Annotated in this window: 113 protein-coding genes, 2 tRNA genes, 1 pseudogene, 1 riboswitch and 3 other annotated features (1 of these 120 running past the window's edge); of the genes and pseudogenes, 97 read left to right on the top strand and 19 right to left on the bottom strand. The window is 41.4% G+C overall.

What is annotated here, in order from left to right:
* A protein-coding gene (locus tag ACFO3D_RS00580; protein WP_390292627.1) for a MogA/MoaB family molybdenum cofactor biosynthesis protein crosses the window boundary here: on the top strand, window positions 1-86 show its 3' portion. 424 nt of this gene lie to the left of the window's left edge; only the last 86 of its 510 coding nucleotides appear in the window; the start codon falls outside the window, past its left edge; its stop codon occupies window positions 84-86.
* 36 nt (window positions 87-122) lie between these two features.
* Here ACFO3D_RS00580 and ACFO3D_RS00575 read toward each other — a convergent pair whose 3' ends face one another.
* Complete coding sequence (locus ACFO3D_RS00575) at window positions 123-557, bottom strand: universal stress protein (RefSeq protein ID WP_390292626.1); 435 nt, start codon at window positions 555-557, stop codon at window positions 123-125.
* Window positions 558-701: 144 nt separating this feature from the next.
* Here ACFO3D_RS00575 and ACFO3D_RS00570 point away from each other — a divergent pair, with 144 nt between their 5' ends.
* From ACFO3D_RS00570 to ald, 3 genes are all read left to right on the top strand, one after another.
* Window positions 702-854: a hypothetical protein gene (locus ACFO3D_RS00570; protein ID WP_390292625.1), complete on the top strand. Its 153-nt coding sequence runs from the start codon at window positions 702-704 to the stop codon at window positions 852-854.
* 187 nt (window positions 855-1,041) lie between these two features.
* Window positions 1,042-1,800: an SDR family oxidoreductase gene (locus ACFO3D_RS00565; RefSeq protein ID WP_390292624.1), complete on the top strand. Its 759-nt coding sequence runs from the start codon at window positions 1,042-1,044 to the stop codon at window positions 1,798-1,800.
* Window positions 1,801-1,912: 112 nt separating this feature from the next.
* The gene (gene ald / locus ACFO3D_RS00560) at window positions 1,913-3,031 is read left to right on the top strand and encodes an alanine dehydrogenase (protein WP_390292623.1); all 1,119 of its coding nucleotides are present in this window, start codon (window positions 1,913-1,915) and stop codon (window positions 3,029-3,031) included.
* Between the two features lie 327 nt (window positions 3,032-3,358).
* On the opposite strand, the gene ACFO3D_RS00555 is transcribed toward ald, so the two are convergent.
* Window positions 3,359-4,456 (bottom strand): M24 family metallopeptidase, encoded by a 1,098-nt coding sequence (locus tag ACFO3D_RS00555; RefSeq protein WP_390292622.1) that lies wholly within the window; start codon window positions 4,454-4,456, stop codon window positions 3,359-3,361.
* Between the two features lie 149 nt (window positions 4,457-4,605).
* Between ACFO3D_RS00555 and ACFO3D_RS00550 the strand changes: the two genes are divergently transcribed.
* The 6 genes from ACFO3D_RS00550 (at window position 4,606) to ACFO3D_RS00525 (ending at window position 9,309) form a co-directional block, all read left to right on the top strand.
* Window positions 4,606-5,118 (top strand): DUF4178 domain-containing protein, encoded by a 513-nt coding sequence (locus tag ACFO3D_RS00550; protein ID WP_390292621.1) that lies wholly within the window; start codon window positions 4,606-4,608, stop codon window positions 5,116-5,118.
* An 11-nt stretch (window positions 5,119-5,129) separates the two neighbouring features.
* On the top strand, window positions 5,130-5,798 hold the full coding sequence (locus ACFO3D_RS00545) for a PspA/IM30 family protein (protein WP_390292620.1): 669 nt from the start codon (window positions 5,130-5,132) through the stop codon (window positions 5,796-5,798).
* Between the two features lie 75 nt (window positions 5,799-5,873).
* Window positions 5,874-6,521 (top strand): DUF4247 domain-containing protein, encoded by a 648-nt coding sequence (locus ACFO3D_RS00540; protein WP_390292619.1) that lies wholly within the window; start codon window positions 5,874-5,876, stop codon window positions 6,519-6,521.
* 13 nt (window positions 6,522-6,534) lie between these two features.
* On the top strand, window positions 6,535-6,930 hold the full coding sequence (locus ACFO3D_RS00535) for a DUF350 domain-containing protein (protein WP_390292618.1): 396 nt from the start codon (window positions 6,535-6,537) through the stop codon (window positions 6,928-6,930).
* A gap of 75 nt (window positions 6,931-7,005) precedes the next feature.
* Entirely contained in the window at window positions 7,006-8,556 is a 1,551-nt protein-coding gene (locus ACFO3D_RS00530) for a polyamine aminopropyltransferase (protein ID WP_390292617.1), read from the top strand.
* Window positions 8,557-8,628: 72 nt separating this feature from the next.
* Complete coding sequence (locus ACFO3D_RS00525) at window positions 8,629-9,309, top strand: metal-dependent hydrolase (RefSeq protein WP_390292616.1); 681 nt, start codon at window positions 8,629-8,631, stop codon at window positions 9,307-9,309.
* 36 nt (window positions 9,310-9,345) lie between these two features.
* Here the strand turns inward: ACFO3D_RS00525 and ACFO3D_RS00520 are convergent, their stop codons facing one another.
* Window positions 9,346-10,125, bottom strand: a complete 780-nt coding sequence (locus tag ACFO3D_RS00520; protein WP_390292615.1) for a PilW family protein — start codon at window positions 10,123-10,125, stop codon at window positions 9,346-9,348.
* Between the two features lie 62 nt (window positions 10,126-10,187).
* Here ACFO3D_RS00520 and ACFO3D_RS00515 point away from each other — a divergent pair, with 62 nt between their 5' ends.
* The 12 genes from ACFO3D_RS00515 (at window position 10,188) to ACFO3D_RS00460 (ending at window position 19,973) form a co-directional block, all read left to right on the top strand.
* Complete coding sequence (locus ACFO3D_RS00515; protein WP_390292614.1) at window positions 10,188-10,604, top strand: type II secretion system protein; 417 nt, start codon at window positions 10,188-10,190, stop codon at window positions 10,602-10,604.
* Window positions 10,597-11,034, top strand: coding sequence for a hypothetical protein (locus ACFO3D_RS00510; RefSeq protein WP_390292613.1), 438 nt, complete (start codon window positions 10,597-10,599; stop codon window positions 11,032-11,034). Before ACFO3D_RS00515 ends, ACFO3D_RS00510 begins: the two co-directional genes overlap by 8 nt.
* Window positions 11,035-11,055: 21 nt before the next feature.
* On the top strand, window positions 11,056-12,687 hold the full coding sequence (locus tag ACFO3D_RS00505; protein ID WP_390292612.1) for a GspE/PulE family protein: 1,632 nt from the start codon (window positions 11,056-11,058) through the stop codon (window positions 12,685-12,687).
* Between the two features lie 12 nt (window positions 12,688-12,699).
* Window positions 12,700-13,740: a type IV pilus twitching motility protein PilT gene (locus tag ACFO3D_RS00500; RefSeq protein ID WP_390292611.1), complete on the top strand. Its 1,041-nt coding sequence runs from the start codon at window positions 12,700-12,702 to the stop codon at window positions 13,738-13,740.
* A gap of 3 nt (window positions 13,741-13,743) precedes the next feature.
* Window positions 13,744-14,943, top strand: a complete 1,200-nt coding sequence (locus tag ACFO3D_RS00495; protein WP_390292610.1) for a type II secretion system F family protein — start codon at window positions 13,744-13,746, stop codon at window positions 14,941-14,943.
* A gap of 43 nt (window positions 14,944-14,986) precedes the next feature.
* Window positions 14,987-15,070, top strand: a riboswitch (cyclic di-GMP riboswitch).
* Window positions 15,071-15,086: 16 nt separating this feature from the next.
* The gene (locus tag ACFO3D_RS00490) at window positions 15,087-15,455 is read left to right on the top strand and encodes a prepilin-type N-terminal cleavage/methylation domain-containing protein (protein WP_390292609.1); all 369 of its coding nucleotides are present in this window, start codon (window positions 15,087-15,089) and stop codon (window positions 15,453-15,455) included.
* A gap of 76 nt (window positions 15,456-15,531) precedes the next feature.
* Window positions 15,532-16,284, top strand: a complete 753-nt coding sequence (locus tag ACFO3D_RS00485; protein WP_390292608.1) for a prepilin peptidase — start codon at window positions 15,532-15,534, stop codon at window positions 16,282-16,284.
* Window positions 16,285-16,296: 12 nt separating this feature from the next.
* Window positions 16,297-17,205 carry a type IV pilus biogenesis protein PilM gene (pilM, locus tag ACFO3D_RS00480; RefSeq protein WP_390292607.1) on the top strand — a complete coding sequence of 303 codons (909 nt, stop codon included), beginning with the start codon at window positions 16,297-16,299 and terminating at the stop codon, window positions 17,203-17,205.
* Window positions 17,206-17,220: 15 nt separating this feature from the next.
* Complete coding sequence (locus tag ACFO3D_RS00475) at window positions 17,221-17,760, top strand: hypothetical protein (RefSeq protein WP_390292606.1); 540 nt, start codon at window positions 17,221-17,223, stop codon at window positions 17,758-17,760.
* Window positions 17,753-18,286: a hypothetical protein gene (locus tag ACFO3D_RS00470; RefSeq protein ID WP_390292605.1), complete on the top strand. Its 534-nt coding sequence runs from the start codon at window positions 17,753-17,755 to the stop codon at window positions 18,284-18,286. The genes ACFO3D_RS00475 and ACFO3D_RS00470 overlap by 8 nt, the downstream gene beginning before the upstream one ends.
* Before the next feature lie 79 nt (window positions 18,287-18,365).
* Window positions 18,366-18,587 (top strand): hypothetical protein, encoded by a 222-nt coding sequence (locus tag ACFO3D_RS00465; protein WP_390292604.1) that lies wholly within the window; start codon window positions 18,366-18,368, stop codon window positions 18,585-18,587.
* Window positions 18,588-18,665: 78 nt separating this feature from the next.
* The gene (locus tag ACFO3D_RS00460; protein ID WP_390292603.1) at window positions 18,666-19,973 is read left to right on the top strand and encodes a DRTGG domain-containing protein; all 1,308 of its coding nucleotides are present in this window, start codon (window positions 18,666-18,668) and stop codon (window positions 19,971-19,973) included.
* A gap of 109 nt (window positions 19,974-20,082) precedes the next feature.
* Here ACFO3D_RS00460 and ACFO3D_RS00455 read toward each other — a convergent pair whose 3' ends face one another.
* Entirely contained in the window at window positions 20,083-20,373 is a 291-nt protein-coding gene (locus ACFO3D_RS00455) for a YtpI family protein (protein ID WP_390292602.1), read from the bottom strand.
* A gap of 332 nt (window positions 20,374-20,705) precedes the next feature.
* Between ACFO3D_RS00455 and ACFO3D_RS00450 the strand changes: the two genes are divergently transcribed.
* Window positions 20,706-21,653: a DHH family phosphoesterase gene (locus tag ACFO3D_RS00450; RefSeq protein WP_390292601.1), complete on the top strand. Its 948-nt coding sequence runs from the start codon at window positions 20,706-20,708 to the stop codon at window positions 21,651-21,653.
* Between the two features lie 41 nt (window positions 21,654-21,694).
* On the opposite strand, the gene ACFO3D_RS00445 is transcribed toward ACFO3D_RS00450, so the two are convergent.
* The 3 genes from ACFO3D_RS00445 to ytrH form a co-directional block, all read right to left on the bottom strand.
* Window positions 21,695-21,892 carry a YtzJ family protein gene (locus ACFO3D_RS00445; RefSeq protein WP_390292600.1) on the bottom strand — a complete coding sequence of 66 codons (198 nt, stop codon included), beginning with the start codon at window positions 21,890-21,892 and terminating at the stop codon, window positions 21,695-21,697.
* A gap of 183 nt (window positions 21,893-22,075) precedes the next feature.
* Entirely contained in the window at window positions 22,076-22,573 is a 498-nt protein-coding gene (gene ytrI, locus ACFO3D_RS00440; RefSeq protein WP_390292599.1) for a sporulation membrane protein YtrI, read from the bottom strand.
* Window positions 22,573-22,905, bottom strand: coding sequence for a sporulation membrane protein YtrH (ytrH, locus tag ACFO3D_RS00435; protein ID WP_390292598.1), 333 nt, complete (start codon window positions 22,903-22,905; stop codon window positions 22,573-22,575). The genes ytrI and ytrH overlap by 1 nt, the downstream gene beginning before the upstream one ends.
* Window positions 22,906-23,054: 149 nt before the next feature.
* On the opposite strand from ytrH, the gene dnaE reads away from it, so the two are divergent.
* The 8 genes from dnaE to ACFO3D_RS00395 all read left to right on the top strand — a co-directional run bounded on the left by dnaE (window position 23,055) and on the right by ACFO3D_RS00395 (window position 33,709).
* A complete protein-coding gene (gene dnaE, locus ACFO3D_RS00430) occupies window positions 23,055-26,411 on the top strand; it encodes a DNA polymerase III subunit alpha (RefSeq protein WP_390292597.1) in 3,357 nt (1,118 codons plus the stop codon).
* Window positions 26,412-26,536: 125 nt separating this feature from the next.
* Window positions 26,537-27,775 carry an NADP-dependent malic enzyme gene (ystJ, locus tag ACFO3D_RS00425; protein ID WP_390292596.1) on the top strand — a complete coding sequence of 413 codons (1,239 nt, stop codon included), beginning with the start codon at window positions 26,537-26,539 and terminating at the stop codon, window positions 27,773-27,775.
* Between the two features lie 29 nt (window positions 27,776-27,804).
* A complete protein-coding gene (locus ACFO3D_RS00420) occupies window positions 27,805-28,425 on the top strand; it encodes a FadR/GntR family transcriptional regulator (RefSeq protein WP_390292595.1) in 621 nt (206 codons plus the stop codon).
* A gap of 119 nt (window positions 28,426-28,544) precedes the next feature.
* Window positions 28,545-29,405, top strand: a complete 861-nt coding sequence (accD, locus tag ACFO3D_RS00415) for an acetyl-CoA carboxylase, carboxyltransferase subunit beta (RefSeq protein WP_390292594.1) — start codon at window positions 28,545-28,547, stop codon at window positions 29,403-29,405.
* Window positions 29,402-30,358 (top strand): acetyl-CoA carboxylase carboxyl transferase subunit alpha, encoded by a 957-nt coding sequence (accA, locus tag ACFO3D_RS00410; RefSeq protein WP_390292593.1) that lies wholly within the window; start codon window positions 29,402-29,404, stop codon window positions 30,356-30,358. The genes accD and accA overlap by 4 nt, the downstream gene beginning before the upstream one ends.
* A 145-nt stretch (window positions 30,359-30,503) precedes the next feature.
* A complete protein-coding gene (gene pfkA / locus ACFO3D_RS00405; RefSeq protein WP_390292592.1) occupies window positions 30,504-31,463 on the top strand; it encodes a 6-phosphofructokinase in 960 nt (319 codons plus the stop codon).
* Window positions 31,464-31,486: 23 nt separating this feature from the next.
* Entirely contained in the window at window positions 31,487-33,247 is a 1,761-nt protein-coding gene (pyk, locus tag ACFO3D_RS00400; RefSeq protein ID WP_390292591.1) for a pyruvate kinase, read from the top strand.
* Window positions 33,248-33,313: 66 nt separating this feature from the next.
* Window positions 33,314-33,709, top strand: a complete 396-nt coding sequence (locus tag ACFO3D_RS00395; RefSeq protein ID WP_390292590.1) for an FxsA family protein — start codon at window positions 33,314-33,316, stop codon at window positions 33,707-33,709.
* Between the two features lies 1 nt (window position 33,710).
* Here ACFO3D_RS00395 and ytvI read toward each other — a convergent pair whose 3' ends face one another.
* The gene (gene ytvI / locus ACFO3D_RS00390) at window positions 33,711-34,820 is read right to left on the bottom strand and encodes a sporulation integral membrane protein YtvI (protein WP_390292589.1); all 1,110 of its coding nucleotides are present in this window, start codon (window positions 34,818-34,820) and stop codon (window positions 33,711-33,713) included.
* Window positions 34,821-35,122: 302 nt separating this feature from the next.
* Between ytvI and citZ the strand changes: the two genes are divergently transcribed.
* The 22 genes from citZ to ACFO3D_RS00280 all read left to right on the top strand — a co-directional run bounded on the left by citZ (window position 35,123) and on the right by ACFO3D_RS00280 (window position 58,452).
* Complete coding sequence (citZ, locus tag ACFO3D_RS00385; RefSeq protein WP_390292588.1) at window positions 35,123-36,241, top strand: citrate synthase; 1,119 nt, start codon at window positions 35,123-35,125, stop codon at window positions 36,239-36,241.
* A gap of 99 nt (window positions 36,242-36,340) precedes the next feature.
* The gene (gene icd / locus ACFO3D_RS00380; RefSeq protein ID WP_390292587.1) at window positions 36,341-37,612 is read left to right on the top strand and encodes an NADP-dependent isocitrate dehydrogenase; all 1,272 of its coding nucleotides are present in this window, start codon (window positions 36,341-36,343) and stop codon (window positions 37,610-37,612) included.
* A 132-nt stretch (window positions 37,613-37,744) separates the two neighbouring features.
* On the top strand, window positions 37,745-38,683 hold the full coding sequence (gene mdh, locus ACFO3D_RS00375; protein WP_390292586.1) for a malate dehydrogenase: 939 nt from the start codon (window positions 37,745-37,747) through the stop codon (window positions 38,681-38,683).
* Window positions 38,684-38,809: 126 nt separating this feature from the next.
* Window positions 38,810-39,286, top strand: coding sequence for a MaoC family dehydratase (locus ACFO3D_RS00370; protein ID WP_390292585.1), 477 nt, complete (start codon window positions 38,810-38,812; stop codon window positions 39,284-39,286).
* Between the two features lie 592 nt (window positions 39,287-39,878).
* Window positions 39,879-40,571 (top strand): response regulator, encoded by a 693-nt coding sequence (locus tag ACFO3D_RS00365; RefSeq protein ID WP_390292584.1) that lies wholly within the window; start codon window positions 39,879-39,881, stop codon window positions 40,569-40,571.
* Window positions 40,571-41,938, top strand: a complete 1,368-nt coding sequence (gene pnpS / locus ACFO3D_RS00360) for a two-component system histidine kinase PnpS (protein WP_390292583.1) — start codon at window positions 40,571-40,573, stop codon at window positions 41,936-41,938. The genes ACFO3D_RS00365 and pnpS overlap by 1 nt, the downstream gene beginning before the upstream one ends.
* Before the next feature lie 280 nt (window positions 41,939-42,218).
* On the top strand, window positions 42,219-44,858 hold the full coding sequence (polA, locus tag ACFO3D_RS00355; RefSeq protein WP_390292582.1) for a DNA polymerase I: 2,640 nt from the start codon (window positions 42,219-42,221) through the stop codon (window positions 44,856-44,858).
* A 14-nt stretch (window positions 44,859-44,872) separates the two neighbouring features.
* Window positions 44,873-45,700 carry a DNA-formamidopyrimidine glycosylase gene (gene mutM, locus ACFO3D_RS00350; RefSeq protein ID WP_390292581.1) on the top strand — a complete coding sequence of 276 codons (828 nt, stop codon included), beginning with the start codon at window positions 44,873-44,875 and terminating at the stop codon, window positions 45,698-45,700.
* 13 nt (window positions 45,701-45,713) lie between these two features.
* Entirely contained in the window at window positions 45,714-46,316 is a 603-nt protein-coding gene (gene coaE / locus ACFO3D_RS00345) for a dephospho-CoA kinase (protein WP_390292580.1), read from the top strand.
* A 404-nt stretch (window positions 46,317-46,720) separates the two neighbouring features.
* Window positions 46,721-47,752, top strand: coding sequence for a glyceraldehyde-3-phosphate dehydrogenase (locus ACFO3D_RS00340; RefSeq protein ID WP_390292579.1), 1,032 nt, complete (start codon window positions 46,721-46,723; stop codon window positions 47,750-47,752).
* A 172-nt stretch (window positions 47,753-47,924) separates the two neighbouring features.
* Window positions 47,925-48,305: an adenosylmethionine decarboxylase gene (gene speD, locus ACFO3D_RS00335; protein ID WP_390292578.1), complete on the top strand. Its 381-nt coding sequence runs from the start codon at window positions 47,925-47,927 to the stop codon at window positions 48,303-48,305.
* Between the two features lie 265 nt (window positions 48,306-48,570).
* A complete protein-coding gene (locus tag ACFO3D_RS00330) occupies window positions 48,571-48,969 on the top strand; it encodes a cytosolic protein (protein ID WP_390292577.1) in 399 nt (132 codons plus the stop codon).
* Window positions 48,970-48,991: 22 nt separating this feature from the next.
* Window positions 48,992-49,459 (top strand): transcriptional regulator NrdR, encoded by a 468-nt coding sequence (gene nrdR / locus ACFO3D_RS00325; protein ID WP_390292576.1) that lies wholly within the window; start codon window positions 48,992-48,994, stop codon window positions 49,457-49,459.
* 47 nt (window positions 49,460-49,506) lie between these two features.
* On the top strand, window positions 49,507-50,853 hold the full coding sequence (locus tag ACFO3D_RS00320) for a replication initiation and membrane attachment family protein (RefSeq protein ID WP_390292575.1): 1,347 nt from the start codon (window positions 49,507-49,509) through the stop codon (window positions 50,851-50,853).
* A gap of 5 nt (window positions 50,854-50,858) precedes the next feature.
* Window positions 50,859-51,788, top strand: coding sequence for a primosomal protein DnaI (gene dnaI / locus ACFO3D_RS00315; RefSeq protein WP_390292574.1), 930 nt, complete (start codon window positions 50,859-50,861; stop codon window positions 51,786-51,788).
* Between the two features lie 988 nt (window positions 51,789-52,776).
* Window positions 52,777-53,631: a putative sporulation protein YtxC gene (gene ytxC / locus ACFO3D_RS00310; RefSeq protein ID WP_390292573.1), complete on the top strand. Its 855-nt coding sequence runs from the start codon at window positions 52,777-52,779 to the stop codon at window positions 53,629-53,631.
* 64 nt (window positions 53,632-53,695) lie between these two features.
* Window positions 53,696-53,919: a binding site (T-box leader), on the top strand.
* Window positions 53,920-53,994: 75 nt separating this feature from the next.
* The gene (thrS, locus tag ACFO3D_RS00305; RefSeq protein ID WP_390292572.1) at window positions 53,995-55,935 is read left to right on the top strand and encodes a threonine--tRNA ligase; all 1,941 of its coding nucleotides are present in this window, start codon (window positions 53,995-53,997) and stop codon (window positions 55,933-55,935) included.
* A 173-nt stretch (window positions 55,936-56,108) separates the two neighbouring features.
* Window positions 56,109-56,237: a sequence feature (ribosomal protein L20 leader region), on the top strand.
* 74 nt (window positions 56,238-56,311) lie between these two features.
* Window positions 56,312-56,815 carry a translation initiation factor IF-3 gene (infC, locus tag ACFO3D_RS00300; protein ID WP_390292680.1) on the top strand — a complete coding sequence of 168 codons (504 nt, stop codon included), beginning with the start codon at window positions 56,312-56,314 and terminating at the stop codon, window positions 56,813-56,815.
* A 22-nt stretch (window positions 56,816-56,837) separates the two neighbouring features.
* On the top strand, window positions 56,838-57,035 hold the full coding sequence (gene rpmI / locus ACFO3D_RS00295; RefSeq protein ID WP_390292571.1) for a 50S ribosomal protein L35: 198 nt from the start codon (window positions 56,838-56,840) through the stop codon (window positions 57,033-57,035).
* 62 nt (window positions 57,036-57,097) lie between these two features.
* On the top strand, window positions 57,098-57,454 hold the full coding sequence (gene rplT / locus ACFO3D_RS00290) for a 50S ribosomal protein L20 (protein WP_390292570.1): 357 nt from the start codon (window positions 57,098-57,100) through the stop codon (window positions 57,452-57,454).
* A 68-nt stretch (window positions 57,455-57,522) separates the two neighbouring features.
* A complete protein-coding gene (locus ACFO3D_RS00285; protein WP_390292569.1) occupies window positions 57,523-57,795 on the top strand; it encodes a DUF1294 domain-containing protein in 273 nt (90 codons plus the stop codon).
* An 84-nt stretch (window positions 57,796-57,879) separates the two neighbouring features.
* The gene (locus ACFO3D_RS00280; protein ID WP_390292568.1) at window positions 57,880-58,452 is read left to right on the top strand and encodes a TVP38/TMEM64 family protein; all 573 of its coding nucleotides are present in this window, start codon (window positions 57,880-57,882) and stop codon (window positions 58,450-58,452) included.
* A 58-nt stretch (window positions 58,453-58,510) separates the two neighbouring features.
* Here ACFO3D_RS00280 and ACFO3D_RS00275 read toward each other — a convergent pair whose 3' ends face one another.
* Entirely contained in the window at window positions 58,511-58,903 is a 393-nt protein-coding gene (locus tag ACFO3D_RS00275; RefSeq protein WP_390292567.1) for a sigma-w pathway protein ysdB, read from the bottom strand.
* Window positions 58,904-59,020: 117 nt separating this feature from the next.
* On the opposite strand from ACFO3D_RS00275, the gene ACFO3D_RS00270 reads away from it, so the two are divergent.
* Complete coding sequence (locus tag ACFO3D_RS00270; RefSeq protein WP_390292566.1) at window positions 59,021-59,506, top strand: dUTP diphosphatase; 486 nt, start codon at window positions 59,021-59,023, stop codon at window positions 59,504-59,506.
* Between the two features lie 74 nt (window positions 59,507-59,580).
* Window positions 59,581-60,666, top strand: a complete 1,086-nt coding sequence (locus tag ACFO3D_RS00265) for a M42 family metallopeptidase (protein WP_390292565.1) — start codon at window positions 59,581-59,583, stop codon at window positions 60,664-60,666.
* Between the two features lie 37 nt (window positions 60,667-60,703).
* Here ACFO3D_RS00265 and ACFO3D_RS00260 read toward each other — a convergent pair whose 3' ends face one another.
* From ACFO3D_RS00260 to sspI, 6 genes are all read right to left on the bottom strand, one after another.
* Complete coding sequence (locus ACFO3D_RS00260; protein WP_390292564.1) at window positions 60,704-61,324, bottom strand: lytic transglycosylase domain-containing protein; 621 nt, start codon at window positions 61,322-61,324, stop codon at window positions 60,704-60,706.
* Window positions 61,325-61,393: 69 nt separating this feature from the next.
* On the bottom strand, window positions 61,394-62,065 hold the full coding sequence (locus tag ACFO3D_RS00255) for an ABC transporter ATP-binding protein (protein ID WP_390292563.1): 672 nt from the start codon (window positions 62,063-62,065) through the stop codon (window positions 61,394-61,396).
* Entirely contained in the window at window positions 62,058-63,176 is a 1,119-nt protein-coding gene (locus ACFO3D_RS00250) for an ABC transporter permease (protein ID WP_390292562.1), read from the bottom strand. The genes ACFO3D_RS00255 and ACFO3D_RS00250 overlap by 8 nt, the downstream gene beginning before the upstream one ends.
* Window positions 63,176-64,393, bottom strand: coding sequence for an ABC transporter permease (locus ACFO3D_RS00245; RefSeq protein WP_390292561.1), 1,218 nt, complete (start codon window positions 64,391-64,393; stop codon window positions 63,176-63,178). Before ACFO3D_RS00245 ends, ACFO3D_RS00250 begins: the two co-directional genes overlap by 1 nt.
* Before the next feature lie 35 nt (window positions 64,394-64,428).
* A complete protein-coding gene (locus ACFO3D_RS00240) occupies window positions 64,429-66,042 on the bottom strand; it encodes a hypothetical protein (RefSeq protein ID WP_390292560.1) in 1,614 nt (537 codons plus the stop codon).
* 643 nt (window positions 66,043-66,685) lie between these two features.
* Window positions 66,686-66,907: a small acid-soluble spore protein SspI gene (sspI, locus tag ACFO3D_RS00235; protein WP_390292559.1), complete on the bottom strand. Its 222-nt coding sequence runs from the start codon at window positions 66,905-66,907 to the stop codon at window positions 66,686-66,688.
* A 103-nt stretch (window positions 66,908-67,010) separates the two neighbouring features.
* On the opposite strand from sspI, the gene ACFO3D_RS00230 reads away from it, so the two are divergent.
* The 3 genes from ACFO3D_RS00230 to pheT all read left to right on the top strand — a co-directional run bounded on the left by ACFO3D_RS00230 (window position 67,011) and on the right by pheT (window position 71,563).
* The gene (locus ACFO3D_RS00230) at window positions 67,011-67,748 is read left to right on the top strand and encodes a TrmH family RNA methyltransferase (protein ID WP_390292558.1); all 738 of its coding nucleotides are present in this window, start codon (window positions 67,011-67,013) and stop codon (window positions 67,746-67,748) included.
* Between the two features lie 51 nt (window positions 67,749-67,799).
* Window positions 67,800-68,035, top strand: a binding site (T-box leader).
* Window positions 68,036-68,087: 52 nt separating this feature from the next.
* Window positions 68,088-69,137 carry a phenylalanine--tRNA ligase subunit alpha gene (gene pheS / locus ACFO3D_RS00225; RefSeq protein ID WP_390292557.1) on the top strand — a complete coding sequence of 350 codons (1,050 nt, stop codon included), beginning with the start codon at window positions 68,088-68,090 and terminating at the stop codon, window positions 69,135-69,137.
* Window positions 69,137-71,563 (top strand): phenylalanine--tRNA ligase subunit beta, encoded by a 2,427-nt coding sequence (gene pheT / locus ACFO3D_RS00220; protein WP_390292556.1) that lies wholly within the window; start codon window positions 69,137-69,139, stop codon window positions 71,561-71,563. Before pheS ends, pheT begins: the two co-directional genes overlap by 1 nt.
* Before the next feature lie 41 nt (window positions 71,564-71,604).
* Here pheT and rnhC read toward each other — a convergent pair whose 3' ends face one another.
* Window positions 71,605-72,534, bottom strand: a complete 930-nt coding sequence (rnhC, locus tag ACFO3D_RS00215) for a ribonuclease HIII (protein WP_390292555.1) — start codon at window positions 72,532-72,534, stop codon at window positions 71,605-71,607.
* 145 nt (window positions 72,535-72,679) lie between these two features.
* Between rnhC and zapA the strand changes: the two genes are divergently transcribed.
* The 12 genes from zapA to uvrC all read left to right on the top strand — a co-directional run bounded on the left by zapA (window position 72,680) and on the right by uvrC (window position 86,001).
* Window positions 72,680-72,943: a cell division protein ZapA gene (gene zapA / locus ACFO3D_RS00210; protein ID WP_390292554.1), complete on the top strand. Its 264-nt coding sequence runs from the start codon at window positions 72,680-72,682 to the stop codon at window positions 72,941-72,943.
* A 3-nt stretch (window positions 72,944-72,946) separates the two neighbouring features.
* On the top strand, window positions 72,947-73,501 hold the full coding sequence (locus ACFO3D_RS00205) for a CvpA family protein (protein WP_390292553.1): 555 nt from the start codon (window positions 72,947-72,949) through the stop codon (window positions 73,499-73,501).
* Window positions 73,502-73,612: 111 nt separating this feature from the next.
* Window positions 73,613-75,334 carry a DNA polymerase/3'-5' exonuclease PolX gene (polX, locus tag ACFO3D_RS00200; protein ID WP_390292679.1) on the top strand — a complete coding sequence of 574 codons (1,722 nt, stop codon included), beginning with the start codon at window positions 73,613-73,615 and terminating at the stop codon, window positions 75,332-75,334.
* A gap of 28 nt (window positions 75,335-75,362) precedes the next feature.
* Entirely contained in the window at window positions 75,363-77,711 is a 2,349-nt protein-coding gene (locus ACFO3D_RS00195; RefSeq protein WP_390292552.1) for an endonuclease MutS2, read from the top strand.
* A gap of 16 nt (window positions 77,712-77,727) precedes the next feature.
* The gene (locus tag ACFO3D_RS00190; RefSeq protein WP_390292551.1) at window positions 77,728-78,135 is read left to right on the top strand and encodes a DUF350 domain-containing protein; all 408 of its coding nucleotides are present in this window, start codon (window positions 77,728-77,730) and stop codon (window positions 78,133-78,135) included.
* Window positions 78,136-78,311: 176 nt separating this feature from the next.
* Complete coding sequence (locus ACFO3D_RS00185; RefSeq protein ID WP_390292550.1) at window positions 78,312-80,000, top strand: long-chain-fatty-acid--CoA ligase; 1,689 nt, start codon at window positions 78,312-78,314, stop codon at window positions 79,998-80,000.
* 176 nt (window positions 80,001-80,176) lie between these two features.
* Window positions 80,177-80,767, top strand: coding sequence for a TetR/AcrR family transcriptional regulator (locus ACFO3D_RS00180; protein ID WP_390292549.1), 591 nt, complete (start codon window positions 80,177-80,179; stop codon window positions 80,765-80,767).
* Window positions 80,768-80,778: 11 nt separating this feature from the next.
* Entirely contained in the window at window positions 80,779-81,552 is a 774-nt protein-coding gene (locus tag ACFO3D_RS00175; RefSeq protein ID WP_390292548.1) for an enoyl-CoA hydratase, read from the top strand.
* Between the two features lie 20 nt (window positions 81,553-81,572).
* On the top strand, window positions 81,573-82,346 hold the full coding sequence (locus tag ACFO3D_RS00170) for an electron transfer flavoprotein subunit beta/FixA family protein (protein WP_390292547.1): 774 nt from the start codon (window positions 81,573-81,575) through the stop codon (window positions 82,344-82,346).
* Between the two features lie 27 nt (window positions 82,347-82,373).
* Complete coding sequence (locus ACFO3D_RS00165) at window positions 82,374-83,345, top strand: electron transfer flavoprotein subunit alpha/FixB family protein (protein ID WP_390292546.1); 972 nt, start codon at window positions 82,374-82,376, stop codon at window positions 83,343-83,345.
* 442 nt (window positions 83,346-83,787) lie between these two features.
* Window positions 83,788-84,102, top strand: a complete 315-nt coding sequence (gene trxA, locus ACFO3D_RS00160; protein ID WP_390292545.1) for a thioredoxin — start codon at window positions 83,788-83,790, stop codon at window positions 84,100-84,102.
* 114 nt (window positions 84,103-84,216) lie between these two features.
* Window positions 84,217-86,001, top strand: a complete 1,785-nt coding sequence (uvrC, locus tag ACFO3D_RS00155; protein ID WP_390292544.1) for an excinuclease ABC subunit UvrC — start codon at window positions 84,217-84,219, stop codon at window positions 85,999-86,001.
* Between the two features lie 40 nt (window positions 86,002-86,041).
* On the opposite strand, the gene ACFO3D_RS00150 is transcribed toward uvrC, so the two are convergent.
* The gene (locus tag ACFO3D_RS00150) at window positions 86,042-86,479 is read right to left on the bottom strand and encodes a YslB family protein (protein ID WP_390292543.1); all 438 of its coding nucleotides are present in this window, start codon (window positions 86,477-86,479) and stop codon (window positions 86,042-86,044) included.
* A 342-nt stretch (window positions 86,480-86,821) separates the two neighbouring features.
* Between ACFO3D_RS00150 and ACFO3D_RS00145 the strand changes: the two genes are divergently transcribed.
* The 4 genes from ACFO3D_RS00145 (at window position 86,822) to ACFO3D_RS00130 (ending at window position 90,517) form a co-directional block, all read left to right on the top strand.
* A complete protein-coding gene (locus tag ACFO3D_RS00145; protein WP_390292542.1) occupies window positions 86,822-87,442 on the top strand; it encodes a succinate dehydrogenase cytochrome b558 subunit in 621 nt (206 codons plus the stop codon).
* 27 nt (window positions 87,443-87,469) lie between these two features.
* Window positions 87,470-89,236, top strand: a complete 1,767-nt coding sequence (sdhA, locus tag ACFO3D_RS00140) for a succinate dehydrogenase flavoprotein subunit (RefSeq protein WP_390292541.1) — start codon at window positions 87,470-87,472, stop codon at window positions 89,234-89,236.
* The gene (gene sdhB, locus ACFO3D_RS00135) at window positions 89,236-90,000 is read left to right on the top strand and encodes a succinate dehydrogenase iron-sulfur subunit (protein WP_390292540.1); all 765 of its coding nucleotides are present in this window, start codon (window positions 89,236-89,238) and stop codon (window positions 89,998-90,000) included. The genes sdhA and sdhB overlap by 1 nt, the downstream gene beginning before the upstream one ends.
* Before the next feature lie 73 nt (window positions 90,001-90,073).
* Entirely contained in the window at window positions 90,074-90,517 is a 444-nt protein-coding gene (locus tag ACFO3D_RS00130) for an acyl-CoA thioesterase (RefSeq protein ID WP_390292539.1), read from the top strand.
* 41 nt (window positions 90,518-90,558) lie between these two features.
* On the opposite strand, the gene ACFO3D_RS00125 is transcribed toward ACFO3D_RS00130, so the two are convergent.
* Window positions 90,559-90,783 (bottom strand): helix-turn-helix domain-containing protein, encoded by a 225-nt coding sequence (locus ACFO3D_RS00125; RefSeq protein ID WP_010651078.1) that lies wholly within the window; start codon window positions 90,781-90,783, stop codon window positions 90,559-90,561.
* Between the two features lie 233 nt (window positions 90,784-91,016).
* Between ACFO3D_RS00125 and ACFO3D_RS00120 the strand changes: the two are divergent.
* The 17 genes and pseudogenes from ACFO3D_RS00120 (at window position 91,017) to ACFO3D_RS00040 (ending at window position 108,316) form a co-directional block, all read left to right on the top strand.
* Window positions 91,017-92,512: pseudogene (locus ACFO3D_RS00120) on the top strand (potassium/proton antiporter).
* A 119-nt stretch (window positions 92,513-92,631) separates the two neighbouring features.
* The gene (locus ACFO3D_RS00115; protein ID WP_390292678.1) at window positions 92,632-93,036 is read left to right on the top strand and encodes a MarR family winged helix-turn-helix transcriptional regulator; all 405 of its coding nucleotides are present in this window, start codon (window positions 92,632-92,634) and stop codon (window positions 93,034-93,036) included.
* A 22-nt stretch (window positions 93,037-93,058) separates the two neighbouring features.
* Window positions 93,059-93,877 (top strand): glutamate racemase, encoded by an 819-nt coding sequence (gene racE / locus ACFO3D_RS00110; protein ID WP_390292538.1) that lies wholly within the window; start codon window positions 93,059-93,061, stop codon window positions 93,875-93,877.
* A gap of 101 nt (window positions 93,878-93,978) precedes the next feature.
* Window positions 93,979-95,052: a GerMN domain-containing protein gene (locus ACFO3D_RS00105; protein WP_390292537.1), complete on the top strand. Its 1,074-nt coding sequence runs from the start codon at window positions 93,979-93,981 to the stop codon at window positions 95,050-95,052.
* 197 nt (window positions 95,053-95,249) lie between these two features.
* Window positions 95,250-96,014 (top strand): ribonuclease PH, encoded by a 765-nt coding sequence (gene rph / locus ACFO3D_RS00100; RefSeq protein WP_390292536.1) that lies wholly within the window; start codon window positions 95,250-95,252, stop codon window positions 96,012-96,014.
* Window positions 96,015-96,614, top strand: a complete 600-nt coding sequence (locus ACFO3D_RS00095) for an XTP/dITP diphosphatase (protein WP_390292535.1) — start codon at window positions 96,015-96,017, stop codon at window positions 96,612-96,614.
* Window positions 96,615-96,627: 13 nt separating this feature from the next.
* Window positions 96,628-97,155 carry a metallophosphoesterase family protein gene (locus tag ACFO3D_RS00090; protein ID WP_390292534.1) on the top strand — a complete coding sequence of 176 codons (528 nt, stop codon included), beginning with the start codon at window positions 96,628-96,630 and terminating at the stop codon, window positions 97,153-97,155.
* A 280-nt stretch (window positions 97,156-97,435) separates the two neighbouring features.
* Window positions 97,436-97,509: transfer RNA gene (locus ACFO3D_RS00085), tRNA-Gly, on the top strand.
* A gap of 12 nt (window positions 97,510-97,521) precedes the next feature.
* Window positions 97,522-97,595, top strand: a tRNA-Arg gene (locus tag ACFO3D_RS00080).
* A 704-nt stretch (window positions 97,596-98,299) separates the two neighbouring features.
* Entirely contained in the window at window positions 98,300-99,280 is a 981-nt protein-coding gene (locus tag ACFO3D_RS00075) for a tetratricopeptide repeat protein (protein WP_390292533.1), read from the top strand.
* A gap of 196 nt (window positions 99,281-99,476) precedes the next feature.
* A complete protein-coding gene (tig, locus tag ACFO3D_RS00070; protein ID WP_390292532.1) occupies window positions 99,477-100,763 on the top strand; it encodes a trigger factor in 1,287 nt (428 codons plus the stop codon).
* A gap of 436 nt (window positions 100,764-101,199) precedes the next feature.
* Window positions 101,200-102,480 (top strand): ATP-dependent protease ATP-binding subunit ClpX, encoded by a 1,281-nt coding sequence (clpX, locus tag ACFO3D_RS00065; RefSeq protein WP_390292531.1) that lies wholly within the window; start codon window positions 101,200-101,202, stop codon window positions 102,478-102,480.
* Window positions 102,481-102,755: 275 nt separating this feature from the next.
* The gene (lon, locus tag ACFO3D_RS00060) at window positions 102,756-105,086 is read left to right on the top strand and encodes an endopeptidase La (RefSeq protein WP_390292530.1); all 2,331 of its coding nucleotides are present in this window, start codon (window positions 102,756-102,758) and stop codon (window positions 105,084-105,086) included.
* Entirely contained in the window at window positions 105,073-105,657 is a 585-nt protein-coding gene (gene yihA / locus ACFO3D_RS00055) for a ribosome biogenesis GTP-binding protein YihA/YsxC (RefSeq protein WP_390292529.1), read from the top strand. The genes lon and yihA overlap by 14 nt, the downstream gene beginning before the upstream one ends.
* Window positions 105,658-106,013: 356 nt before the next feature.
* The gene (locus ACFO3D_RS00050) at window positions 106,014-106,823 is read left to right on the top strand and encodes a transporter substrate-binding domain-containing protein (RefSeq protein WP_390292528.1); all 810 of its coding nucleotides are present in this window, start codon (window positions 106,014-106,016) and stop codon (window positions 106,821-106,823) included.
* A 74-nt stretch (window positions 106,824-106,897) separates the two neighbouring features.
* Complete coding sequence (locus ACFO3D_RS00045) at window positions 106,898-107,560, top strand: amino acid ABC transporter permease (RefSeq protein ID WP_390292527.1); 663 nt, start codon at window positions 106,898-106,900, stop codon at window positions 107,558-107,560.
* 15 nt (window positions 107,561-107,575) lie between these two features.
* The gene (locus tag ACFO3D_RS00040; RefSeq protein ID WP_390292526.1) at window positions 107,576-108,316 is read left to right on the top strand and encodes an amino acid ABC transporter ATP-binding protein; all 741 of its coding nucleotides are present in this window, start codon (window positions 107,576-107,578) and stop codon (window positions 108,314-108,316) included.
* Window positions 108,317-108,350: 34 nt separating this feature from the next.
* On the opposite strand, the gene ACFO3D_RS00035 is transcribed toward ACFO3D_RS00040, so the two are convergent.
* Window positions 108,351-108,830 carry a LiaI-LiaF-like domain-containing protein gene (locus ACFO3D_RS00035; RefSeq protein WP_390292525.1) on the bottom strand — a complete coding sequence of 160 codons (480 nt, stop codon included), beginning with the start codon at window positions 108,828-108,830 and terminating at the stop codon, window positions 108,351-108,353.
* A gap of 213 nt (window positions 108,831-109,043) precedes the next feature.
* Here ACFO3D_RS00035 and hemA point away from each other — a divergent pair, with 213 nt between their 5' ends.
* From hemA to hemL, 6 genes are read left to right on the top strand one after another with little or no spacing between them, the layout of a single operon-like run.
* Window positions 109,044-110,411: a glutamyl-tRNA reductase gene (gene hemA / locus ACFO3D_RS00030; RefSeq protein ID WP_390292524.1), complete on the top strand. Its 1,368-nt coding sequence runs from the start codon at window positions 109,044-109,046 to the stop codon at window positions 110,409-110,411.
* Between the two features lie 18 nt (window positions 110,412-110,429).
* Window positions 110,430-111,248: a cytochrome c biogenesis protein gene (locus ACFO3D_RS00025; RefSeq protein ID WP_390292523.1), complete on the top strand. Its 819-nt coding sequence runs from the start codon at window positions 110,430-110,432 to the stop codon at window positions 111,246-111,248.
* Window positions 111,249-111,259: 11 nt separating this feature from the next.
* Window positions 111,260-112,189 (top strand): hydroxymethylbilane synthase, encoded by a 930-nt coding sequence (gene hemC / locus ACFO3D_RS00020; RefSeq protein ID WP_390292522.1) that lies wholly within the window; start codon window positions 111,260-111,262, stop codon window positions 112,187-112,189.
* Window positions 112,189-112,953, top strand: a complete 765-nt coding sequence (locus ACFO3D_RS00015) for a uroporphyrinogen-III synthase (RefSeq protein ID WP_390292521.1) — start codon at window positions 112,189-112,191, stop codon at window positions 112,951-112,953. The genes hemC and ACFO3D_RS00015 overlap by 1 nt, the downstream gene beginning before the upstream one ends.
* A gap of 6 nt (window positions 112,954-112,959) precedes the next feature.
* Window positions 112,960-113,940: a porphobilinogen synthase gene (hemB, locus tag ACFO3D_RS00010; RefSeq protein ID WP_390292520.1), complete on the top strand. Its 981-nt coding sequence runs from the start codon at window positions 112,960-112,962 to the stop codon at window positions 113,938-113,940.
* 24 nt (window positions 113,941-113,964) lie between these two features.
* The gene (gene hemL / locus ACFO3D_RS00005) at window positions 113,965-115,254 is read left to right on the top strand and encodes a glutamate-1-semialdehyde 2,1-aminomutase (RefSeq protein WP_390292519.1); all 1,290 of its coding nucleotides are present in this window, start codon (window positions 113,965-113,967) and stop codon (window positions 115,252-115,254) included.
* Window positions 115,255-115,343: the final 89 nt, after the last annotated feature.

The following is a 115,343-nucleotide window of genomic DNA, read 5'->3' as shown; positions in this document are numbered from 1 at the left end:
CGTCAGGAGCGGTGAGCTTGGCTATGAAACGCCTTATTCTTCCCGAACTGTCTCACCTCGTTCATGAAGTAAATAAAGACAGCTAGATAAAAATAACGCCTAGATGAACTCAGGCGTTATTTTTATCGTACAACAAGCACATCACAACTGGCATACCGGGTTATGCTTTCAGAGACGCTGCCTATCAGAAAGCGTTCGACTGTGCTCATGCCTGTCGCACCGCAAATAATCAAATCTGCACCATATCGAACGGCAATATCTTTAGCAATTTTCACTTTTGGGGATCCATATTCCACACACCGGGTTAGATTTGTAATTCCGGCTTTACTGGCACTTTCTTCATATTGGTCCAACAGCTCTTTTGCGTAATCTTCTGCACGTTCGGCGAGTGTCCGGTCATACGCTTCAGCTGTGGCGAAGGTTCGGGAATCGACAACATGGGCAAGAATCAGACGGGCATTATTTCGCTTTACGATATCAAGGGATTTTTTAAATGCTTTTTCTGATGCTTCTGACCCGTCCACGGCAACCACGATATTTTTATATTCAAAGTCCATCTGGTTTCACCTCTCCCTTTAATTTTAAAAATTACCTCTTATTTACACTATAAGGGTTTTGCTCCAAAGTTGGAAACAGAAACTCCACCTAAAAACAATTAAAGTGTCAGCTATGTGACAAACTAATGATGGAGGTGATTTCCCTTGAAAAAACAGCAGCAGTTATTTGAGGATAAAAAAGGTATTTCAGCAGTGCAGAACCAGCTGATTGAAAGTTATCAGAGTGGTGTAATTGAGGACAAGGAAAACCTCTCCAATAACAGGGGCATTCACAAATATAATAACCAGAAAAATTAACAAATGCTCAAATCCATCCCGGATAGCCGGGGTGGATTACTTTCGTCTCTAATAGTATATTATGGTATAATTCCAATCATGATAAACAGTTCCTAGTGGATAAGAAATCCCTACTCCTCATGGACAAATAAATTTGGGGTACCTATGTATTTTAAATGTTTTAGTATCCAGAAAAGGAGGGCAAATTATGGGACATGCGTTGGTAACTGCCGGAACATCCGGGCTTGGCAGGAAAGTGATCGAGGAATTTTTGAAAGCTGGCCATTCCGTAACAACCACATATTTTATGAATGATAAAAAAGCCCTGAAAGTAAAAGAACAGTTGTCGGACTATCATGATTCTTTACATATTGTACAGGCGGATGTCACAAAACAAGCCGATATTGAGAAACTCGTTGAAGAGGCGCGGTCAATATTTGGTGGTATTGACTATCTCATCAATAATGCTGGCCCGTTTATTTTTGAGCGGAAAAAATTGCTTGATTACTCCAATGATGAATGGCATGAAATGATTCAAGGCAACTTGGATGCTGTTTTTTATCTGCTTAAACTTACGGTTCCGCATATGCGAGAACAACGGTTTGGCAGGATTGTCAACTATGGATTTCAAGGAGCAAACAGTTCATCCGGATGGGTGTACCGTGCTGCTTTTGCGGCAGCCAAGAGCGGCCTTGTGTCGCTGACAAAATCGGTCGCTTTTGAAGAAGCGGAAAACCAGATTACATCGAATATGGTCTGTCCCGGTAATATAGTTGGTGATATGAAGGAAAGTACTATTGAGAAAAGCAGAAAGGTTCATGATGACACCACGCCGGTTGGAAGACCGGGTACTGGGGAGGATATTGCACGAACGATTCTGTATCTATGCGACGAAGACTCTGACATGATTACCGGGTCTGTTTTTGAAATAACGGGCGGACTTGATGTTATCAACCGGCACAGATAAATCTGTTAAGTGAGAAACTTGTAGTGCTTTTTTATTTTGGATTTGTTACAATGAAAGTGCTTTCATACCATAATAATAAATAAAGCAGAAATCTAGTTGGGAGGGTATATCATTGAATATTGGGGTACCTAGAGAGTTGAAAAATAATGAAAATCGTGTAGCTATGACACCGGCTGGCGTACTAACGCTTAGGTCGTCCGGCCATGAAGTATACGTGGAGACCGGTGCAGGGCTAGGTTCTGGGTTTACTGATGACCAATATGCAGAAGCAGGCGCAGTGATCGTTGAAACTGCAAAGGAAGCCTGGGAGCAGGAAATGGTCATGAAGGTTAAAGAACCTTTGCCGGAAGAATATGATTATTTTTATGAGGGGCTTATATTATTTACTTACTTACATCTGGCTGCAGAGCCTGAACTTACAAAGGCAATGATTGATAAGAAAGTTGTCGGCATAGCCTATGAGACAGTTCAACTAAAGAATAACTCGCTGCCGCTCCTGACACCTATGAGTGAAGTTGCTGGTCGCATGGCTGCTCAAATTGGCGCTCAGTTCCTTGAAAAATCCAAAGGTGGAAAAGGTATCTTGCTTGCTGGGATACCAGGGGTAAAACGCGGAAAAGTTACGGTTATTGGCGGAGGAGTCGTTGGTACCAATGCAGCTAAAATTGCAGTTGGGTTAGGTGCTGATGTGACTATCATCGACCTAAATCCGGAGCGTCTTCGTCAGCTAGATGATATCTTTGGTTCCTCAATTAATACGATGATATCCAATCCAATGAATATTAGTGAATCCATTGCCGAATCAGACCTAGTGATCGGAGCTGTACTGATCCCTGGTGCCAAGGCGCCAAAACTTGTCAGTGAAGATATGGTTAAGGCAATGCATGAAGGGTCGGTAATTGTGGATGTCGCCATCGACCAGGGTGGTATTTTTGAAACAAGTGATCGGATAACCACACATGATGATCCGACCTTTACAAAGCACGGGGTAGTTCACTATTCTGTTGCCAATATGCCAGGTGCGGTGCCGCGGACTTCCACAATCGGCCTGACAAATGTTACGGTACCATATGCTGTTCAGCTGGCAAATAAAGGTTACCAAAAGGCATGCCTTGACAATGAGGCACTTTTGAAAGGAATTAACACATTAGACGGATATGTAACTTACGAAGCTGTTGCTGAATCACATGGCCTCCACTATGATGACGTACACAGTCTGTTAGGTAAGTAACGAGTGCCTATTTGAGATGCTCCTGAATAAAATAGCAGGCTGGTTTATTCATAAATCTCCAATCTCCCTGCTATTTTTTGGTTATTTTAAGGTTTCCCCGGTGAAATGCCGTGGGATCAGGGTTATGAGAGGTCGAAGGAAGTGGAGGACCTGGTCAAACGCCGTTCATCGAGATGATGAGGGCTCGAAGCTACTGGCAAACTTGGCTAAACTTCGTATAAGTGCCTGCGGATACCTAGAGAAGAAAAATAGAGGATAAAAAATAGCATGCGAAATCGCCAAAATTTCGCATGCTGTGTATCTGTCTCCGTATTAGGATAACTTTATTTAATCGATAACCCGAAGTTCTTTTGGCGATTTGGTTAGTATCTCTGGTCCATCTTCGGTCATGAATACCATATCTTCAATCCGTACCCCGCCAGTGCCTGGAACATAAATTCCCGGCTCGATTGTATAGCACATACCTGCCTTCAGTGGCAGCTTGTTGTTGGAATGCATAGAAGGATATTCATGTGTTTCTACTCCAATGCCGTGTCCAACCCGGTGGGTGAAGTATTTTCCGTAACCAGCCTGTTCGATATAGTTTCTCGCTGCTTTATCCAAGTCTCCGACAGGCGTACCAATTTGTGAAGCATGAATCGAGCTTTTCTCTGCTTCTAGAACAGTGTTATAAACTTTTTCCTGTTCAGGTGTAACGGATTTGTATGCAACTGTTCTGGTGATATCCGAGCAATACCCCTGATAGATAACGCCTAGATCAAAAAGCACCATATCTCCTTTACTGATTTTTCTGGAGGTTGGAGTGCCGTGTGGGGAGGCTGTTTTGGCCCCTGAAAGAGTCATTGTGGTAAATGACATTTCACGGATTCCCTGCTTTTTTAGCTCAAATTCAATTTTGCCGATAATCTCCATTTCTGAAACACCTTCACTTATTGCTTCAATTCCGGTTTTTACTCCAAAATCAGCAAGTTTTGCCGCTTCCTGCAGAAGTTCATACTCTTCATTACTTTTAATTACACGTAAGTTTGCCAAAATTTCCTGTCCGTCAGCAAACTCTGCACCTGGCAGAACCGCTTTGATTTGCTGGTAGCGTTCGAGTGAAAGATCATTATACTCAAGCGCAGTTGATGCAGGAGTACTGTCGTTCTTTTTAAGGTAGTTTTGAAATAGTTCCCATGGGTTTTCATGATCACTATATGTAATAAGTTTGTGTTTCCATCCAGCCTCGAGCGCATCTTCTTTTTCCATTGAGGGAATAATCAATAATGGATCATGGAACTTGCTGACGTACACAGCAATTACACGTTCATGTGGTTCGGTGTAATAATTACTTAGATAGTAAAAGTTAGCTTTTGATGTGACGAGCATACTGTCCAGGTTCTGCTTTCTTAGTTCGTTTAATAATGTATCGAGTCTGTTGGTCATTGTTACACCCCTTTTAGTTGATGATTTTATTATAACAAAAGAAACTATCTTTAATAACAGTAGGACTTGTTGATCAAAAAATGAAACCTTTGAGAATATAAACCGTAATACATAAAGAAGTATAATTGGATAGTATGTGAGGTGAAAGAATGGGTCTGTTTTCAAATCTTTTCTCTAAAAATAAGCAGCAGAAACCTGCCCCGAAAGAGCGCACGGCACTATCAATTCAGATAGGTGATATTATAACCTACGACCTGAGGGATTTTGAAGTTGTCGGTAAGATTACGTATCGGGACGGGAGTTATGAGTGGTATGGCTATCAGTTGCTGGAAGGAAGGGATACAATCTGGCTGTCTGCAGAAATGGATGATGAGCTCGAACTGGGCGTTTATAAAAAAATACAATATCCTGTATCCAAGCCCTATCCAAAAGAGTTATCATATGAAGACAGGAAATATTATCTGGAAGAATCCGGTACAGCGCGTGTGACCGGAGAAGGTCGCAGTTCCAATCTGAATGGGACAGAAACTAATTATGCAGATTACAGTACAGACGACGAGAATCATTTCCTGAGTTTTGAATCATGGGGAACAGAAACGGAAGCCAGCTACGGCTATCCAATAGAATCATATGAAATAAAAATACTGGCAGGATCAAATTAAGGAGGATTATTATGTTTAAATTTTTTAAACGAGTTAAAACGGTTGTAGGTTCAGAGATGAATGCTATGCTAGATAAGGCTGAAGATCCAGTGAAAATGCTTGATCAGTTTATGCGGGATATGTCCGAGGATATACGTGAGGTTGAAGCAGCGGTGGCAAAACAGATTGCCAACGAGAAAATGCTCAAACGTAAAGCAGACGACGCACAGGCTATGGTGGAGAAACGTCAGAAGCAGGCTGAGCAGGCTATTGAATCAGGAAATGATGACCTTGCACGTAGAGCACTTGCCGACAAAGGCGAACATGAAAGTCAGGCTACAATGATGAAGGAATCATGGGAACGTGCGAAGAGTGATGCTGATGTGCTTCGAAACAAGCTTGATGAAATGAAAAAAGAGTATCAGCAAATGAAGCTAAAGAAAGACTCGTTAAAGGCACGTGCTGAATCAGCCAAAACAAGAACTAAAATGAACCGTACCATGTCCTCTATTGGTAACGATGAATCCAAGCAAGGATTTGAACGCATGGAAGAGAAGGTCATGCAGTTTGAAGCGGAAGCTGAGACAAGTGAAGATTTATCGCAGGAAAGCCGCTCACTGGACGATGAGTTTGAAGATTTAAATAAGAATGATGTTGACGATGAACTGGCCGCTCTTAAAAAGAAAATGGGCAAAGAATAACTACAATCGGGGCAGACATTAAAGGGTCTGTCCCATCTCTTCGGTATTTTAATATGGATGGAAGGGGGGATCTGTTTGACAAGGAAATGGAGCGTATTGATATCTTTATTATTCATAAGTCTGTTTGCCGCCGGTTGTGCACCGTTTCTGGATAGGGGTATGCAGGATACAGATATAACAGCTGATGATGTACCGCAGGAACCTTCCCGGGAAGAACTCGAGTCAAAAATCAAAAGCAATACCAGTAAGGAAATTGACGATATTATTCAGGCTAATTTTACATTACTTGATGTAGTGGCTGGAGAGGGGAATCGTGAAGCGAATATATACGCTACGACAGCATTTACATTACCTCAACTGGAATCAGCATTAACTGCAGCGATGGAGCCTGAAAAAAGAAGTGAAGTTAAAGACAACCGGCAAATTCTGATTTATCCTGAACACTTCGTCACGCTTAGAGTGAGTGAAGATGATAAGGACGTACTTTTAATTGAAGTTGCAGATGATGAGTTTGTCCGGCGCAATTATTCGCCGAATTTCTTGACTACATATTTCGCAATACGTCTTCTGGATGATGTCCTCGATGTCGACGACTGGGGTAAGCGGAGAACAAGGGAGTGCAGGACAGGAAATTGTTACGGAGGCTATACAAGTAAAATGTACGGAGCGCCAGGCCGTGGAAATACCTCTTTCAGGGGCGGCGGACCCGGAGCAGGAAAATAAAAGGAGTGATAAAATGGGACCATATATAGCGACGTTTGTTTATTTTGCAGTATCGGTTTTAATCGTATTTATTGGTTTGGTAATCTTTGAGAATATGACAAAAAAATATAAAGATATGGATGAGGTTTTAAAGGGGAACCAGGCGGTTGCGATGTCAATCGCTGGAAAAATAATCGGGATATGTATTGTGCTTGCGTTTGCGATCTATCATAGCACAGCGATTTATGAGACGATTATCTGGGGTGCGTATGGGGTTATCCTGCAGATGCTGGCATACGTTTTGTTTGAAGCGTTAACACGAAAATTTTCAGTGGAAGAACAGCTTCTGAAGAATAATGTTGCAGTTGGTACAATTTCAATGGGTGTGTCAATCGGGCTTGCCTTTGTGATCGGAGCATCAATAACGTAAAAAGAAAAGAACAAGCGGCCAGCCTGAGAACCTGGCCGCTATATTATTTCTGGGCTTGAACATGGAGAGGATTTAATGGACGATAAAGCAATAAAACAGAGTAATTTTATCTACTGGGCTTCGGGAATTGTATCCATTTGTGGCATTATCTTTGAAGTGCTGTTTGGGGCACTGGGATCGTACATATTGGGCGATGGCGTGAAACAGTATACGCTGACCATCTCGCTCTTTCTGACAGGTATGGGAATTGGCGCCAGTATCAGCGAGCGGGTGATGAAGAACCTGGTCATCACGTTTATTTATATTGAGTTTGGTGTGGCACTGATCGGCGGTTTTTCAAGTTTTACCATGTTTGGGATAACTGCATTTGCACCGTCTGGAACGGATGCATTTTATCTTTATCTTGTGACCTTTCTTGTTGGCGCACTCACTGGTATTGAACTTCCTATACTAATCCGGAAAGCGAACGAGATTGGGGTAACCTTGAATAAGAGTACTGCTCGGGTTCTGTTTTCAGATTACGCCGGCGGACTGATTGGCGGGTTGCTATTTGTATTTTTACTGCGGCCACAGTTTGGGATGGTGAAATCTGCATTTTTTGTTGGGTGTATTAACCTCTCTGTCGCTTTAATTGTACTTTGGCTGTTCCGAAAAGAAATACGCAGATTTTCTTTACATGCGCTAATTGGTAGCGTTATAGGAATCTTGCTACTGGCGGGTCTGTTTTTCGGAGAGGCGATGGCATTTAAGTTTGAACAGAAGTTGTATAAAGATCCCATTATCCACATGGAAGAAAGTAAATATCAGAAAATTATTCTTACCCGGGATGGTAGCGATGTCAGGCTGTATCTGGATGGGTCCCTTCAGTTTAGTTCCACCGATGAATATCGTTATCATGAGGTACTAGTTCATCCGACCATGGAATATGCCAGTGACCCTGAAAACGTGCTGATTCTTGGCGGTGGAGACGGGATTGCAGCAAAAGAAGTTCTTAAGTATGAAAGTGTAGAAGAAATAACGCTGGTCGATTTGGATCCTGCTGTGACGAAGCTTGCAAATTCGAACCGACAGCTTCTGCAGCTTAATCAGGGGTCCCTGACCAATGAAAAAGTTGAAATCATTCATAGGGATGCATTTGAGTTTCTTGAAGATAGTGAAGACTGGTATGATGTAATTATAGTAGATTTGCCGGACCCTAATAATGAGAGTCTGAACAAGTTGTACACAAAGGAATTCTATTCGCTGATCCGTAATCATCTTTTACCCGATGGAGCAGCGATGATTCAGGCGACGAGTCCGGTATTCGCCACAAAAGTATACTGGACTATTGCTGAAACAGTGGCGGCCACAGGTATGGCAACTGAGAATCTCCATACGGATGTTCCGAGCTTTGGCAACTGGGGATTTGTAATGGCGAGCAGAAAGCCGATTGACTTAAGCAGTATAACAATCAGCGAAGAGACCAGGTACTTGACAAGTGATATGTTGGAAGGATTGACGGAATTTGGCAGGGATGAGGACAAGCGGATAAAAGATAAGAATGGTAATTTGTTTTCACTGGAGGTCAACACCTTAATAGATCCCAATCTAATTCAGCTTTACGAAAGTGCTTGGAAAAATTACTGAACGGGTAAAGGAAAAACGGTTAGTTTTATCGAATTTATTTAAAGCGGAAAAAATTGAAAGGGAGCGATTAACGTGAAAATCTCTTATCATGGACATTCTGTGGTTCAGGTTAAAACAGACAGTCACACCATTTTGATTGACCCATTTATTTCAGGAAACGAAAAGTGCGATTTGGATGCTGATAAGGTCGAGGCAGACGTTATTCTGCTGACCCATGGTCACAACGACCACGTTGGGGACACTGAAGCAATTGCTAAACGTAATGATGCGCTGGTTGTGGCACCTAATGAGCTTGCAAACTATTTGGACGGTAAAGGCTTGAATACCCACCCGATGCATATTGGCGGCGCACGTGAATTCGATTTTGGAAAAGTGAAGTTCACACAGGCCTTCCACGGATCCTCATTCACAGAAGAGGATGGTACGATTATTTATACCGGGATGCCAGCGGGTATTCTGCTTACAATTAACGGAAAAACCATTTATCATGTTGGCGATACTGGGCTATTCAGTGACCTTAAATTGATTGGAGACATGAATGATATCGATATTGCATTTGTTCCAATTGGGGATAACTTTACAATGGGGCCAGATGATGCGCTGGTGGCAACTGACTGGATAAATGCCAAAATGGTAGTACCGGTTCATTATAATACATTCCCGGTCATCGAGCAGAATCCGGATGAGTTTGCTGCTAATGTGAAGACCGGTAAAGGTTTGGCGATGAAGATAGGTGAATCACTGGAAATGTAGGATAAAAAACGTGAGCGACGGTGCTCACGTTTTTTTCTATCGCGTTATATGATAAATCGAATAACCTTCAGGCTCAAAGCATGTAGAGGTTTCTTTTACCAACTCGGAAATTTCCTCTCCCCTTTCAAATTTGCCCTTAATGCACAATTCTCCTTTAGACCCTTTAAAGTTAATCACCCCTCTTAAATAAAAGTTTTTATGAGCCACAATTGTTACTTTGTTGTGTATGGTAATTCCATTCATAAAAGCAACATGTTCATTGAAGTTATATTTGTTTTTACAGACCTCGTTTTTTTTATTTTTTATTATGATTTCTTCGTTGAATTTAACATTCTCATCAAAGGTACAATCCTCAATATTCCCTTCCTTAAAATCGTCAGGGTTAGTTGCAGTTATATTTAAGGTATAGGATTCCTGGCGGGAAAAGGTAGTTTTAACAGGCAGGCTGACTCCTGATTGGGTTGTAGCGACGAGATCGATGAAAAGCGGCTTTTGATTGGAGACACCGTTGATACAGTTATCGGTTATATAAAGATTAGATTCTCCGTTTTTTATCGTGTAATCCTTAATGGTAAGATTACTGCTTTCGTTAAAACAGAGATCTGTCTCACCTTGATTATACTGATTCCGTAGCTCGCTGATCAATACGTTGGTATTCTGACTCAACGAGATTTGATTGGAAGTTGTTTCTTCACTGTCCAACGACTGAAAGAGAATAGACGACGCCAGTACGATTACGATACCAAATAGCGATATAGATGCAAGTAATTCTACTAACGTTAATCCTTTTTGGTTATAAAAATGTCGAATTGGCATATTATTCACATCCCGAATCGTGCTATAATAGGTAAAAAGTCATATCCAAGGGGTGAAAACGCTTGTTTACCAGATTTCGACAATTAAACAGTGACGGATTTACCCTTATAGAGATTATAGCATCTATTACGATACTTGGGATAGTTGTGATAGCTTTTTTGCCAATATTTCCGCAAATCAGCAGCTGGAATGGAAAAACGAGTGATAATTTAACAGCCAGTAACTTGTTAAGCGAGGTTGCCGAAGATGTAAAGGACATCACGGTAAGTGAACTGTTCCAAGGGGACATTTCTGACTGTCCGGAGTATCAGCCGGATGATGTATTCTTCAGCAATTATCTTGGTGAATATGAAGCCAGGATAAATGTATGTAATGAAAAAGAAGTTAATCTGTATCGGACGAAAATAAATATATATACGCCAGACGGCAGCCTTGTCAGTGAATCTTATACATATATTTCAGGTGATCGCGATGAGTAATTTAAAAAGTGAACGAGGCGCTGTGCTAGTAGTGACTTTAATGGTGATAACCCTCCTGATGCTGTTTATACTGGCACAGTTTTCACAGGTTTCTAATACAACGAAACAGGTGGCCACAATGGAAGAGAATATTGATGCCCAGTTGATTGCCGATATGGGTGTCGAGTATTACTACCAGCTTGTCATGAATTATCATGACAAGCAAAGACCAGTTAGTAGTTTAAAAGATTTCGTCGCTCACTTACCAGAAAACGTGCCTGAAGTGGCTATTGATAATAATCATTCTTTTAAAATAACGCAGCTGCAAACAGAACCGGAAGTAATTACAAATGAGACTGCCACCATCACAATTATATATACGAGTGAAGGCAAGGCATTTCGTGCAGTGGAAACAAAAGAGGGTCAGATTACGATTAATCTAGAACACTAAAAAGGGAATGAGGTGTCACAAATGATTGCAAGAAAACGTCTTGGTGATTTATTGGAAGATGCAGGTTTAGTTACAGCTGAACAGATCAGTGATGCTTTGGAAAACAAAAAAGATGAGCAAAAACTTGGTGACGCATTGCTTGAACGCGGGTATATCACGGAGCGACAGTTAATTGAGGCGTTGGAGTTTCAGCTGGGTATTCCGCATGTATCACTCTATCAGTACCCTATCGAAGAACAAGCACTAGGTTACATTCCCAAAGAACTCGCTCAGAAGAACTACATTATGCCGCTTCAGGTTCGGGATAATACATTGGTCGTGGCAATGAAAGACCCGATGGATTATTACATAATTGATGACCTGGAAATGGCTACCGGTTACAGTATTTCCCCTGCTATTGCAACGAAGGACGACATTCTTTATGCAATTAATAAGTTTTATTTTAAAAAAGAAACTGAAGTAAGAGTGGAATACAGCAATGGAACTGCAGATGACGAGGCACCGGTTATACGATTGCTGGATCAACTCCTGAATACAGGAGTGCAGCTGCGTGCCAGTGATATACATATCGATCCACAGGAATCCAATATAATCGTACGATACCGGATTGACGGCCGTCTGCAGACGGAAAACACTGTTACCAAGCATATGCAGAATTCTTTGGTTGCCCGAATAAAAATTCTCGCCGATATGAATATCACACAGACACGATTACCGCAGGATGGCCGGATTAAGACAGCTATAGCAGGAACCCCGGTGGACCTGAGGATTTCCTCACTTCCAACAATTCATGGTGAAAAAGTCGTCATTCGAATCCTTGACTTAAATAATGCATTGATGCAACTAAGCGAATTGAATTTTTCTCAGGAAAACCATAAGAAGTATCGGCAGCTGATCTCACAGCCGTCTGGGCTTGTCCTACTTACAGGGCCGACCGGTTCTGGGAAAACCTCCACACTTTATGCATCACTGAACTTTTTGAATAAGGAAGCAGACAATATTATTACGGTTGAAGACCCGGTTGAATTTCAGCTAGACGGTATCAACCAGGTACAGGTGAATAGCTCAGTTGGACTTACGTTTGCGAATGGTCTTCGATCGATTTTGCGACAGGACCCCAATATCATAATGGTTGGGGAAATCCGTGATCAGGAAACTGCTGAAATTGCTATTCGTGCATCACTTACCGGCCATCTTGTTTTCAGTACCCTGCATACCAACAGTGCAATTGATACAGTGCCACGTTTGTTTGATATGGGAATAGAGCCTTATCTGGCTGTCTCGGCATTGAACGGAATAGTGGCACAGCGGCTCGTCCGGAAAATCTGCATGGACTGTAGGGAGAAACGGGAACCAACTGAAATGGAGAAAGAAATTTTTGCGCGGAATGGCGTGGAGCCTGAATTTATATATTTTGGTGAAGGATGCAGCAGCTGCCATCAGCGTGGATACCGTAGCCGACTGGCAGTTCATGAAGTACTTGTGATTGATGAAACAATCCGAAGTATGTTGCTGAATAATAGGCCATTAAAAGAAATCAGGGATTATGCCGAAGAACAAGGTATGGCATTTCTTATGGAGGATGGGCTTGAGAAGGTGAGGGCAGGTCTGACAACTATAGAGGAGATCATGCAGGTCTCAATCAGTCTGTAAGGAGAGATTTCTATGAAAGAACAATTTGATAAATGGTTGAGGGAGGCATTTCACCAAAAAGCGTCGGATGTGCATTTAACAATCGGGAAAGCTCCCATCTTCAGGGTTAATGGTCAATTGATTGAACAGCCAGGCGAAAAGCTTGCACCTGACTTCACTAGACAAATTGTAAAGGAAATCATTCCTGAACAGCTTTGGAGTAAGCTTGAAAAAAATCGGGAGCTTGATTTCTCGTATGGGATTAGTGGGTTGTCCAGATTCAGGATAAACACATTTTATCAGCGCGGAGAATTATCGCTCGCAATCCGGATTGTTCCTACCACAATTCCTTCAATGGAGGATTTAGACTTACCTGCCATTACGAGGCAGATTGTTAATTATCAACAGGGACTCGTTTTGGTTACGGGACCGACCGGGAGCGGCAAGAGCACAACGCTTGCCTCGATGATTGACTATATGAATAAGACAATGCGCCGGCATATTATTACACTTGAAGATCCCATTGAATATATCCATAGTCATCAGCACTCTATCATCGACCAGCGGGAGGTTGGATTTGATACAACCAGTTTTGCCGATGGCTTACGGGGGAGTTTGCGTCAGGACCCTGATGTTATTTTGTTGGGAGAAATGCGGGATCTAGAAACGATAGCAACTGCCATTACCGCTGCTGAAACTGGACACCTTGTGCTTGGTACGTTACATACTTCGGATGCAGTCTCGACGATTGAACGCATAATTGATGTGTTTCCACCGGCGCAGCAAACTCAAATTCGTATCCAGTTGGCGACAATACTGAAAGCCGTAGTTTCCCAGCGATTACTGATTACTAAACATAATAAAGGCCGCAATATAGCAACTGAGATTTTAATGAACACGAATGCGGTTAAAAATCTGATTCGCAATGACAAGCTTTATCAAATCCAGAATGTGCTGCAAACATCTAAAGAACAAGGAATGCACACGTTGGAAATGGATTTGAAACGTCTCTTACAACAGGATATAATCACGTATGAAACAGCGTCACCTTTCATGCAGGAAAGAGGCATGTAGGACATGAATTACCAATACAGTGGAAGAAATAATGCTGGACAAAAAATCAGAGGGAAAATTGATGCAGATACCCGGCAGATAGCTCTAAATGAGCTGGAGCAAAAAGGTTTGATTATTGTAGAGCTGACAGAAACGAAACCATGGAACAAAGACATTAATTTATCCCAAAAAGTAAAGGTGAAAGACTTTGTTATTTTCCTTAGGCAGTATGCTACATTAATCCATGCCGGTATCTCAATTTCTGATTCCACTAAAACAATGATCAAGCAAACAGAGAATAAAGTGCTTAAAAAGGCTTTGGTTGATATTGATAAACAGCTCGACCAAGGACAGGCTTTGTCAACTGCAGCAAAGCGGCACCCCAAAGTGTTTCCTGAGCTCCTTGTCAATATGATACGCGCAGGGGAGGCAAGCGGTAAGCTGGATGAAATTCTAAGCGAGATGGCGGACTACTACGAACGAGAGTACCGGAATAAGCAACGAATCGTTTCGGCTTTGATGTATCCGTCAGTGGTAGGCATTGTAACAATGTTACTGAGTATTTTTCTGTTGGTATATATTGTGCCAAGATTTGTTGGTATGTTTAATTCTTTTGGGGAAGAAATACCGCCGTACACAAAATTTGTGCTTAATCTAAGTGAATGGGTCGGTTCGTTCTGGTGGGTGTTGGTTATCGTTGGAATCCTTTGTGTAGCTATCTATAGGTATCTTATCCAAAAAGAGGCTTTCGCTTTTCGGATAGACAGAATTCGAATGAAGTTTCCGTTCCTCGGTATTCTTGTCCATAAGGGTGCACTTGTCCGAATGACACAGACGCTAAGCACGCTTGCCAACAGTTCCGTGCCAATTTTGCAATCAGTAGAAATTACTGAAAAAGTTGTGGGAAACCGTGTTATCCGGGAAGTTTTGATTAAGTCCAGACGTTCTCTGGAGCAGGGCGAATCTCTGACAACGCCAATGATGGGTCACTGGGCTTTTCCAGCACTGGTTGTCCAGATGATACAAATTGGAGAAAAGACAGGAACGCTAGATCAGATGTTAAAGAAAGCTGCTGATTTTTATGAAGAAGAAGTTGAGCAGTTGTCAGCACGGATTAAGACATTGATTGAACCGCTTATGATAATCATCCTGACTGTTCTAGTAGGTGGGATAATAACCGCGGTGGTCATACCGATGTTTTCATTATTTGAAAATATTCAATAATCTTGTAGATATCTATCTATGAATATATTATAATGAAAGTAGGAAAAAAGTAGGATACGGTGAACGTCTGCCTCTATTTGGGCACTTTGGCAGACGGGAGTGAGTAGTGCAACCGGCCGAATACATATAAGGGAGCGGTATTTATGTTAAGAAGTATAAAGAAGCTGGTGAAAAAAGAAAAAGGTTTTACCCTGGTGGAACTACTTGCTGTGATTGCTATTCTTGCTATTATTTTGGCGATTGCGGTACCGGCGGTAGGGAATGTAATCAGTGATTCAGAGACAAAAGCAGAACAGGCGAATGCTGAGTTGTTTGAGAATGCTGCTAGGTTGGCTCATGTTAGTGGCGTAGAATCTGCTAGCGATGAGTATTCTTTAAAAACACTACACGACGAAGGATATTTAGAAGAAATACCAGACGTTCCAGGTACAGATAAACCTTATGATGAATCAAAAAAAGTAAAAGTAACTATTCTGGATAATGGTAGTGCGGAATTTGAATTCATTCAATAATGATAACAACGCCTTGCTTCAATGCTGCAGGGCGTTTTCTTAAAATTTACTATATTTTTATCAAGGAGCAACAACCATGGAAACCCTTCTAACATTCTTTTTCTTCCTCATGGGCCTGATTTTCGGCTCATTCTTCAACGTAGTAGGATTACGCCTTCCAAAAAATATTCCATTTGCAAACGATAGATCAATTTGTCTGAACTGCAAACATCAGCTTACATGGTATGAAAATATCCCGCTTCTCTCCTATGCAATCCAGGGGGCTAAATGCCGACACTGTAAAGCGAGCATCTCATACATATACCCAGCAATCGAACTATTAACCGGCGTTTTATTTGCAATAAGTTATGTTAAAATCGGATTCAATCCTGAGCTGGTTACCGCAATTCTCCTGATGTCCATGCTAATAATTATTTTGGTTACAGATATAAAGTATATGCTTATCCCTAATAAGGTTTTGCTGTTCTTCTTTCCGTTACTCCTCATTATGCGAGTGATCGTTCCCTTTGATCCATGGTGGTCAGCGGCAGCAGGATGTTTAACCGGTGCTCTTGTTATTGCAGTTATTATTCTTATAAGCCGAGGCGGGATGGGCGGCGGAGATATGAAACTATTTGGAGTTATAGGTCTGGTTCTCGGAGTAAAAGAAGTTCTGTTGGCCTTCTTTCTCTCTTGTATGATTGGAGCCATTATTGGAATAGCATTGCTTTCATTAAAAATAATTAGCCGAAAACAGCCGGTCCCCTTTGGTCCCTACATAGTTGTTGGTACGATCATTACATATTTTTACGGTGATTTTTTGATAGATTGGTATTTTAATTTCAGTTAGGCAGGTGACACAATGAACTTTTTAAATCAGGGCAGAGTTAATATCGTGATAACAAACAAGGTCTTAAGATACGCGTATAGTAAGAACCCTTCAACCGAGGGGATTACATCGCATGGGGAGATTACACTACCTGCTGGTACTATTAAGGACGGTACAATTGTGGACAAATCTGCTTTCTATAAAATAATTGAGGATCTTGTCCAAACCCACAAATGGAAACGGAAAAAGCTCCACTTTGCCATTCCGGATGATACCGTCGTAATAAGAAAGGTCCAAATCCCTTCTGCGCTGACCCAGGAGGAGTCTTCGGGGTATATTAGAACACAGCTTGGCAACAGTTTTTATCTGCCATTTGCTAATCCAGCGATCGCTACCGAGTTTCTGGAGGCAAACGGGGAAAGTCGGGATGCATTGCTGTTTGCTTACCCAAAGGATAAACTGCATGCCTTTGAAGTGTCTTTTGAGGATGCGGGATTGAAACCAACAGGCGCCGATCTTACGTCATTATCTGTTTACCGGTATTATTTTAAAAATGCAGTTCAGCCGGGGGAAAATCATGTATTGCTAATTCACTGGAATGAGGATTCCCTTGTGCTAACTGCCTTTCAGCAGCATAAAGCTATTTTTACCCGATATATGAAGGTAGAAACTAGTAAAGAGGAACTGACAGAAGAGTATGCCATGCAGATTATCAGCGAGCATCTTATTGAAATTAACAGGATCATCGATTTTTATCAGTACTCCATAACAAAAGGTGAATCCAGAATTAATCAGTTGTTGCTATCCGGTGATTTCTCTTTCCTAAATGAGGCTAAAGAACAACTTATCGATACTGTTCCGTTACCCGTTTATACATTCAATCATGAAAAGTTCGCAGAAAAATATACCGATGTTCTTGGTCTGTCAATAAAACCTGATTAAAAAAGGGTGGTAGTTATGAATACAGAAATTAATTTCCTTGAAAAACAACCTAAAAAGACTGCTACTAACCTTATTACTGTTGCCCTGTTAATAATCTTCCTTGTGCTCTTAACTGCTATTTTTTTCTATCAGAAAGTTACATATCAAACCGATACTGACAATAAACAGTTGGCATTGGCAGAGATAGAGTCTAAGCTTATCAACCAGCAGGATTCAGATAGAGAAGCAATAAATATTTATCAGCTTAAGAAAAATATTGCGGACATGGAGTCGGCTCTTCCAGACAACCTGACCCTTTATAAAAAGGTAACTGGTTTACTGGAGAATCCCGGGCAACTAATTAACTATGATTCCTCAAAAAAGAAACTTGTAGTGATGGCCAAATTTCCAGAACTTGAACAAATAGCTAAGTATATCGGTACAATGGGGGACCAGGTTTACATCAATGATATTCAGTTAACGAGTGTTGTAAGAACCGGTGAATTCTACCATGCGACTCTGACAGTCACGCCTGATACGCAGGCGTTGGGGAAGGAGTTGGCCGAACGTGATTAAGGGATTCACCAGAAAGAATTTGTACATGGTTACAGGTGTCATAATTGCGTTGGTTATTCTATATTTAGGATTATACCTTCTGTTTATAACACCAATGAAAACTGAAGTTAATTCACTTGATAAACAATTAGGATTATATAAAAAGCAGTATGAGCGGCTTTCAACTAAAGTGAATGAAAAAAATGAAGATAAAAATGTGAAAAAGGTCCGCGCAAAAGTACCTGCTGATAAGAAAACCGACGATGTCTTGCTGGAACTACAAAAAATTGCCGGGACAGCTAATGTGACAATCGACTACTTAGAATCTGGGATCAAACTTACTGGACAGCAGCAAAATAAGGAATCAACTTTCCAGGAAGTGACTTATTTGCTGGATGCTTCATCACGTTCGCTTATGAATATCAATCGTTTTATGGAAGGGCTTCGTGCTGCTGATCGGCTAATCCAGATTGAGACGATAAATATCCAGCAGAAAGAGAAAAATGTTGGTCTTACACTCACTTTCAGATTTTTTTATACAGAGTAACTGCTCTTTCTAGTATCAGAAGCGTAGAAAGTTCTTATTTCACCTGATTCCTCATAAGATATTTTGAGGAGGGATAGACATGCGTCATTACGCAATTTTACGTTTACTTTTAGCTGGATTTTTTCTCTATACAGCCTGGCCAATGATTCCAGGGGCTGCAACACAGGCTGAATTGATTTTCTGGGGTGTATGGTTGGTGTTCCTTTTGCTTGTAGTCGGAGCAAATTTTGCAACACTTTTGCGTATGACCCCACCTCCAGTTATGGAACAGGATAGGACAGGGGTCCGAAAAAGGGCATAGATATTGAGGTTTTGCTGTATCAACTGTATAATAGTCTGTACATAATAAGACTAGTACAGTTGAAAGTCGGTGAACGGTATGGCAACGAAACACGAGCAGATTCTGCAGCACATAATATCATTGGAGATTGGTCATAAAATCTCTGTCAGGCAAATTGCCAAAACGCTCAATGTAAGTGAGGGAACGGCGTACCGTGCAATAAAGGATGCTGAAAACCAAGGGTTGGTCAGCACGATTGAACGAGTTGGGACTATCCGTATTGAGCGGAAGAAAAAAGAAAACTTTGAACGGCTGACATACGCTGAAGTAATTAATATTGTCGATGGACAAGTCCTTGGAGGACGGGAAGGACTTCATAAGACACTGAACAAGTTTGTTATCGGCGCTATGCAGCTTGATGCGATGATGCGTTATACAGAAGCAGCGTCGCTTCTTATCGTGGGCAACCGTGTAAAAGCCCATGAGCTAGCACTAAACGAGGGTGCGGCTGTCCTGATAACAGGTGGCTTTGATACTTCCGAGGAGATTAAACAGCTGGCAGATGAAAAACAGTTGCCAATCATGTCGACCAGCTATGATACCTTTACGGTTGCAGCAATGATTAACAGAGCAATTTACGATCAACTGATCAAAAAGGAAATAGTCTCTGTCGGCGATATCTTTACACCATATGATAAATCCTTTTATCTTTATGCTAAAGATCCCCTGCACCGCTGGTATGAGCTAAGTGAGCAATCATCCCACACCCGTTATCCTGTGATGGACGAAAAAGAGCGGGTAACAGGAATGATTACGTCTAAAGATGTCCTTGGTAAAGACCGGGACATCCTAGTAGAAAAAGTTATGACACGAAACCCAATTGTCGTACAGGGGCGAACCTCACTTGCCTATGTTGCCCACATGATGGTTTGGGAAGGGATAGAAGTAGTGCCGGTAGTAGATCCTTCCCAGCAGCTGCTTGGGGTTGTTTCCCGTCAGGATGTCCTGAAGGCACTTCAGCAAATTCAGCGGCAGCCACAAATTGGTGAAACAATTGATGATATTGTCTCACGTAACATTCAGGCGCTAGAAGAAGATTCAACCGTATTTCTTGCACAGGTCACACCACAGATGACCAATCAGCTAGGTACACTGTCCAATGGGGTATTTACAGCACTTATGACTGAAGCAAGCAGCAGGCTGTTGAGACACTATAAAAAAGGTGACCTCGTTGTCGAGAATCTGACTGTGTATTTTATAAAACCTGTCCAGATAGATAGTAAGTTAACAATTAAACCAAAGGTGCTTGAAAGCGGCCGGATGTATGCCAAGATTGATATAGAAGTTTACTTTGATAAAAAGATGGTCGGAAAAGGGCTGCTGATGGCCCAGCTGATAGATAGGTGATAACTAAAAAGCTTAAGCGAACGTAAAAACAGTCCCGGCTCGTAGCAAATAAATCAGCGTTGCCGCGCAAACAAAAAAAGCTGACTAATCAGTTAGTCAGCTTCACCTATCAGGTATTAAGGCGTCTCCACTCGCTTCTGTAGTGTTTGACCTCTTTAAATCCCCGGTTTAAATTTAATCCCCCAATAATCAAAAAGACAATACCAATAAACAGGGAAAATCTTGTCTCATAGAATATGTATTGGTTTATACCAAAAAAGAAAATCAGACTTCCAAGACATATGCGCGATTTTGCGTTAAAATATGCTTGTGTCAGTGGGTCTTTATTCTTAAGAATCGCAACTTTATAGTATACATAGAGTACAAGGGAGATTGCGATAATAATTGGAAAAATAATCATTTAATCTACTCCTAAGTTTTTTATCTCTTACTATTGTAGCTTGTTTTTATATGATAGAAAAGAGAAAATATCTGGGAAGCAGTGTTTGCTAAAATACATTAAATACTAACTTATGAAGGTCGTTCACATGAATTTTCTTGCTTTTTATCCCTCCCGGCTACGTGATTGGTGAGCGTGAAAATGAATTTTCTTCGTTGGATGACTACGGTGTTTTTTTCCGCACCGTCGATTATTCAATTATTTTAATAGATCTCAGAGAGCACAACTCTAATGCTGCAGCAAAAAGTTTTATAAAAAACCTTCAAGAAAATTAATCAGACAGGAGCAAAAAAATGAGTATGGAAAAAGTAATTCGTGCAATAAAAAATTACAACACAATAATTATTCACCGTCATGTCCGGCCTGACCCGGATGCGTATGGTTCACAGGCAGGGCTAAGAGAGCTGATTAAGGAGTCTTTCCCCGATAAACAAGTCTTTCTGGTGGGAGAACCGGACCCCTCACTGGAATTTCTGGCTTCAATGGATCAAGTTGACGACAGTGTATATGAAAATGCCCTCGTAATCGTATGTGATACAGCTAATGCTGCCAGAATATGTGACCAACGTTACAACTTGGGAGCGGAACTAATCAAAATTGATCACCATCCAAACCTAGACCATTATGGAGATGTAATGTGGGTGGATACGGACGCTAGTTCAACAAGTGAAATGATTTTTGATCTTTACCAGTACGGGAAAGAACATGGCTTCGAGCTCAATGATGAAGCTGCTCGTCTGCTTTATGCAGGTATAGTTGGAGATACCGGTAGATTTCTGTTTCCAAGCACCAGCAAGAAAACATTTCAGCATGCCGCTGAACTGGTGACATATAACTTTGATAGGACAAGTCTGTATGACGGGATTTATAGTATAAAAGACAATATTGCAAGACTTCGAGGTTTCATTTTACAAAATTTCACTTTAATGCCATCCGGAAGATGCACCGTTAAACTCACACAGGATATACTGAAAAAGTTTCATGTGAGCCCGGCAGAAAGCGGCCAGTTAATTGGTGTATTAGGGGATATTGAAGGAATTAAGGCATGGGCTTTCTATATTGAGGAGCCAGACCAGATTCGAGTACGACTTCGTTCTAAGGGGCCGGTAATCAATGGGATTGCTGCACGATATAATGGCGGAGGTCATCCGATGGCGGCAGGTGCTTCAGTTGAAAATTGGGAAGACACCGATCGTGTGACCCTTGATTTGGAGGAAGCCTGTACACAATTTACTCCATAAAAAAACAAGCGTGCTGTTATCAGTACGCTTGTCACAAAATCCTAGCTGCTTTTCTTATCAGGCATTGGGGTAATCCAGCACCCGATATTTGTATAATCATAATGTACATGTAAATTATCCCGGTTAATGGAACGTTTCATTAAGCGGATTAGCTCGCCGGATTCTGCGTAAACGGTACGCCCTGCCTTCAACTGTGCAATCTTTTCATCACGTATGCGTCTTTGATTCATCACCAACATAGCAAAACAACTCCCTTCATCTAAGTTAGTATATGAAAGTATTGGTTAATTTGATATCGTCGTTTATATAATTGTATATAAAATTCTCCATAATTACCACTGATAAGAGTGATGTTTCATGGAATGTTCACAATATAAAGGGAATTTTTTTCCTGTGGAGCATATTCACAACACAGGGTCCTGTTAGTTTGAAATTTCGGCTTCAACCTCTATCTTTACTGTCCTGGAGATTGTAAGAGTCTCAACGCTGAAGTTATAGGTGAAATCGTCTAGCTGGAAATCCTTATTTTGAATGGTTGACTTTAAAAGCCGGTCGTTTTCAGCCAAGGTACTAATATCTTCTCCAATTATGTGATCTATCTCTTCTTTAATGAGTCCCACCAGATCCAGCACAGTCAGTCGGTTAAGTCGGAGTTCTTCTCTGTTTAATATTTCAATCTCAATTTCCTCGACAGTAACAGGTTCATTTGACTGCTTATTCTCATTATCTTTCGTGAGGGTTTCGTTCTTTTTTTTAAGTTCCGTAATCTGCGAATCCAATTCTTTATTTTCGGCAAGCAGCCCCTCCACGATGTTCCCATGCATGTAAACAAAAATAAAATAGGAAAGGATGGCTCCAATGAACGTTCCAACCAAAAAACGCTGCCACGATGGCTTTCTATGATATGGAGGTATATGCATTATCCAATTTCCTCCTGAATCAGCCACCCGATCAGCACCAGAGCGGCCTTTACTCCGCCCATTGCAGATAAAATGAGCAAAATCTGTTTGAATAGGTCGAAAGTCGAACCATCCAGAATACCTTTTTGGAAGTTTGCAATGGCATCAAAGGTCCCTCCAATTGCAGCTACTATTGCCCAAATCTGCAGGTTTCTGGCTATCTGTTTAATTGCAGTGAAGGGAGCGTCCCCGGTCGCAAAGGAACCCATACTCCCGATGATTGCCCCGCCGATAATAACTCCGAACGCTATAAAAAAACAATGAATGAATTGAGCTATAAATCGTTCTTCCATCACAAGCGCCCCTTATTTTAGTCCTGCTTTAACTATATGAAAAAAATGGACAGGATATGTTAGGGTGCAACACTGAGGAGAACTTAAATATTGTGCAGCAGATATCTATGTCAGCTATAATAATACTAGGAAGAAGGAGGTGGGATAACGTGTCTTTTACACACTTGCAGGTACGAAGCGGATACAGTCTTATGAACAGCACGGTAACGATTGACAGACTGATCAGTAAAGCAAGCGAGCTGAATTTCGATGCCCTTGCGCTTACTGACGAAAATGTCCTGTACGGCACAATCCCATTTTACAAGAAGTGTATACAAAACGGCATGAAGCCGATTATAGGTATGGCAGTAACTGTGGAAGCAGGGGATGATGACCATGAAGCATGCATTTTGCTGGCTAAGAATAACAGCGGATATAAAAATCTGGTCCGCATTAGCACGGAAATTCAACTTTCAGCAGTAAACACTTTTGGCCGTGAAGATCTTGCCAATTTGAGCAATGATTTGATTTGTATTCTGCCTGCAATCGGAAGCAAGATTGAATCATTTTTGATGACAGATCAACACGACGCTGTTATGAACTACCTAACAGAATACTTAGGGATGTTTTCCCGTGAGGATTTTTTCCTTGGTGTCCAGGATCACGGTCTCCAAACCGAACAGCGTATTCGTGAGTCATTGAAGGCTTTTAGGGATAAATTTCATTTACCGGTGGCAGCAGTTAATGATGTAAGATACATAGATAATAAAGATGACATAGCATTTGATTGTCTGCGTGCTATGAAACTTGACCGAGAATGGAAGCTAAGGGAAGCGGAGCCGGAATTAAAGAATCGTCATTTACGCTCAATGGAAGAAGTTGAGGCCTTATTTGCTGACTGGCCAGAGGTTGTGGGAAATACAGAGGATATAAAAAACAGATGCAATGTTACCTTTGATTTTGATAAAAGAATGCTTCCATCATATCCGGTACCCAACCAGTATGATGCTCATTCCTACCTTGAAAAACTGTGTTGGGAGAAACTCGACCAAAAATATCTACATATAACTGAAGAAATATCCAACCGCTTATCGTATGAACTGAATATTATTCAATCCATGCAGTTCAGCGATTATTTCCTGATCGTATGGGACTTTATTGCCTACGCGAAAGAAAATAATATATTGGTTGGCCCAGGGCGCGGGTCTGCAGCAGGTTCACTGGTGGCCTATGTACTCGATATTACCGAGGTGGACCCAATCAGTTATGATCTGCTGTTTGAGCGCTTTCTAAATCCCGAGCGAATTACAATGCCGGATATCGATATTGATTTTTCTGATCATCGGCGTGACGAAGTAATCGACTATGTCCGTGAAAAGTATGGAAGTGAACATGTAGCACAAATTATTACGTTTGGAACGTTTGCTGCCCGGTCATTGCTTCGCGAATTGATAAAAACAATGGGAATAAGTCAGCAGGATGCCTATTTTATTTTGAAGGGAATACCAGTACAGGCGCGAAAGCCGATAGGTGAATATGTAAAAGAATCACCTGATATGGAGGAATATATTAAGCAATCGCCTCAGTTGAAAGCCCTGTTTATGGTCGCGGCAAAACTGGAGGGGTTACCACGGCATATTTCAACGCACGCGGCTGGTGTCGTTATAAGCGATAAGCCATTAATAGAAGATGTCCCTCTGACAGAGGGGACGAATGACACACTGCTTACCCAGTTTCCGATGAACGACCTGGAAGCAATTGGCCTGCTGAAAATGGATTTTCTGGGGCTGCGGAATCTTACATTAATTGAGCGGATAATCCGGACAATCAGTTATACCGATAAGAAGGATATTGAGCTTGCAGAAATCCCGGACGAGGACCCTCACACATATACCTTGTTACAAAAGGGGCAGACAAACGGAGTGTTCCAGCTTGAGTCTCAGGGTATGAAGCAGGTGCTGACACGACTGCATCCTTCCTCATTTGAAGATATTGTGGCGGTGAATGCATTGTTTCGTCCAGGTCCTATGGAGAATATCCCGGTGTATATTAATCGGAAGCATGGGAAAGAGAATGTAGTCTACCCGCATCCGGATTTGGAACCTATTCTGAAGAAGACCTACGGCGTTCTTATTTACCAGGAGCAGATTATGCAGATTGCCCATAAGATTGCTGGGTTCAGTCTTGGACAGGCTGATATTTTACGCCGAGCAGTCAGTAAGAAACAGCTGGAGGTCATGGATGAACAGAAGGATGCTTTTATCCGGGGGTGCTTAAATAACGGGTATTCTGAGCAGGTAGCAGAAGAGATTTTTAATTGGATTGTTAAGTTCTCCAACTATGGATTTAACCGAAGTCATGCAGTTGCATACAGTAAAATTGCTTATCAGCTTGCATACTTGAAAGCACATTATCCCGCAAGTTTTTTTGCCGAACTGTTAAGTTCTGTTGCTAACCAGCAGGATAAGGTGAATGCTTATATGAAAGAAATGCGTAACTTGGGACTACCACTGGTACCTCCATCCATTAATAAAAGCTTTGGGAAATTCACCGTTGAAAAAGATACGGTCCGAATGGGCTTACTATCGATTAAGGGAGTCGGGAGCCAGGCGGTAAAGGAAATTGTTCGGGCAAGAAAGGACGGACCGTTTAAAAGTCTGTTTGATTTTTGTCTTCGTGTTTCGCCAAAGCTAGTTAACCGTTCCACCCTCGAAACGCTTATAATGGCCGGCACTTTTGATAGCCTCTATGAAAACCGCGCCAGTTTGCTTGCTTCGATTGATCAGGCAATTGAACAGGGAGAACTGTTTAAAGAATTTAATGATCAGCCAAGTCTGTTTCAGGATATGTTAGATTTGGATGCTGCGTACGTAGAAATTGAGGATTTCTCCGTGGCTAAAAAACTCCAAGATGAGAAAGAACTGCTCGGTATTTATGTATCCAGCCATCCACTCAAACAATATCGAACAGCTCTTGCGACAAATGGTTACCAGGAGATTGGTAAAGCCCAGAATATGACCGGTAAAACAGTAAAGGGAGCGGCTATTCTGCAGGCAATCAAGACAATTCGCACCAAACGCGGGGACCCAATGGCGTTTATTACAGTCGGTGATGAGACAGACGATATGGAGGGGGTTATTTTTCCTGAGCTTTATCGGGATGTACATCGGTGGTTAAATGAGGGTTCTGTTATAACATTTAAGGGTAAGATAGAAACACGGAATAACCGGAACCAGTGTCTGATGGCAGAGATGAAGGAATTTGTTGAAGATGAATGGGAAATTGACTCGAATAAGCGGTTATTTATACGACTTACCGACGAAAATAGTGAAAAAGCTTTAACCAAAATTAGAGAAATAGTGTACAAGCATCCCGGTCAAACAGCAATTGTCGTTCATCATGCTAAAACCCGCTCGACATATCAACTTTCCCAAGAATACCTCACAGACCCTAATGCAGAATGTCTGGAGCTTCTTGGAAATCAATTCGGGGAAAATAATGTTGTATTGAAGCCTGAAAAAGGGTAGAGGAAAGCGTGTAAGCGACTTTCCTTTCTTCTTTACACTATGTTACCATCTGTTATAATTGAGTAGTTAAGTGGTCTGACCACTGGTATAATATACGTTAATTCCTATTTTAAGGAGTGATCCACGTGTCTAACTTAAGAGATGAAGCATTACACTTGCACAAACTAAATAAAGGGAAAATATCTACAGAATCTAAGATACCAGTCCGAAATGCACGGGATTTAAGTCTTGCATACTCACCTGGTGTGGCGGAACCCTGCAAGGAAATCTATGATCGTAAAGAAACCGTTTATGACTATACAATGAAAGGCAATATGGTTGCTGTAGTTAGTGATGGTTCGGCTGTTCTCGGCCTTGGAAATATCGGTGCGGAAGCTGCTTTGCCGGTAATGGAAGGTAAATCAGTTCTTTTCAAAAGTTTCGCCGGAGTAGATTCGTTTCCAATTTGTCTCAATACCCATGACGTGGAGGAAATTGTACAGACCGTTAAGCTTATGGAGCCCACGTTTGGCGGAGTAAATCTTGAGGATATTGCAGCGCCTAACTGCTTTATTATCGAGGAAAGACTTAAAAAGGAAACAAATATTCCAATCTTCCACGATGACCAGCATGGTACGGCAATCGTAACTGTAGCCGGCTTAATTAATGCTTTAAAGGTGGTTGGAAAATCCTTCTCCGAAATTAAAGTGGTTGCAAATGGTGCCGGAGCTGCCGGTATTGCAATTATAAAGCTACTTCACAGTTTCGGTGTTCGGGACATGATTATGTGTGATTCCAAAGGTGCCATTTTTGAAGGCCGGCCATATGGCATGAATGAAGTTAAAGATGAAGTTGCTAAAATGACCAATAAGGAAAATAAGGAAGGTTCACTGGAAGAGATTCTCGAGGATGCAGATGTGTTCATCGGAGTTTCTGTTGGTGGGTTGCTGTCCAAAGAAATGGTTCAGAAGATGAGCAAGGATCCTATTATCTTTGCAATGGCTAACCCGGATCCTGAAATAATGCCAGATGATGCTAAGGAAGCTGGCGCTAAGGTAATTGGAACTGGACGGTCAGATTTTCCTAACCAGGTTAACAATGTTCTTGCATTTCCAGGAATTTTCCGTGGTGCCTTGGATGTACGAGCAACTCGGATCAATGAGAAAATGAAAGTTGCAGCTGCTGAGGCAATTGCATCACTGATCAGTGAAGATGAACTGAATTCCGACTATGTAATCCCTGCACCATTTGATCCAAGGGTCGCTCCACTGGTTGCTTCAAGTGTCGCTCGAACAGCGATGGAATCGGGCGTCGCAAGAATTCAGGTTGATCCCGAGAGTGTCGCAGAGAAAACACGGGCACTAACACGTATTGATGAGGAATGATCATCTGTATAAGGGAGTGAGTCCTGGTTGTGTCCATTTCATCTAAACAGAAAGTATACCAGGGTGTTTTACAGGAAATTCGTAAATATATCTACAGTAATGATTTATCGCCCGGCGATAAACTCCCGTCCGAACGCGAACTTGCCGAGAAATTGGCTGCAGGCAGATCATCGGTACGTGAAGCATTAAGGGCAATTGAACTTCTCGGTCTGATTGAAACCAGACATGGAGAAGGAACGTACTTAAGTGTATATAGGCCTTATCAGACTGTAGAGTTGCTGGCCTCATTTATTCTTCAGGATAATGGGACCAGAACAGATTTGCTGGCCACAAAAAGAATTATGGAAAAAGAAGCTGCTAAGATTGTCTGTAAACGGGTCTCAGGAAAGGATATTGAACGATTGAGTTCGATAATCTGTAATGGGAAAGGCGAACAGTATGAAAAGCATCTGACATTTTTCAATTATATTTTTAAACAAGCAGATAATCTGTTACTTACGAAAGTCTGGCAGCTCATGGAAGAGTTTTCGTTCACATTTTCTAAACAGTCATACGATGAAACATTTTATACGGAACTAATTAAATTTTATAAAGAGCAAAGATGTGAACAGATTGAAGGATTATTCAGTCAACAATCGATAAATAATTAATTATTTCATCGACTTCGTTTGACAACTTTTTTAACTGCAATTCGTTATAGTAAGAGAAACGACTTGAAGGTTTTCCTTCCTGCTTGTTGTCTGGGTTTGAGAAAAAAGGAGGAATCACCTTGCTTAAAGATTTTTTCGGCAAGAAAAAAAAATATGCGACCTTACCAGCGGAACAGGGTAAGCACGATGTTCCCGAAGGTCTGATGAAAAAGTGCAGTAATTGCCAGAAAATATACTACCGAAAAGAAATGACGAAACAGGATAATGTCTGTCCAAATTGTGACTATCATCATCCTCTGACTGCATGGGAACGAATTGACAGCCTGTTTGATGAAGGGTCTTTTGAAGAGTGGGACAAGCAGCTTACTACAACTAACCCCCTTGATTTTCCTGGCTATGAGGAAAAAATAGCCAAGGATCGGGAGAAAACCGGACTTAATGAAGGAGTTGTGACGGGCAAGGGAACGATAGATGGTCATCCTGTTGCTTTTGGTGTAATGGATTCAAGCTTTCGGATGGGAAGTATGGGATCTGTTATGGGAGAGAAGATTGCCCGAGCAGTTGAAAATGCCAGGGAACAATCATTGCCATTTATTATCTTCACTGCATCTGGAGGGGCCAGAATGCAGGAGGGTGTTTTGAGTCTGATGCAGATGGCCAAGACTTCTGTAGCAATAAAAAGGTTTTCAGAGGCCGGGGGATTGATGATATCCGTGATGACACATCCTACAACTGGAGGTGTCTCGGCAAGTTTTGCATCGATCGGAGACTACAATTTTGCGGAGCCTCAAGCACTAATTGGATTTGCAGGCCGCCGGATCATTGAACAGACGATCCGAGAAAAGCTTCCGGAGGACTTTCAGACTGCGGAATTTTTGCTGAAGCATGGTCAGCTGGATAAAGTGATTCATCGGCATGAATTGAAAAACATCCTGACTAAATTGCTGGCTGTACATCAGAAAGGCGGTGGTGTCTCATGAAACAGGTTATGGATTTCGAAAAACCGGTTGTCAACCTGAAGGAGAAGATTGCCGAGCTTAAGACTTTTACGGAGAACAGTGAAATAGACTTAACCGAAGAAATAAATACGCTTGAGAAACGTCTTGAAGTTTTGGAAAATGATATATATGGAAACCTGCGCCCGTGGGATCGCGTCCAGATGGCCAGACACCAGGCAAGACCTACAACATTGGACTATATTGAGCAAATTTTTACGGACTTTATAGAGTTTCATGGTGATCGATCGTATGGGGATGATGCTGCTATAGTTGCTGGAGTCGCATTTTATAAAGAGACCCCTGTAACGGTTATTGGACATCAGCGCGGAAAAGATACAAAAGACAACATTCATCGTAACTTCGGGATGCCGCATCCGGAAGGTTACCGGAAAGCCTTGCGTCATATGAAACAAGCTGAGAAGTTTAACCGTCCGATTGTTTGTTTTATTGATACAAAGGGAGCTTACCCTGGAAAGGCTGCGGAAGAACGCGGTCAGAGTGAGGCCATTGCCCGTAACTTAATGGAAATGGCTGGACTGACTGTTCCGATTGTATGTATTGTAATCGGTGAGGGTGGAAGTGGCGGAGCCCTTGGACTTGGTGTGGGTGATCATATACATATGCTTGAGAACTCCACGTATTCCGTTATTTCACCTGAAGGAGCAGCATCCATCCTGTGGAAAGATTCCGGACTTGCTCAAAAAGCTGCAGAATCAATGAAAATAACATCCTACGATTTGAAAGAACTTGGTGTGATTGACCGCATAATTCCGGAGCCAAAAGGTGGAGCGCACCGTGATGTGGAAGCTCAGGCAATTAGCATCAATGAGGTGCTGGAAAACTCCTTGAAGGAGTTGCAAGGACTCCAGCCAGATGAATTACTGGAAAAAAGATGGGAAAAGTATAAAAAAATTGGTGATTATACAGAGATATAATACGTCAAAATATACATCGGTTTCATAGTTATGAGGTTGACTAATGTCAACCTCATGCTGGTTTTTAAAGGGAAAATAATTGATATTTTTCCGTAATACAATTATTCTTTGAGATGAACATATGAGTAGGACATGAGGTGAAGCAATGAATAAAATTGGTGTTTTGACAAGCGGTGGCGATGCCCCGGGAATGAATGCCGCTATCCGCGCAGTTGTAAGAAAAGCTATCTTTCACGGTCTGGAAGTTTATGCCGTGAATAATGGATATCAGGGACTTATCGATGGAAATATAACAAAAATGGACATTGGTTCTGTTGGAGATATAATACAACGCGGAGGAACAATTCTGCGCTCAGCCCGCTGTGAAGACTTTAAAACTGAAGCGGGCCAGAAGAAAGGCATCGAACAATTGGAAAATCATGGGATTGAAGGGCTGATTGTGATCGGCGGTGACGGGAGTTTCCGTGGTGCCCAAAAACTCACTGAAAAAGGTTACCCATGTATAGGAGTTCCAGGAACAATTGATAATGATATCCCGGGAACTGATTTCACCATTGGATTTGATACAGCACTTAATACCATAATCGAAGCAATAGATAAAATACGGGATACTGCAACTTCTCACGAACGGACATATGTTATTGAAGTAATGGGCCGGGACGCTGGAGACCTAGCACTGTGGGCAGGTCTTGCAGATGGAGCGGAAAGCATCCTGATTCCCGAAAAGGCGGATGACTTCCAAGATGTCATTAACCGTCTCAAACGAGGCCATGACCGTGGTAAAAAACATAGTATCATCATCCTTGCAGAAGGTGTGGGGAGCGGTGTGGAATACGGTCAGCGAATCCAGGAAGCAACCAGCCTTGAGACCAGAGTGACAGTACTTGGACATATCCAACGTGGAGGATCTCCAACGGCATCTGACCGCGTCCTGGCGAGCCGTCTTGGGGCAAGAGCAGTGGACCTGTTGTTGAATGGAAAGGCTGGGAGAGTAGTTGGGATTCAAAACAACCAGCTTGTGGACCATGACATTATTGAAATTTTAAAAGAAGGCCACTCTATTAATCATGACATGTATCAATTATCAAAAGAATTATCGATATAAGATCGGAAACGGAGGAAGCGAAATTGCGCAAAACTAAAATCGTATGTACGATTGGACCTGCTTCTGAATCAGTAGATACGCTCGTAAAATTGATTGAATCAGGAATGAATGTTGCACGACTTAACTTTTCACATGGTGACTTTGACGAACATGGTCAACGCATTAAAAATATCAGAGAAGCTGCAGAACGGACAGGAAAGACTATAGCTATTCTGCTGGATACCAAAGGACCGGAAATCCGGACAGGAACTTTTAAAAACGGTGAAGCAGAAATCACCCAGGATGACACTGTGGTTGTGACAATGGATGATATCGAAGGTACTGCTGAAAGATTCTCCATAACGTATAAAGGGTTAATCTACGATGTGCATGAAGGGTCTAAAATCTTGCTTGATGACGGGCTGATTGAACTAGAGGTTTTGGCAATCGATAAAGCGAACAATGAACTGAAAACAAGGGCGCTGAACTCAGGAACTATTAAAAATAAAAAGGGTGTAAATGTTCCAAATGTAAAAGTAAATCTACCAGGTATTACTGAGAAAGATGCAGAGGACATAAAATTCGGAATCGAACAAGGTGTTGACTTTATTGCTGCATCATTTGTCCGACGTCCTTCTGACATATTTGAGATAAAAGAACTGTTGGAAAAACATGATGCCAACCATATAAAAATTGTTCCTAAAATCGAGAACCAGGAAGGTGTGGACAATATTGAGTCCATCCTTGAAATCAGTGATGGCCTGATGGTTGCCAGGGGTGACCTCGGTGTGGAAATTCCTGCAGAAGATGTTCCTTTGGTTCAGAAAGATTTGATTACACGATGCAATACTGCTGGTAAACCAGTTATTACGGCAACACAAATGCTTGATTCCATGCAGCGTAATCCTCGTCCAACCAGAGCAGAAGCATCTGACGTGGCAAATGCTATTTTTGACGGTACTGATGCGATTATGCTTTCTGGAGAGACTGCTGCTGGTAATTATCCTGTTGAATCAGTGCAAACAATGAGTAATATTGCACTAAAAGCGGAAACTGCGCTTGATCATTCTACGATTTTAAGGAATCGTTCTCGTTCAGTCGACATGACGATTACTGATGCAATTAGCCAGTCGGTAACACATACAGCAATGAATCTGTCAGTAAGCTCTATTCTTACACCAACCGAGAGTGGACATACTGCTAGAATGATTGCGAAGTATCGTCCAAAGGCACCAATCGTGGCAGTTACATTTTCTGAAACAGTTAACCGCCAATTGTCACTCGTTTGGGGTGTACAGGCTGTGATGGGTGAAGAAGCACATTCTACTGATGAAATGCTTGATATCGCAGTTGATCGTGGTCTAGAGACAGGACTATTCAGTCGAGGCAGCAGAGTACTGATAACTGCGGGAGTCCCAGTCGGTGAAAGTGGGACAACCAACCTGATGAAGGTCCACGTAATTGGTGATGTTATGGCAAAAGGACAAGGCATTGGCCGGAGAAGTGCTTATGGTAAAGCAGTTCACGCGAAGAATGCTGAGGAAGCAAAAGAAAAGCTCCATGAAGAAGATATTCTAGTCACATACGGAACTGATCGTGACATGATGGAATCTATCGAAAAGGCTGCAGGAATCATTACGGAAGAAGGCGGTCTAACCTCACATGCTGCGGTAGTGGGGCTGAGTCTCGGGATACCGGTAATTGTCGGAGTAAAGAACGTGTTTGATGTAATTGAAGATGGAGAAGATATCACCATTGACAGCTCGAAAGGTGACATATTTAAAGGACATGCACGCGTATTATAAAGAAATGCAGTGAAAGAAGGGGATAACCCTTCTTTTTCTAAATCTGTAAAAAAAGAGGTGAGTTGTATGCGCTGGTTGTTTTTAACACTTCTAGTTTTACCTGCACTTGAAATTGGGGTCTTTATTTGGGCGGGAAGTATTATCGGAGCCTGGTGGGTTGTTGGGATTATTCTTTTAACCGGGATTGCCGGAGTCACCATTGCCAGAAAACAAGGAATGGAAACATGGAGACGCGCCCAGCAATCGATGAATTACGGCCAGGTACCGGCGAATGAAATATTAGATGGTATTTGTATATTTGTAGGTGCAGTATTCCTATTTTCTCCAGGGTTTATAACCGATACAGCTGGTTTCATTCTGGTTCTCCCATTTACCCGCGGACCGTTTAAAGTATGGTTGCAACGGTTTATCCGGAATCGCATAAACAAAGGGAATATTATTTTCTTCAACAAGTGGCAGTAGTTCAGGTTCCTTTGACAAATTTGAGAATCTGGTTGAATACTCCTGCCCGGTAAAATGCATTACAGATAATCAGCAGCAGCGGGCCAAGAAACAACCCAAGAACTCCCCAAATCTGGATGCCAGCAAATAGGGCTACGAGTGCTGCAAGCGGATTAAGCCCTATATTGCTGGAAACGATTTTCGGTTCAAGGAACTGCCGCTGAATTACCACTAACATGTATAAAACAGTTATCGAAATGGTTAGCGGGTAATCCCCTGTTAAAAACAGATAAAGAACCCACGGTATAAAGATGATCCCTGTCCCTATTAAAGGCAAAATATCGACCAGCGCAGCAATTAGTGCAATTGTCATGGCGTGCTTTATCTGCAGTACTGTAAGGCCGACAAATATAATACAAGCGGAGATCGTTATCAGAATCAATTGGGCTTTTATAAACCCGAACATCGCGTTCTGCAGGTGAACCCACACGGAAATCCCGATCTGATGAACAGATGCAGGGGTTATTTTTTTCATTGTATTTACATAGACATTCCAGTCTTTGGTTATTATGACCGTTGCCAGGAGAACAAAAATGCTTGTTGTAAAAGAGCCTGGTAGAAGTGTCAGTGTTTGTGGAATCTGCATCAGCATGTCCCTCAAAAAGTCAGTTCCTGTTTCAGCAGTTTGATTAATCAGCAATTTAAGGTTTTCACTGACAGTTTCCTGCTGCCCAGGGCTCAGTGTATGAAAAAAAGATGTGATTTTTTCATACACTGGCAGAATTTCAGCATCGATAAAATTCTCAACCACTCTTACTATTATCTTGAAGTGGGCGGGCAGGTTTTCTGCCAAGTATGTAGTTCCTTGTATCAATTCGGCAACTAGAAAGATAATAAAGCTGACCACGGCTGTTAATAAAATTAAGATGATGACAATCGTTGCAAGAAGGCGTGGCATCTTTAGTTTTTCTTCCAGAAAAGTGACTGACGGGTTTAAAAACAGGGAGAGCAAGACTGCAATAAGAAATGGATAGATTGATGGGACTGTAAAATACATAATTAAGTAAATGAATATGACGGAAAATAATACCACCAGCAGACGCAGCAGCTGGTCAATTCTATGCTTGTACAACTTATTTCCCCCCAATATCCACGTATTTATTTCTGCTACTATCTTACATATGACAAGGAAACGAAAAATAGACGTAGAACAGGCTATCTGTGGGGTTTTGAATTTTGAGGTTCTGCCGTGATTTATCAAATTTGTATAAAAATATTGGCGGATTTAATCGGTTTCAATTCACAATAAGCAAAGAATACTTTATAATTGTCCATGGGGATGACAATGTTGGATTGTAGGAATATTGTCAAAAATTATCATCAGTTATTTTTCCTAACCTAATGAACAATTCATAGAAAAAGGAGAGGTTTGTTATGACAGCAACAAAAGGGCTTGAAGGGGTCGTCGCAACGCAATCGTCAATTAGTTCTATTATCGATGACCAACTTACATACGTTGGATACAAAATTGATGATTTAGCTGAGAATTCAAGTTTCGAAGAGGTAGTTTACCTGCTGTGGAATCTTAAACTGCCGACAAAATCTGAATTAGATACATTTAAGGCTGATTTAGCTTCCAATATGGAACTTCCTGAAGCAGTTATCGAACACTTGCACTCGTATGATCTTTCAACCGTTCATCCAATGGCAGCGCTTCGTTCTGCAGTTTCCATTCTGGGTCTCTATGATGAAGAGGCGGATGTTATGGAAGAAGAGGCCAATAAACGTAAGGCGCTTCGTCTGCAAGCTAAAATTGCCACGATTGTTACTGCATTCGCGCGTATCCGCAAAGGGCAGGATCCTGTGAAACCTAAAAAGGACCTGGGATTTGCAGCCAACTTCTTGTACATGCTGAATGGTGAGGAAGCAAAAGACGTTGAAGTAGAAGCTATCAACAAGGCGCTTGTATTGCATGCTGATCACGAGCTTAATGCATCCACATTTACAGCACGTGTATGTGTTGCTACATTATCAGATATCTATTCTGGCGTAACAGCCGCTATCGGTGCTTTGAAAGGCCCACTTCATGGTGGAGCAAACGAACGCGTTATGAAGATGCTGACTGAGATTGGCGAAGAAGAGAATGCTATTCCTTACATCAAGGAAAAAATCGCTAACAAAGAGAAAATCATGGGTATGGGACACCGTGTATACCAAAATGGTGACCCACGTGCCAAACACCTTAAACATATGTCAAAAGAATTGACAGAAACCTCAGGGGAATCCAAATGGTATAATATGTCCGTGAAAATTGAAGAATTCATTAAAGAAGAGAAGGGTCTTCCAGCAAATGTGGATTTCTATTCTGCATCGGTTTATCACAGCCTTGGAATTGACCATGATTTGTTCACACCTATTTTTGCTACAAGTCGCATATCAGGATGGCTTGCACATATTCTTGAACAGTATGACAACAACCGTCTGATCCGTCCGCGTGCTGACTACGTTGGTCCGCAAACTCAGGATTATGTTGAAATCGAAAACCGCGCTTAATAGGTAATCAGGTAATAGCCGGGAGAACCGGCTATTATCATGAAAAGTTACATTATGATAAAATAACAATGCATGAAGATGACTAGGAGGTATTTTTTTATGGCACAAGGAGAAAAAATTACAGTAGATAACGGGAAAATGAATGTACCGAATCGTCCGGTCATTCCTTTCATTGAAGGGGACGGAACAGGCCCGGATATCTGGGCAGCGGCACGCAGAGTTATCGAAGCTGCAGTGAAAAAAGCCTATAATGGCGAAAAAGAAATTGAGTGGACTGAAGTTTACGCTGGTCAAAAAGCATATGATAAAACTGGTGAGTGGCTCCCACAGGAAACACTTAATATGATTGATGAGTACAAAATTGCAATTAAGGGACCTCTTACAACACCGATCGGCGGCGGAATCCGTTCACTGAATGTGGCACTGCGTCAGGAACTTGACCTGTTCACTTGCCTGCGTCCAGTACGTTATTTCACTGGCGTACCTTCACCGGTTAAACACCCTGACCATGTTGACATGGCTATCTTCCGTGAGAACACAGAAGATATTTACGCAGGTATTGAGTGGCAAAAAGGTTCAGACGAAGTGAAGAAAGTGATTGACTTCCTTCAGAATGAAATGGGTGTTAAAAATATCCGTTTTCCTGAAACTTCCGGCATAGGTGTTAAGCCAGTATCTGAAGAGGGAACCAAGCGTCTAGTGCGTTCCGCAATTGAGTATGCACTAAACGAAGGACGCAAGAGTGTTACCTTGGTACATAAAGGTAACATCATGAAATTCACTGAAGGATCATTTAAGGCCTGGGGATATGAAGTTGCCGAGCAGGAGTATGGCGATAAAGTATTCACATGGGCAGAATATGACCGTATCGTTGAAAAAGACGGTAAAGACGCTGCCAACAAAGCGCAGGATGAAGCATTGGCATCAGGAAAAATCCTTGTTAAAGATTCCATTGCGGACATCTTCCTGCAGCAGATTCTTACCCGTCCAAAAGAATTTGACGTGGTTGCTACAATGAACCTTAACGGAGACTATATTTCTGACGCACTTGCTGCACAGGTTGGTGGAATCGGAATTGCACCTGGTGCAAACATTAACTATGACACCGGTCATGCAATTTTCGAAGCAACACACGGAACTGCTCCTAAATATGCAGGACTAGACAAGGTTAACCCTTCTTCTGTAATTCTTTCTGCAGTACTGATGCTTGAGCATCTGGAGTGGAGAGAGGCAGCTAACCTGATTACAGATGCAATGGATAAAACTATTGCTTCTAAAGTTGTTACGTATGACTTCGCACGAATGATGGATGGGGCTACTGAAGTTAAAACATCTGAGTTTGCCGATGAATTAATTAAGAATATGGGATAATACCCAACCCAAAACCCGCCCGGATTGTTGTATTTGGAGGAATCGACCAAACCGATTAGCTCTATATGCCGCCCGGGCGGTATATCTATCTGGATTTCCACGATTTAACTTGTTTATGGAAAGGGGATTAATATGGCTGTTAAGCGTAATAAGATTTCCGTAATAGGCTCAGGTTTTACCGGGGCTACCACCGCTTTGATGATTGCCCAGAAAGAACTTGGAGATGTAGTGTTGGTAGATATTCCTGACATGGAAGATCCTACAAAAGGTAAAGCCCTTGATATGCTCGAAGCAAGTCCTGTTCAGGGATTTGATGCAAATATTACGGGTACTGCCAATTATGAGGACACGAAGGATTCTGATCTTGTAATCATTACAGCAGGTATTGCTCGTAAGCCTGGTATGAGCCGTGATGATCTGGTAAATACCAACGCTAAAATTATGAAATCTGTAACACAAGAAATTGTTAAGTATTCACCGGAAACGTTTATTGTTGTGCTAACAAACCCGGTTGATGCAATGACGTATACGGTATTTAAAGAATCAGGATTTCCTAAAGAACGTGTTATCGGACAGTCAGGAATACTGGATACGGCTCGCTTCCGTACTTTTGTTGCCCAAGAGCTGAACCTGTCTGTTAAGGATGTAACAGGTTTTGTGCTCGGTGGACATGGGGATGATATGGTACCGTTAATCCGCTATTCCTATGCCGGTGGAATTCCGCTTGAAAAATTGATTTCCAAAGACCGCCTCGATGAAATTGTGGAACGTACACGTAAAGGCGGCGGTGAAATCGTAGGACTGTTGGGTAACGGAAGTGCTTATTACGCACCAGCCGCTTCCCTTACTGTAATGGCGGAAGCTATACTGAAAGATCAGCGTCGTGTTCTTCCTTCCATTGCATACCTTGAAGGCGAATATGGCTATAAAGATATCTACCTTGGTGTTCCGACCATTCTTGGTGGGAGCGGACTGGAAGAAATTATTGAACTTGATTTGACTGACGAAGAGAAAGCAGAGTTGGACAAATCAGCTGACTCTGTTAAAAACGTGCTTGAGATACTGAAATAATTAAAAAGCTTCTTTTCACTGTATGGTGAAAAGAAGCTTTTTAAATTGCCAGGGTAAAAATTAATTCGCCAGAACTGCCAATTTCTGATATAATAGTAAACGCTTACATTAGTGGAGGTGGGGAATATGATTGGTAAGAAACGCAAACTCGGCAAGAAGATAAATGATCTGCAGGTGGGAGATTCCTATACATCCACCCACGCAATAGAGGACAGAGACTTGTTACTGTACCTTGGACTGACAAATGATGCAAACCCACTTTACATCCAACATGACTATGCATCACAAACTCCATATAAACAACCGATTGTACCGTCTGTTATGTTGTTTGGTGCAGTTTCTTCAATAGTGTCTACGCATCTTCCGGGTCCAGGAAGTCACATAACCAAACATGAAATGGCGTTTCCTAAGCCCGTTTCTCATTATTCAGAGATAACATTCAGAATTGAAGTAATTGCGATCGACCATGAAAATCATCAAGTTGCAATGTCCATAAGTGGGACTGACAGCGATGGAGATGATGTATTACATGGTAAGCTTCATGTTTGCCCGGCATATGAACCAGAATCAATCATTGGTGCTTCACTTGAAAACTTTTTTTAATTAGATAATTAGACTGAATGAAACTATCACTGCAAAGTGGTAGTTTTTTTGTGAATTACTTTTTTATAAACTACGAAGTAGTAAGACTTCTAAGATAGAGTCCTGAAACGCTGCTACGGAAATACACTAGGCTTTCACCACTCCGGGTACAAGTACGACATCTGCTTAAGCTCACTCTGTTCGCTTTCGCAGTGTCTCCTTTGCCTCGGGCGGCTGTTGAGCCTCCGTTGAGCTATCGCTCTCCGGGGTCTCATCGAGGCCTCTGCTCCCGTAGGAGTCTCCGTGTATTTCCTCCGCTTAGAGCGAGCTTCGTATTTACTTTTTATGCCCTTTAGGCTGAAGGACTCTATACAAGAGGACCTTAGAACAGCTCATTTTTTAGCCGGAACGGGTCAAAATACTCATATATTAAATTTTATTGCTTCGCAGTTCATATCAACTGTGAGGGGTGGTTAGGAACCAAAATTAAAGAAAAGTGCCATGTAAATTTTTCTTTACATGGATGCATATTCACATACGATTCTGTTCATTGTATGATTAAATATATAAAAGGCTTACGAAAAGCTTAGTTTTCAAGAAATGGGGATGCGCTGTGGGAAAAAATATACTTATTGTAGACGATGAAGCTTCAATTGTTACCCTATTAAAATTTAATGTGGAACAGGCTGGGTTTGAAGCTGATGTAGCGTATGACGGTAATGACGCGGTAGAGAAAGCAGAAAGAACCAACTATGATTTAATAGTACTGGATTTGATGCTGCCAGGGATGGATGGAATGGATGTATGCCGGCATTTAAGGCAGAACCGGATTGATACACCCATACTCATGCTTACTGCAAAGGATGATGAGTTTGATAAGGTACTTGGTCTGGAACTTGGAGCGGATGATTATCTGACCAAGCCATTCAGCCCTAAGGAGGTAGTTGCCCGGATTAAGGCAATTCTGCGAAGGTCCTCCAAAACGGCGGAAACCAATGTTGTTTCTATCCGAGTCGGCGATTTGGTCGTTTATCCTGAACGGTATGAAGCGGAAATGAACGGCGAAACGCTAACATTTACCCGTAAGGAGTTTGAACTGTTATACTACCTTGCAGAACATAAGGGCAGGGTTTTATCACGGGATCAGCTTCTAAGCGCTGTATGGAATTATGATTTTGTAGGAGATACCCGGATTGTCGATGTCCATGTCAGCCACTTGCGGGAGAAGATCGAACCAGATACTAAGAAACCAACCTACATTAAAACTGTACGGGGATTGGGTTATAAACTGGAGGAACCTAAATAATGCGGGCGCTTTTTACACGGCCTTTATTTGCATACAATAGTGGCATTCTGCTTATCGTCGTAATTACCGGTCTGATCATTAGCCAGCTTACGGATGAGTATGTCATTCTAGGGTCTATTCTAGTAGTGGAATATATTATATTACTGTTGATGATGCTCCATGTTCATGATAAATATATGAAGCCAATCAGAAAAGCGTCAAATACGGTTGATGAACTTGTTAAAGGGAATTACCGGGCAAGAATCCATATTCCACGTACTGGCAGTGTTGCCGAGCTTGGAAATAAGCTGAATATCCTAGCCCGTAATTTAAATGAGTTTGCGATGCAAGAACAAATTCAGGAAAAGCAGCTCACAACAGTCATTGATAATACCCAAAGTGGACTCGTTCTCCTTGATGAAAAAGGTTATATTCATCTTGTGAACCGAAAAGCCCTGTCCATGTTTGGAGGAAATTCCCGGGATTATATTGGAAGACTTTATTATGAAGTATTGGACCATGAGGGAATCCATCAGACGGTTCAGCAAACTTTTTTATACGAGAAAAATGTAAAAGAGTCAATAACCCAGACGGCGGGTATGGACACCAAATATATTGAAATAGTTGGTGCTCCAATCTTTAATGAACGGAGTTTGCTGAAAGGCGCAGTTCTTGTCTTGTATGATATTACACATCTGAAAAAACTGGAATTGATGCGTAAGGATTTTGTCGCAAATGTGTCCCATGAACTGAAAACACCAATTACCTCAATTAAAGGATTTGCAGAGACGTTACTTGACGGGGCGTTGGATGATAAAGAAACACTCCAGAACTTCCTTTCGATCATTCATGACGAAAGCACACGGCTGCAGGTTTTGATAGAAGACTTGCTAACCCTTTCGAGACTGGAAAAGGATGAGTACAAACCTGTAAAATCTGAAATTAACATGAACAGGCTGGTTGAAGAGGTTCTTCCAATCACAAATCATGCAGCTGAACAAAAAGGAATTTCTCTTACGGTTGAAATGGACAACAATATTTCACTGCGGGCGGACAAGGAGCGGATTAAACAGATAGTAATTAATCTCCTGACAAATGCAGTTAACTATACTCCGGAGAACGGCGATGTCAAACTTACCGTTACGGATAAGGACGAAAATATTCATATAGAAGTAAGCGATACTGGCATCGGGATCAGCCAGGAAGCAATTCCAAGGATATTTGAACGGTTTTACCGTGTTGACAAAGCACGAAGCAGGAATACAGGAGGAACAGGCCTAGGTCTGGCAATAGTTAAACACATTGTTGAAGTTCATGATGGCAGAATCACGGTGGAAAGTGAATCGAATAAAGGGTCCACATTTCATGTTTACTTACCGAAAATATAAACTGTTCCAGGTAAAAATGGAACAGTTTATTATATTTCTGCTGACCCCTGTCTAATATACTTACAGAAAAGGTATGAGGGGATGGACATAAGTGATATCGGCGTTATCTTCGTTATTGTAAAGTATACTTTCCTATAGTCTATAATCTGCAGAGACGAATTAGGATTCTGGAAGAGGAAGTACCGGTGCTCACGAAAGAGAGGTAACTTTTTCATTTGCCGGCAGACAGTGATAAAATAAAAGTAATAGTGCTATCGGTTATGAATGGAGGATTATACATATGGCTAATAAACTTGTCTTGATAGACGGAAACAGTATCATTTATCGTGCTTTTTTTGCCTTGCCTTTATTAAACAACGATAAAGGGGTATACACCAATGCAGTATATGGATTTACAACAATGCTGCTGAAAATTCTTGAGGATGAGAAACCCACACATGTGCTGGTCGCTTTTGATGCAGGCAAAACTACTTTCCGGCATGACACCTATAAAGAGTATAAAGGTGGCCGGCAGAAGACTCCCCCTGAACTCTCTGAACAGTTTCCACTGCTGAAAGAGGTACTGAACGCTTTTCAGATATCCCATTATCAACTTGATCAGTATGAAGCAGATGATATTATCGGTACGCTTGCTACCAAAGCCGAAAAAGATAACTGGGACGTTACGGTGATTTCAGGCGATAAGGATTTACTTCAGCTTGTATCAGATAAAGTTACAGTCAATCTTACCAAGAAGGGGATCAGTGACGCTGATTCTTATACGCCCTCATTTATGCAGGAAAAGATGGAAATCCGTCCTGACCAGCTGATCGACTTAAAGGCACTGATGGGTGACAGTTCTGATAATATACCTGGTGTACCGGGGGTCGGACAGAAAACTGCAACGAAGCTATTAAAAGAATATGAAAAACTTGAAAATGTTTATGAAAATATTGAAAATGTGAGCGGTAAGAAACTGAAAGAGAAGTTAGAGAATCATAAGGACGAGGCCTTTATGAGCAAGGACCTTGTAACGATTAACAGGGAGTCGCCCATCGAAGTTACCATTGATGAAATCTCGTACGAAGGTTATCAGCCTGCAAAGGTTAGTTCAATCTTTAAGGACCTTGGGTTCCAATCCTTACTGACCCGGGTTTCTGGAGATGAACAGGGAGAAGAAGCGGTTCCTGCAGAACTGTCTGATATTGAGTACTCGATAGTGGAGGACCCTGCAGATGACATTTTCACCGATGTCACTGCTCTTGTGGTAGAAATGCTCGGCGAAAATTACCATCAGGCGCCAATTGAAGGATTTGGGGTCGTGAATGAGTCGGGCAACTACTTTATCCCAACGGATACGGCGGTAACTTCCGAAGTGTTCAAAGAATGGGCCGAGGATTCGGCAAAAAAGAAAATCGTATTTGATGCAAAAAAAACGATGGTTGCCCTATTACGGAATAATATCCATATTCAGGGAATCACATTTGATATGTTACTAACTTCCTATCTGCTGAACCCGGCGGAAAATAATCACGACATTCCTGCCATTGCCCATCGAACTGGTGAGACCAATGTACTTTATGATGAGGAGGTTTATGGTAAAGGTGCAAAGACGAAGGTACCTGAGCAGGATGTCCTGTCAGAGCATGTTGTACGTAAAACGTGCCTGTTGTATAAAGTTAAAGCCGATATGGAGAAACAACTTGAAGACAACGAACAGCTTGAACTGCTGAAAGAGCTTGAGATGCCGCTCGCACTGATACTCGGAGAAATGGAGCATACAGGGGTCGAAGTTGATATTAATCGTCTTGAGGAAATGGGGGTTTCCCTGAAAGAACGGCTGGAGACGATTGAGTCAGAGGTATATGACTTGGCTGGTGAGAAATTCAATCTAAATTCTCCGAAGCAGCTAGGTCCAATTTTATTTGAGAAGCTTGGTCTGCCGGTAATCAAAAAGACAAAAACAGGTTATTCCACTGCCGCTGACGTACTCGAACAGCTAGAGAGTGAACATGAAATCATTCCAAAGCTTTTGCTGTATCGCCAGCTTGGCAAACTGCAGTCCACTTATATTGAAGGGCTCTTAAAAGTGGTTAATCGTAATACGAATAAAATCCATACCCGTTTTAATCAGGCGCTTACCCAGACAGGACGGTTAAGTTCGATTGAGCCTAACCTGCAGAACATTCCAATCCGATTGGAAGAAGGCCGGAAAATAAGGCAGGCATTTGTGCCATCTAAAAAAGACTGGATTATGTTTGCTGCTGATTACTCACAGATTGAGTTGCGCGTACTCGCACATATTGCGGAAGATGAAAAGCTGGTTGCAGCCTTTACTAACGACTCAGATATCCATACCCAGACAGCGATGGATGTTTTTCATGTAGGTGCTGATGAGGTAACTGCCAACATGCGCCGTCAGGCAAAAGCTGTTAACTTTGGGATTGTATATGGCATAAGTGACTTTGGTCTTTCGCAGAGCCTGGGGATTACCAGGAAGGAAGCAAAGAAGTTCATTGAACGTTATTTTGAAAGTTTTCCGGGAGTAAAGACATATATGGATGAAATTATCCAGGAAGCAAAGCACCAGGGGTATGTCACCACCCTCATGAAACGACGCCGATATCTTCCTGAAATCACAAGCAGAAACTTTAATCGCCGTTCTTTTGCGGAACGTACTGCGATGAACACACCTATACAAGGCAGTGCAGCTGACATTATTAAAAAAGCTATGATTGATTTGCACGAAAAACTGCTCGATGAAAAAATGGAAGCGAAAATGCTTCTGCAAGTACACGATGAACTTATTTTGGAAGCACCGAAAAATGAAGTAGAGAAATTAAAAGAAATAGTACCAACTGTTATGGAAAACACTGTTGAACTGTCAGTGCCGCTTAAGGTCGATTACGAATACGGTGACAGCTGGTTTGATTCGAAGTAAGGGGAAATGACAAGATGCCGGAATTGCCGGAAGTTGAAACGATACGAAATACATTAAAACGTTTTATTACCGATAAAACGATACAGGATATAACGGTTCTATGGCCGAACATTATAAAACGGCCGGACGACGTAGAAAATTTCAAGCATGTGCTAAGTGGACAAACAATCCATGACATCCACCGGAAGGGGAAATTTCTGCTATTTCAGATGGATGATTCCGTGATGGTTTCCCACTTGCGGATGGAAGGAAAGTACAGTGTTGAGCCAGCGGGTGAGCCCATAAAAAAACATACACATGTTATTTTCAGGTTCACTGATGGAAATGAACTCCGGTATAATGACGTACGAAAATTTGGCACCATGCATGTTTTTAACAAAGGTGAGGAATTCAGCCAGAAGCCGCTGAATCAATTGGGACCCGATCCCTTTGATCAACAGTTTACAGTCGACTACTTTTATAAAAAACTGAAGAAGACAGAGCGTGTGGTTAAGGCGGCATTGCTTGACCAAACAATAGTTGCCGGGCTGGGAAACATATATGTTGATGAGACGCTTTTTAAAGCAAATGTCCACCCGTTGAAAAAAGCTTGCAAACTGACAAAAAAAGAAGTCAATGCAATTCGGGAACAGGCTATTCTGACACTTCAGGAGGCAGTTGAGCAAGGCGGCACCACGATTCGCTCCTATGTGAACAGTCAAGGTGAAATGGGAATGTTTCAGCAAAAACTATATGTTTATGGGCAAGAGAATAAACCATGCCGTAACTGCGGAAAGCCCATCGTTAAAATGAAAATAGGCGGGCGGGGTACACACGTATGTGTTTCCTGCCAAAAACAGTAAGCGGGGTATATACATGGCACTGATTATCGGATTAACAGGTAGTATAGCCAGTGGCAAGAGTACGGTTTCATTGATGTTTGATGACTTTAATATTCCAGTAGTCGATGCAGATAAGTTATCCAGAGAAGTGGTTATGCCTGGAGAAAATGCTTATAACAAAATTGTAGAGACATTTAGCGAGGAAGTATTAAGGGAAGATAAATCAATCGACCGGAAAAAACTAGGCAGTATAATATTTCAGGATAAAGAAAAACGGAAGCAACTTAACGCAATTGTGCATCCAGCCGTGCGGAAGAAAATGCTTGAAAAACGTGATCATTATGTTAAACAGGGAGCACGGTGTGTGGTCTTGGACATCCCTTTATTATTTGAGAGTAAACTGACTCACTTCGTTGACAAGACACTAGTCGTTTATGTTGATGAAGAAGTGCAGCTGCAGCGACTTATAGGACGTGATGGATATTCCAGGGAAGAGGCATACCAGCGAATAAATGTCCAGATCCCCGTAAAGGAAAAAGCTGCGATGGCGGACGCTGTGATTGATAACAATGGTTCAAAGCAAGAATCATATCAACAATTAGAATCTCTGCTGAACGAATGGCAAGTACTTCAGTAAAATAATAAACCAGGAGTATTTCTCCTGGTTTTTTTACAAGGTAAGAAAGTATATAATCTTGGCTCTATAAAGCTCCTTGCCAGCAAGAGCCACGTCCAGCTACAGCGCCCATCACCTAGTGCCCTTCCGTACTCTTCTTACGATAAGTCAACATCAATTCGCTTTGCTCATTGTGTTTCCTTTATCTCATACGACTCCGTCCAGGTCATACTGTGATAAGCAGGGCGCTTGCGCTTTTGTTCCTATTTAAAAGACTATATTTTTTTATCGAATGCGACCTAAGAAGCCCCATTTTATGAGCCTATTAAAAAATAATATTCTTTTAGGCACATTTTTCTCTTGAATATGTTATACTATTTACCATAAATAACAATTAGAGTATAACATATATAGGAGGACTCCAAATGAGTAAAACCCGAATTGCCATTAATGGATTTGGACGCATTGGCCGTATGGTCTTTCGTCAAGCTATAACAGATGATCAACTAGAGGTTGTCGCAATTAATGCAAGTTATCCTCCAGAAACATTGGCCCATTTAATAAAATATGACAGTGTTCATGGTATTTTTAAAGGTGAAGTGAAAGCGCTTCAGGGAAGTATTGAGGTTGATGGGAAAGTCATCAGTCTGGTTAATTCCCGTGAACCTGAGAAGCTTCCTTGGAACGATATGGATATTGATGTGGTGGTGGAAGCTACCGGTAAATTTAATACAAAAGAAGAAGCAGGTCGCCATCTTCAGGCAGGTGCCAGAAAAGTGGTAATCACAGCACCAGGGAAACAAGTTGACAAGACTATTGTAATGGGTGTGAACGAAGAAACATATAATCCAGAAGAGGATACTGTTATCTCCAATGCTTCATGTACCACCAACTGTCTTGCACCGGTGGTAAAAGTACTGGATGATAATTTCAGCATTATCAATGGATTAATGACAACAGTTCACGCGTTTACAAATGACCAGAAGAATCTTGATAACCCGCATAAAGATTTGCGTCGTGCCAGAGGATGCACTCAGTCAATTATTCCAACATCCACTGGGGCTGCGAAAGCGTTGGGAGAAGTAATACCGCATATGAATGGTAAACTGCATGGCATGGCTTTACGCGTTCCTACTCCAAACGTTTCCCTTGTTGACCTAGTCGTAGATGTAAATGAAAATGTTACTGTTGATAAAGTAAATGAAGCTTTCAGACGTGCTGCCGATCAGGAGCTTAACGGGATCCTTCAATACAGTGAAGAACCACTAGTATCCATTGATTATACAACCACAGATTCATCTGCTATTATTGATGGACTGTCCACCATGGTTATGGACGATAACAAGATTAAAGTCCTTGCATGGTATGACAATGAATGGGGATATTCTAAACGTGTTATCGACCTTACAAAATATGTTGGTAAAGGTATCCAACAGGAACATGTGAAAATTAGTTAAAAAGAAGGCAAAAATATATTGAAAAAGTTCAGGAAACAGTTTATACTTTCTCATGACCTTCATAAAATTAGCATCTGCTTAAAGGGTTAGGACCTCATTGGACTAACTTTCCCCCGTGGCAGTAAAATGCTGCAAGCGAAGGTGATTAACATACGTCAAGGGGGAGACTGCCATGGATACAATGGGTAGGCATGTAATCGCTGAACTATGGGAATGCAATATTGAGAAGTTGAATAATATGGGGTTGATTGAAAAGATTTTTGTAGAAGCTGCATTGAAAGCTGGCGCAGAGATTCGCGAGGTTGCCTTTCACAAGTTTGCACCACACGGTGTTAGCGGAGTGGTAATAATTTCTGAATCACATTTGACCATTCATAGTTTTCCCGAGCATGGATATGCGAGTATAGACGTGTACACATGCGGGGATATCATTGATCCAAATGTAGCTGCAGAGTATATCGCTGGAGCGCTCGAAGCAAAAGTGTATGAAAAAGTTGAGGTTCCGCGTGGAATGGGACCCGTAAAAATTGATAAATTTCAGGAAGTACTTTAAATAGCAATTTACAGGGGATTGGCCATATTAAGGCTAATCCCTTTTATTGTTAGGAAAACTTTGGGTAAGTTACGGATATCTTCAGCATGAGCGGCTGGTGAATTCTCTTCTGCTCATTAACCGTAGGCTGCCACTTTCGTATTTTTACATTAGTCGATTTTGTCTTTTCGTGTTAAAATAAATAGAAATATAGTATTCGTTTGAAGGTTATTCATACATAAAATAATTTAACCGGGTGGTTAAGTTTTTATAGAAGAGGTGCGCTATGTCGTTTCGCCAATTTGTTGCAAAGTATTTCGGTAATCATGCAGAAACTAGTGAAAGGCATGAAGATCCGTCATTGAAGACACAATACTACAAAACTACAAAAGATAGGGGTCTAGACTATCTGGAGAAGTTGTTTAACAATGATGAGCGCTATAAGGTGAATGCTATTTCTCGTGAACATGGGGAAGTTAGTGCGTATATTACCAAGGGAAAAAGGGCGTTTATCGTGGGTACGGTTATAATGGTCAGACCTTACCGGACAGCCATTGATTTTTCGGTTACTACGGAGTCCGGAATGCCATTTGATTTTGGATACAGTACAAAGGTTATACAGCAGCTATATCAGCAAACCGGTAAGGAACTGACACGGCTGGATGAGCCAAATGAGCGTCAGTAGAAAAGGATGGGGTTGAACAAACATGCGATGTTCAAATTGCCACTATAAAAGTACAAAAGTACTCGATTCCCGCCCGATTGAGGAAGGCCGATCCATCCGCCGGCGCAGGGAATGCGAGCAATGCGGATTCCGTTTCACCACATTTGAACGGATTGAAGAAGTTCCATTAATAGTTGTGAAGAAGGACGGAACACGCCAGGAATACAGCCGGGAGAAGTTAATGCGCGGGTTAATTAAAGCGTGCGAAAAACGGCCGGTACCGATTGAGAAAATAGAAGAGATCGCCTTTGCTGTCGAAAAAGAACTTCGGAATACTGGAGTCTCTGAAGTAGAAACCAACAATATTGGCGAAATGGTAATGGACCGACTTTCAGATGTTGATGAAGTCGCGTATGTCCGCTTTGCATCGGTATACAGACAATTCAAAGATCTGTCTGTTTTTCTTGATGAATTAAAAGAACTAATTAAAACTGATAAAGAAAACTCCTGATCGGAACAGGATTGTACAAAAGCTGGTTTTAGGAAAGGGTTAGTAGTATGAATTTTATAGGCAAACTTTTGCCAATCGACGGATACCATGTATCAATGAAAGGGAATATGCCGATCGATTATGCAAAGTCATTAACACATCTGTACCAGCCATTGATCGGAATGCAGGCAATTTCGCTATACCAGACACTTTTCCATGAAGTAGAGCTGCAACAGGATGGATCTGTTCAGACCCATCATACGTTGATGAATTATCTGGATATGCGGTTGGACGACTTGTATAAAGTCAGGCTAAAACTTGAGGGTATCGGATTGTTGAAGACTTTCAGGGAGAAGACTGAAAATCATACTTCCTATACATATGAACTGCGGGCACCTTTTGCGCCGGCAGAGTTTTTTACCGATGAAATGCTGGCACAACTGCTTTATCACCATATTGGAGAAGCGAAATTCTCGATCTTGAGAAGTCACTATGCAAATCAGGAAGAACGAAGAGGGGCCGAAATTACTGCAGGATTCAGTGATGTATTTCAGACTTTCCAGCCTTCATTATCCGATTCGGATATTACACCCCAGGCAACGAATACACCGACTGATATTGCTGAAATAGATTTTTCCTGGATCGAACAAATGCTGAAACAGCGCATGGTCCCGGTCAAAAAAATACTGACAACGGCAAACAGACGCTTGATTTCTCAAATGATGTCATTATATGATTTAGAAACCTTTGAAGTGGAAAAGTCTCTGTTATGGGCTCTGACTGATGAGAACACTCTTAATACCGCTGAATTTAAAGAAGCCTGCCATGATGTATTCAGAAGTAAACATAAACAGGGGAACATCAGACTTACCGAAAAAGCTGCAGAGCCAATCAATGATTCAACTGATAGCAAACCAGCTACCAAGGAAGAGCAATTCTTAGCGGAGTTGGAACGAATATCACCGAAACAATTGCTTGAGGACCTTTCCAGCGGGGGTCAGGCGTCTGACCAGGATTTGAAAGTAATCCGAGAAGTAATGACAACGCAGGGGTTGCCTTCTCCTGTTATGAATGTATTAATTCATTACGTTCTACTGCAGTCCAACATGAAATTATCCAAAGCCTATTTGGAGAAAATCGCAAGCCACTGGTCCAGAGCAAATCTGAAAACGGCCAAAGAAGCTATGCAGTTTGCCAAAAAAGAAAAGGAACGTTATCAAAAAGGCAAATCAACCCGACAGGTGAATCGCAAGCCTCAATCGGATGAGGTAGTGCCTGATTGGTTCAAAGAACGAAAGGATAAAAACCATAAGACAAGCAGTAAGAATTCCACTAATGAAACAAATAATGAAGAGTTTGCCGCGTTGCTGAGAGAGTTTTCAGGCGGTGGCAAAAATAATCATTTGCAAGGATGATTTAGATGAAACCAGTTCAATCTGAGCTAAAAAAATGGATGCAGCAGAATAAAAACTTTCAGGAGAACTATGTAAAAATCAGGGAGGAAGTTATCAACGACCCTGAGATTAAAGAGTTCCTATCATTTAACCCCCAGTTGACGAAAAGGGATATTGATAAAAACCTGATTAAGCTGTATGAATATAAATCCCAGTCTAAACAATGTGACAGATGCCAGTCGCTTGGAGGCTGTGTCAATATGGTACAGGGCTATTCACCGATCCTTCAGGTAGACGGTAGTGAAATCCACCTTGTATATGAGAAATGTCACAACCGAGTGGGATATGAAAAGATGAAGGAACAGCACAAGCTGATTCAGAGTCTTTATATGCCTAAAGAGATTTTTAGTGCAAGTATAGAAAGTATTGATATTGATGGAGATCGTCAGCCTGTAGTTCATGAGCTGCTTACCTTTTTGAAGGAAGCCAAAAACGAACTTCCACGTAAAGGTCTTTATTTTTCCGGACCGTTTGGGGTAGGGAAAACATATTTTTTAGGTGCAATCGCCAACGAGCTGAAAAAAATGGACTATTCGTCCATGCTGATTTATATGCCTGAATTTGTTCGTGAAATGAAGGGGTCCATAAAAGATGACTCCATTAACGAGAAAATCAGCTACTTTAAAAAAACCGATGTACTCATGCTGGACGATATGGGCGCTGAGACACAGTCCGCATGGTTCAGGGATGAGATACTTGGTTCCATACTACAGTATCGAATGATGGAAAATCTGCCGGTATTTTTTACTTCCAATTACACGCTTGACCAATTGGAAGTCCAGCTTGGGAAATCCAACCGTGGTGGTGTGGAAACGGTGAAGGCAGGAAGAATAATCGAGCGAATCAAGCAAGTTAGCAGGGAAGTGCCGTTGGATGGCATAAACCGACGTGATTAACTATCAGGATTGTAGCCAGTATGGGAGATATTCAATCTCCTTTGCTGGTTTTTTTTATTTTAACTTTTTTTACACATTGTACTTTTTAAAAACTATAAAATGCGAAGTAACAGCGAAGCTTCGCTCCGGTAGAATACTTCGCTTTCACCGCTCCGGGTGCAAGGTCAACATCTGTTCAAGCTAAAGCTTTCACAGTGTTTCCTTTGCCGTTAGGCTTAACACGAGCCTCCCCGCTCGCAATAACCACTCACTACCATGAAAATTAAAAACCTAAATGGCGCAAAAAAACCATACTTAAGAAGACGCAGCTTAATCGTTTTTTTAAAAAAAGAGGAGAGCGCCAACCTTTAGGACCTGAAGTCTCATAATTATTATGGAACAATAGATGAAACTGTCTCAATCACCTGTCCTTCTGACGTAATCTACGGCTTTACTAATAGAGGCTGGTGCAACAACCAGAATAGGATTAGTCTACCTTGAGTGCTTCCCACAAGGGAGCAACAGTCAGTGGTGCACCGTGGTCGAAGAAGTCAGACTGCGGGGTCTCTTAGGCTCGTTTTTCGACAGGAGTCTTCGTTTATTTCCTGGGCTTGATAGTATTATTAAATCGATTAGGAATAGCCCTTCGATTATACCTAAGGTGTTCTCATCCTAGTTTTGAAGGCTATCCCAAGCTGCGGTAAAATGCGACACTCCTGGGGGAAGAGCAGCTTCCGAAGACCCCGCAACGAGGGAACGAGTGAGGAGGCTGAGGTGCTGCCCCCGGAAAGGGAGTATTTTTCCTGCAGCGTCGATTAATGCACACCTAAAATTCACAAACTTCGCAGTTTATATCAACTGGGGTTATTATAGAGCAACAATGTTTTAGCCTTTGCTTTTAAGAGCTCTTATACTCATCTAAGTTGCTAGCTTTGCTAGTTTTACGTGATTATTCATTTTTTCACCTGGATGTCCATATAATGTAACAGTTTGGTCTTGGGTGAGGGTGATGTATTTGCTGGAGGTATATTTTGAATCGGACAAAGAAGTGATCAGCTTCTGCGAGCATTTATTTCAGTACAACAAACATATTGAATTACATTGGAAAACCACTGAAGAATGGGGGAATCATTTACAACTTGATTGTCAGGTCCCAGGCAATGAAAAAATGGATGCCATTGCCGTTTCGATGGTTGATGTGTTTATCACCCATCGTCTAACATCAATGATCAGAGAAATTATTGAGGAATACTACTATTATTCTGATGCTGATGAAATTGAACGAATTCTGGATATAACGCATTGGATAGTTACTGGAGATGATAAGGACAGTGCAAATGTGCGGAGCAACGATAATCCGAAAGATTTACTGCAGTCGTTGTTTATGGGAAATTTGAAGAGTTCACAGGTTATTCATTATGGTTCCATCGTAAAGTTTCAATTAAAGCCATTTAGGGACCGGTTGATTTATTATGTCGGATTAGCAATTGACGAGTTTAAGCGTGAAGAGGATCATCAGGCTTTTGTAGATAGTCTGCGGGAGTATATAGCCAAAAGGAAAGCGGCCTTCGAAATGATACATATCCTGCAGGGAAGCAGCTTTTCATTTTTTAAGCCAAATGGTGAACAATTTTCTAAACGGGAATTGAAAATGATCATGCAGAAAGAACCTTTGTATATTGTCGGGCTGGATGCTGAAGAACTGAATCTTGCGCCACTGATTGCTATGGCTCCTGATAAAATTAAAATTTATGGTGACCATCCTTCTGAGCCGAAAACACTGACAGTAATCAATGTATTTCAGGAACGGGTTGAATTCAGACCTGTTAGCAGCTTTCCATTTCCCTATTATTTAAAAAAATAACGACAAAAACTTGCTTTTACATTTTTGAGAAGCTATAATACAAATTATATAAAATCCTATTAATGTAAAAGTTATGATAAGGACATAATCGTTGGCACATGGACTGAGTAGAGAGGGAAGTCACCGGCTGAAAACTTCCTCTGGCCATGCAATTGATTACCACCTTTAAACTTTGCTGTTGAACCTTTCAGTAAACAGCAGCGTACGATCTGCGTTAAAGATTTATGAAGCCGTAGTTTTTGATGCGGGAAATAGGGTGGAACCACGTGACCAACGCTCGTCCCTTTGCTTAGATGCAGAGGGGTGGGCGTTTTTAATTTGTCCCACAATAACTTAATCACATAAACAAAGGAGCGATTCAAAATGGCAGAAATCACAATTACATTCCCAGACGGCGCAAGTAAACAGTTTCCTCAGGGAACTACTGGAGAAGAGATAGCCGGTTCTATAGCGTCAGGACTGAAAAAGCAGGCACTAGCCATTAAACTAGATGGACAGTTATACGACCTGCGCCGTGGATTGAATCATGGGGGTTCAATCGAAATTATCACCTATAAAAATCAGGAAGGCATAGAAGTAATGCGGCATTCTGCTGCCCATTTGCTTGCCCAAGCGGTAACCCGCTTATACGATAACGTAAAATTTGGTGTGGGACCTGTTATCGAGGAAGGTTTTTATTATGATATAGACCTTGAGGAGTCACTGACACCTGAGGATCTTCCTAAGATTGAGAAAGAAATGAAACGAATTGTTGATGAAAATCTCGAAATTCAGCGTATTGAAGTTTCCCGTGAAGAGGCAAAAGAAATGTTCCGCGAAATTGGAGATGATCTCAAGCTGGAACTGATTGATGCTATCCCGGAGGACGAACAGGTAACCATCTACAAGCAGGGTGAATTTTTCGACTTGTGCCGTGGTATTCATGTGCCTTCCACAAGCAAAATCAAAGCATTCAAACTTCTTAGTATTTCTGGCGCGTACTGGCGCGGTGACAGCAATAACAAACAACTGCAGCGCATTTATGGAACAGCTTTTGAGAAACAGGGACAGCTTGATGAACATCTGCGTATTCTGGAGGAAAGAAAAGAACGGGATCACCGTAAACTTGGTAAAGAGCTGGAAATTTTCACTGTTTCCCAGCAGGTTGGACAGGGACTTCCGCTCTGGCTGCCTAAAGGTGCGACAATCCGCCGCAACATTGAACGTTATATTGTCGATCTAGAAGAACGATTAGGTTATGATCATGTCTATACACCGGTACTGGGGAGTGTGGATCTTTATAAAACAAGTGGACACTGGGATCACTATAAAGACGATATGTTCCCGACAATGGAGATGGACAACGAGGATTTGGTGCTTCGTCCAATGAACTGTCCGCATCACATGATGGTCTATAAAAATCAGCTCTACAGCTATCGGAGTCTCCCGGTACGAATTGCTGAACTTGGTATGATGCACCGGCATGAAATGTCAGGTGCCCTTGCAGGCCTCCAGCGTGTCCGGGCAATGACCTTGAATGATGCGCATATCTTTGCTCGTCCGGATCAATTGAAAGAAGAGTTTATCCGCGTGGTTGAACTTGTGCAAAAAGTTTATGAGGATTTTGGTATCGAAGACTATTACTTCCGTCTTTCATACCGCGATCCGGAAGATAAAGAAAAATATGTGGATAATGATGAGATGTGGAATAAAGCACAAGCCATGCTTAAAGAAACAATGGAAGAAATGCAAGTGGATTATGTGGAAGCTGAAGGTGAAGCTGCATTCTACGGTCCTAAGTTAGATGTACAGGTTAAAACAGCGCTTGGAAAAGATGAAACACTTTCCACGGTACAGCTTGATTTCCACTTGCCTAACCAGTTTGATCTTACGTATATAGGTAAGGATGGTAATGAGCATCGACCGGTCGTTATCCACCGCGGGGTAGTATCAACGATGGAACGCTTTGTTGCATTCTTGATCGAGGAATATAAAGGCGTTTTCCCGACTTGGCTGGCACCGGTTCAGGTCAAAGTCATTCCTGTTTCCCCGCAAGTGCATTTGGACTATGCAAAAGATGTAGCGGATAAGCTGCGATTGAAAGGGGTACGTGTTGCTGTTGACGAACGGGATGAAAAAATCGGTTATAAAATCCGTGAAGCACAGACACAGAAAGTACCATTTGCACTTGTACTCGGCGATAACGAAATTGAAGACAATGCCGTTAATGTACGCCGTTACGGTGAAAAGAACTCAGAGACACTTTCCTATGAAGACTTTGAATCACTGATTACCGATGAAATAGATAATAAGGTACTTCGGTAATAAGGTTGTCTTACGCCCAGGTCCAGCACCAAACTGGTATCTGGGCTTTTTTTCGAGTCAAGTGTGTGTTATAATTAGTATACAAGCATGTGACGGTGATGTTCATGTTTTAGATTGTTGACATACCGTTAAATACATGCTATTCTATTAAAGTTGATTAAAATTAAATGATCTGAGACAAGTAGAAGCACCCGCTTCTCACCTGATCGACGCATATAATATGCAGTTGACTGGTTCCGAACTCTTTTATAGACTATTGGAGACGTGTGGGTGCAGAACTGTGCCGACACTTTTTGTTTTTAATAAGAAAATTCGCTTGTCGATACGGATCAGTAACATCAAATTTTTTTGGAGGTGGCTGGCTATTAGCAAAGATATGAATGTCAATGAAAAAATTCGTGCCCGCGAGGTACGTCTTATCGACTCAAATGGTGATCAGCTTGGAGTTAAATCACGTAACGAAGCTCTGGATATTGCACAGACACGTAATCTGGATCTTGTACTGGTTGCACCTAATGCAAAACCGCCAGTTTGTCGGATCATGGACTACGGGAAATTTCGCTTCGAACAGCAAAAGAAAGAAAAAGAAGCACGCAAAAAGCAGAAAGTCATCAATGTTAAAGAAGTTCGTTTCACTCCGGGAATCGGCGATCACGACTTCAACACCAAGTTGAAGAACGCACGTAAATTCCTTGAAAAAGGCGACAAAGTAAAAGCAGCTGTCCGTTTCCGCGGTCGCGCGATTACGCACAAAGAACTTGGTCGGGAAGTACTTGACCGGATGGCAGAGGAAGTAAAAGACATTGCAACGATTGAATCCAAACCTAAAATGGAAGGTCGTAATATGTTTATGATGCTTGCTCCAGTAAACGACAAATAAACAATACTAGGAGGAACCAATTATGCCTAAAATGAAAACCCACAAAGGTTCTCAAAAACGTTTCAAGAAAACAGGTACAGGAAAGCTTAAACGTTCACATGCATACACAAGCCATATGTTTGCTCATAAATCTCAGAAGCAAAAACGTAAATTGCGTAAATCTGCAATTGTATCTTCCGGAGATTTCAAACGTATCAAAACTATGCTCCCGTACAAATAAGTTTTAAAGACATCAATGGAACAAAAACATTATTTTTGATTTGCAATTAGGAGGGAATTATTATGCCACGTGTAAAAGGTGGAACAGTAACGCGTAGACGGCGTAAACGCGTACTGAAATTAGCAAAAGGTTATTATGGTTCGAAGAGAGCGCTATTTAAAACAGCAAAACAGCAGGTAATGAAGTCAGGTGTGTATGCATACCGTGACCGCAGACAGAAAAAACGTGACTTCCGTAAACTTTGGATCACACGTATTAATGCAGCTGCACGCATGAACGATATTTCATACAGCAAACTTATGCACGGCCTGAAGCTTGCAGGTATTGAAGTGAACCGTAAAATGCTGTCAGATCTTGCAATTAATGATGAAAAAGGATTTACTCAACTGACTGAAAAAGCAAAAGCTGCTTTAAAATAAGGAATTATTAGGCCAAATCCAGCTGAAAAGGATTTGGTCTTTTTTTCATTAAATTGGGGGAAGCCGAAATGGATGAAACAATTATGCTTGTTGTATATCTTATAACAGCGAATATAATCACTTTTTTATTTATGGCTATGGACAAACGGCGGGCCAGGAATCGTGAGTACCGTATTCCTGAAAGAACATTTTGGGGACTTGCGCTAATCGGTGGTGCAGTGGGTGCTTATCTTGGAATGCGACAATTCCGCCATAAAACAAAACACCGCTCTTTTGTGGTTGGAATGCCACTATTGATTGTGCTACATATCGCATTATTAATGTACTTGTACATTAACTAAATGTCATATAGGCTCGTCTTATGTCATATACATGTACTAAGCTTTCCAAGGAGCCAGAACATCCTGTAGTGAAGGAGGTCATGTATGGAGTTTTTCGGTAATTATATAATGGCGTTTATTGAGACGGGTGGGTTATTCGCTCCAATTCTATTTATTAGCTGTCATCTGTTACGGCCTTTATTTTTTCTTCCTGTTGTATTTATTTGTATTTCAGGTGGAGTGTTATTTGGAGCGATGGCCGGAACACTGTATTCGTTGATAGGCATTACACTTTCCAGTATCATTTTTTACGGTGTAATAAGGTGGATGCCGAAAACGTTCAACCGATTGGTTATCGTGAAGCAAAAATTAATCGGTAAAAACAGTGAACTTACTACGTCCCAGGTTGCCTTGTTGCGGTTGGTTCCATTTATTCATTTTCATCTGTTGTCATTATGCCTGATAGAAGTCTCCGAAAACTTCAGAGATTATACGCGCTCATCCTTGCTATCAAATATTCCTTTAGCGTTTGTCTATACATTCATCGGTAAATGGATCTCAAGTCTTTCCCCATTATATATCCTCGTTTTTATGGCAGCACTTTTACCTTTAATTTATCTGCTAAGAAGAAAAGAAATCATTATTAAATGGAACGATTTCTTTCAAGTTAGTACCTGATGCGGAATCCAACCAAAGAAAAATAAAAAGCTCATCCGTCCGGGTGAGCTTTTGCTGTTCAATCGATACTAGTAATAATTAACTTGTTGATTGGATGTTTCCATTCGATTTTGGAATATGGATACCTGAGCAATAATTGTTCCTCGAGAAAATAAAGGTCATCTCGTCTGATACCGCCCAGTTCTGCTGGGTCCCTGGCAAAAACGCTGATGTTAACTACCTCGAATGCTTCTTCAGTTGTTCCAAGGTATTTTTCCCCTTCAAATGAACAGTTTTTATATACGAATTGTATATTCTTTTTACTGTTTTCCGGTTCATCGACCATATAAAAACTGTTGCTTGCTTTAGCAATTCGTAGCTGCCGTTCAGGATTGCGGAAATACTGGATTATTGTATAAATTAGGAGAGCGAGTGCTATCAGTATAAGAATACGGAATAAAATTACAATCATGGAAAATCGTCTCCCTGTTCTGTTATATACTCTTGTACGTTTTTATCCCTGTGGTGGTTTCACAAAATATCGCGATTTCATGATACAATCAGAAAAAAGTATAAAAAGGAGATTAAAATGAACTGGTCGGATTTATATAATATGCAAAAACAATTGGATGATTACATAGAAGCAGAGCATGAGCTGACAGACAAAGATTTGTTCAGGGAAAAGTATCTTGCACTTTTAGTCGAGCTCGGGGAGCTTGCTAATGAAACAAGATGTTTTAAGTTCTGGAGCAATAAACCACGAAGTGATAAAGCTGTGGTGCTCGAGGAATATGTGGATGGTGTTCATTTCCTGTTATCACTAGGCCTGGAAAAAGGGTTGCAGTTTAGTGGTGCAATAAGTCGTCCTGTTGAGAATAGTGAAACTGAGCAGTTTAACCAAGTATTTGCCGCATGTACCAATTTTAATGAAAACCCCTCGACTGACAACTATGAACAACTTTTTGAATCGTTTCTTCTGCTTGGAAACATTCTTGGTTTCAATGAACAGGATATCAAAGATGCTTACCTTAAAAAGAACAAAACTAATTACAAACGGCAAAATGAAGGGTATTAGAAAGAAATGTTTTGTTATTCTTTCAATTCAAGTTATAATAATAATGGACTTATTCAAAGGAGGATACTCTACATATGGCAAAATTGGATGAAATGAACACAATGCTTAAAGATTTAACTGATGCAAAAGGTATTCCAGGAAATGAAAAAGAAGCTCGGGAAGTAATGGAAAAGTATATTTCCCCATTTGCAGATGAAGTGTACACAGATAATCTTGGGAGTCTGATTGCCCGTAAAGCTGGAAATGCTAACGGACCAAAAATCATGGTTGCCGGTCACCTTGATGAGGTAGGCTTTATGGTTACGAGAATCGATGACAATGGTTTTGTATATTTCCAGACTGTTGGTGGCTGGTGGAGCCAGGTTATGCTTGCACAGCGTGTAACTATCATGTCTGCAAAAGGTGATGTCACAGGTGTAATCGGTTCCAAACCACCACATATCCTATCACCAGAAGCACGTAAGAAGCCAGTGGAAATTAAAGATATGTTTATTGATATTGGCGCGTCAAGCAGAGAAGAGGCTAAGGAATTTGGTGTACGCCCTGGAGATTCTGTAGTTCCTTACTTTGAGTTTACACAGATGAAAAATGAAAAGATGCTTCTTGCAAAAGCATGGGACAACCGTATTGGATGTGCAATTGCAATCGAGGTGTTAAAACAGCTTAAGGATGTAGATCATCCGAACGTTGTATATGGCGTTGGAACTATTCAGGAAGAGGTAGGTCTTCGTGGAGCCCGCACTTCCGCACATGCTATCCAGCCTGATATTGGGTTCGGTGTCGATGTAGGGATTGCAGGTGACACACCTGGCATTTCTGATAAGGATGCTGACAGCAAACTTGGAAAGGGACCTCAAATCATTCTTTATGATGCATCCATGGTCTCCCATAAAGGGGTACGTGATTTGGTAGTTGATACTGCTGATGAAAACAATATTCCGTACCAGTTTGCTTCCATGGCCGGGGGCGGAACAGATTCCGGTTCCATTCATCTGACTGCGAATGGTGTGCCATCCCTGTCTATTACAATTGCCACACGGTATATACATTCACACGCTGCTATCCTGCATCGTGACGACTTTGAAAATGCTGTGAAACTGATTGTGGAGACAATTAAAAAGCTGGACAGTGATAAAGTTAAAGAGATTGTTCTTGCATAAAAAAACGAGGTATGGCTTCATTGCCATACCTTGTTTTTTATGTTAAATAAGAATTCATTACCTTTTTTACATAGTTCTCTGTTTCGGTAAACGGTGGGATTCCCTGATATCTATCCACATTTCCTGGACCTGCGTTGTAAGCTGCCAGGGCAAGTTCAACATTTCCGTTATATTTATTAAGCATTTGGCTCAGATATTTGGTTCCACCTTCTATATTCTGTTCAGCATTAAATGGGTTGGTTACACCAAGTCCACGTGCAGTTGCAGGCATTAACTGCATCAGCCCCTGCGCACCCGCACCGCTTTTAGCATATTGATTATAGTTAGACTCCGCTTTGATAACTGCATGTACCAACTGCGGATTCACTCCATATTTGGCTGCTTTTTCGTTAATTATCGGCTCAAGCGTAACAGGTGCAGTTGCATTGGCGGCAGTCACAGGCATCGTATGATGCATTTTCGTTAAAGACGACTGGTCAACACTCAACGATATTGAATTACTTTTCTGTCCAGAAATTGTATTATTCAACTGTTGCTGAAGTAGCTGATTAAAAGCCATATCAATCAGCGATTTGTTATATGTATTGCCGGTTGGCGACGACGTTAGAACGTTCATAGCCTGGTGTTGTATGAGCGATTGCAAGCTTCGGATATCCATCCTTTAAAATCCCCATCCATTAATTAGTTAATAATAGTTTACCTTATCCAAACGGTAAGCTCAATAGGACTATAAGCTGATTGGTGTACTTCCGGCATTTTCAAGTACTTCACGATAAAAAGAATCTTCCCCAATACAGTAAACCCGGTCACACAGTGTTTTAATCTCATCCATGTCATGTGACGTGTAGATAATTATTTTTTCGTGTGATTTTGCCTGATTATATAAATAAGTCCCTATTTCTTTGCGTGATTTCAGGTCAATTCCGACAGTTGGCTCGTCAAGCAGAAGTAAGTCAGGATTATGGATCAGGCTGACAGCGATATTTAACTTTCGTTTCATACCACCTGATAGCGTTTTTACCTGCTCATTCCATTTGTCCAACTTCATATCGTTGCATAGCTGTTTTAATGCTTCAATGGATTTATTTTCCCAGGATAATTTTTCAAAAAAGACCATGTTTTCCTTAACTGTAAAGTCCTCCCATAGTGCTATATCCTGCGACACGTAACCGATTCGTTTCCTGATATTCTTTCTTGACTTTGCATATGATTCTCCACCAAGTGTTATGGATCCTCTAGTGGCGTTTGTCAAGGTCGCCAATACCTGCAGCATTGTGGACTTTCCTGCTCCATTTTCACCAACAAGACCAATCACTTCTCCTGGTGAAGCTGAGAAAGTAATGGAATCAAAAATAAATTTTTTTCCATAAGCCTTGGAAAGTTGTTCAACCTTAAGCATGAAACTCATCCTTTCTTATTGTCCAAAATATTGCCAGAGAAACAATCGTTACTGTCCATACCGTGATGAATTGTCCTTCAAGTAGCGGAGTTACAGGATTAATAGAATTCAGCCAAGTATTATCCGGTATCATTTCAGCAGGTAAAATTGCTCCGCTGGAGATTGTGAACAATAAAGTAAGAGCAAAAGACACCGTATAGTAGAGAAATAATTTTTTAAAAAGCTGGGCAAGCAGAAAGGCTCCTAGATTTATCAAGACACGGAACAGCAGTAAATTCATTATACTGATCCATTCTCCAAGATAGAGATAAATTATACTAACCGACAGTAAGTCAACCATAAAAAGAAGAACTGTATAAATGATGAAGTTCCTGATTAAATATGACTTCATCGACCAGCGGGTAAAATAAAATCGAATCGCCGCTTTCCGGTTCCTTTCTTTAATTACCCAATCAAACAGAAGAAGGGAAGACAGTATACAAAATACTGCCCAGATTCCCCAGACATTGATGACCGAAATTTCCTCAGCTTCTTTGGAAGAGGAGCCGAGAAAAGAAAACTCTGTTGTAAGCAGATTTTCTTCCTTCTGAATTTCTTTACTTCTATGTATGATTTCATTGAATGTCCAACTGGTGTCAGTATCATATTGTTCTTCAAAGTCCTGAATGAAGAGTGCCGCCTTTGATCTGCCAGTCTCCTGCTGGATGTACGACAGAATTATTTCTTTTACAGGCGAATAAGCAAAGGATAATCGCGTTTTATAACCTGTAATAAGCTGGTTTCGGTCATTTTGCAGTATATCTTTTTCGAATCCTTCTTGAACAATAAATACACTATCCAGTTCATGTCTGGTAAGGGAAGCCAATGCTTTCTCCTTATCTAGCTCCTTAACACGCAAAAATGGTGTCGATTTTATTTCCTTAACCAGTTCTTTCGAAGCGTCCGTTTTTTCTTCAAGAATAATGCCTACTGGGACTTTGGCATCTTCCTGTATCGTGTTGGCGGCAATTACAACTCCTAGTGTTGCAAGGAGAGGAAACAGCAGCCAGAAAATAATACTTATCCATTGTTTTTTCCAATGCATAAAACGCACTGCAATTATATTATTCATCAGACAGCATGCTCCTTCCATTTGGATATTCCAAGGAACAGCAGGAAGAAGGAAACTGTCATGAGAATCAGCGGTATAAAGTTTGTATAAATTCTGCCATTCAGCACAATTTCTTGTAGCCAGTTAAATGCTTCACTTCCAAAGCTGTACGGAAGCAGTTCCTGTATATAAAGCGGAAAATATAGTGTAGGGATAACTGCTCCGCTTAGTAGCAGCGTTAAGAAAGTGAAGATGGACTGAACAAGTAACCTGACCTTCTGATCGGATAACAGCATCTCCAGAACTGCCAACCCAAGCAAGTATATACAACAGTGCAGAAGAGTAATCCCTGTCATCCGCAGATAATCATCTGCAGTGATGGAAAAGCTCATTAGCTTTATAAGAAGCGTGCACGCAATCATGGAGCAAACAAAAACAATCAGAAAAGTTGTCAGTATTTTCGCCGACAACAGCTGAAAGTCCGTTACGCCATATAGGCGCATACGTCGCTTAATACGTGGTTCTTCATCTCTTGTTAAAAATGAATACATGATCAGCAGCCATAATGTGAGGACAGTAAACCAGGCTGCGAGGCTATAGTATTTAGTGGGAGATTGTGTTGCATGATTAGTCACTTCTTCTTCTTCGATAATTTTATCTTTTCCGACTGTATAAAATACGAAGCTTGAGAATTGTTTTAACAAGATTTCTTGCCGCATTTTATCGCTTACCGGCAGCTGCTTCAGATAGTTGTTGATCGTTAGTATGTTTGCCTGGGAAGTTCTGATATGACGAGCTATACTATCGATAAGCTCCTTAACAATATAGCTTTCAGTACTTTTGTCCGGATTTCCGATTATCCTTAGTTTAACTGGATTTCCTTCATATAGACTTTTGGTGAACCCCTCAGGAAAGGTCACATATGCGCTTAGCCTGTTATTTATTGCCCGTTTTGCCTGTTCCTCAGTTAATGTATCGATTTTTATGTACGTGCCTATCTGTGAAGTTTCTTCTATCATATCAACAACCATTTTTGTTTCTTTGGATTTATCCATATCGACTAGCCCTACGTGAACAGGATTGCGATCCTCAGGCATAAAGATAGTAACCGCAACAAAAGCAGCCAAAAACACCAAAACTACTGGAAACAGTAAAAGCAGAGGAAGTGATAACCACTTCCTCTGCAGATGTTTAAAATTATTTAAGGTGAATAATGTTAGATTCCTTAAGAATGTCATAAATCCACTTCCGTTTCTTTATGCATGAAGGGATGTTAAAAACCATTCATGCCTCCGCCCATGGATCCGAAAATCCACTGCTGAAATTTCGGAGTAACCTCATTTTCAATATACTGGTTGATTTCCTCCATGCTCATGTTACCAATGTTTTTAATTTCTTTATCGGATTCGAGCTGAACAGCATCTATTGTTTTGGCGTTCACCTCAATATGAAGACCAAACATATCCTGAGTTACACCTGGAGCTTCAACTGCAAAGTCGTGCTCAGAAGTCATTCGATCATTGTCGTAAGAAGAGGTCCCGGACCATATTAAACTTCCATCTTGAACGGCATCTTTGAATGATAAGGTCCGTTCAAATTCTCTTTTGCTATCTTTGAGTGTCTCTGAACCTTCATAGGAAAGCTCTGTTTCACCAAATGCGAGCTTAATAGAATCAGCAGCCGTGTTATTTTTCCATTCGAGATCTCCGGTAAGTGTCATGGTATGTTCCCCGGTCTGGTCGGTCCCTGTAAATTGGTAGTTGAACGTCTGATTGGTATCAGTGAAAACTTGGGAACCATCGATTGTCAGGTTAACCATTTCATCATCAGAAGGACCCATCTTCACTTCAATGTTTCGTTTCACAATAAGGTCATCATGAACCCAAATAACAGACTTGAATCCCTCAGGAATGTTAAGTTCCTCTAAACCTTTTTGTGCTTCTTTTATCGCCGTTTCAAAATCACCCATCAACTCATCAACCTGATTTTGCATGTCAGGTGTGAGTGTGGAAGAAGAAATCCCTGCTCCGAATTGCTGAAATACTATCTGTTCACTAATGATCTTTTTTAACCGTTCATCGCTTTCCATCTTGTTTAAAACCTTGCCGATAATGTCTTTTAGTTGTTTTTCAGTAAGGTGCATAGTTATTTTTTTGGCATCAAATGATTTTGACTCTACATTCACTGTCTCGTCGCTAGTTGAGAAAGCATCATCCGGAATTGCATCGTAAATCATTTCAAGATACTCATTTTTAATGTATTCCTGATCTTCTTTATCTAAGATACCAGCAGAACGCTCGAAAAAAGAATCCAGTTCAAGTTTTTCATCACCGGTAAACATTTCAGGATCAATTTCCTTCAGTAGCTTTCCAAGATCATCTCCGTTAAGCTGGACTAGTTCTTCGAGGAAAGGAAGACCAAGCATTACTTTTTTGTCAGTCATATATACTTCAATATTCCCTACCTGCATGCCACCCATGCTCGCCTCTATCTGGGTTGCCATATGTTTCTTTTCTCTGTCCAATTCGGTTGTAACGGTTATTGCTGAATTGTTTATAATTTGTGAAGGGCCCATTACCCCAAAACCGCCGCTCATTGCATTAGGATCATTATACTCTCCTGAAAGCTCAAAAGTCGTCTCCGTAGGATTTTTAAGACTCACTTCCTGCCATGCCAATTCGGGCTCGTACCGTTCTTTAACCTGCTCAAGTATGAATTCAGCTGAATTCTTTTCAGCTAGAAAATACTGCTGTTTTGCAGATAAGTTAAGCAATACAAATGCAGCAGCACTCCCACCGATGATCAGGACAGCAAGAATAGTCATCAATATAGCCTTCTTTGATAGCCCCCCTTTGCCTGCCTGTCCGTTGCTAAAATTACTCCCCATTGTAAATTCTCCTCCCTATGTACAACCCCTGTTAAAACTATATGTATTAATTCCATATAATTTTACCATAAATAAGAAGAAATGTAGCCAACTATTCTGGAAAAATAATACTGTTCTAAAAAATCGTTGTTTTGTACCTAAAAAAATAAACTGCGAAGTAGTGAGCTATGTTGATTTCCGCTTCAGGCAGTCGCTTTCCGCGGGCAACGCTTCAACTTCCTCGGAAGCAAAAAACGCTTCCAGCGGGATTTTCAGCTGTTGCTTTTCCCGCAGGAGTCGACTGCCTTACGCTCCAATCAACGCCAGGTTACCGAAGAAGATTCATCTAGAGTTCTGTGAGAGGTCGTTGGAAACATACTCAATCCCTTATAAGTTATGGACACTAAGCGTAAGCAATACACGAAGACTCCTGTGGAACAACGAGCCTAAGAGACCCCACAGTGAGCGATCTTGGCGAACGAGGAGGCTCGTGGTGAGTCCACGGAAAGCGAAGTATATTGCTGAAGCGGTTGCCTACCATTTTTAAATTCACTACTTCGTAGTTCATATCAAACGCGAAAGATAGAAAAGCAAAGGGTTCTTGGAAAACACAAAAATAAAGACAGATGCTTTGGGCATCTGTCTGTAATCTGGGGATTCTACTTCACCCTGTTGTTTCCTGTTTAACTCCCTGTTCAAGTGCGTTGATCATTTCCTGTTTATCCTGTTCGTCGGATTGTTTCCAGATCAGTTCAAACAATACACCTAGCCCAGGAAGCATTTTTTCCTCGCCATTCTGGATTGCTTCAACGATAGTAGCTTCTAATTGCTTTTGATCGTTTGATTCAATGTTTGATAGGATTGCTTTCCTTAAATTCAAGTCCAACATAAACACCCCTTGCAAATATTTTAAACTAACGATAGTTTGACCATGTTGGGACAATATATGTATGATAAAGCAAGAAATATATGGATAGGAATGAGCTTTTATGATTACTTCGGTACAGAATGATAAAGTCAAACAGTGGAAAAAACTGCACAAAAGGAAAGGCCGTACAGAATCGGGTGCATTTTTCGTGGAAGGTTTCCACTTGGTGGAGGAGGCGCACAAGAGTAATTGGGAGATTAAGGAACTGATCGTACAGGAGGGTATTAATGTCCAGCATATTGAGGGAGAGTTTCCTATTACTGAGGTTGGAGATAATGTTTTCAAGCATATTTCTAAAACAGAAACACCCCAGGGAATTGCTGCCATTGTAAAAATGAACCAACCGAAGGTGGTAAATGGTAGTACCGTTCTGCTGATTGATTCCATTCAGGACCCGGGAAATCTCGGAACAATTATTCGGACAGCTGATGCCGCAGGGTTTAATGCGGTTATGCTTGGCGAAAATACAGTGGACGCGTATAATGAAAAAGTTATTCGTGCCACCCAGGGATCATTGTTTCACTTGCCGGTAACTACGGAAAATCTTGATGAAAAAATTACCGAATTGAAAGAAGAAGGATTTAATATATGGGCTTCTTCACTGTCAGGTGCCAGGTCTTTTGATGAGCTGGAAGTAGGCAGTAAGACTGCGTTAATATTGGGGAATGAAGGTGCCGGTGTCCGCGATGAGATTGTCGAACTTGCCGATACTGTTGTGAAAATCCCGATATACGGTAAAGCTGAATCTCTTAACGTCAGTGTTGCAGCAGGCATATTAATGTATTATATTAAGATGTAAATGTTGCATACTGACAACAAGTTATCTATAATTGATAAAAGAAATCAAAAGAACGAAGCTGTGAAAGAGATAAGTAGCAACTATCCCGCCGGTAAAGGGAGGAAACATCGCAGACTGTAAATGTTTCCACCGGTAGGTTGTTATGATTCACTCTGGAGCTGACACTGGGACCTTGTTAGCGCAAGTAAAGGTGTTCCGGATGAATAATCCGTTATCAGGAATGAGTTGGACACTCGACAGGTGTGTCAACAAGGGTGGTACCGCGAAACCGGAGCTTCGTCCCTTTTTTGGGACGGGGCTTTTTTATGTTTTCAAAAAGAAATAAGGGAGGCTTTTTTTATGAAGGAACAGCTTGAACAAATACAGGCTGACGCATTGGAGGAAATCAGGCAGTCAAATGACCTGAAGGAACTCCAGGATATCAAAGTAAAATATCTGGGAAAAAAGGGATCGCTAACTGGTGTGTTAAAAGGCATGGGCAAGCTCTCAAAGGAAGAACGCCCAGTAGTTGGTGAAATCGCCAATAAGGTAAGAGAAGCAATTACCCAAGAATTTGATCAAAAAAGTGACGCTCTCGAACAGGTTGCATTAAATGAACAGCTGGAAAAGGAAGCGCTTGATGTTACACTACCCGGGCGTCCGGTTCAGGTAGGTGGCCCGCACTTACTTACAAAAATTGTGGAAGAAATCGAGGATTTATTTATCGGTATGGGATTTGAAGTGCGTGAAGGTCCAGAAGTAGAGACCGATTACTATAACTTTGAAGCACTGAATCTGCCAAAGGGACACCCAGCAAGGGACATGCAGGATACTTTTTATATAACTAACGAACTTCTATTAAGAACACATACATCACCTGTACAGGCTCGTACTATGCGACAGTATGACGGCGACCAGTCAGTAAAAATGATTTGCCCTGGTAAAGTATACCGTCGTGATACTGACGATGCGACCCATTCGCATCAATTCACACAAATTGAAGGACTTTATGTGGATAAAAACGTGCGAATGAGTGATTTGAAAGGGATTCTAGATAAATTCGCAAAAAGCATGTTTGGTCATGACCGTAAAATCCGTCTACGTCCTAGTTTCTTCCCATTCACGGAACCGTCTGTTGAGATGGACATTTCCTGTAAAGTGTGTAACGGGGAAGGATGCTCCGTCTGCAAGAAAACAGGCTGGATTGAAATCCTTGGAGCAGGAATGGTTCATCCGCGAGTACTCGAAATGGCGGGATATGATTCTGAACAGTACACCGGGTTTGCGTTTGGTATGGGACCTGAACGGATTGCCATGTTGAAATACGGTATCGATGACATCCGTAACTTTTATACGAATGATAAACGTTTCCTAAGTCAGTATCATCATGCGAAAGGAGGTACACTATAATGCTTGTATCGTTAAACTGGTTAAAAAACTATGTGGATCTGGGTATGATTTCACCTGAAGAGCTAGCTGAAAAAATAACTAAAACGGGTATCGAAGTGGACAGTATTGAGTATATAGCCCAAGAGAGCAAGGGAGTAGTTGTTGGATATGTGGAGTCGTGCGATAAGCATCCGAATGCCGACAAACTGAACCTATGCCAGGTTGATGTAGGATCAGAAAAACTGCAGATTATCTGCGGGGCACCGAATATCCAACAGGGCCAGAAAGTGGCAGTCGCGACACCAGGAGCAGTTCTACCGGGTAACTTCAAAATTAAAAAAGTTAAGCTTCGCGGAGTAGAATCTAATGGGATGATTTGTTCTCTGCAGGAGCTTGGCATCGAGGAAAAATATGTACCAAAGGATATAGCAGAAGGCATTTTCGTGTTTCCAGAAGAAATAACTGTTGGTGAAGCGGTTGAGCCACTCCTGAACCTGAATGATGCTGTGCTTGAATTTGACCTCACACCGAACCGTGCAGATTGTTTGAGTATGCTTGGAGTCGCTTATGAAGTTGCGGCTATTCTAGGCCAGGAAGTTAAGCTACCGGACGAGAATGTTGAACTATCGAACGAAAAAGCAAGTGATTATGTTAGCGTAGAAGTTAAAGACTCAGAATTGAATCCATATTATGGTGCATTCTTGGTAAAAGATATTGAAGTAAAACCTTCCCCGTTATGGATGCGAAACGCACTGATTGCAGGAGGAATCCGTCCAATCAACAATGTAGTCGATATTACAAACTATGTATTGCTTGAGTATGGTCAGCCGCTTCATGCATTTGATTATAATCTCCTTGGATCACGTGAAATAGTAGTTCGTCAGGCGAAAAAAGACGAGAATATTGAAACCCTTGACGATGTGGAGCGGGTCCTTTCAAGTGATCATTTGGTGATTACCGATGGTGAAGCACCGATCGCCATTGCCGGCGTAATGGGTGGAGCAAGCACCGAAGTGAATGAGGAGACTAACACAATTCTGCTTGAAGCTGCTTATTTTTCACCAACTTCTGTACGAAAAACGGTTAAAGATACGGGGCTACGAAGTGAATCAAGTACCCGTTTTGAGAAAGGGATAGACCCAAACCGGGTTTACCGTGCAGGAATGAGAGCATGCCACCTGCTTGAGAAGTATGCTGGAGCAACCGTACTTGCGGAACCGGTTATAGTTGATGAGCTTGATAAAAGTGAAAAAGTGGTAGCTATAGACACAAACGAAATTAATAAGCGTCTTGGCACCAACATTAGTACGGATGATATAAGCATTATTCTTGATAAGCTGAACTTCAATTATGAACAAGATAATAATGGTTTTACGGTAAAAGTTCCAACCCGGCGCGGTGATATTACTATATTTGAAGATATGCTTGAAGAGGTTGCCCGTATTTATGGGTATGATAATCTTCCATTCACCCTTCCGCAAGGCTCTTCCCAGGCAGGTGGGCTAACGGAAAGGCAGCAGCTGAAACGGGAAGTGAAAAACTATCTTCAGGGTGTTGGATTAATGGAAACAATCACGTACTCTCTGACCAGCGATGATCATGTGAATAAACTTGTCGGGCCGTCGGTTCAACAAAAGAACCCGACTCCTGTTCAGCTGGCAATGCCGATGAGTGAAGATCATAAATATCTGCGCTTGAGCATGCTTCCAGGGCTACTCGAGTCTCTATCATATAACCGAGCACGAAATCAGTCTGACCTTGCCTATTTCGAATTAGGAAGTATATTTGTCTCCACCGAAACGGAAGTCACCAGACAGCCGGAAGAGAATTTAAGAATTGCAGGTGCTTTGACGGGCTCTTGGATTACTCACCCATGGCAACAGGAAAAGAAACAGGTCGACTTCTATCTGGCAAAAGGAATTGTGGAAGGGCTGTTTGATTTTCTGGATATCCAGGTATCCTTTAAACAGTCTAAGCTGCAGGATATGCATCCTGGGCGTTGTGCAACAATTCTATTAGATGATCACGAGATAGGCTTTATCGGCCAGGTACACCCTACACTTGAAAAGGCCATGGACCTGAAGGAAACGTATGTATTTGATGTGGATATGGATGAGGTGCTCGCTGCATACAGCAATAAACCGGCATACAACCCAATTCCAAAATACCCATCCGTCTCCCGGGACATTGCATTTATTGTAGATGAGAGTATCCATGCAGGTGAGATTAAAGCAGAGATTGAATCTGTTGGCGCTTCAATTGTTAAAAATGTCCAGATTTTTGATGTGTATAAAGGTGAACATCTTCCTGAAGGGAAAAAATCAATCGCCTACAGTCTTTTATATCAGGACCCTGAAAAAACACTGAAGGACGATGAAGTAGAACAGTCGTATGAAAAAATCGTTGAAACGGTAAACACTAAATTCAATGCATATGTACGTTCATAAAGCGAGAAGCTCAACCAATTGTGGTTGAGCTTCTTGTTTACTTATAAATAACTTTCGGCTTTTTTTGTATTGGCAAAATGAGTCTTAGCAACTGAGTTTAATGTATTGCGGCCTTTGGACCGGATAATCCTTGCGATTGTCTGGTCCACTTTTTTGGAAGCACCCTTAGGGACGGTAAGGCCAAGCTTATCAGATAGTTTATCCATTTCTTTCAGAAAGCTTGCTCTAGCTATGATGGACCCAGCCGCTACCGCAATGGAATAACTCTCAGCTTTTGTCATGAAATATGTGTTTTCGGCCAGTCGCTGCCGTTCGCTGCCAATATGTTTCCGGTAAACTGCCGGCTCACAGAACTGATCAATCAATATTCCCTCGATCTGTGCTGGAGCGATTTTTTCCAGCAGATTATTAATTGCATGATGATGCAGCATAGCTTTCATCTTTCCCTGGGTCCAGCCACGTTTCTGTAGTTTATTATACTTCTCATTATGAAGAACAAGCAGGGAATAAGGTAGTTCCATGCGCATCAGATCTTTTGCAATTTCCCGTATGGAAGTATCTGTAAGGTTTTTGGAATCCCTGACCCCAAGTTCTTTAAGCAACGCAATCTGGTCTTTTTTTACAAAGGCTGCGGCCACCGTTATCGGGCCGAAATAATCACCGGTCCCAGCCTCATCAGAACCAATATGATTTGCTGTAAACAGAGTTTGCGGCGGGAAGAATACTGTACTTTTCTGTCTGCTGGGCTCCTTTTTGGATTCAGCAGAGCTGCTGTCAGCCCATTTCTCCGCTTCAGCGGCAGGGGTACTGCCCTGAAACATTACTTTGCCGGACTTATATGCAGTGATTACTGCGTTGGATGTTTTGGCACGGAATACAGCTCCCTGTGGGGGGGACTGCAGGTAATCTTTATAATGGTTTTCCATTTCTTTAATAGTTGGCATCGGGAGTTTATAAACATTCTGTGGCATTGTAGTCCTCCATCTCTATCGTTCTTATCAAACTATAGCAAATCCTATGCCTGATTGAAAGGTTAATTCTAAGGACAAGAGTTTCCTGAATAGCAGTCTTTGTGTTAAGATAAAGTGAACTATTTTTCTGTTAGGAGGGTATTCGGTGGCCCAGGATGACAAAAAACGTGTTACGGTTGAAATACATAATAAGTCCTACACAGTTGTTGGGAAGGAAGACCCCCATCACGTTCGTCTGGTTGCCAGTCTGGTTGATCAGAAAATGCGGGATATCCAGAGTATGAACCAGCAGCTTACATCTACTGAACTGGCAGTATTGACTGCGGTGAATACCATGAACGATTATATGAAACTCAAAGAAGATTATGCCACACTGCTGGGATCACTAAATAAGAAAGAGGACAAGTAACTTATGGTAGATTTAATTTTAATAGCTTTATTGATATTTGGTTTCTTTGTAGGTTTAAAACGAGGTTTTATTTTACAGGCATTTCATTTACTGGGATTTGTAGCAGCCTTTATTGTCGCTGCAATTTATTATGATGAGCTTGCACCACGACTGGCATTATGGGTACCATACCCTGAACTTGAAAACCAGGGTGCATGGGCAGACTTTCTTGAGTCGCTTCCGATTGAGGGTGCATTTTATAACGCAATTGCGTTTGCAATCATATTTTTTGTAACCAAAGTGGTCATGCAGATTATTGCTTCGATGCTTGACTTTGTAGCTGAACTACCGATACTTAATTCTGTCAACAAATTATTGGGCTCTGTGCTTGGTTTCATAGAAGTATATCTTTTAATTTTTGTTGTGTTGTACATATTGGCCCTGACGCCATTAGCGGGAATACAGGCCTGGGTGAGTGATTCGTCAGTAGGGCTCTTTATTTTAGAACATACACCGGTGTTATCCGAACAGATCATGGAGTTGTGGTTCACAAATGTAGATGAGCTACTGAAGTTTTAAACGACTGAATGAGATTGATTCAAAGTATTAGGGGTGTGCTTGTATGTCATGTACAATAAGTATAGCCTAACATTGAATCAGTCTTTTTTTAATTTAATGGAGCAGGTGATAATAATGATAAACAAAAAAGATGTTATAAAATTACTTGAAAAAATAGCGATTTATCTGGAATTGAAGGGTGAGAATCCATTTAAGATTTCAGCATACAGGAAAGCGGCTCAAGCATTGGAACGTGATGATCGCTCTCTAACTGATATTGATAATTTTACTGAAATCAAAGGGATTGGCAAAGGGACGAGCACAGTTATCGAGGAGTATATCCAAAATGGAACTTCTGAGACGCTTGAGGAATTGGAAAAAGAAGTTCCTGCAGGACTCGTTCCATTGCTTAACCTCCCTGGACTGGGAGGAAAGAAACTTGCAAAGCTATATAAAGAGTTAGGCGTTGCGGATGCTGAGTCACTTAAGATAGCCTGCGAGAATGGTGAGGTTGAAAAGCTTGAAGGGTTTGGCAAAAAAACCGCGGAAAAAATTCTTGCTGCACTGGAGGATGCCGATAAACGTCCGGAACGTCTTCCGATAGCGTTTATGCTCCCTATTGCTGAGCGGATAGAAGAGTATCTTGAGGAGATACCGGAAATCGCAGAATACTCCCGTGCCGGCAGTTTGCGAAGAATGAGGGAAACCGTTAAGGATATTGATTTTATTATTGCTTCAGAAAATGCCGAAAAAGTACGGGATGCCCTTTTAAAAATAGATAACATAAAAGAGGTAATCGCCCAGGGTGATACCAAAGTATCGGTAACGTTGGATGATACGTATGACGTAAATGTTGATTTCAGGATAGTAGCACCAGAAGAATTTGCTTCCACGTTGCATCATTTTACAGGATCCAAAGACCATAACGTTGCAATGCGACAGCTGGCAAAATCTAAAGGTGAAAAAATAAATGAGTACGGCGTAGAGAATGAAGAAACAGGCAAAATAGTAACTTTTCAGAATGAAGAAAAGTTTTTCGAGCATTTTGGATTGCACTTTATTCCACCGGAAGTCCGGGAGAATACCGGTGAAATTGAGGTGTATGGAGAAGAAGAAATATCATTAATCCAACTCGGGGATATCCGAGGGGATTTGCATATGCACACAACCTGGAGTGACGGGGCACAATCACTGGAAGAGATGGTTAACCGCGCCCGTGAAAAGAAGTATGAATATATTACAATTACTGACCACTCCAAGTTTTTACAGGTTGCAAATGGGCTTGATGAGACTCGCTTGCGTAAACAGCGGGAAGAGATAGAAAGGCTGAAGGAAAAATACAGTGATATCCATATCTTTGCCGGAGTTGAGATGGACATCCTGCCAAACGGTGAACTTAATTTTGAAGATAACTTTCTGCAGGAAATGGACTTTGTAATTGGTGCTATCCATTCCAGTTTCAATCAATCACAGGAGAAAATAATGAAGCGACTTTATGCTGCACTGGAGAATCCGTATGTTTCGTTAATCGCTCACCCGACAGGACGGGTGATTGGTCGTCGTCCCGGATATAATGTGGATGTGGAAAAACTGATTGAGCGTGCCAAGGAGACGGATACAGCTCTAGAAATTAATGCTAATCCAAATCGGCTTGATTTATCTGCAGAATGGGTTAAACAGGTTCAGGAAGCGGGCGTTAAAATTGCGATAAATACAGATGCGCATTCATATGATATGCTCGACCACATGAAATACGGAGTGGGAATTGCCCGAAAAGGGTGGGTTACCAAGGACCTGGTTATAAATACTTGGACTGAGTCGAAACTAATTGATTACATGAACCGTAATAAATAACAGCCTGTATTAAAGGAGAAAGTTTTTCATGAATGAACGAATTCTTCGTGTACTTGAATTCAATAAAATAATTGACCAGCTAAGCAATATGGCTGCAACTTCAATAGGTAAAGATTTATGTTTCCGGTTGTCACCGTCCATCGAAATTGCAGAAGTGAAAAAGCTGCAGGCCGAAACGGAAGAAGCAAGCCAGATATTACGCTTGAATGCCGCTGTCCCACTTGGAGGGATTTTTGATATACGTGCTAGTATTAAACGCAGTGTTATTGGTGGAGTTTTGACTGCTGAGGAATGCCTCGATGTGGCCACCACCGTATATGGCGGCCGACAGGTTAAAGGGTTTATGGAAAAGCTTGAAGAAGATTTACCAATTTTAAAGGGTCTTGCGGAGCAGATTGTTACATTGCGGGACCTTGAGACTCATATAAAAAGCTGTATCGATGACAATGGACATGTCATGGACAGTGCATCAGAGCGGCTGCGGAGTATCCGTGCATCCATCAGAACCCATGAAAGCAGAGTGCGAGACCGTTTGGAAAGCTATACAAAATCAAAAAGTAAAATGTTATCTGATGCGATCATCACTATCCGCAACGATCGTTATGTCCTGCCTGTGAAGCATGAATATCGCGGGTCCGTGGGTGGTATTGTACATGATCAGTCAGCTTCAGGAGCAACTCTTTTTATGGAACCCAAAGCTGTTGTTGATTTGAATAATCAGCTTCAAGAAGCACGGGCAAAGGAAAAAAGTGAGGTTGACCGGATTCTTCGGGAATTAAGCAACCATATAGCAGAAAACGACCAGGCGTTGTATGCAAACATCGAAACACTTGCCCAGATTGATTTTATTGTTGCGCGAGCAAAACTGGGAGTGCAAATGAAAGCAACTCTGCCATCAGTGAATGATGAAGGAATCATAAAGCTTAAACAGGCACGTCATCCGTTGCTCCCTATTGATGAAGCGGTAGCCAATGATATTGAGATAGGGGAAAACTATTCATCAATCGTTATTACCGGACCCAATACCGGAGGGAAAACTGTCGCCCTAAAAATGGTAGGGTTATGTACACTAATGGCACAATCTGGTCTGCGAATTCCTGCACTGGATGGAGGCGTTGTTGCTGTTTTTGAAGATGTCTTTGCTGATATTGGTGACGAGCAGTCAATTGAGCAAAATCTGAGTACATTCTCATCCCATATGACCAATATTGTATCAATTCTGGAACAGGTAAATCATAAATCGCTTGTCCTGTTTGACGAATTGGGCGCAGGTACGGATCCCCAAGAGGGAGCAGCACTTGCCATGTCCATATTGGATGACGTTATTTATCGCGGGGCAAGAGTGATCGCCACTACCCACTATCCGGAATTGAAAGCATATGGCTATAACAGGGACCAGGTGGTTAATGCATCGGTGGAGTTTGACGTGCAGACGCTTCAGCCTACATACAGGCTCCTGCTTGGTGTACCAGGTCGGAGTAATGCTTTTGAGATTTCCAAGAGGCTTGGTTTATCGGACTCCATAATCAGTCAGGCAAAAAGCCATATTGGAGTCGATTCAAAAAGTGTTGAGAATATGATTGCTTCACTCGAGGAATCACGTAGACAAGCCGAAACGGATTACCGGGAAGCCCATGAAATTCTTGAAACAAGTGAGGGATTGAAAAAAGACCTGGAATCTGCCTGGGAGCAGTTTGAAGAAAAACGTGAAAGTCTTTACCGTAAAGCAGAGGAAAAAGCCGAAAAGGCGCTTCAGAAAGCCCGTGAAGAGGCAGAAGCTATCGTGTCGGAAATCAGAAATATGAAAACGGACGCCCAGCTAAAAGAACACGAATGGATAGAAGCAAAAAAAATGTTCGAGGATGCACGGCCTGAACTATCTTCTAAACCGCCTGCACAGACGCAGAATGAAAAAGACTCATCCGTTGAAGAACTTCAGCCCGGCGATGAAATCAAACTTTTGAAGGTGAATCAAAAAGGATCCGTTTTGGAAAAGGTAAATGATAATGAGTATCTGGTTCAGGTAGGTATCATGAAAGTCAAAGTAACTCGCAATGAAATCAAACTGCTTAACAAAAAACAGAACACAACAACAGAAAAACCAATGGCCATGGTAAAAGGGTCAAGCTATCATGTGAAAACAGAATTGGATCTCCGTGGTGAGCGTTTTGAAGATGCCCTGTTAAGGCTTGAGAAATATCTAGATGATGCCCTCCTTGCAGGATATCCAAAAGTATCCATTATTCATGGAAAAGGAACCGGAGCTCTTCGTAAAGGGGTAAAGGAATTTGCCCAGCGGCATCCAAATATTTCCGCCGCTAGACCTGGTTCACAGGGCGAAGGTGGAAGTGGCGTAACGATTCTGGAACTGAAGTAAAAGGGGAGCTTGAAAAATGACCGGTTTTTGGGAGAATATTTTTGTAGTGACAGCAGCCAGGTACAGTGTGGTTATTCTTTGTACAATAGTTTTTTTGGCTGTGTTTGAATTAGTAACATCCTATCGCAACTGGGTTGAAATAAAACGCGGCAATTTTGCTGTGGCAATGGCAACGGGCGGAAAAATTTTTGGCATTGCCACTATTTTCCGCTTTTCCATTGATCATAAGGATACCTTGCTCGAAAGTATTGGCTGGGGAGTATTCGGTTTTTTCCTTCTGCTGATCGGATATTTTATTTTTGAATTTCTTACCCCAACGATGAAGATAGATGAAGAAATAGCGAATGACAACAGAGCAGTCGGGTTTATTTCAATGATGATTTCAATCGGTCTTTCATTTGTGATTGGTGCCGGGATTGGATAAGGGGAGAACATAATGGAAACATTAGCTAAAGTATTAGTGGTTGTGGCAGTCATTTTTGTTATAGTTGGTGTCATATATTTAATTTAAGAAAATTGTTGAATAAAATTTCAAAAAATACTAATTAATCGTTATAATGGAAGTATGCACTACCTAATAGGTAATGAGGAGGAGTCAATATGATGGAGAAAAAAAGGTGGCATACCCATTATCCCAGTGAAATTCCCGCATCAGTGGAATATGATTTGAAGCCACTGCATTCTTTCCTGGAAAATACGGCTGAACGTTACCCGGAAAAGAAAGCGCTTTATTTTATGGGTAAAGAACTTACCTTTTCGGAAGTTCACAAGCAGGCCAAAAAGATGGCAAACTATATGCAGTCACTGGGACTTCGAAAAGGGGACCGGGTTGCAATAATGCTCCCGAACTGCCCGCAGGCTGTCATCAGTTATTATGGAGCTCTCATGGCGGGAGCGGTAGTGGTTCAGACTAACCCGTTATATAAGGAACGGGAACTGGAGTATCAAATGAATGATTCGGGAGCGGAATTTATAGTTTGTCTGGACATTCTGCTGCCGACGGTTACAAATGTCAGGGGGAATACACCAATTCGCCATACTATTGTAACAGGTATTAAGGATTACCTTCCTTTCCCAAAAAATCTGGTGTATCCATTTATCCAGAAAAAGCAGTATAACATCGTCGTTAAACCGGAACAGACGGAAGATACACATGTTTGGCACACAATTATGGAAAATGCACGAGAGAGTTATCTGCCAGTTGACATCGATCCACAGGAGGATCTTGCATTACTCCAATATACAGGGGGGACGACCGGTCACCCTAAAGGTGTAATGCTCACCCATTTCAACCTTGTTGCAAACGTTCAGATGTGTGAGGCCTGGCTTTATAAAGCTGAAGCAGGAAAAGAGACAGTTCTGGGTGTATTGCCTTTCTTCCATGTTTATGGGATGACTACAGTCATGAATATGTCCATAATGAATGCATCAAAAATGATTTTGCTGCCGAAGTTTGATGCGGGGGAAGTACTTAAAACGATTCAGAAGCAAAAACCAACGCTTTTTCCGGGAGCGCCAACCATATATGTAGGTTTGTTAAACCACCCGGATCTTAAGAAATATGACCTCTCATCTATTGAGGCATGTATAAGTGGCTCGGCCCCATTGCCAGTGGAAGTTCAGGAACAGTTTGAAAAAGTCACCGGCGGTCGTCTTGTGGAAGGCTATGGTTTGACGGAGTCGTCACCGGTAACCCATGCGAATTTTGTATGGACAGAAAGAGTCAATGGAAGTATTGGTGTCCCATGGCCGGATACGGATTCGAAAATATTCAAGATGGGTACCATGGAAGATGCGGAGATTGGGGAAGTTGGCGAAGTGGCTGTCAAAGGACCACAGGTTATGAGAGGTTACTGGAACAACGAGGAAGAGACAGACAATGTACTAAAGGATGGTTGGCTTTTCACCGGTGATATGGGATATATGGACGAAAACGGCTATTTTTATATTGTAGATCGCAAAAAAGATATGATTATCGCTGGGGGATATAACATTTATCCACGTGAAGTAGAAGAGGTTCTCTACGAACATGAAGCAGTACAGGAAGCTGTGGTTGCAGGAATTCCGGATGCCTACCGGGGAGAAACAGTTAAGGCGTATGTTGTTCTGAAATCAGGCTTCAACCTCACCGAAGACGAACTGAACGAATTTTGCAGAAAACATCTGGCAGCCTTTAAAGTTCCGCGTATTTATGAATTCCGTGATGAGCTTCCGAAAACAGCAGTGGGCAAAATACTGCGGAGAAAGCTTGTCGAAGAAGATTCAAAAAAAATGCAGAAGATCAACTGATTTTATAAGTCCATATTTAAACTCGGCTTTCGCGATTAAGCTTGGCGAACAGCCAATTTTTCTGAGGGAAAAAGGACAGGCTATTTTTATTGACATAATTTATTTGTGTTAGTAAAATAAAATATGAATGATGATTCATTCAGTTTTAACTGTTGGTAGCTGGTAAGGAGATTATTATGAAAAAAAACAAACCGAAATATATGCAAATAATAGAAGCAGCTGTTGAGGTGATTGCCGAGAATGGCTATCATGCTTCACAGGTATCCAAAATTGCCAAAAAGGCTGGAGTTGCAGATGGAACTATATACCTTTATTTTAAGAATAAGGAAGATATTTTGGTTTCTGTATTTAACGAGAAAATGGGCCAATTTATCGATCAGATTGTTTACAGTACAAGCGACAGGCAGGATGCCAATGAAAAACTTCTGACACTGATAACGATGCACTTTCGACAGTTGGCAAGCGATCATCACTTAGCAGTTGTTACACAGTTGGAACTTCGCCAGTCCAATAAGCAGCTGAGAATGAAGATTAACGAAGTGCTGAAACCTTATCTTGTAGTGATAGATAATATTATAAGAGAAGGGATAAAAGAGGGAATTTTTCGGGACGATCTAAATATCCCACTTGTCAGACAAATGATTTTTGGTACACTTGATGAAACGGTTACCAACTGGGTAATGAAAGATCAGAAATATGATCTGGTGGGACAGAGCCCGGATGTTCATGCTTTAATTACGAACGGGCTTTCCGTAAAAAAGAGATGAGGAGGATTTAGTTGGGAACTTTAACCTACGAAGCAGAAAATCATGTCGCAACATTAACGATCCAAAGTCCGCCAGCAAACGCTTTATCTAGTAATCTATTAAAAGATTTAGATGAGAGCTTGGACAAAATTGAAAACGATACCACAATTAAAGCAGTTGTCCTGAAAGGGGACGGGAAGTTCTTTTCTGCGGGTGCAGATATCAAAGAATTCACTTCATTACAAAACGCTTCAGATTATGAACAATTGGCTGGCAGAGGACAGAAACTTTTTAGCAGGATTGAAAACTTTTCTGTGCCAGTTATAGCGGCTATCCACGGAGCGGCTTTGGGTGGTGGACTTGAACTAGCGATGTCCTGTCACATCCGGATTGTAACGAAAAACGCGAAACTGGGTCTCCCAGAACTGACACTGGGAATAATTCCAGGGTTTGCAGGAACACAGCGGCTGCCACAGCATGTGGGTACTGCCAAGGCTTATGAAATGATTCTAAGTGGCCAACCAATCGACGGCCAGGAGGCCAAAGAGCTGGGACTTGCAAACCAGGCTGTTGAGGAAGATGAGTTACTGGATACTGCATATAAACTAGCCAGGTCAATTGCCGACAAAAGTAAGCCTTCCATCACCAGTGTAATGCAGCTGATACCTTACGCGAAAACAGAGCTGTTTTCCACTGGAGTTGAGAAAGAGGCAAAGGCGTTTGGCGGGGTATTCGGCTCTGAAGATGCCAAGGAAGGTATTCAGGCGTTTATCGAAAAGCGTAAACCAGAATTTAAAGATAAATAATTCAAGGGAGGATTTCACATATGAACATATACGTTTTACTTAAAAAAACATTTGATACTGAAGAAAAAATTGTTGTATCAAACGGCCGTATTGAAGATGATGGTGCAGAATATATCATTAATCCATATGACGAATATGCAGTGGAGGAAGCAATCAACCAGCGAGACGCCCACGGTGGGGAAGTTACCGTTGTGACTGTCGGGGACGAAGAATCTGAGAAACAACTCCGTACAGCACTTGCGATGGGGGCCGATAAAGCAGTATTGATTAATACGGAAGAGGACGTAGAAGATGGAGATCAATACACAACTGCAAAAATATTGGAAGCTTATTTTGAAGATAAAGAGCCAGACCTTATTTTAGCCGGTAACGTTGCTATCGATCAGGCCAGCGGACAGGTAGGACCTCGTCTTGCAGAGCGTCTTGGGATCCCTTATGTAACTACGATTACCGCATTGGAAATCGACGGGGACACCGTCAAAATTGATAAGGATGTGGAAGGTGACGTGGAAAAAGTAGAAACTAGTCTTCCAGTTCTTGTTACCTGTCAGCAAGGGCTTAATGAACCAAGATATCCATCACTTCCGGGTATCATGAAAGCGAAGAAAAAGCCTTTAGAAGAGCTCGAAATAGATGATCTGGACCTTGAAGAAGATGAGGTTGAAGCAAAAACAAAAACAGTTGATATCTTCCTCCCTCCTGAAAAAGAAGCAGGAAGAGTTCTTGAGGGAGAATTGGATGATCAGGTGAAAGAACTAGTTTCCCTGCTTAAAAACGAATCAAAAGTACTGTAGACCTTAACTAAAGGAAGGAGAAACGATATGAGCAAGAAATTACTGGTTATTGGCGAAGTTAGAGACAACGTATTACGAAATGTAACTTTTGAAGCAATCGCAGCAGCGAAAAAAATAGATGCTGATGGGGAAGTTGTAGGAGTTCTGTGTGGGGACAGCGAATTGAATGATCAGGCACAGGAAATGATTCACTATGGCGCAGACCGTGTGGTAATTGTGAAACATGATAATCTGAAATCCTATACATCAGAAGGATATGGTCAGGCAGTACTGGCAGTTGTAAATGACGAATCCCCTGATGGAATTATCATGGGGCACACTGCGGCAGGGAAAGACCTTACTCCGAAACTTGCCAGCAAGCTGGAATCTGGTCTGATTTCCGATGCAACTGACATTGAAACAAATGGAGATAAAGTCGTATTCACTAGGCCTATATACTCAGGTAAAGCATTTGAAAAGAAAGTAGTTACTGGTGGTCTGACTTTTACAACAATTCGCCCAAACAATATTCCTGCACTTGAACACGATGAAACACGGTCAGGTGATGTTACTGAAAAAGAGGTTGATGTAACTGATATTCGCACTGTCATTAAAGATGTAATCCGGAAAGCATCTGAGGGTGTTGATTTGTCCGAGGCAAATGTAATTATTGCCGGTGGACGTGGGGTTAAGAGTGTAGAAGGCTTTAAACCCTTGTATGAACTTGCTGAAGCTCTTGGTGGAGCAGTTGGTGCGTCCCGTGGAGCTTGTGATGCGGAATATTGTGACTATGCACTGCAGATTGGTCAGACTGGTAAAGTTGTAACACCTGACCTATACATTGCAGTTGGTATTTCAGGAGCAATCCAGCATCTGGCCGGAATGTCTAACTCCAAAGTGATTGTAGCAATCAATAAAGATCCGGAAGCTAATATCTTCAATGTGGCTGATTATGGTATTGTCGGCGACCTCTTTGAAGTTGTACCAATGCTGACCGAGGAAATCAAAAAACTAAAATAAGCTTGATATAGACCTGATTATTGTCAGGTCTTTTCCTTGCCAGGATAACTTCTATGCATGTCGTGTCTACTAGGGTGATTTTGCTTTTCTTGATCTAGATTCAGCGCCCAGCGAATAGTAAACTTCCTTCACCTCCGTTTGATAAGGCAACAGCGGTTCGCTTGCGCTCTCCGTGTTTTCTTTATCTCCTGCGGTGCAGTCCAGTTTATACGCCGCTAAACGGGCACTTCATCTTTTCTTGATCTAGCTCAGTTCCCCAGACACTCGTGACATAAGCAGTTCGCCTCCGTGTGGATAAAGCACCATACGGTGGCGCCCTGCTTATGCATGTCGTGTCTACCAAGGTGACTTCGCTTTTCATTGTATAAGCAAAGTATTCGCAAGGATATAATAACGATGATATACTCAAAATGAATTTAAAGCTTGAGTGAGGAGGATTAAAATGGCTATTGTTCATGTGACAGATCAGAATTTCACTGAAGAAACTTCTGATGGTCTTGTACTAGCAGATTTCTGGGCGCCATGGTGTGGTCCTTGTAAAATGATTGCCCCTGTTCTTGAAGAAATTGACGGTGAAATGGAAGATAAAGTCCAAATTGTGAAGCTTGACGTTGATGAAAACCAGGAGACAGCTGGAAAATTCGGTGTTATGAGTATCCCGACACTACTATTGTTCAAAGACGGCAAAGTAGTAGATCAGGTAATCGGATTCCAACCGAAAGAAGCACTTGTTGATTTAATTAACAAACATGCTTAAGTGAATGGTATAATAGAATGAAGAGAAAGCATAAGAATCCCTTGTTGCATAACGTGACAAGGGATTCTCTGCAGTAGCAGGAGAAATTAAGAAAATAAGGAATGAGTTTTTTACATGAATCAGCAAATAAAGGATAAATTAGCTGTTCTTCCAGCACAGCCCGGCTGCTATTTGATGAAAGATAAAAATGGTACAGTAATATATGTTGGGAAGTCAAAAGTATTAAGAAACAGGGTCAGGTCTTATTTTACAGGGGCAAATGACAAGAAGACCCAGCGGCTGGTTCAAGAAATAGTCGACTTTGAATATATTGTGACCACCTCCGAAATTGAAGCACTTATTCTTGAAATGAATTTAATAAAAAAATATGATCCAAAATATAATGTTTTGCTCAAGGATGATAAATCGTACCCGTATCTTAAAATAACAGCGGAACGGCATCCAAGACTGTTAATAGTCCGAAAGGTTAAAAAAGATAAAGGGAAATATTTCGGTCCTTATCCCAATGTTCTTGCAGCAAGGGAAACAAAGAAGCTGCTAGATCGGCTTTATCCCCTCAGGAAGTGCAATAATCCACCAGGGCGTGTGTGTCTTTATTATCATATGGGTCAGTGTCTTGCTTGCAGTGAAAAGCCCGCCTCAACTGAAACATATAGGGAAATAATTCAGAATATCTCATCCTTTTTGCACGGTGGACATAAAAAAATTAAACAGGATTTAGTAACCAAAATGAACGAAGCGAGTGAAGACCTGAATTTTGAACGGGCAAAAGAACTCCGGGATCAGATTCAGCACATTGAAGTGGTTATGGAACAGCAGCGAATGACACTTAATGATCAACAGGACAGAGATATTTTTGGCTACAGTTATGATAAAGGTTGGATGTGTATCCAAGTGTTTTTTATCCGCCAGGGAAAATTAATTGAACGGGAAGTATCAGTATTTCCCTTCTTTGATGACCCGGAGGAGACTTTTATCAGTTTTATTGGTCGTTTCTACCTGCATCACCATCATTTAAAGCCGAAACAGCTTTTGGTTCCCATTGGTACCGATACCACATTGCTTCGTGAACTATTGGATATTGATGTTCACACCCCATTCCGTGGCAGAAAAAAAGAATTGGTTGAACTTGCATCCGAGAATGCGAAAATTGCATTAAATGAAAAATTCTCTATTATAGAACGTAACGAGGAGCGGACAATATTAGCGGTGGAGAAGCTTGGTGAAGCACTTGGTATCGAGATTCCTCACCGAATCGAAGCTTTTGATAACTCCAATATTCAAGGAACGGATCCAGTGTCTGCGATGATTGTAATGATTGATGGGAAGCCGAATAAGAAGGAATACCGTAAATATAAGATAAAAGATGTAGACGGACCTGATGATTACGAGACAATGCGGGAAGTTATCCGAAGGCGATATACCCGAGTATTGAAGGAAAATCTTCCATTACCTGATCTGATTGTTGTGGATGGAGGTAAAGGGCAGATGAGTGCAGCGCTGGATGTCTTGGAGAATGAACTTGGTCTTGATATTCCTCTTTGTGGTCTGGCAAAGGATGATAAGCATAAGACAAGCGAATTATTGTATGGTGTACCACCTGTTGTTATTAACCTATCTAGGAATTCGCAGGAGTTTTATCTTGTCCAGAGGATTCAGGATGAGGTCCACCGGTTCGCTATCTCATTTCATCGGCAACTTCGCGGCAAAAGTCTTTTCCAGTCAGAGCTCGATAAGATTCCAGGCGTAGGAGAGAAACGCCGGAGATTACTCTTAACTCATTTTAAATCTGTCAATGAAATCAAGGATACTTCAGTAGATAAAATCACCAAACTTGGGATTCCAAAAGATACAGCTGAACTCATACTTGAACACTTAAATGCCGAAAACGAAAAATAAAAAGGCGTAACAGCACATAGCCGTTACGCCTTTCTCTTTGTTAATCTATATACATTACGGAGAATTCTATTTGAGCAAGTTTTTGGTTTATACTTTCCTGACACTCACTTTGCCGTCCCTTAATTATTTGAACTGCTTCAGCAAGAAAGCCCGCCTCCAGTCGAAACTCCGCATCAATTGGAGCGTTAAGCCGGTATACTACAGCATCTGCCATCAGGTGGAATGTCATCCCTTTTTTCTTCTCTTTATATAGATCAAGTTTTCCCCATCCCATTTTATCAAAAAAGAAAACGATATCGTCAATTGTCCGGGTCTCCAGCTTTCTGGCGAGATTTTTCCCCATAAAGTATAGTAATGTGTCAGATTCTGTACCGAACAGGTCCGGCAGTCCTACATATCGCAATACATCATAGCCGGCACCGGAAGTATGTAATTTATCCAGTGTCTCCACCGAAATGGATTTCTGTTCATTAACCATTGATGTCATCCTTTCTGCTGGAACCCGCCAGCATCTCAATTGAGATCGTCATTTATTTCGACAATCTTTTCAGCTAGTTTACTAGTCTTATTATCTATGTAAATGTCAGATTGTGCAAGCCTTCATAGAGTCTTTTACATACTGATTCCCTTAATCACGGAAAAGAAACCTGCAGAATTTGGTGTTTCCTTTTCTTGACTGCTTAAATTGTTAGAAGTACAATAAATTATGTCATAAATTGTACATTAACTGGCAATAAAAATACTGTGCTTTATTTTTATTGTTATAAGAAGATGTACGCAAGCAAACAATAACATACACACTTACTAAGGGGGGTAACACATGGCAGAGCATCGTGAGTTTTTTTACCGCAGACTCCACTCGTTGTTGGGGGTAATACCTATTGGGATTTTTCTGGTTCAGCATCTGGTGGTGAACCATTTTGCTGTATATGGTGAAGAGAGCTTTAACCAGGCAGCTGAGTTTATGCACGACTTACCATTCAGAATAGTTTTGGAAACGGTTATAATTTTCTTGCCAATCCTGTTTCATGCAATTTTAGGGGTTTACATTGTTTTTGTAACTAAAAGCAATACAAAAAGGTATGGCTATTTCCGAAACTGGATGTTCTACTTACAGCGTGTAACTGGAATTATCACGTTTGTCTTCATCGCATGGCATGTGTGGGAAACACGAGTCCAAATCGGGCTAGGAAATGCAGATCTTGACTACAGCCTGATGGAGAATATCCTTGCAAACCCTGTAATGTTCTGGTTTTACGTAATCGGGGTGCTTTCAACTACATTCCATTTTGCTAATGGACTATGGAGCTTCCTGGTGACATGGGGTATTGCACAATCACCAAGATCACAAAAAATCGTTACATATGCTACACTTCTTGTTTTCTTGGCGATCAGTTATATTGGCGTCAGAGCGCTGATCCAATTTGCTTACGGAGTTTAATTTAACAAAAAAAGGGCGTGAATATATATGAGTAATAGAAAAGTTGTTGTTGTAGGCGGTGGCCTAGCCGGGCTTATGGCAACTATCAAAGCAGCTGAAGCAGGGGTTAATGTAGACCTGTTTTCAATTGTGCCTGTAAAACGCTCTCACTCAGTCTGTGCCCAAGGTGGAATCAACGGGGCAGTAAACACTAAAGGTGAGGGAGATTCGCCTATGATTCACTATGATGATACAATCTACGGTGGGGACTTCCTTGCAAATCAGCCTCCTGTAAGAGCTATGTGTGAAGCTGCACCAAGCATTATTCATATGCTTGATCGTATGGGAGTTATGTTCAACCGAACACCTGAGGGTCTGCTTGATTTCCGTCGTTTCGGTGGTACACAGCATCACAGAACCGCGTATGCAGGTGCTACTACAGGACAGCAACTGCTGTATGCACTTGATGAACAAGTTCGCCGCTTTGAAGTGGAAGGACTTGTTAATAAATTCGAAAGTTGGGAATTCGTTGGCCCAATTATCGATGAGGAAAATGTTGGCCGTGGAATTGTTGGGCAAGATATACGGACCCACGAAATAAAATCATTCCCTGCTGATGCGGTCATTATGGCAACAGGTGGACCAGGAATCATCTTTGGTAAGTCCACTAACTCTATGATTAATACTGGCTCCGCTGCAAGTTCGCTTTATCAGCACGGTGCTAAATATGCGAACGGTGAATTTATTCAAATCCACCCTACAGCTATCCCTGGAGATGACAAACTTCGTCTGATGAGTGAGTCTGCACGTGGTGAAGGCGGCCGTGTTTGGACCTATAAAGATGGTGAACCTTGGTACTTCCTGGAGGAGAAATATCCAGCCTATGGTAACCTGGTGCCTCGTGATGTGGCTACCCGGGAAATCTTTGATGTGTGTGTAAACCAGAAGCTTGGAATCAACGGCGAGAACATGGTTTACCTCGACCTTTCCCACAAAGATCCGAAAGAACTGGATGTTAAGTTGGGTGGTATCATTGAAATTTATGAGAAATTTGTCGGGGAAGACCCACGTAAAGTTCCAATGAAGATTTTCCCTGCTGTTCACTACTCAATGGGTGGACTTTGGGTCGATTATGACCAAATGACTAACATACCTGGTATCTTTGCTGCTGGTGAATGTGATTATTCACAGCACGGGGCGAACCGTCTTGGTGCCAACTCATTACTGTCAGCTATTTATGGCGGATCCGTTGCTGGTCCAAATGCTATCAAATATATAGATGGTCTCGAGAAACATGTCGACGATCTTCCTTCTTCACTTTTCGAACAACGTGAAAAAGAAGAGCAGGAGAATTTTGAAAAGCTTATGGCTATGGACGGGGAAGAGAACGCTTATCAGATTCATAAGGAGCTTGGCGAGTGGATGACTGATAACGTTACAGTTGTACGCTATAATGACAAGCTTAAAAAGACTGACGAAAAAATTCAGGAACTGATGGAACGCTGGGAAAATATCAATATTAATGATACATCTCGCTGGAGTAACCAGGGTGTTATGTTTACACGTCAGCTGAAGAATATGTTGCAATTGGCCCGTGTTATTACGCTTGGAGCCCTGCAGCGTGATGAAACCCGCGGTGCTCACTATAAGCCAGATTTCCCTAAACGTAATGATGAAGAGTTCCTTAAAACAACAATTGCGACTTATGACAAAGAAAATAATGCTCCAGTAATCACATATGAAGATGTTGACCTGGCGGATATTCCACCACGTGAACGGGATTATTCTAAAAAAAGTGGAGGGAGTAAAAAATAATGGCTGAACAACAAACAGTAACGTTCATCATAACCAGACAAGACAGCCCGGATTCCGATCCATACGAAGAAACATTTCATGTTCCCTACAGAAAGAACATGAATGTTATATCAGGATTAATGGAAATCCGTCAAAACCCTGTCAATGCCAATGGGGAGAAAACCTCCCCGGTATACTGGGATATGAACTGTCTTGAGGAAGTCTGCGGTGCTTGTTCCATGGTGATTAATGGAACAGCACGCCAGTCTTGTGCGGCATTGGTTGACCAGCTGGAACAACCTATCCGTCTTGAACCAATGAACACATTCCCGGTTGTTCGTGACCTTATCGTGGATCGTGAGCAAATGTTCGATGCCCTTAAACAGATTAAGGCTTGGATCCCGATTGACGGTACACACGATCTAGGACCTGGCCCGCGGATGCCTGAGAAAAAACGACAGTGGGCATATGAACTGTCAAAATGTATGACTTGCGGGGTTTGTCTAGAAGCATGTCCTAATGTAAACGATAAATCCGATTTCATTGGCCCGGCAGCACTGTCACAGGCAAGATTATTTAATGCGCATCCTACAGGTGAAATGAATGCAAGTGAGCGTTTGGAAGGCCTAATGGAAGAGGGAGGCATTCAGGGCTGTAGTAATGCACAGAACTGTGTTCAGGTTTGTCCAAAAGGAATTCCTTTGACAACTTCAATCGCAGCTATGAACCGTGCCACTAACATTCAATCTTTCAAAAACTTCTTTGGAAGCGACAACGCGCACTAAATCTATTAAGCTATGAAAATTCCAACCTCTGCCTATATGGCAGGGGTTGTTTTTACAAGGAGGAAGAACATTCTTGAAAACTATTACATACGCAGAAAACATTTTAGAATGGCAAGAAGAATTTTCTTTTTATATACCGGTCAGAATCCGATTTTCCGAAACGGATATGTTCGGTCATGTAAACAATGTTTCACCATTTATTTATTTTGAAGAAGCAAGAATAGAGTTTCTTAAGTCATTGGACTTATTTGGGACCAGTTCTAGTGAGGAAATGATTCCTGTCGCTGCAGATCTACAGTGTGACTATCTCAAGCAAATGTTTTTTAATGATAGTATAAGGGTTTATGTAAAAGCTGCGGATATTGGAAACACCTCTGTTGACCTTCATTATATGATTCTGAATCAGCAGGATGAAATATGTGTGACAGGACGTGGAAGGCTGGTTTATATCAATCCGGTTACAGGACGGCCGGTACGACTTACAGAATCCATGCGGGAAAAATTAAAAGCAAACTAATAGTGAAAAACCGACTTCCAGAGAATGAAAGTCGGTTTTTTTTAGAGTTTTAACTCCCCCATACGGAGAAGTTCAACTACTGCCTGTGATCGCCCCTTGACGCCTAACTTTTGCATAGCATTTGAAATGTGGTTTCGGACAGTTTTCTCTGATATGAACAATTCCTGGGCAATTTCCTTTGTTGTTTTGTCTTGTACTAAGAGCTCGAATACTTCTTTTTCGCGTTTAGTCAATAATTGCTTCGGTTTGTACTCGTTGTCCTTCAAATGTTAACCCCTCCTTGCTGTCATAGAGCTGCGGAATGAAGGGAAATTATTTAGTCACTATAGCTTATGAAAATATGTGTATTCGGTGAGCGTAAATCTGATTATTGCAGGATTCTTTCCGTAATTTCAGCATTTGCCCTATAAAGTCCTTTTTTTATGGGTTTACCAGTCTTTTTTGCTATACTATTTTTGAAAATTAACCGTGAAGAAACTGAAATTTTTGGAGGCTGGCTATGATCAACGAGATTCTGCAATCATATCAATTCATCCTGTTAATGGCCTTACTATTGATTATCAGTGTACTAGTTACGAAGTTTTCATCTAAACTCGGTGTTCCTTCACTTGTATTGTTTATCGGAATCGGCATGCTTGTCGGAAATGATGGGCTGAGTATCATCTATTTTGATAACGCTTCGGTTGCACAATTGATTGGTATAATTGCGCTGGTAATTATTTTATATGAGGGTGGTATGGAAACCAAATGGAGCAGTATCAAACCTGTAGTTCCTTCTGCGCTCGTTCTTGCTACTTTAGGAGTAATACTGCAGCTGTGGTAGCTGTGGCTGCAAAGTTAATAATGGATATATCCTGGCTTGAAGGGTTTTTGCTTGGATCAATTGTCGGTTCAACTGATGCTGCTGTGGTATTCGCTACCTTAAAGGACAAGAATATTAAAGGTAGAATTACATCGTTGCTTGAGGGTGAATCAGGATCTAATGATCCGATGGCAATGTTCTTGACCATATCCTTTATTCAGTTTATTGCTTTAGAAAACACAAGTGTATGGTCCCAGATTGGAACGTTTTTTTGGCAGATGGGAGGAGGTCTTGTATGCGGCCTTGTTATCGGGAAAGTTGCAATCATATCGCTGAATCGGATAAATCTGGATTCCAGCGGGTTGTATCCTTTATTTGGATTAGCCTTTTCCTTCCTGGCATACAGCAGTACTTCCCTGTTAAGCGCCAGTGGACTATTAGCAGTATATGTTTGTGCATTGATTTTGGGAAACTCAGAGCTCACTTATCGTCATACTTTATTACGCTTTAATGAAGGTTTTGGCTGGATGGCACAGATTGTTATGTTTGTCATTCTGGGTCTGTTTGTGTTTCCTTCAGAATTATTCCAATGGAAGTATATAGCTCACGGGCTCGTGATTTCAGTGGTGCTTATGTTTATTGCCAGACCGCTAGCCGTGTTTGTGAACTTGGCATTATTCAAATATACTCTGAAGGAAAAACTTTTCTTGTCCTGGGCTGGGCTCCGTGGGGCTGTGCCAATCGTACTTGCAATATACCCGATGCTTGCTGAACTGAATGGCAGTCAGGTCATGTTTAATATTGTTTTCTTCGTCGTCCTAACTTCAACTCTTATACAAGGTTCGACTATTGCTCCTCTATCCACAAAGCTGGGACTTGTTGGGGAGAGAAGAAGTAAGCCAATTCATTCGCTTGAACTTATATCAATTGGAAAGACAAATGTTGAAATGGTCGAATATGATATTACTAATAATAATAAAATTATCGGGCTCACTATAGAAGAAATTGAGTTGCCGGAAGGTGCACTGGTTAACGCCATTATCCGGGACGGTGGGATCGTAACACCCAACGGTCAGACTGAAATTAAAAAAGATGATACATTGTATATTTTGGTACCCCGAAAAGAAAAACGGAAACTGATCCGCATCCTGGAAGAGGACCTTGACAAATTTCAAGAAAATGTTGTTTTATAGGAAAAAAGCAGATTTCAGGTCATATTATGTTAATATGTGTATTATGAGAAATAATTTGGGGGGTTACCCGTTTGGAAAAAAATATACCAACTGATACAATAGCCGATGTGGAAAAAACAATGCGTTATATTTCCGGACTAATTAAACAAAACGGTCGTAAGATACTTAATAACTATCCAATCACCTCGCCGCAATTTATTGCACTGCAATGGTTACTGGAAGAGGGAGACATGACAATAGGCGAGCTTTCTAATAAAAATGGCCTTGCATTTAGCACCACGACTGACCTTGTGGACAGGATGGAGAAAAATAACCTTGTTGAAAGAGTCAGAGATACCAGTGATCGTCGGGTAGTAAGAATTCACGTTCTTGAAAAAGGGAATACAATAATAAAAGAAGTAATTAAAAAGCGGCAGGAATATTTAGGAGAAGTTTTGGAGGAGTTCAGTGATGAGGAACGGGAAACTCTTAGGAATCTGCTTAATTTCCTGTATGAACGCATGAACGATGTCAATGAAAAATAACACCATAGAAGAGGCGATTTTTTTGAATCAGGCCATTGGAGTAATTGATTCAGGTGTCGGGGGGCTGACGGTCGCTCATGAACTTATGCGTCAGCTGCCGCGGGAGACACTGATTTATCTTGGAGATACACTAAGGTGTCCTTATGGGCCCCGCTCAGAGGAAGAAGTCAGGAAATTTACATGGGAAATGGTAGATTTCTTGCTTGAAAAAGATATTAAGATGCTTGTGGTTGCATGCAATACAGCAACGGCATTTACGCTTGCTGAGTTACAGGAAAAGCTGGATATCCCCGTAATAGGTGTAATTCAGCCGGGAGCAAGGGCAGCGATAAAATTTACCCAAAACAGTAATGTAGGGGTAATCGGAACAGAAGGAACAATCAGAAGCGGAGCATATACTACTGCTCTTTATAACATAAATCTCGATATCCATGTCAATGCACTGGCATGCCCGTTGTTTGTTCCCATGGTGGAGCAGGGAATTCTTTCAGGACCAAAGGCAAAAGAGGTTGTCGAGGAATCACTGACAACGCTCCTTGAAGATAAACAGATTGATACGCTTATACTTGGTTGTACACATTATCCGCTTATAAAGGACACTATTCAGGATGTAATCGGCGATAAAGTTATGGTTATTTCCTCAAGCGAGGAGACAGCACGAGAAGCGAGTACCATATTGGAGTTTCGTAATCTGCTTAATACAGCTACAAGCAGTAATCCTAGACATCAGTTTTACACCACAGGAGAACTAAATATATTCTCCAAAATAGCAGGTAGTATATTTAACGAATCCATGGATAACTTTACAACCGTTACAATTGAAAAGGCCGTTATTCAGTAATCAGGACCCAATACGGGATCCTGATTTTTTTTGATAGGTTGGTCTAAATTTATGAAATGCTCGTATACATAGTAGTACAAACCATCGTAGGGGGGAAAATCATGCAGAGGCGCAGTATCTTATTAGTTGCTATAACGGTGTTTCTTTCTATTATATTGACTGGATGTTTTCAGGGAGAACAATCGTTGGAAAAAGAGGAAATTGATCCACCAAAAGACGCTGAAGCTGTAAATGATCTTGATAAGGCGACAGAAGAAGCGAAGAAGGCTGGAGACAAAACTGAAACAGCCACTGAAACGGTCAGCAGACAATTATATTTGCTAGATGCTAACGGAATGGTTGCTGCTCAGACATTGGAATTACCACTAGCAGACTCCAAGGAAGTTGCAGAACAGGCACTGGAATATCTAGTTAAAGATGGACCGGTTACACCGCTTCTTCCTACCGGTTTTCAGGCTGTTCTGCCAGCGGGTACCGAGGTGAATGGTCTGAACTTGCAAAAAGACGGCACATTGGTTGTCGATGTTTCCAAGGAATTTAAGGAGTACGAGGCGGCACAGGAACAGAAAATAATTCAGGCAATGACGTTTACACTGACCCAGTTCGAGAATGTTAAAAACGTAAAATTACGGATTAATGGCGAGCCCCAGAGTGTTATGCCTGTCAATGGAACGCCAATTGGCGATGGATACTCCAGAGCGGACGGTATCAATTTGGTCAATTCTGACAGTGTTGATCTGATGGCGAGCAAGCCTGTTACACTGTACTATCCAACGGAAAGTAATGGCAACCAGTATTTTGTTCCAGTAACAAAATACATTGACGTCGAGGACCAGGACTTGTACGGATCAATTATTAATACTTTACTTGATGGACCAGGGATGGATGTAAATGCTAAGCACGTATTTAATTCAGAAGCACAGCTAACTCATAACCCTACCCTTAACAGTGGTGTGCTGGAAGTTGTATTCAACCAGTCAGTACTGGAGGATAGTGACGAAGCTGTTATATCTGACGAGGTAATGGAAACGCTTGTTCGAACATTAACCGAGGACGAATCGGTGGAAGCCGTTCAGGTTAAAGTCGAAGATATTGAAACATTGTTTAACGAAAATGGGGAGCCGTATACTAAGCCGGTTACCAAACAAACCTTTACACCTACTGAAAAATTATAGGCTTGAAAAGATGCTGGGCTGAAGGCTGAATTTCAGCCTTTTTCTTTTGCCAAAAATGCAGGGTTTACTCCGAAGGTTCAGGGCTAATTTTGAAAGTCGGAAACACTGCCACCTGGAAAAGTATTTTCATGTTTTCTTCCCTGGAAATATGTTAGGATATTTCTAGCGCAGGCGAATACAAGGAGGAATGCATTCACGTGAGAAATGACCAGCGGAATAATAATGATTTGCGACCAATAACTATTACTCCCAATTTTGTAAAACATCCTGAAGGCTCGGTTTTAATTCAGGTGGGAGATACTAAAGTAATCTGTAATGCAAGTGTAGAAGACAGGGTGCCACCGTTTATGCGTGGGCAGGGTAAAGGTTGGATTACCGCTGAGTATGCCATGCTGCCCCGTGCCACGGATCAACGTAACATTCGGGAATCCTCCAAAGGAAAAATAAGTGGAAGAACAATGGAAATACAACGATTGATTGGCCGTGCATTACGTTCGGTTGTGGACCTGAATAATATAGGAGAGCGAACGGTTTGGGTAGATTGTGATGTCATTCAGGCAGACGGAGGAACTAGAACAGCTTCGATAACTGGTGCATTTGTGGCAGTTGTGCTTGCTTTTGGCAAATTGCTGAATAATAAAGCAATTAATAAAATGCCTGTTACAGATTTTTTGGCTGCGACATCTGTAGGAGTTTTGCCGGAAGGTACAGAGGTTTTGGATCTTAACTATTATGAAGATTCGCAAGCCCATGTTGATATGAATGTTGTTATGACAGGTTCCGGTGAGTTTGTTGAAATTCAAGGTACCGGCGAGGAAGCGACATTCTCCTATAGTCAGCTTCAATCACTATTGAGGCTTGCTGATGAAGGAATGAAAGAAATTAACAGAATACAACGAGAAACACTTGGGGAACTTGCTGGCAGGATCGGTGAGACAGTAAAGAATAAGGAAGATGCATAAATGAAGGATATAATTATTGCTACCAAAAACCCTGGCAAGGCAAAAGAATTCAGGGAGTTTTTTGCCAAGTACAATATAAAAGCAGTATCATTGCTTGATCTCCAAGAGGAAGTTGAAGATATTGAGGAAACAGGTTCAACTTTTGAAGAAAATGCGGCATTAAAAGCTGAAGGAATAGCAACCAAATTTAATCTGCCCGTACTTGCCGATGATTCTGGTCTTATGGTGGATGCACTTGACGGGAGACCGGGGATCTTTTCGGCGAGATATGCTGGCGAATCAAAAGATGACCAGGCAAACCTCGAAAAAGTTCTGAGTGAGTTGAATGATACTCCTGATAACGAACGTACCGCCCGTTTTGTTTGTGTACTAGCTATCGCAATACCAGGTGAATCTACCATATATAAGAAGGGCTATTGTGAGGGGAAAATTGCACGCGAACCAAAGGGGGATCACGGTTTCGGCTATGATCCAATATTTATCCCAGCCAGCTTCGCACAGACAATGGCCGAGCTTACTCCCGAGAAGAAAAATGAAATCAGCCATCGTAGTAATGCTATTGCCCAGATGGAAAATTGGATTAAGGAATTCAACCGTTAATGGAGGTGTTACGATGCCAAAAGTGCTGATTATCAGTGACAGTCATGGGTTAACAGAAGAACTTAACGAGATTAAAAAGCGACATTCGGTAAAATATATGATACATTGCGGGGACTCTGAACTGGATATGGATGCTCCTGAAATGGAAGGGTTTATCAAGGTTGGGGGTAACTGTGATATCGATACCAGATACCCTCAGGAGCAGACCAATTTGATTGATGGTATACGTTTCTTTATCACACATGGACACCTCCATAACGTAAAATTTAATATGTCCTCCATAGTCTACCGTGCAGAAGAGGAAAACGCTAAGGTCATTTGTTTCGGACATACACACATTGCAGGTGCTGAAAAATCACACGGTCAGCTATTTATCAATCCAGGGAGTATTCAACTGCCTAAGGTAAGGAAAGAAAAAACGTATGCATTGATGGAATGGGATAAACCAGCATCTGTAAAGGTGGATTTTTATACAGTAGAAGGTAAACAATTGACTGAGCTTTCGCTGGAAACTTCTTTGTCTGAGGAATCGGCTGATTAACCAGGAAAAACGGATTGGCTATTACTTTATAGTTGGTAATAGCCGAGTTTTCCTTTTTTGTATTGACAAATTTTTTCTTAGTGCATATAATGATTCTTGTCCGTTAAAAAACTTGCGGATAATCATGCGGGTGTAGTTTAGTGGCAAAACCTCAGCCACGAGCAAAGCATCCACCGAATAATCTGCGAGTTGCCTCGAAGATGGTACATCTTTGAATATGCTTGTAGATGCAGAGGCATGTTTTGTGTGTACAACACATTGAAAATGAAATATTAAAAATGCGGGTGTAGTTTAGTGGCAAAACCTCAGCCTTCCAAGCTGATGATGTGGGTTCGATTCCCATCACCCGCTCCATACATACCTTATGTCCCAGTAGCTCAGCTGGATAGAGCAACAGCCTTCTAAGCTGTGGGTCGCAGGTTCGAATCCTGCCTGGGACGTCCACAAGAGAAACCTACTGTGAAAATAGTAGGTTTCTCTTTCTTTAAAGGAGCTTTTCTAAAGTTAGTTGCTCTTTAGTCTCATTGTTGATATAAAATGCAATGTACTGAATTTGGGATATGCATCCTAACATTAGGCTAATGCCAAGCGTTTAACCGGCGCTGCGGAAAAAAGCTCCCTTTCCGTGGGCAACGCTTCAGCCTCCTCGTGAGCAAAGTTCGCTCACTGCGGGGTCTTCAGACTGTTGCTTTTCCCACTGGAGTCTCGCATTTTTCCGCAGCTTAGTGATAGCTTCTAATTGAAACTTAGAAGCTCAGGGTTACATCGAAGGGCCATTCATAATCGATATTATAATGCTATAGAGTGCAGGCAATACACGGAGACTCCTGTGGAACAACGAGCCTAAGAGACCCCGCACCGAGCGTTCTTGGCGAGTGAGGAGGCTCGTGGTGAGTCCAACGGCAAAGGAAACACTGTGAAAGCTTTAGCTTGAACAGATGTTGGACTTGCACCCGGAGTGGTGAAAGCGTAGTGTATTGCCGGAGCGAAGCTTCGATGTTACGTCGCATTTTATAGATTTTGTGGCAGAAACAACCATCTTTTATAAAATAGCTTTCATTAATTTAAGGTTTAATTCTTCCTGAATAGGGTATGTATATTTATTATGGGAAGTATATAATTAAGTACAGAAAGGAGCGAATAAATGAATACTGTGAAGGAAAATGTAATTCTTTTCCCAAAGTGGCGGACGAAGCTTGAAGAAGAGAGCCTGCTTGCACTAAAGGAAAAGCGTTATGGAGAAGCACTAACAAAGCTTGAACAGCTTTTAAGTTATCATATTAACAATCATGAGATTGTTATCGGTAAGTTAATATGTCTCATGGAGCTGGATAGATACGAAGAAGCACAGGAGTTATGTGAAGAGCTTTTAAAACATAAGGACGAAAATTATTATCATTATGTACATATATATCTAACCATTTTATTCCAAACTAGCCAGTATGAACTTCTGATGGAACAAGTCGAATACGAATTCGCCACAAAAGCTGTTCCGGATGCAATTAATGAACAGTTCAAACAGTTGTATGATATGAGTAAGAATATGCAGCATGAAATTCAAAATGAAAAATCCTTTGAATACATAGAAGAACTCCAAAAGGCGGTCAAAGAAGAAAACCATGTCCGTCAATGGCAGTTGGTTCAGCAAATGAAAAAGGCTAAGGCTAGTCCAACTGTGTCTGTAAAAACTCTTTTGACTGAAGCAAGTGTCCATCCTGTAACTAAGACGGCCATATTTGAATGGTTCCAGAATAAGAATGTTTCCGACGAGGTTACTGTTGAAAAGCTTAATTGCAAAATCACGGTTTCACCAGTTGATATAGCGGAAATTCATTCGCATTCGATCGTTAAACAAACCCTTATGCTTATTAATGAGCTAGAACAGGAAAATCCTACTCTATTTAAATTAGTGGAAGAACTCTTATACCGATACATATATGTAAGATATCCAATCATGCCTCAGGAAGAAGACATAAGTGATATAGCTAAGGCATTAACTGCGATTGGGAAAGAATATCTGGATATACATACAGATGACTCCGATCATCCGAATGAAACGGTCCGTACAATTATGGATGAAATAAAGATGTGTGAAACGCTCTATCTTTCCATAATTGAAGCTTGATGAAACAGTACTCTAACGCTTGAAAGGACTAGCAAGTATGTTATAATGAGATGGTTGTAAATTTGATACTTATATATAACTTTTACATTAATGAACGTAATTGGATAGCATCAGGTCTGCGTTTTCGCAGGATGAGGCTGTTTTCTGTACGTTAAACTATTGGTAAAGGAATAATAGATTTTTGGAGGGAATTTAGATGACAGCAAAATGGGAAAAGCAAGAAGGAAATGAAGGGGTACTTACGATAAATGTAAGCTCGGAAGAATTTGACCGTGCCCTGGATCAAGCATTTAAAAAGGTAGTTAAGGATGTTCAAATACCAGGATTCCGTAAAGGAAAAGTTCCGCGTAAAATCTTTGAAAACCGTTTTGGAGTAGAATCTCTTTATCAGGATGCGGTTGATATTGTACTTCCAGACGCATATGTTAAAGCAGTTGAAGAAACAGGAATTGAGCCTGTTGAACAGCCGGAAGTGGATATTGAAGAGATAGAACAAGGTAAAGATCTTGTTTTCACTGCTAAAGTAACTGTGAAACCGGAAGTTAAACTCGGTGAATATAAAGGGTTGGAAGTTGAAGAGCAATCAGTAGAGGTTACCGATGAAGATGTTGACCAAGAACTAGAATCTCTTCGTCAGCAGCAGGCTGAACTGGTTATTAAAGAAGAAGGAAAAATTGAGGAAGGCGACACTGTTGTAATGGACTTTGAAGGATTTATCGATGGTGAAGCATTCGAAGGCGGTAAAGGTGAAGACCATTCACTTGAAATTGGTTCCGGTCAGTTTATCCCAGGTTTTGAAGAGAAATTAGTCGGAAAAGAATCAGGTGAAGAAACCGAGATTGCGGTAACTTTCCCTGAAGATTACCATGCGGAACATTTGGCTGGTAAGGAAGCAACATTCAAAGTTAAAATTCATGATATCAAGACAAAAGAGCTTCCAGAACTTGATGATGAGTTCGCTAAAGATGTGGACGAAGAAGTGGAAACTCTTGATGAACTTAAGACTAAGAAAAAGGGCGAACTGGAAGAGCAGCGTAAACAGGATGCTGAAAACCAGAAGCGCGAAACTTTAATTGAAAAGGCATCAGACAATGCAGAAGTAGATGTTCCGGAGGCTATGGTGAATACAGAGCTGGATCGCATGCTTCAGGAATTTGAACAGCGTCTTCAAATGCAGGGTATGACCATGGAAATGTATTTCCAATTCTCCGGTCAAGATGAGAACGCACTTAAAGAGCAGATGAAGGACGATGCTCAAAAACGTGTTAAGACCAATTTGACGCTTGAAGCAATTTTCAATGAGGAGAATCTGGAAGTTGCAGACGAAGATGTCGATGCAGAACTTAATAAGATGGCATCGATGTATGGGACAGAAGTTGAGCAGCTTAAACAAATGCTTGGCGGAAATACAGATGCACTGAAAGAAGACCTTAAGTTTAGAAAAGCAATTGACTTTTTGGTTGAAAACAGTAAAACCGCATAAACTAAAGTTAAATATAGATGATAAGGTGCGAAGAAATTCGCACCTTATTTTACACTATCAGTATTTGAAAATTTCGTTAGACGCTAATATAAGTAAAGCTTCAATCTTTGTTTATATACAGGTTGAATGTCTAGTTAGCTAAAACCATAATGGCTATATTTTCTTCAAGAAAATGGATTTGTTATTTTCAGAAATAACTATAAAATGTGTTATGGTTTGTCCACTTTTAACATACGTTATGTTGAGGGATTGTTATTTTCAAGGGTTATAAACTCAGAAGTTATGAGTTGACTTTTCCATAAAATCCCCCATAATTAAATGACAACCCAATAATAGATATTATTTTGTTTTCAAATTTTGATTTGATATGATGACATGGAAAGTTGAATTTTAGAAGAGTTTAAAAGGCAGATTTAAACTTTAGGAGTGAAATAAAATGTTTAAATTTAACGACGAAAAAGGACAATTGAAATGCTCTTTTTGTGGCAAAGGTCAAGATCAGGTCCGTAAACTTGTAGCAGGACCAGGTGTTTATATATGTGATGAATGTATTGAGCTATGTACAGAGATTGTTGAGGAGGAACTCGGTACAGAAGAAGAGACCGAGTTTAAGGAAATACCTAAACCCAAAGAAATTTGTGAGATTCTGGATGATTATGTTATCGGTCAGGATCAATCGAAAAAGAATTTATCCGTGGCTGTATATAATCATTATAAGCGTATTAATTCACCGAAAAGCACTACCGACGACGTGGAGCTTGCGAAAAGCAATATTGCTATGATTGGGCCGACTGGTAGCGGTAAAACATTACTGGCACAAACGCTTGCAAGAATTCTGAATGTACCATTTGCAATGGCAGATGCGACATCACTTACCGAAGCGGGTTATGTTGGGGAAGACGTGGAAAACATTCTCCTAAAACTAATTCAGGCAGCGGATTATGATGTAGAAAAAGCTGAAAAAGGTATCATCTACATTGATGAAATTGATAAAGTGGCACGCAAATCAGAAAATCCTTCCATCACGAGGGATGTTTCAGGTGAAGGCGTACAGCAGGCCCTGCTGAAAATTTTGGAAGGAACTGTTGCAAGTGTACCGCCTCAAGGTGGTCGTAAGCATCCACATCAGGAATTTATCCAAATTGACACGACTAATGTTTTGTTCATTGTAGGTGGAGCATTTGATGGAATCGATCAGATTATCAAGCGCCGTCTGGGCAGCAAAGTAATCGGTTTTGGATCCCAGGAAGAACAGCAGGATCTTAGCACAGGTGAACTTCTGCAAAAAGTTCTTCCGGAAGACTTACTTCGATATGGCCTTATTCCTGAATTTATCGGCCGTATTCCCGTAATTGGAAGTCTAGAACCACTTGATGAAGATGCGCTTGTACAAATTTTGACTAAGCCTAAGAATGCACTGGTTAAACAGTATGTTAAGTTATTCCAGATGGATAACGTTGAACTGGAATTTGAAGAAGAGGCTCTTGTGGAGATTTCCAAAAAGGCCATTGAACGTAAAACAGGTGCCCGTGGACTTCGCTCCATAATTGAGGGTATTATGCTTGATGTTATGTTTGAACTTCCTTCACGCGATGATATTGAGAAATGTATTATTACAAAAGATACTGTAGCGCAGGAAAACGGTAGTCCTAAGCTAGTCTTCACGGATGGCACAGTAAAAGAAGGGGACGTAAAACTTCCTAAAGAAAGTGCTTAAGCAAATCAAGTAAAATTATTTTGAGACTGACCAGGCTCATTGTCATCCCGATTCATTATGTAACAGGGGTTGACAGCGATGTCATCGGCCAGTCTCTTTCTTATTGTTTCTTATAGTCCGGTCCTCTTTTTGTTTAGTAAATCAACAACAGGTTATACTATTTACAGCCGGGAAATGAAGAATATATTCGTTTACAAATGGGTAAGTTTTCTATAGACTTTAACCAATACGTAAGAAATACATAAAAATTCCAGTTATCTACGGAGGTACATACTATGACTAATGAAACTATTCAGATTCCCCTCCTCCCACTTCGCGGATTGCTTGTCTTCCCATCGATGGTTTTACATTTGGATGTCGGTCGAGATAAGTCAGTAGCCGCCTTAGAAAAAGCGATGATGGGCGATCAGACCATATTTCTAGCAGCACAGAAAAAGGTCAGCCTGGATGAACCCAAACCACAAGATATATATCGAATAGGCACCCTGGCAAAGGTAAAGCAGATGCTAAAGCTTCCAAACGGCACGCACAGAGTTCTTGTGGAAGGAGTTCACCGTGGAGAGATAGTCCGTTTTGTTGATGAAGATAATGAATTTTCAGTTGAAATAAAGGAACTTGAAGAAGTTCATGGTGATAAAAATGAAGAAGAAGCACTCATGCGTTCTTTACTTGGGCAGTTCGAACAATATATAAAGGTTTCCCAGAAAATAACCAGGGAAACCCTCGAAACAGTATCAGATATAGATGAGCCTGGCCGGCTTGCTGATATTGTAACTTCCCATCTTTCCTTGAAACTTAAGGATAAGCAAGAATTATTAGAAACAGAAAATATTAAAAGCCGCCTTCAGCAGTTGATAAAGTTTATTTCCAATGAGAAAAAAGTGCTTGATTTGGAAAAGAAAATAGGGCAACGAGTAAAAAGTTCCATGGAAAAGACCCAGAAAGAATATTACCTTCGCGAACAATTAAAAGCAATACAGAAGGAGCTGGGCGAAAAAGATGGTAAATCCGGGGAAGTAGAGCAATTAAGAGAAAAGGTCGAGGACTCCGATATGCCGGAGAACATTATGGAGGTTGCAATGAAAGAACTTGACCGCTATGAGAAAGTTCCCCAAAGCTCGGCTGAAAGTTCGGTAATACGTAACTATATCGAATGGCTCCTGGCATTGCCATGGACTGAAAAAACTCAGGATACCATTGAAATTAAACATGCCCAAAAAATTCTTGATGAGGATCATTATGGGCTTGAAAAGGTAAAAGAACGGATACTGGAATACCTTGCTGTTCAAAAACTGACCAAATCAATAAAGGGTCCCATCCTATGTCTAGTAGGACCTCCTGGGGTCGGGAAGACTTCCCTGGCAAAATCTATAGCGCGTTCGATTAACCGGAATTTTGTTCGGATTTCACTTGGAGGGGTTCGTGATGAAGCGGAAATACGCGGACACCGCCGGACTTACATTGGAGCAATGCCAGGACGGATCATACAGGGTATGAAAAAGGCTCAAACCGTTAATCCTGTCTTCTTGCTGGATGAAATCGACAAGATGGCCAGTGATTTTCGCGGCGATCCTTCTTCTGCAATGCTGGAAGTACTCGATCCGGAACAAAACAGTAACTTTAGCGATCATTTCATTGAAGAAACGTACGACCTTTCTAATGTATTGTTTATTGCCACTGCCAATTATGTTAACAATATTCCTGGCCCTCTGCTTGACCGCATGGAACTTATTTCAATTGCAGGTTATACGGAGGTTGAAAAACTTCATATTGCCAAAGAGCATCTGTTCCCTAAACAACTTAAAGAAAATGGCCTTACAAAAGGCAATCTGCAGGTCCGGGATGATGCATTCCTAAAATTGATCCGGACATATACGCGAGAGGCCGGGGTACGTAACCTGGAACGACAGATTGCCACTCTCTGCCGAAAAGCGGCAAAAATAATTATTTCAAAAGAGAAGAAACGTGTAGTTGTTACAGAGAACAGTTTGGAAGATCTACTTGGCAAAACAATTTACAGGTATGGTCAGGCTGAACAGGAGAACCAGGTTGGAACCGCCACAGGCCTAGCTTATACGGCAGCAGGTGGAGATACCCTTTCCATTGAAGTTTCCCACTATCCAGGTAAGGGAAAACTAACGCTTACAGGGAAACTGGGAGATGTTATGCAGGAATCAGCCCAGGCTGCGTTCAGTTATATCCGTTCCCGTGCGAAGGAGCTCCACATTGATTCTGACTTTCATGAAACATATGATATCCATATTCATGTTCCCGAAGGTGCTACGCCAAAAGATGGACCTTCTGCGGGTATAACAATGGCAACGGCTCTAGTATCTGCTTTAACTGGGCGGGCTGTTAAAAAGGAAGTAGGGATGACCGGGGAAATAACGCTGCGAGGCCGTGTGCTGCCCATAGGCGGTTTGAAAGAAAAGTCACTCAGTGCGCACAGGGCTGGATTATCAACCATTATTATCCCTGAAGAAAATGAAAAAGATATCGAGGATATACCTGAAAGTGTCCGGAATGAACTCGATTTTATACCGGTAAGCCACCTTGACCAGGTATTAAAGCATGCACTAGTGGAGGAAAACAATGAAAGTAACTGATGCCGAAATCGTAATCAGCGCTGTAAGCCAAAAACAATACCCGAACGACCAGCTTCCTGAAGTTGCGTTAGCTGGTCGTTCAAATGTTGGTAAGTCATCATTTATAAATAAGCTTATTAACCGTAAGAATCTGGCCCGCACTTCTTCTAAACCAGGAAAAACACAGACACTTAACTTTTATAAAATCAACGAAGCGTTCTATTTTGTGGATGTTCCCGGATATGGCTATGCTAAAGTATCCAAAAAGGAACGTGAAAAGTGGGGAGCCATGATGGAGGAGTATTTCGAAACACGGGGCACGTTAAAAGCCGTTATTTTGATCACCGATATCCGTCATGAACCAACACGGGATGATATCCAGATGTATGATTTTCTGAAGTATTATGAACATCCTGTTATTGTCATAGCAACCAAGCTCGATAAAATCCCCAAAGGAAAGCGCCCTGCCCATATTAAACGGACGAAGCAGACGCTTGAAATGGAAAAAGACGATCTGCTTATTCCCTTTTCAGCTGATACTGGAGAAGGTAAAGATGAAGCATGGGGAGCAATAAGAAGTTTTATAGGCTAATAGTATCTACCGCATCTATTTGGAGGTGCGGTTTTTTCGTTGTCTGATTTACTATATAAGAAGTCACTGTAGATGCTTTCGAAAAGATGCGTTTGACACCTTTTTACTTGTTCGTTTTCAGAAAATTTTACGAATGTACGAGCATTTTAAAGTATAGTACTGTATATTTACGCGTAAATGAGTTATTATCCACTGACTGATAAAAATGTGTGTATTAAAGAATATATGGCTTTCTTTCCGATTAGTCTAAATTATTTGGTATTGCTATAATTTAGTGTATGGGTGCGCAGCAATTGTGCTGCGAAGGGGTTAGTTAGAAATAATAAAAAATAAAGAATGAGAGGATGTCAGACTTAATGAGAAAACTGAAAATTGGAATTTTTATGACTCTAATGCTGTTCGTTCTGGCTGCATGCGGCGGTCAGGGAGACGCGGAAGGGGAGGCTTCCTCCGGCGACAGCAACGGGTATAATCTTATAGAAGAAGGTAAACTGAACTTCGCATCCTCTGGAGAATTCAGACCTTTCAGTTATATGGAAGGCGGAGAAATGGACGGATATGATGTCGCTGTAGCAAATGCAGTAGCTGAAAAGCTAGGGCTTGAGGCAGTAGCAAACAAAGCGAAATTTTCCGGTATTGTTACTGGTGTTAAACAGGGAAGATATGATGTTGCCGTGGCAAGTCATACAATTACTGATAAACGCCTAAAGCAGGTTGATTTCTCTGAGCCCTATTACTATTCCGGTCCGGTAATTTATACACGTCCTGACAGTGACATTGAGGGTCCTGAAGACTTGAAAGGTAAAGAGATCTCTGTATCCAGAGGTTCAACATACGTAGATATGGCAAAAAAGTATACCGACAATATCCCACAAGTGGATAGTGACGTTGTTGCCCTCCAGTCACTTGCAAAAGGCCATCACGACGCAGTTATCACCGATGCAGTTACAGGTAGTACAGCAATTGAAGATGGACTTGAGATTGTAGCGGTTGAGCAGCTTGGGGTAAGTAAGCAGGCTATCGCAGTTCCTAAAGACAACGATAAGCTTCTCGAGGACATAAACAAAGCATTACAAGAACTAAAGGAAAGCGGTAAACTAGCAGAGCTTGCAAAAGAATATGTTGGTGCAGATATTACAAAAGAACCTGAAAATGTAAGTGAATAATCACAGCTGAATAATAAAATGCAAATGTGCGCATATTCTGCGCACATTTCTGCCTTAAGAAGGAGTTGGAATTTTTGTCTTCAATAATGCATTTTTTTGACGTATTTTTCGGCAGCTTTGATGTATTTCTTGATGGTCTATGGCTAACCTTTCTTTTATCAGCTGCCTCATTGGTAATTGCTTTTTTTATTGGATTATTTTTTGCTATCCTTAAAATTTCCAATATCAAAGTATTTGAATGGATTGCTGACGCCTATATCTGGGTTGTTCGGGGAACCCCACTGATTGTACAAATATTTGTTCTCTATTATGGGTTAGCTGAGGTGTTCTTAATCCCAATGTTTTGGGCAGGCGTAGCAGGTCTTGCCTTCCATAGCGGGGCGTATATTGCTGAAATCATTCGTGGTGCTATCCAGTCAATTGATAAAGGCCAGAGGGAAGCTGGAAGAACGTTGGGTATGACCAAATCTCTGACGATGCGGAGAATTATTCTTCCCCAAGCATTTCGCCGTGCAGTGCCTTCTCTTGGTAACCAGTTCATCATCGGAATCAAGGACTCCTCGCTTGTTTCGTTCATTGGTATGCAGGAACTGTTTGGAGTAGCAAGTACAATGGGATCCAATAACTTCGATTATCTACCGTACTATTTAACCGTCGCAGTTTATTATCTGTTTATTGTGCTGGTTCTTACTGTACTAGTGAACAAACTAGAGAAATCCATGGCTAAAAGTGACTAAGTGAGGAGGGATTTTATGAGTGAACAACAAGAAATGATACGTGTAGAAAAACTAAATAAATCGTTTGGAAAACTGCATGTTCTTAAAGACATCGATTTACAAGTTAATGAAAGTGATGTGGTAGTTCTGATTGGGGCTAGTGGCTCAGGAAAAAGTACATTGCTCCGATGTCTTAACTTTTTGGAGATGAAAAACAGCGGTAAAATTATAATTGAAGGAGAGCAAATTGAAAAAGATACCCATGATTTGAATAAAGTACGTGAACGGGTGGGAATGGTATTTCAGCACTTCAATCTATTTCCGCATAAGACGGTAATCGGAAATGTTATTGAAGCACCCACACAGGTGAAGGGCATTCCGAAGGGTCAGGCAATAAAAGAAGGAAAAGAACTTCTTGACAAAGTTGGCCTGGGAGACAAATATGATGTTTACCCTTCAACCTTGTCAGGTGGACAGAAACAGCGAGTGGCTATTGCGAGGGCTCTTGCTATGAAACCTGATGTTATGCTATTTGATGAACCCACTTCTGCACTCGACCCTGAGCTGGTTGGAGAAGTTCTTTCAACTATGAAAGAACTAGCCAAAGAAGGAATGACCATGGTAGTTGTCACTCACGAAATGGGATTTGCCAAAGAAGTCGGTGATTGGGTCGTGTATATGCATGATGGAAAAATTGTGGAGTCAGGCCCGCCTGCAGAAATTTTTGATAATCCAAAGGAAGAGCGCACACAGGCTTTCCTGAGCTCCATTTTATAGAGTTTAGAAATGATCCTTTCCAAATCAGAAAGGATCATTTCTTCTTTAACCAATAAAAGCCCAACACAATCAGGATCACTGGCCAAAATGTGTCCAATACTGCGGTAACTTGATAAACCTTATTTAATGGCGCTGGCAGCTCAACCGAAAATATCAGAAGCAGAGACACCGATATAAGTACTATTCCTATTAGGTATCCTTTCTTTGTTTTTAGAGCACGTATTATATATGCGATTCCAATAATAAGGATATAGACTGCCCAGTTATCAACCCAAAATATGTAATGCTGCTTACCGTGAAAATGAATCCCCAGGCCAAGAATAACAGTACCGCTGAATAAATGCTGATGGTCTTTAGCTTTGTAACCATGAAAGAGCAACGCAGCTCCAACAATAATTAACAAGGTTGGCCATGAATAGAAATCAGTAAAAATCGGTAATTTAAGTTCTTTTAATAGAAAAAATATCCCTGTACCAATTAATATGTATGCTAAAGGAGAATATCTTGTCTTCATTTCGTATACCTTCTTTCCAAAACGCCTCTATAGACGAAAATCTTGCGTCTTCCTAATGCGTATGATAGAGTACATACGAGTTATAATACAATAATACGTATGCGGAAGTATATTGTTTCAATTTCTGTTCACATTTGTCGAAAATGTGATTAATTGCCTATGTTATAATGATATAAGAATGTTATGTTTTAAGTTTTTTTGGGGGTAGTTAATGTGCATATATTGAAAGTTGGTCTTAATTATAAATCAACCCCTGTTGAAATTAGGGAAAAACTCACCTTTTCCGAGGAGAAGGCCGATGAGGCAATGCTTCTTCTAAAAGAACAGAAGAGTATATTGGAAAATGTGATTGTTTCCACCTGTAACCGTACTGAGGTTTATGCGGTTGTGGATCAGGTTCACACAGGACGTTATTATATTAAACAATTTCTGTCAGACTGGTTTGGGATTGATAAAGAAGAGTTTTCTTCTTATTTAAGAATATCAGAAGCAGATGGTGCAATTGAGCATCTCCTTCGGGTATCTGCCGGCCTTGATTCCATGATACTGGGAGAAACCCAAATACTTGGACAGGTTAAACAAGCCTTTCTGACTGCTCAGCGGATGAAAACAACAGGCACAGTGTTCAATGAGCTGTTCAAACAAGCTATTACGTTTGCAAAACGGGCACATAAGGATACTGCTATAGGTGAACATGCAGTTTCTGTTAGTTATGCAGCTGTTGAACTTGCTAAGAAGATATTTGGCGACTTGGATAAGAAACATGTTGTCATATTCGGAGCAGGAAAAATGGGAGAACTTGCAGCTAAAAACCTTCATGGTTCAGGGGCGACCAAAATAACAGTCATCAACCGGACATATGAAAAAGCTGTCGCGCTTGCGGACAAGTTCCAGGCGGAATCAGCATCTATTGACCGTCTACACAGCTTAATTCAGGATGCCGATATCCTAATTAGCTCAACTGGATCGGATTCTGTAGTCCTGACAAAAGAGGTTATTGAGCCCATACAGAAGAAACGTAAAGGAAGACCATTATTCCTTGTAGATATTGCTGTTCCACGTGACTTGGACCCTAAAATTGAAGAGTTGGATAGTGTGTTCCTTTATGATATTGATGATCTTCAGCATATAGTGGACGAAAATCTTGCAGCACGAAAGGCAGCTGCCGAGAAAATTGAAATAATGCTGGAAGCTGAAATTGTAGCATTTAAGGAATGGTTACAGACACTTGGCGTGGTACCGGTAATTTCTGCGCTTCGCCAGAAAGCATTGTCCATTCAGGCTGAAACAATGAAAAGCATTGAACGGAAAATGCCGGATTTGACGGCCCGGGAGAAAAAGGTGCTTAATAAGCATACCAAGAGTATTGTCAATCAGCTCTTGAAGGATCCGGTTACACAGGCTAAAGAATTAGCGGCCACGGATAACAGGGATGAAGCGCTAAATCTTTTTGTCAATATTTTTGGCATTGAAGAAGATGTACAGCGTGAATTAAAGAATCAGGCAAAAAAAAATAATATGAAATCAGCACAAAATGAGAAAGCATCCTTCTCCATGCTGGACAGCACGTCAACACAGTAGGATGAAAGGAAATCCATTATGTTTGAAGTTAAATGGCTTTATGAAATAATTCTTGCTGTTTATGGGCTCAGTCTGATTGGATACTTCATTGATTTTATACAGCATAACCGGAGGGCGAATAAAATAGCCTTCTGGTTACTTAGTATGGTTTGGCTTTTTCAAACCGTTTTTTTATTAAACCAGATATTCGTGGAACGCAGTTTTCCAATTCTGACCCTGTATGATGGGCTTTTCTTTTATGCCTGGGTACTCGTTACCTTTTCTTTAATTATCAGCAGGCTTTCCCGGATTCATTTTATCCTGTTTTTTACCAATCTGCTTGGATTTTTTATTCTTTTGCTCTATATTCTTACACGAGCTCAGGAGCAGTGGCAGGGACGCGGGATACAACTTGTGAATGAAATCCTCATAACGCATATCTCGCTTGCAATTGTTTCGTATGGATTCTTCACCGTGTCTTTTTTATTTTCTATTATGTATCTCATCCAGTATCATTTTCTGAAAGAGAAAAAAGGCCTGCGGTGGGTTTGGCGACTTGGTGATTTAAGTCAGCTGGACCTATATTCATTCAGAGCAGTGACTATAGGATTGCCATTACTGATGATTGCTATAATTTTAGGGCTCGTATGGGCGTATGTGGCAAATGCAGAATTTTACTGGCTTGATCCAAAGACAATTGGGTCGTTTCTTGTTCTTGTAGTCTACATCATATACCTGCTGTTACGAATCTTGAAGGGTTATCAGGGGAGAGCAATATCAGTTTACAATACTGCTGCATTCCTTATTTTATTAATAAATTTCTTTTTATTCAGTTTGATGTCCAATTTTCATTTCTAGGAGGAAGCCAAATGCGGAAAATTATTGTCGGTTCACGTAAAAGCAATCTCGCACTCACCCAGACGAATTGGGTGATTGATCAACTGAAAAAAGCTGGAATAGAGAATGAGTTCGAGGTTAAAAAAATTGTAACCAAGGGAGATAAAATTCTCGACGTTACGCTCTCGAAGGTCGGAGGAAAAGGACTGTTCGTTAAGGAAATCGAGCAGGCGATGTATGATAAAGAAATTGATCTGGCGGTACATAGCATGAAAGATATGCCGTCTGAAATGCCGGAAGGTCTGACAATCACTTCCGTTCCAGAACGAGAAGATCACCGTGATGCCTATTTATCAAAAGGTAATGTTGCTCTTAAAGATCTCCCGGAAGGGGCTATTGTGGGTACAAGCAGTTTACGCCGATCCGCGCAGATTCTTGCACAGCGTCCTGATATTAATATTAAATGGATTAGGGGTAATATTGAGACGCGAATCCGCAAACTGAATGAAGAGGATTACGATGCTATTATACTTGCGGTATCTGGTCTCAAGCGTGTTGGCTTGAGTGAAGAGCTGATTACTGAATATCTGGAACCCGAAGTTTGTGTTCCAGCTGTAGGCCAGGGGGCACTTGCAATAGAATGCCGTGAGGATGACCACGAACTGAGAGAGTTGCTGAACCGTATAAATGATGATTATACAACTAGAACGGTTACCGCTGAACGGACATTCCTGCACTTGCTTGAAGGAGGATGTCAGGTTCCGATTGGTGGTTACGCATACTTGGAGGGTGATGAAATTATTTTGACTGCCCTTGTTGGTTCTCCGGATGGAAAGACGATTTTGAAAGAGACAGTTCGTGGCACAGAACCCTCCGCTGTAGGAAAAGAGGCAGCTGATAAACTGATTAGTCAGGGGGCAAAAGAAATAGTCGACCAGGTGAAAGAGGAGCTTGACGACTAATGTCTGTTGCTTTAAATGGAAAGAAAATCCTTATTACCCGAGAAGAGGACCAGGCATTTGAATTTTCCGATAAAGTAACTAAATATGGCGGAGAACCTGTAAGTGTTCCGCTTCTTAAAATCTCCTGCAGTGATATACCTGGTAACAAGGAAATATTTCCTAGTGAAGAACCTTTTAAATGGATATTTTTTACAAGTTCTAACGGTGTTAAATGTTTTTTCAGTTTTATTGACAAGTATCATTTAAGCAGGTACTTGGAAAATTGCAGGTTTGCTGTAACTGGTAGAAAAACGGCACAAAGCCTGGCAACATTCGGGTATAAAGCTGACCTGGTCCCCGAGGTGTACAACGCGGAAACACTGGCAAAGGAGTTCCTTGACCTGAAAGGAAGAAAGGAACCAGTCCTTCTGGTGCGAGGGAATAAGTCTCGTATGGTATTGCCCAACAAGTTTAAGGAGCATGGAATCAGTTTTAGGACAATCGAAGTTTATGAAACAAGTTTTAACAAATCAGCCACAGAGGATTTGAACCGATTGCTGCAAAAAGATGATATTGATTTTTTAACTTTTACCAGTCCCTCAGCTGTGGAGGCATATCACCAAATGGTTATTCCTCATTCTGGGGAAACTCCAGTTGTTGTGTGTATTGGCACCACAACGGAGCAACGAGCTATTGAACTGGGATTGGAGAAAATTATTACACCTGATGACTTTACCATCGATGGAATGCTAAAAGAAATCAGTGATTTTATTGAGAAGGGATAGATTGGAATGACAAATCAGCCTGCGTTTAAACGGCATCGCCGCCTGCGCTCTACTGCGTCAATGCGGTCAATGGTGCGGGAGAATCATCTGCGGATGGACGACTTTATTTATCCGATTTTCATTGTAGAAGGGGAAACAATTAAAAACGAAGTGCCTTCGATGCCCGGTGTCTCACAAATTTCACTGGATTATGTAAAAGAAGAGATGCAAGAGCTTCTTTCTTTAGGTATTAAGGCAGTAATGCTGTTTGGTGTCCCTGCGGAAAAGGATGAACAAGGTACAGGAGCCTTTACCGAGAATGGAATTGTCCAGGAAGCAACCCGGCTAATTAAGAAGGAAGTACCGGAAATGCTCGTCGTTGCGGATACTTGTCTATGCGAATACACCTCCCATGGTCATTGTGGCGTTATCAATAATCATGATGTGGATAATGACGAATCGCTTAAATTACTTGCTAAGACTGCCGTTTCCCAGGCAGAGGCAGGCGCGGACATAATTGCTCCATCCAACATGATGGACGGATTTGTGGCTGTTATCCGCCACGCACTGGATGAAGCTGGATACCAGAATATTCCTGTGATGTCTTATGCAGTGAAGTATTCCTCAGCTTTTTATGGTCCGTTCCGTGATGCTGCGGGCAGCACACCACAATTTGGTGACCGTAAAACATACCAGATGGATCCTGCAAACCGGATGGAGGCTTTGCGTGAAGCCGAATCAGATATTGAGGAAGGCGCAGATTTTCTGATTGTAAAACCTGCACTCTCTTATCTTGATATTGTCCGTGAAGTCAGGGATAACTTCCATGTACCTATTGTTGCATATAATGTCAGTGGTGAATATTCAATGGTTAAAGCTGCTGCACAGAACGGCTGGATCAATGAGAAAGAGCTTGTTCTGGAGAAACTGACATCCATGAAAAGGGCAGGAGCAGATTTGATTATCTCCTATTTTGCTAAAGACGTTGCAAAATGGCTCAGTGAATAAAAACTAATTGTAGAGGTGATTATTTTGAGGAGCTTTGAAAAATCGGAAGATGCATACAAAGAGGCAGTAGACCTGATGCCGGGTGGTGTGAATTCACCAGTACGTGCGTTTAAATCTGTCGGAATGTCACCGGTTTTCATGGAAAGCGGAAAGGGTTCCAAAATAGTCGATATCGATAAGAATGAGTATATAGACTATGTATTGAGCTGGGGACCGCTGATTCTTGGACATGCCGATGGCAGAGTTGTCGAGAAGCTGAAAGAAGTTGCTGAAAAAGGTACCAGTTTTGGTGCCCCAACACTGCTGGAAAATAAACTTGCACAGCTGGTAATTGACCGTGTTCCGTCGATTGAAATGGTACGGATGGTAAATTCTGGCACGGAAGCGACCATGAGTGCACTGCGACTGGCGCGAGGTTATACTGGCCGGGATAAAATTTTAAAATTCGAAGGTAATTACCACGGCCATGGAGATTCACTACTTATAAAAGCTGGCTCCGGAGTAGCTACGCTGGGTCTTCCAGATAGTCCAGGGGTTCCCGAGTCAATCGCTCAAAATACTATCACTGTTCCATATAATGACGTGGAGAGTGTCCGATATGCATTTGAAACATATGGAGAAGATATTGCAGCGGTAATTGTTGAGCCTGTTTCTGGCAATATGGGTGTTGTTCCTCCACAGGAGAACTTCCTGCAGGATCTTCGTAAAATAACCGAGAACAATGGCAGCGTACTTATCTTTGACGAAGTAATGACAGGTTTCCGTGTAGGGTATAATTGTGCCCAGGGGTATTTTGGTGTAACCCCTGACCTGACATGTCTTGGCAAGGTAATTGGCGGCGGCTTGCCTGTTGGAGCATATGGAGGCAAACGGGAAATAATGGAGTCGGTTGCTCCGACGGGATCAATTTACCAGGCAGGAACACTTTCAGGAAACCCACTCGCCATGACTGCAGGGTATGAAACCCTGAATGCACTGGAACCATCCTCTTATGAGGATATAAATGCGAAAGTTGATAGGCTGGTAGAAGGCTATAAACAGGCAGCAATTGATTATGATATCCCGCTTCATATTAATCGGGCAGGATCGATGGTAGGTTTCTTCTTCACCAATGAACCCGTTATTAACTATGAATCAGCCCAACAGTCCAATCTGGATTATTTTTCTCAGTATTACCGGGCAATGATGGAGGAAGGCATCTTCTTGCCTCCGTCACAGTTTGAGGGTCTTTTCCTATCTACAGCACATACAGAGGAAGACATCGAAAAAACAATCCAGGCTGTCCGGACAGCATTTTCCAAAATTGAAAAGTAACCTAAAAGTCATTCCCGGTATGGTACCAACCCCCGAAAGTTAGAGTAGAAAATCTAACTTTCGGGGGTGTTTTTATGGCCAAATATAGT

The sequence above is a fragment of the Virgibacillus kekensis genome (genome assembly GCF_042654125.1).
Taxonomy (GTDB): domain Bacteria; phylum Bacillota; class Bacilli; order Bacillales; family Amphibacillaceae; genus Lentibacillus; species Lentibacillus kekensis.
Note: the sequence above shows the minus strand (reverse complement) of the source record. Positions and strands in the feature narration are given on the sequence as shown.

Coding starts and splice junctions, on each gene's coding strand:
- ACFO3D_RS00280 (WP_390292568.1), top strand. CDS start 57,880: ATGGAGTTTTTCGGTAATTATATAATGGCGTTTATTGAGACGGGTGGG.
- ACFO3D_RS00490 (WP_390292609.1), top strand. CDS start 15,087: ATGTTAAGAAGTATAAAGAAGCTGGTGAAAAAAGAAAAAGGTTTTACC.
- sdhA (WP_390292541.1), top strand. CDS start 87,470: ATGAGTAATAGAAAAGTTGTTGTTGTAGGCGGTGGCCTAGCCGGGCTT.
- ACFO3D_RS00270 (WP_390292566.1), top strand. CDS start 59,021: ATGAACTGGTCGGATTTATATAATATGCAAAAACAATTGGATGATTAC.
- sdhB (WP_390292540.1), top strand. CDS start 89,236: ATGGCTGAACAACAAACAGTAACGTTCATCATAACCAGACAAGACAGC.
- ACFO3D_RS00180 (WP_390292549.1), top strand. CDS start 80,177: ATGAAAAAAAACAAACCGAAATATATGCAAATAATAGAAGCAGCTGTT.
- ACFO3D_RS00255 (WP_390292563.1), bottom strand. CDS start 62,065: ATGCTTAAGGTTGAACAACTTTCCAAGGCTTATGGAAAAAAATTTATT.
- dnaI (WP_390292574.1), top strand. CDS start 50,859: ATGAAACCAGTTCAATCTGAGCTAAAAAAATGGATGCAGCAGAATAAA.
- ACFO3D_RS00185 (WP_390292550.1), top strand. CDS start 78,312: ATGATGGAGAAAAAAAGGTGGCATACCCATTATCCCAGTGAAATTCCC.
- ACFO3D_RS00115 (WP_390292678.1), top strand. CDS start 92,632: ATGCGTTATATTTCCGGACTAATTAAACAAAACGGTCGTAAGATACTT.
- infC (WP_390292680.1), top strand. CDS start 56,312: ATGAATGTCAATGAAAAAATTCGTGCCCGCGAGGTACGTCTTATCGAC.
- clpX (WP_390292531.1), top strand. CDS start 101,200: ATGTTTAAATTTAACGACGAAAAAGGACAATTGAAATGCTCTTTTTGT.
- ACFO3D_RS00485 (WP_390292608.1), top strand. CDS start 15,532: ATGGAAACCCTTCTAACATTCTTTTTCTTCCTCATGGGCCTGATTTTC.
- pnpS (WP_390292583.1), top strand. CDS start 40,571: ATGCGGGCGCTTTTTACACGGCCTTTATTTGCATACAATAGTGGCATT.
- mdh (WP_390292586.1), top strand. CDS start 37,745: ATGGCTGTTAAGCGTAATAAGATTTCCGTAATAGGCTCAGGTTTTACC.
- ytrH (WP_390292598.1), bottom strand. CDS start 22,905: ATGGAAGAACGATTTATAGCTCAATTCATTCATTGTTTTTTTATAGCG.
- ACFO3D_RS00250 (WP_390292562.1), bottom strand. CDS start 63,176: ATGAATAATATAATTGCAGTGCGTTTTATGCATTGGAAAAAACAATGG.
- ACFO3D_RS00240 (WP_390292560.1), bottom strand. CDS start 66,042: ATGGGGAGTAATTTTAGCAACGGACAGGCAGGCAAAGGGGGGCTATCA.
- coaE (WP_390292580.1), top strand. CDS start 45,714: ATGGCACTGATTATCGGATTAACAGGTAGTATAGCCAGTGGCAAGAGT.
- icd (WP_390292587.1), top strand. CDS start 36,341: ATGGCACAAGGAGAAAAAATTACAGTAGATAACGGGAAAATGAATGTA.
- hemB (WP_390292520.1), top strand. CDS start 112,960: ATGACAAATCAGCCTGCGTTTAAACGGCATCGCCGCCTGCGCTCTACT.
- ytrI (WP_390292599.1), bottom strand. CDS start 22,573: ATGCATATACCTCCATATCATAGAAAGCCATCGTGGCAGCGTTTTTTG.
- ytxC (WP_390292573.1), top strand. CDS start 52,777: ATGTATTTGCTGGAGGTATATTTTGAATCGGACAAAGAAGTGATCAGC.
- ACFO3D_RS00465 (WP_390292604.1), top strand. CDS start 18,366: ATGCGTCATTACGCAATTTTACGTTTACTTTTAGCTGGATTTTTTCTC.
- ACFO3D_RS00545 (WP_390292620.1), top strand. CDS start 5,130: ATGTTTAAATTTTTTAAACGAGTTAAAACGGTTGTAGGTTCAGAGATG.
- ACFO3D_RS00340 (WP_390292579.1), top strand. CDS start 46,721: ATGAGTAAAACCCGAATTGCCATTAATGGATTTGGACGCATTGGCCGT.
- ACFO3D_RS00170 (WP_390292547.1), top strand. CDS start 81,573: ATGAACATATACGTTTTACTTAAAAAAACATTTGATACTGAAGAAAAA.
- ACFO3D_RS00320 (WP_390292575.1), top strand. CDS start 49,507: ATGAATTTTATAGGCAAACTTTTGCCAATCGACGGATACCATGTATCA.
- rplT (WP_390292570.1), top strand. CDS start 57,098: ATGCCACGTGTAAAAGGTGGAACAGTAACGCGTAGACGGCGTAAACGC.
- ACFO3D_RS00205 (WP_390292553.1), top strand. CDS start 72,947: ATGGTAGATTTAATTTTAATAGCTTTATTGATATTTGGTTTCTTTGTA.
- ACFO3D_RS00025 (WP_390292523.1), top strand. CDS start 110,430: ATGTTTGAAGTTAAATGGCTTTATGAAATAATTCTTGCTGTTTATGGG.
- trxA (WP_390292545.1), top strand. CDS start 83,788: ATGGCTATTGTTCATGTGACAGATCAGAATTTCACTGAAGAAACTTCT.
- tig (WP_390292532.1), top strand. CDS start 99,477: ATGACAGCAAAATGGGAAAAGCAAGAAGGAAATGAAGGGGTACTTACG.
- ACFO3D_RS00105 (WP_390292537.1), top strand. CDS start 93,979: ATGCAGAGGCGCAGTATCTTATTAGTTGCTATAACGGTGTTTCTTTCT.
- yihA (WP_390292529.1), top strand. CDS start 105,073: ATGAAAGTAACTGATGCCGAAATCGTAATCAGCGCTGTAAGCCAAAAA.
- ACFO3D_RS00195 (WP_390292552.1), top strand. CDS start 75,363: ATGAATGAACGAATTCTTCGTGTACTTGAATTCAATAAAATAATTGAC.
- ACFO3D_RS00395 (WP_390292590.1), top strand. CDS start 33,314: ATGCGCTGGTTGTTTTTAACACTTCTAGTTTTACCTGCACTTGAAATT.
- rnhC (WP_390292555.1), bottom strand. CDS start 72,534: ATGCCACAGAATGTTTATAAACTCCCGATGCCAACTATTAAAGAAATG.
- ACFO3D_RS00555 (WP_390292622.1), bottom strand. CDS start 4,456: ATGACCAACAGACTCGATACATTATTAAACGAACTAAGAAAGCAGAAC.
- ACFO3D_RS00535 (WP_390292618.1), top strand. CDS start 6,535: ATGGGACCATATATAGCGACGTTTGTTTATTTTGCAGTATCGGTTTTA.
- ACFO3D_RS00575 (WP_390292626.1), bottom strand. CDS start 557: ATGGACTTTGAATATAAAAATATCGTGGTTGCCGTGGACGGGTCAGAA.
- pilM (WP_390292607.1), top strand. CDS start 16,297: ATGAACTTTTTAAATCAGGGCAGAGTTAATATCGTGATAACAAACAAG.
- mutM (WP_390292581.1), top strand. CDS start 44,873: ATGCCGGAATTGCCGGAAGTTGAAACGATACGAAATACATTAAAACGT.
- ACFO3D_RS00275 (WP_390292567.1), bottom strand. CDS start 58,903: ATGATTGTAATTTTATTCCGTATTCTTATACTGATAGCACTCGCTCTC.
- ACFO3D_RS00565 (WP_390292624.1), top strand. CDS start 1,042: ATGGGACATGCGTTGGTAACTGCCGGAACATCCGGGCTTGGCAGGAAA.
- ACFO3D_RS00285 (WP_390292569.1), top strand. CDS start 57,523: ATGGATGAAACAATTATGCTTGTTGTATATCTTATAACAGCGAATATA.
- ACFO3D_RS00095 (WP_390292535.1), top strand. CDS start 96,015: ATGAAGGATATAATTATTGCTACCAAAAACCCTGGCAAGGCAAAAGAA.
- ACFO3D_RS00450 (WP_390292601.1), top strand. CDS start 20,706: ATGAGTATGGAAAAAGTAATTCGTGCAATAAAAAATTACAACACAATA.
- rpmI (WP_390292571.1), top strand. CDS start 56,838: ATGCCTAAAATGAAAACCCACAAAGGTTCTCAAAAACGTTTCAAGAAA.
- ACFO3D_RS00460 (WP_390292603.1), top strand. CDS start 18,666: ATGGCAACGAAACACGAGCAGATTCTGCAGCACATAATATCATTGGAG.
- ACFO3D_RS00230 (WP_390292558.1), top strand. CDS start 67,011: ATGATTACTTCGGTACAGAATGATAAAGTCAAACAGTGGAAAAAACTG.
- ACFO3D_RS00500 (WP_390292611.1), top strand. CDS start 12,700: ATGAAAGAACAATTTGATAAATGGTTGAGGGAGGCATTTCACCAAAAA.
- ACFO3D_RS00445 (WP_390292600.1), bottom strand. CDS start 21,892: ATGTTGGTGATGAATCAAAGACGCATACGTGATGAAAAGATTGCACAG.
- ACFO3D_RS00150 (WP_390292543.1), bottom strand. CDS start 86,479: ATGGTTAATGAACAGAAATCCATTTCGGTGGAGACACTGGATAAATTA.
- ACFO3D_RS00015 (WP_390292521.1), top strand. CDS start 112,189: ATGTCTGTTGCTTTAAATGGAAAGAAAATCCTTATTACCCGAGAAGAG.
- speD (WP_390292578.1), top strand. CDS start 47,925: ATGGATACAATGGGTAGGCATGTAATCGCTGAACTATGGGAATGCAAT.
- ACFO3D_RS00075 (WP_390292533.1), top strand. CDS start 98,300: ATGAATACTGTGAAGGAAAATGTAATTCTTTTCCCAAAGTGGCGGACG.
- uvrC (WP_390292544.1), top strand. CDS start 84,217: ATGAATCAGCAAATAAAGGATAAATTAGCTGTTCTTCCAGCACAGCCC.
- ACFO3D_RS00370 (WP_390292585.1), top strand. CDS start 38,810: ATGATTGGTAAGAAACGCAAACTCGGCAAGAAGATAAATGATCTGCAG.
- ACFO3D_RS00510 (WP_390292613.1), top strand. CDS start 10,597: ATGAGTAATTTAAAAAGTGAACGAGGCGCTGTGCTAGTAGTGACTTTA.
- ACFO3D_RS00040 (WP_390292526.1), top strand. CDS start 107,576: ATGAGTGAACAACAAGAAATGATACGTGTAGAAAAACTAAATAAATCG.
- nrdR (WP_390292576.1), top strand. CDS start 48,992: ATGCGATGTTCAAATTGCCACTATAAAAGTACAAAAGTACTCGATTCC.
- pheS (WP_390292557.1), top strand. CDS start 68,088: ATGAAGGAACAGCTTGAACAAATACAGGCTGACGCATTGGAGGAAATC.
- ACFO3D_RS00245 (WP_390292561.1), bottom strand. CDS start 64,393: ATGACATTCTTAAGGAATCTAACATTATTCACCTTAAATAATTTTAAA.
- ACFO3D_RS00050 (WP_390292528.1), top strand. CDS start 106,014: ATGAGAAAACTGAAAATTGGAATTTTTATGACTCTAATGCTGTTCGTT.
- hemC (WP_390292522.1), top strand. CDS start 111,260: ATGCGGAAAATTATTGTCGGTTCACGTAAAAGCAATCTCGCACTCACC.
- ACFO3D_RS00260 (WP_390292564.1), bottom strand. CDS start 61,324: ATGGATATCCGAAGCTTGCAATCGCTCATACAACACCAGGCTATGAAC.
- citZ (WP_390292588.1), top strand. CDS start 35,123: ATGACAGCAACAAAAGGGCTTGAAGGGGTCGTCGCAACGCAATCGTCA.
- ACFO3D_RS00165 (WP_390292546.1), top strand. CDS start 82,374: ATGAGCAAGAAATTACTGGTTATTGGCGAAGTTAGAGACAACGTATTA.
- lon (WP_390292530.1), top strand. CDS start 102,756: ATGACTAATGAAACTATTCAGATTCCCCTCCTCCCACTTCGCGGATTG.
- pheT (WP_390292556.1), top strand. CDS start 69,137: ATGCTTGTATCGTTAAACTGGTTAAAAAACTATGTGGATCTGGGTATG.
- ACFO3D_RS00530 (WP_390292617.1), top strand. CDS start 7,006: ATGGACGATAAAGCAATAAAACAGAGTAATTTTATCTACTGGGCTTCG.
- polA (WP_390292582.1), top strand. CDS start 42,219: ATGGCTAATAAACTTGTCTTGATAGACGGAAACAGTATCATTTATCGT.
- ACFO3D_RS00475 (WP_390292606.1), top strand. CDS start 17,221: ATGAATACAGAAATTAATTTCCTTGAAAAACAACCTAAAAAGACTGCT.
- ACFO3D_RS00145 (WP_390292542.1), top strand. CDS start 86,822: ATGGCAGAGCATCGTGAGTTTTTTTACCGCAGACTCCACTCGTTGTTG.
- ACFO3D_RS00455 (WP_390292602.1), bottom strand. CDS start 20,373: ATGATTATTTTTCCAATTATTATCGCAATCTCCCTTGTACTCTATGTA.
- ACFO3D_RS00520 (WP_390292615.1), bottom strand. CDS start 10,125: ATGCCAATTCGACATTTTTATAACCAAAAAGGATTAACGTTAGTAGAA.
- ACFO3D_RS00550 (WP_390292621.1), top strand. CDS start 4,606: ATGGGTCTGTTTTCAAATCTTTTCTCTAAAAATAAGCAGCAGAAACCT.
- ACFO3D_RS00090 (WP_390292534.1), top strand. CDS start 96,628: ATGCCAAAAGTGCTGATTATCAGTGACAGTCATGGGTTAACAGAAGAA.
- ACFO3D_RS00505 (WP_390292612.1), top strand. CDS start 11,056: ATGATTGCAAGAAAACGTCTTGGTGATTTATTGGAAGATGCAGGTTTA.
- ACFO3D_RS00190 (WP_390292551.1), top strand. CDS start 77,728: ATGACCGGTTTTTGGGAGAATATTTTTGTAGTGACAGCAGCCAGGTAC.
- pfkA (WP_390292592.1), top strand. CDS start 30,504: ATGAATAAAATTGGTGTTTTGACAAGCGGTGGCGATGCCCCGGGAATG.
- ACFO3D_RS00495 (WP_390292610.1), top strand. CDS start 13,744: ATGAATTACCAATACAGTGGAAGAAATAATGCTGGACAAAAAATCAGA.
- thrS (WP_390292572.1), top strand. CDS start 53,995: ATGGCAGAAATCACAATTACATTCCCAGACGGCGCAAGTAAACAGTTT.
- ACFO3D_RS00330 (WP_390292577.1), top strand. CDS start 48,571: ATGTCGTTTCGCCAATTTGTTGCAAAGTATTTCGGTAATCATGCAGAA.
- ACFO3D_RS00035 (WP_390292525.1), bottom strand. CDS start 108,830: ATGAAGACAAGATATTCTCCTTTAGCATACATATTAATTGGTACAGGG.
- accA (WP_390292593.1), top strand. CDS start 29,402: ATGAAACAGGTTATGGATTTCGAAAAACCGGTTGTCAACCTGAAGGAG.
- ACFO3D_RS00265 (WP_390292565.1), top strand. CDS start 59,581: ATGGCAAAATTGGATGAAATGAACACAATGCTTAAAGATTTAACTGAT.